Raw genomic sequence first — 115,343 nt, 5'->3', positions numbered from 1 at the left:
TCGTCCCCGGCGGCCAGCTCGGCCAGGTGGTCGAACGGCAGGTCCGCGACCGGACGGCGGCGCCGGGCGCGCAGATGGTCCAGCGCGCGGTTGCGGGCGACGGTGGCGGCCCAGCCGCGGAAGCCGTCCCCGTCACCGGAGAAGGTCCGCAGGTCGCGGGCGATCTGCAGCCAGGCCTCGGAGGCGATGTCCTCGGCGTCCTGGGCGTCCTCCGGGCGGCCCCCGACGAGCACCCGCAGGTAGCGCAGCAGGCCCGGCTGGACGGTCCGGAACAGCAGCCGGAACGCCTCCTCGTCCCCCTCCTGCGCGGCCCGGACGGCCGCCGACAGGTCGACGACCGCGGCCGGGGAGGCCCCGGGAGGCGGGCCCGATGGAGGTACTGGGCCGGACGGGCCGACCGGGCTGCCGGTGCCCGCTCCGGGGCGTTCTGCACTCTGCACCCGCCACATCATGCGCCATCCGGGCGGGCGGGCCGACCTGTCGGGGCGGCTCACCGGACCGGCGTATCGTCCGGCATCCGGAATGTCCCGTACCGGTATTCGGAACGCAGGAGCGGCCGGACCAAGGACCGGCGGGCGCCGGGCAGAAGGTCCCGTCAGCTACTGCCGTTCGCCCGCAGACCCGACTTCCGCCCCCCGCCTACGTTGTCAGTAGGCGAAGCAGTGCACCGGCCCCACCGGCCGAGCCTGATCGGCCGCCCGCCGTCACCCCCCGCCCAGCACGAGGCGCGGCGCCCGTCCGGACGCCGCTCTCCGCACCTCGGACCCGACGGCCCCTGCCCCGACACGACCTCCGGCATGCCCCCGCACGCCGCGTCACGACCCGACCAGGAACGACCGCGATGACGACCGCCCACGAGCTCCACGCACGGGGCCTGCGCGAGCACCTCGCTCCCGCCCTGCGCGGCCTGGGCTTCACCGGGTGGCGCCGGACGTTCAGCCTCCCCGACGAGACCCACTGGGCGCTGCTCGGCGTGGTCGAGAGCCACACCGCCGACCGGGTGCGCTACACCTTCGACCTCGGCGTGATCCGCAAGGCGGACTGGACCGCCGCCTTCCCCGGCCCGCGCCCCGACCCCCGCGCCGTCTACGGCATCGAGACCTGGCGCGCCCGGATCGGCGAGGTGCTGCCGGTCGGCGAGGACGTCTGGTGGGAGGTGCTGCCCGGCCCGCGCTGGCAGGTCGCGCTGGACGACTCGGTCGCCGCCGTCCGCCGCTACGGCCTGCCCGAACTGCTGCGCCGGATCGAGCGGGACCGCGGCGGCGCCGGCGAGACCTATCTGTCCCCCGCCGAGCTGGAGCAGGTCAACGGCGTGCTGCTGGCCGCCTCGGTGGCCCGGATCCAGCGCGCCGAACTGTCCGGCCGGGTGCTCGTCCTCACCGGCGCCTGGACCAGGGCGGACGCGGTCGCCCTGGCCGTCCTGCGGGGCGTCGCGGACGGGTTCCTCTCGGCGCGGGACGAACGGTTCCGCGCGGTGCGCTGCCTGGACACCCTCGGCCGGGAGCTGTGGACCTTCCCGGAGTGAATCCCCAGGTCGGAGACGTTGTCATGACGCACACCGTGACAACTGTCATGCGGATCCCGCAACGGACGACACTGCCCTGACGGAGGGTCGGCTCGGAAGACTGGAGGCACGACGCGGGCACCGGCCCGCAGGCCGAGCACCAGTCCGGGGAGGACCCCACCGTGAGCCAGACCCTCAGCGCCCCCGCTCTCACCAGCACCGCCGTCGCCGCTCCGACCACGACGACGACCACCACCACCACCGCCACCACCACCGCCACCGCGCCGAACCCGGTGGCCGCCGCCCTCCGCCCGCTCGCCCTCGACGTGGCCGCCCCGTTGGCCGGCTACTACCTGCTGCACTCGGCCTTCGGGATGAGCGAGTTCGCCGCCCTCGCCTGGAGCGGCGTGATCCCGGCCGCCCGCACCGTCTTCGGGCTGCTCCGCGAGCGACGGCTCAACCTGTGGGCCTCGATGATGCTGGGCGTCAACCTCGCCGGCCTGGCGCTCACCACCGTCACCGGCGACGCCCGGCTGATGATCGCCAAGGACGGCGCGCTCAGCGGCACCCTCGCGCTGGCCGTCCTGGTCTCCGCGCTGATCGGCCGGCCGCTGATGTCCCCGATGCTGATGCCCTTCGTGACCAGGGGCGACCGCGGCCGCGCCGACGCCTGGGAGCGGCTGGCGGGTGGCCGGGCGGCCCGCTCGCGCTCGTTCCGCCGCTACGAGCGGCTGTTCTCCGGGATCTGGGGCACCGCCCTGCTGACCGAGTGCGCGGCCCGGGTGGTCGGCGCCTTCACCCTGCCGGTCTCGACCATGGCCTGGCTCTCCACCGTGTTCCTGATCGGCGCGATCGCGGCCGGTTCGGTGCTCGGCCAGTCCGCCGCCGAACCGCTGGCGAAGCTGGTGCAGGCCGAGGCCGCGGAGCCGACCACCCGCTGAACCTGCCCGCCCGACCACCCGCACCGCCCGCCGCGCACGGAACCATCCGGGCGCCCCCGGAGTCCTCTTATAACGAGGGGGTAACGGACCCCCGGTCTGAAACGGGGAGCCTGATGAGCCGGACGCACGCGCTGACCACCGCCACCGAGGACCGCACCCTGGTCTGGGACGGTTGCCTCAACGTCCGCGACCTCGGCGGCCTCCCCACCACCTCCGGCGCCCGCACCGCCCGCCGCGCCGTCGTCCGGGCCGACAACCTCGACCGCCTCACCGCCGAGGGCTGGGACACCCTCCTCGACCACGGCGTCCGCACCGTCGTCGACCTGCGCAACGTCGAGGAGTACAAGCCGCTCCTCCCGCTCCCCGCGGGCGTCGAGCTGGTCCGCGTCCCGCTGGACGACCTCGCCGGCCCCGCCTGGTGGAAGACGTACGGGCACCTGGACGGCACCCCGCTCGCGCTGCGCCCCTACCTGGACCACTGCCCGCGCGCCGCCGCCGAACTGATCACCACCATCGCCGGCGCCCGGCCCGGCGGCCTGGTCGTCCACTGCGGCGCCGGCCGCGACCGCACCGGCCTGGCCGCCCTGCTGCTGCTCGCCCTCGCGGGCGTCGAGCCGTCCGAGATCGTCGCCGACTACCTGCTCAGCGCGCCGAACGTCCGCCCGCTGTACGGGATGCTCGGCCTGCCGGACCAGTACCGCCGGATCGACGCCGTGCTCGCCGAGGCCGGTACCACCGCCGAGGCCGCCCTGTACGCGGCCCTCGAAGGCTTCGAACCGGCCGGCTACCTGCTCGCCGCCGGCGTCGACCCGTCCGATCTCACCGCCGTCCGCACCCGCCTGCTCGACTCGTAGCGCCCTACTCGTCGTAGCGCCCTACCAGAGCCGGTCGATCTCCCCCGGGTGGAGGGCGATCCGGCTGCCGGGGAAGTCCGCGCGGTGCCGGACGGCGTGCCCGCTGAAGAACCCCGCCATCGTCACCTTGTCGAAGCCGGCGCCGTCGCTGGGGAACGGCTCCTCGGGCGTGCCGCCGACCAGCACCGTGCCCGGCAGCGGCTCCCAGCCGGCGCTCTCGTAGAACCCCTGGAGCCCGCGGTCGCAGGTGAACAGCGCGAGGTCCGCGCCGCTCTCCCGGACGGCGGCGCGGGCCGCCGACACCAGATGCCGCCCGTGGCCCCGGCCGCGCCGCGCCCGGTCGGTGACCACCCCGCTCAGCCCGCTCGCGGCGTACGTCCGTCCGGCGTGGGCCAGTTGCTTGGAGAGCACGTCGAGCGCGGCCACCACCCGGTCGCCGTCCAGCAGCAGCATCGACAGCGGCCGCAGCGCCGGGTCGTGCACCGGGACGGTCGACGGCGCCGGCGGTCCGGGCCAGGCCTGGTCCTGCAACTCGGCGACCTGGAGCTTGAGTTCGCCGGGCACCTCGGCCTCCGGCAGTGCGAGTACGCGCATGCTCCCCCCTCGTCTGCCAGACTCCCGGACGTGATCTTCCGGACCGCCACCCGTCAGGACCTGCCCGCCATCATCGCGCTGCTCGGCGACGAGGAGCGGGTGATCGACCCGGCCACCGTGCAGGTCGACGAAGCCTACGCCCGTGCGTTCGCCGCCGTGGAGGCGGACGCCCGCAACGAGATGCTCGTCCTCGACGAGGGCGACGGCACCGTGCTCGGCTACCTCCAGCTCACCCGCATCCCCGGCCTCGGCCGGCACGGCCAGGAGCGCGCGCTGATCGAGGCCGTCCGGGTGCGGGCCGACCGCCGGGGCGCCGGGCTCGGGCGCGAGCTGCTGACCAGGGCCGTCGCGCGGGCCCGCGAGCACGGCTGCACCCTCGTCCAGCTCACCAGCGACAAGCGCCGCACCGAGGCCCACCGGTTCTACGCCTCGCTCGGCTTCGCGCGCAGCCACGACGGCTTCAAACTGACGCTCTGAGGCCCGGATTCGCCGGATTTAATCGCTCGCCCGCCGCCCGGGGCGGCGGCGATACTGCACCGCATGGCGGACTTCTCCGACTTCGACACTCGCGACTACCCGATGGTGGACGTCCGCACCGGCTACGCGCGGTGGGTGGAAACGTACGAACGGACGGTCGAGGACGCGATGGACCTCGCGGTGCTCGACCGGCTCACCGCGCCCGCCTGGGCGGAGGTCGGCCGCGCCGCCGACCTCGGCTGCGGCACCGGCCGGACGGGCGCCTGGCTGCGCGGGAAGGCCGCGGCGGGCCTGGTCCTGGACGGCGTGGACCTGACGCCCGAAATGCTGGCGGTCGCCCGGGAGAAGGCCGCGCACGACAGCCTCGCCGAGGCGGACGTGGCCGACACCGGCCTGCCGGGCGGCGGGTACGACCTGGTGATCTCCTCACTGATCGACGAACACCTGGCCGACCTCGGCCCGTTCTACCGCGAGGCGTGGCGGCTGGCCCGCCCGGGCGGCCGGTGCGTACTGGTCGGCCTGCACCCGTACTTCATCATGGCGGCCGGCATGCCCACCCACTTCACCAGCACCGCCGGGGAGTCCATCGCCATCACCACCCATGTCCACCTGGTCAGCGACCACCTCACCGCCGGGCTGGCGGCCGGCTGGACGCTGGTGGAGATGGCCGAGGCGGTCGTGGACGACGCGTGGATCGCCCTGAAGCCCAAGTGGGAGAAGTACCGCAGCCACCCGGTCTCGGCGGCGTACGTCTGGGAGAAGAGGGCCTGAGACGGGGGCGGCCGAACTCAACTCGCCATAGCGTCAACCAATGGTTGACGATCCGGGATCGACAACCTACGGTTGACGCTATGGAGAATCCCGTTGTTCCCAAGACCACTCCGCTGCGCCTCGACGACCTGATCGACGCGATCAAGAAGGTCCACAGCGACGCGCTCGACCAGCTCTCCGACGCGGTCATCGCCGCGGACCACCTCGGCGACCTCGCCGACCACCTCATCGGCCACTTCGTCGACCAGGCCCGCCGCTCCGGCGCCTCCTGGACCGACATCGGCCACAGCATGGGCGTCAGCAAGCAGGCCGCCCAGAAGCGCTTCGTCCCCAAGGACCCGGGCGCCCCCGCCGACCTCGACCCCAACCAGGGCTTCAGCCGGTTCACCGACCGGGCGCGGAACGTCGTGATGGCCTCGCAGGAGGAGGCCAGGGCGGCCGGCAACGCCGAGATCGGCGCCGAGCACCTGCTGCTCGGCCTGCTCGCCGAGCCGAAGGGCCTGGCCGTGAAGGCGCTCGCCGCCCAGGGCGTCACCCCGGAGGCCGTCCGGACCGCGGCGACCGCCGCGCTGCCGGCCGCCGCCGGGGAGGTGCCCCCGCTGATCCCGTACAACGGGCAGGGCAAGAAGGCGCTGGAGCTGACCTTCCGGGAGGCCCTGAAGCTCGGGCACAACTACGTCGGCACCGAGCACATCCTGCTGGCGCTGCTGGAGCTGGAGAACGGCGCGGGCGTGCTGGCCGACCTGAACGTCGACAAGCACGAGGCCGAGACCTTCACGGCGGAGGCCATCGCGGCCTTCGTCGCGGCACAGGCCACCGGACAGCAGTGACCGGCGGATCCGGCCCCGGCGGCGGCGTCCGCCCGGGGCCGGAAGCCGCGGGCCGGACACCGCGCCGGAAGCCGCGGGTCAGAAGCCGGACACCTGCGTGGTGACGATCCGCACCCGCCCGTCGGCGGCCGCCTCGATCGCCGCCCGCAGGCGCAACGACCGCGCGGGACCGAGGAGTTCGATCGCCTCCTGGTCCGTGACCCAGCGGTGGTCGTCGAGTTCACCGGCCGGGACGGTCACGGGGGTGCCGTCCGGGACGGTGCCGAAGTCGAACAGGAAGTGCTGGGCCGGGTGGTCGAGTTCGGCCGACGCGTGGGTCCAGGAGATGGCCAGCAGGTCGCCGGCCTCCCCGACGAGGCCGGTCTCCTCGGTCAGTTCCCGCGCGGCGCACTCGGCCGGCCCCTCCCCCAGGTCGATCGTCCCGCCCGGGAACTGCCAGTGCTCCCGGTAGCCGGCCTTCACGATCAGGATCCGCCCGGACTCGTCCCGCAGCACGCACCCCGCGGCGGCGTAGATCCGCGGCAGGGACGCCAGCCACTCTTCACGGGACTTCAAGGGCTCAGCCGACACAGCGGGCCTCCTACGGCGCGGGGGAATTCCGCGCCCCACTCTGCCACCCCCGCCCGCCAGGACGGGCGGGGGTGGACAGGCCCCTAGGCGGACAGGTGCTCGACCAGCCGGTCGAAGCTGGAGTTGAGGCCGGCCTCCGCCTCCGGGCCGCAGTACATCTGCGGCACGGCGGTCTGGTGCAGCACCACCTCGGTACGGCCCTCGCCGAGGTCCCGGAAGGTCAGGGTGGAGCGCATCCCGGTGCTCCCCTCGGCGATGGCGATCAGCTCGCCCGCCCGGATATCGGTGATCTCGCTCGTCATCGGGTACCGCTCCCCGGTCGCGTCCATGACCATGGTGCTGTCGTAGCGCCCGCCGACCCTCGGCTCGATGGTCACGGTGTCCAGCGGGACGTGCGTACCGACCGGCCCCCAGAAGCGGACGAACTGCTCGGGCTCGGTGTACGCGCGGAAGACGGCGTCCGGGGTGCCGGGCAGCTCGCGGGTGATGGTCAGTTCGCCGAGGTTCTCGGTCATGGTGTGCTCCTGGTGTTCATGGTGCGGTGGGTCGCTTTCACAGGGGTGGACCGGGGGCGCGCACGAAACTCATCGCCCCTCGGGAAAGTTTTTTCGAGAAGTTTCCCCGGAGCCGGTGAGCCGGGGCGGGAGCCCGAAGAGCGGGAAGAGCGTGTCGGTGTCGAGGAAGTTGGTGAGACCGGTGATCCGCCCCTCCGACACCTCCGGCACGATCAGCGACCACGGCTCGTGACCGCCCGCCGGGCCCGGCCGGTACTGCCCGAACGCCGGGCCGCCGTTGGCCGTCACCGGGACGAGCCGCGAGCCCCGGCAGCCGTGGCCCGGACCGAGCATCCACGCCCGGAGCTCGGCGCGGCCCCGCAGCCACAGCGCGTACGGCGGCATGTTGAGCGTGACGTCCTCGTGCAGCAGCGCGGCCAGCCCGTCCATGTCGTACCGCTCGAAGGCGGTGACGTAGCGGGCGAGCAGCGCGCGGTGGTCGTCGTCCAGGTCCGGGGCCGGGCGGGCCGCGGCGCCGTCCGCGGCGAGCACCGCGCGGGCCCGCTGCAACGCGCTGTTGACGGAGGCCACGGTGACGCCGAGCAGTTCGGCGACCTCGGCGGCCCGCCAGCCCAGCACCTCACGCAGGATCAGCACCGCCCGCTGCCGGGGCGCGAGCCGCTGCAGCACGGCGACGAACGCCAGCCGCACCGAATCCCGCTGGGCGGCCACCTCGGCCGGGTCCCCCGTCTCGGGCAGGATCCGGCCGTCCGGCGCGGGCCCGATCCAGGTCACCTCGGGCAGCTGGGCGTCGGTCGCGGTGGCGACGGTGGAGGGACCGGCCAGGTCCATCGGGCGGGCGCGGTTCCGGCGGCCGTTCAGCGCGTCCAGGCAGACGTTGGTGGCGATCCGGTACAGCCAGGAGCGCAGCGCGGCCCGGCCCTCGAAGCCCTGGTGGCCGCGCCAGGCGCGGACCATCGTCTCCTGCACCGCGTCCTCGGCCTCGAAGAGCGAACCGAGCATCCGGTAGCAGTAGCCGGTCAGCTCCGTCCGGAACCGCTCCAGCCGGAGCTCGACCGGCTCCTCCGTCATCAGGTCGGTCATCGCACGCCCCCCAGGTCCGCCGCACCACCGGTGATCGGCCCGAACGTACCGCGGCACACTGACAATCACCCCGGGGAACACCGCTGAGCGCGCGTCAGGGGCGGGAACCCGCGGACGGCCCCCGCCCCTGACGCAGGACGTCCTCGCTCAGTGCGCGGAGTGCTTCTCGGCCCCGCGGTGGCGGTGGCCCTTGAGTTCGGCGTGCATCGCGGGGGCGGCGTGCGGGGCCGCCGCGCCGGCCTCGCGTCCGCCGTGCCGGAAGGCACCGCCACCGCCGTCCGCGCCGGTGTCGAGGCGCGGGGCGCTGGTGCGCAGCTGCGGTACGAGCGGCTTGGGGGTCATCGCCATCCCCCGGCGTTCCAGCAGTTCCTGGGTGCCCCGGCGCAGTTTGCCGCTGCTGCTCGGGGTGTGCCTGGTCATCGTCGGCCTCCCGTCGGCGGTCGCCCGCCACCCGGGTGGTGGCCGGGGCGACCACACGGGCGTTATGTCCGCATTTCGATCGGGTTACACCTGAACGGAGCAAGGGCCGCCGCCCGGGCGGGGCCGCTCAGCCCATCAGCTCGTGGACGAAGCACCAGCGCCAGTCCTCCCCCGGCTCGTAGGAGCGGATCACCGGGTGGGAGGTGTCGTGGAAGTGCGCGGTGGCGTGCCGCTGCGGCGAGAAGTCGCAGCAGCCGATGTGGCCGCAGTCCAGACAGAGCCGGAGGTGCACCCAGTCCCGCCGGCCCTGGGCGAGGCACTCGGCACAACCGTCCACGGGCGGGATCGGCGCGATGTCCAGGGGGGCCGCGGTGAGGTCTTCGCAGGCGCTCATGAACGCAGGGTAGTGACGGCGGGCCCGGCCCGCGCTCCAAGACACGCCCCGGGCCGCTCGCTCGGCGGCGGCCGGGGCGCCGGAGGCCGTCCGGCCCGGCGCGGCCGGGTGGTACCGGCCTTCCCAGGATCCGCCGGCCCAGGACCGGCCTTCCCCGGAACGACACGGCCTGGGCGGGCCGTCCGGGCGCGAGCAGAGTGATCCCCGTCAGCCCCGCCGGAACGATCCGCAGACCCCTGGAGCACCCGATGAACCACCCCGCACTCGCCACCCGTACCGCCGTCGTCACCGGCGCCGCCAGCGGGATGGGCGCGGCCACCGCCCGGCTGCTCGCCGCGAACGGCGCCCGGGTCGCGCTGCTGGCCCGCCGCACCGAGCGGCTGGACGCGCTCGCCGCCGAGATCACCGCCGCCGGCGGGCAGGCGCTCGCCGTCACCGCCGATGTCACCGACCAGGCCTCGGTGGACGCCGCCGCCAAGGCCGTCCACGACGCGTACGGGCCGGTCGACCTGGTGGTCAACAACGCCGGGGTGATGCTGCCCAACCCACTCACCGACGGCCGGATCGACGAGTGGACCCGCATGATCGACACCAACCTGACCGGCGCGCTGCGGATCGTCCGCGCCTTCACCGCCGACCTCGTCGCGGCCGCCGCCGAGGGCCGCACCGCCGACCTGGTCAACGTCTCCTCGATCGCCTCGCACGTCTCCTTCCCCGACTACGCCGTCTACGGGGCCACCAAGGCCGCCGTCACCCAGCTGTCCGCCGCCCTGCGCACCGAGCTGAGCCCGCGCGACGTCCGGGTCAGCGCCGTCGAACCCGGGCTGACCGACACCGAGCTGGCCGGGCACATCGACAACCCGGTCCTGCGCGAGCAGCTCGGCGGGCTGTTCGCGATGGTTCCGGCGCTGACCGCCGACGACATCGCCGACCTGATCGTCTACACCGTCAGCCGCCCCCGGCACGTCAACCTGCGCCACCTGGTCGCCCTGCCGACCCGCCAGGCCTGACGGCCGGACGGGGACGACGGGCGGGGAACCCGGCCACCGGGTTCCCCGGCGGCTCCGAACGCGGCCGTGGGAGCATGCCACCCGTGGCGATCGTGACGGGGAGAACAGACAGCGACACCGGTGGTATCCGTACCGCCGGAACCGCCGGGGCGGCCGACCCCGGGGGCCCGCCCGCCCCCGGCATACCCGGTGGCGGCCGGGGCCCCGGGGAAGTGGCGCCCGGCACCGGCCGGATCCGGCAGCCGGCGGCCCTGATCCGGCTGCTGGTCGGCCTCGGCGCGATCGTGCTGACCCTGCTGCTCGCCGACTACGCCCGGGCCACCACCGGCGGTATCGCCGCCGACGTCGCCCAGGCGGCCCGGCTGGTGCCCCGGCCGCTGGCCAGACTCGCCGGCGGGCTGTCCACCGCCGCCGTCCTGCTGGTCCCGGCCTCCTCCGCGATCCGCCGACTGCTCGGCCCGGACCGGCGCCGCGCCCTCCAGCAGGTCGCCGACGGGCTGCTGGCCGCCGTCCTCGCGTTCGGCCTCACCCTCGCCCTGGACCTGTGGGCCGACGGCCTCGCCCCCGTCTCACTGCTCGCCGCGCTCACCCAGGACCTGCCCGGCGGCGTCCTCGGCCACACCGACCCGGTGTACGGCTACCTCGCCCCCGTGCTCGCCTTCATGGCCGCCTCCGGCGCCCGCGAACGGCGGCTGCCGTGGACCGTCCTCGCCGTCTCCGGCCTCGCCGGGCTGGCCGGCGGGTACGCCACCCCGACCGCCCTGCTGCTCGGCCTGCTGATCGGCTGGACGGTCGCCCACGGCACCCTCTACGCCGTCGGCACCCCCGACCCCCGGCCCCGGCCCTCGCAGATCCTGCACAGCCTGCGCGGAGCGGGCCTGCGCCCGGTCACCGCCCGCCCGGACGGCCCCGACCGCTACCTGGTCCGCCAGGAGGCCGGCCGCCCCGACCTCGACGTCCAGGTGCTCGACCGGCAGGCCGTCACCGCCGCCCTCGTCCGGCGCACCTGGCGCCGCCTGCGGCTGCGCACCGCCCCGCACCCCCGGGCCCTGCGCTCGCTGCGCACCGGGCTGGAGCACGAGGCCCTGATTTCGTACGCGGCCCTCGCGGCCGGCGTCCGCACCCGCCGGATCGCCGCCACCGTCGGGCTCGGCCGGGACACCGCCCTGGTCGCCTACGAGCACCTGGCCGGCCGTACCCTGGACCGGCTCGCCGACGACGAGCTCACCGACGAACTGCTCACCGACGCCTGGACCCAGCTCGCGCTGCTCCAGCGGCGGGAGATCTCGCACCGGTCGCTGGTCCCCTCCTCGGTCCTGGTCGACGAGGCGGGCGCGGTGCACCTGGTGGACCTCGCGGACGGCGACATCGCGGCGAGCGAACTGGTGCTCCACTGCGACCTCGTCCAGCTGCTCACCACCTTCGCACTGCGGACCGGCGCCGAGCGGGCCGTACGCACCGCCGTGGCGGTGCTCGGTCCGGACGCCGTCGGCGCGGCGCTGCCCCTGCTGCAGCCGATCGCCCTGGCCCGTACCACCCGGGACGCCCTCAAGCGGGCCTCCGCCGCCGCCCGGGCCGGTCGCAACGCCGCCACCGCCACCGCCACCGCCGGGAACGCCGTCGGGCCGGGCGACGCCGCCACCCCCGCCCCGCAGCCCGTCGAACTGCTGGACGAGATCCGGGCCGAGGTGCTGCGCACCCAGCCGCAGGCGCCGGTACGGCCGGTCAGGCTGGAGCGGCTGCGGCCCCGCACCCTGCTGGCGGTGGTCGGCGGGGTGGTGGCCGGGTGGCTGCTGCTGCCCCAGCTGTTCGCGAGCGAGCAGAACCCGATCTCCGCCGTGGCCGACGCCGACCCGGCCTGGCTCGCGCTGGCCCTGGCGGCCGCGGTGGCGAGCCACTTCACGGCCGCACTGGGGTTCATCGGCTTCGTGCCGGAGCGGCTGGTCTTCCGCAACGCCGTGTTCGCCCAGGTCGCCGGGGCCTTTGTGAAGCTGGTCTCGCCGGGCGGGGTCGGCGGGGTCGCGCTCAACACGCGCTTCCTCCAGCGGGCCGGCATCCCGACCGCGCAGGCGCTCTCCAGCGTCGGCGTGGGACAGCTCTTCGGACTGGTGCTGCACCTGCTCCAACTGGGCGCCTTCGTCTATCTGATGGACCTGGAACCGGGCGGCTCCGAACTGGACGCGCTGCGGATCGTGGTGGGCGGGCTCGCCGCGGCGGCCGTCCTGCTGGCCGCGGTCTCGGCCGTACCGCCGACCCGCCGCTGGCTGGCCACCCGGCTGCGGCCGCTGACCTCCGAGGTGCTGCCCCGGCTGCTGGAGCTGCTGCGCAGCCCCGGGCGGCTGGCGGTCGGCGTCGCCGGCCAGCTGCTGGTGTCGATCTGCCTGGTCGCCTGCCTCTACTGCTGCACCCGGGCGGTCGGGCGGGAGCCGGCCTTCGCCTCGGTCGCGGTGGTGTTCCTGGTCGGCAACGCGGTCGGCAACGCGGCGCCGACCCCGGGCGGGGCCGGCGCCGTGGACGGTGTGCTGGTCGGAATGCTGGAGCAGACCGCCGCGATGGAGGAGGGCGGCGCGCTGGCCGCCGTCGCGCTCTTCCGGCTGCTGACCCTCGTGCTGCCGGTGCTGCCGGGCTGGGCGGCGTTCGCCTGGCTCCAGCGGCGCGGGGCGCTCTGACCCCGGGGACACTCCGGCCTCAGGGACACTCCGGCCCCGGGGCGCTCACACCGCCGGCCGCTACGACCGGTACTCGTCCTCGTCCAGCTCGACGATCCGGCTCTGCTCGGCGGCGTCCGCGACCTCGGTCGCCGGATCGGCGCCCAGGGCGCGGCGCTCGACCAGCTCGTCGTACTCGTCGCCCTCGGCGGCCTCGTCCTCCGGCTCCACGGCCTCGGCGACCTCGTCCAGGTAGTCCTCGTGATTCTGCGGCATGGTGTCCGTCCTCACTGCTCGGAGGCTCCCACGGGCCCGTTGGAGGTACTGGAAGTATCCGCCGTCGGTGGCACGGACGCGATGTGCGGCCCGGCGCTCGGCGTGTTGTCCGAGCCCTCCCGCGCCCCGGAATTGACCCATGGATCCCGTCGGGAAATGCACCATGGACGGGGTGCACCGGCCTCCTAGGGTCGAAGCATGACGACGAACGAGACCACCACCGCCACCGCCCGCCTCGACTACGCCCGGACCGCCCCCAAGGCCTTCCGCGCGATGATCGCCCTGGACGCCGCCGCCCGCGAGGGCCTGGACCCGGCCCTGGTCGAGCTGGTGCAGATCCGCTCCTCCCAGCTGAACGGCTGCGCCTACTGCCTGGACATGCACGTCAAGGACGCCCGCAGGGCCGGCGAGAACGACGAGCGGATCTACCTGCTGCCGGTCTGGCACGAGGCCCCGGCCGGCGTGTACAGCGAGCGCGAGCGGGCCGCCCTGGCGCTCGCCGAGGAGATCACCCGGATCAGCGGCGGCGTCTCCGACGAGGTGTACGGGCGGGCCGCCGCGCACTTCGAGGAGAAGGAGCTCGCCCAGCTGATCTCGCTCTGCTTCACCATCAACGCCTGGAACCGGATCAACGTGGCCACCCGCAAGACCCCGGGTACCCGGTAGCACCCCCACCCAGCTGCGCGGATGCCGGGCCGCAGGCCACCGGGGGTACGATCAGTGCCGTACCAGCAGGGCTTACCCACACCCACCCGGTGGCCCCGAGGCCCTTACGAACGACGGGGAAATCATGTCCGGCTCGCACTACTTCACCGGTGCACCCGAGGTCGCCAGCGAGCGCCGGCCGATCACGGTCACCCTGCCGGACCTCACCCTGGAACTGACCACCGACACCGGGGTGTTCTCCCGCTCCCGGCTGGACCCGGGCACCCGGATCCTGCTGGAGCACGCCCCGCAGCCCCGGGTGCGCGGCCCGATCCTGGACGTCGGCTGCGGCTACGGCCCGATCGCGCTGACCTGGGCGAGCCGGCGCAAGCGGCTGCCGGTCTGGGCGGTGGACGTCAACACCCGTGCGCTGGAGCTGGTCAGGCTCAACGCGGACGCCCTGAAGCTGGGCAATGTGCAGGCCGCGCTGCCGGAGGACGTCCCCGAGGACCTGCGGTTCGCGGCGATCTACTCCAACCCGCCGATCCGGATCGGCAAGGCGGCGCTGCGCCGGCTGCTGCACCAGTGGCTCGGCCGGCTGACCCCGGACGGCTCGGCGTTCCTGGTCGTCCAGCGCAACCTGGGCTCGGACTCGCTGATGCAGTGGCTGAACGACCAGGGATACCCGACCACCCGCGTCACGTCGGTCAACGGGTTCCGGATTCTTGAAGCGCGGCCCCGCCCGGAGGGCGCGGGCCCCGAGAGTGGACGAGGTACGACGTCGTGAAGCAGCTCCGCGGGACCGACCTGAAGCGACTGCACCGCCAGTGGCGGCGCAGCAGCGGGTTCAGGCTGGCGATGATCCTGGAGAACCTGCAGTCGCCGTTCAACGTCGGCTCGATCGTCCGGACCGCCGCCGCGATGGGCGCCGAGAAGCTGTATCTGACGGGCGACACCCCGTCGGTGCGCTCCTCGGGCGCGCAGAAGGCCGCGATGGGCACCGACAAGTACCTCAAGGTCGAGCACTTCCCCACCGTCGCCGAGGCGGTGGCCGCGGCCAGGGCGGACGGCTTCAAGGTCGTCGGCCTGGAGCTGGCGGACGAGGCGGTGCCGCTGTTCGCCGCCGAGCTGACCCCGGCGGTCGCCTTCGTGCTGGGCCACGAGGACCGCGGCATCACCCCGGACGCGCTGGCGCTCTGCGACTCGGTGGTGTTCGTCCCGCAGCTGGGCCGGGTCGGCTCGCTGAACGTCTCGGCGGCCGCGACGGTCGCCTGCTACGAGGCGCGCCGCCAGGGCTACGCGATCACCGGCACCCCGGACGGCAGCGACCCCGACGGCGGCGACCTGGGCGGCCTCGACGAGGACTGACCCGGGGCCGGGCGCCCCGGGTGAAACCCGGGCGGGAGAGGGCTCCGCGCCCTCCCCCGCCCGGGGGTTCACACCTCGACCAGCACCTTGCCCCGGTTGGCCTCCCGGTTCGTGTAGAGGCTCCGGTAGGCCTTCGGGATCTGGTCGAAGCCCTTGTGGACGGTCTGGTGGTAGCGGATCTCCCCGTTCCGGACCAGCCCGCCGAGGTCCTCGTGCATCTCGGCCAGCTTCGGCTCGGTGAACCACTCCTGGGCGAAGATCCCGCGGATGGTGGTGCGCGGGAACATGATGTACGGCAGCAGCCGGGGCCCGGTCAGCTCACCGTTCACCGTGGTCGCCCACTGCCAGCAGACGGCGACCCGGCTGTCCACGTTGAGCATGGTGAACACCGCGTCGGTGACCGTCCCGCCCAGGTTGTCGAAGTAGCGGTCGACGCCGTCGGGCGCGGCCGACAGCAGCGCCGCGCGGACCTTCTCGGCGTCGTCCGCCTGGTCGTAGAGCACCACGTCGTCGAAGCCGAGCGACTTCAGGTACTCGGCCTTGCCCGGCGAGGCGGTGGTGCCGACCACCCGGCCGGCGCCGGAGCGCCTGGCCAGCTGGCCCACCAGCGTGCCGACCGAACCGGAGGCACCGCTGATCACCACGGTGTCGCCGGGCCGGACGTCCAGGAACGTGGTGAGCGTGCCCCAGGCCGTCATGCCGGGCGCGCCCATGATGCCGAGCGCGGTGGAGAGCGGCAGCCGCTCGTCGTAAAGGGCCGGGTCGAGCCGGCGGTAGGCCGGGAAGACCATCGGGAAGATGCCGGTCTGCCACAGCTCCTCGGCGCCGTTGTGGACGACGTGGCTGCGCCAGCCGCCGAACCCCTGGACGAGCTCCCCGACCTCGAAGGCGGCCTCCGGACCGGCCTCCAGCACCTCCATGATCGAGTCCGCGCCCATGTGGTGGCCGATCGGCGTCTCCAGCGCGAGCCCGTTCTGGTACGGGTCGACGGAGACGTACCGCGTCCGGAACAGCATCTCGTCCGGCCGGAGGTCGATGTCGGCCTCCTCGACCACCTTCCGGTAGATCCGGTCGACGTCGGGCACGCCGTCGAGGTGCTCGCGGACCACCCACTTCTCGATCTTCATGCCAGGGCCCCTGTCGATACGGCGTCGGAGGAATCGGTACTGGACGGGATCTTCTCGACCGGCCCGGCCTGGTGCGGCGGCCGGCCGACGGGGAGGATCAGATGGGTGGGCAGCGGTGCGCTGTCGTCGATCTCGGCGGTGAACTCCCGCCCGTCGTCCCGGCAGACGAACTGCATCACGTGCCGGCCGGCGGCGGCGGCCCGGATCAGACCGCCGATGGTGGCCCAGACCCCGGAGAGGTAGAAGTCCGAGAGCCCCGGCAGCACCGGGCCGTTCTTCTTGATCTCCTCCTCGACGGTCTCGCTGCCCTCGACGAACGGGTTCCAGCCCGGGAAGGTGCCGTCGTAGACGCCGGTGTAGCGGACCTGGGTGAGCGGGGTCGAGACGTCCGCGACCGCGACGGCGGCCTTGAAGCCGGGGAAGCGCTCGTCCAGGAAGGAGACGATGCCGTTGCGGACCTTGCGCTTGGCCGCCATGTACTCCCGGCCGTGCTTGACCGGCAGGGTGTGCAGCTCCTCGCCGCGCCGCACCCGGGAGGACTGCTCCGGCCCGTCGTGCAGCGCCCGCCAGGGAGCGATGTCGGAGAAGTAGGTGGCGAACACCACGGTGCTCTCCCGGGGCGCCAGCTCCGGGTAGTGCCGGGTGCGGAACTGCACGTTCATGCTCGGGCAGCGGATTCCGGTGAGCTCGCCCGTCTGCTGCTCCGTCAGCAGGTAGGTGGTGCACGGGTCCCCCTCCGGGAAGGGCTTGCGCAGCCCCAGGAAGAGCGAGACGTAGCCGGGCGACAGCTGGCCCGGCTCGTCGATCAGCGAGGTGTAGAGCCGCCGGTAGGTGTCGTTCAGATAGCGGCCCTTGAGCAGCTTCATCACCGTGGTGTGGCCGTCGGCCGCGGAGACCACGATGTCGGAGCGGAACACCCGGCCGTCGCTGAGCCGGACGCCCACCGCCCGGTCGTCCTCGACCAGGATCTCCTCGACCTTGGCGTTGTAGGTGATCTCGCCGCCGAGCTTCCGGTAGCGCTGCTCGATCGAGCGCGCCAGGCCGAGCGAGCCGCCCTCGGGCACCCCGGCGGCCTGGTTGGCGTGCGAGGCCAGCTGGAAGTAGAACGGCAGCACCGGGAAGGCCGGGTGCCTCTCGTAGAGGATGAAGTTGAACGCCTCACGCAGCAGCGGCTCGCGGAAGCGCTGCGAGTAGTCCGTCATCAGGACGGTGATCGACTTGCGGATGGTGTTGAAGTACGGGAGGAACGAGGCCAGCATCCGCCAGCGCTCGATCCGGCCCATCAGCCCGACCGGCTTGAGGAACGGGTAGACCGCCAGCGCCCTGCGGAAGGTCCGGATGCCGTTGCAGAACTCCCGGATCGGGGCGGCGTCGGCCGGCGAGATACCCAGCAGATGGGCCTCCAGCCGGTCCGGGTCGGAGTAGAAGTACACCGCCCGGCCGTCCCGGCCGCGGACGATGTTGAACACGTCGAAGTGCCGCATCTCCTTGCCCTGGAGGGCGCCGAGCTCCAGCCAGATCTGGTACATCTCATTGCCCGGGCCGTTGCCGAGCAGCCAGCTGATGCACCAGTCGAAGGTGAAGTCGCTGCGGTCCCAGCCGGTGCAGGACCCGCCGGGGATCTCGTGCATCTCGAAGATCTGGGTGCGGTACCCGTTCATCCGGGCGTAGCAGCCGGTGGAGAGCCCGCCGAGGCCGCCACCGATGATGATCATCGTCTCTCTGGTCCGTCTGTTCTCTGTGCCCTTGGGCATTCCGAGGCCTCCTCGTCGTCCTTGCCCCTGCTCGGTGGCGGTCACCGGGGGTTGGTGGTCACCAGACTCACCGGGCTCACCAGGCGACCGGGAGCGCCTGCAGCCCGTTCACCATCGCGTCCGCTTTCCAGCGCAGTTCGTCCTCGGGGACGGCCAGCCGCAGGCCGGGCAGCCGCCGCAGCACCGTCTCGATCGCCACCTGGAGCTCCAGCCGGGCCAGATGGGCGCCGATGCAGTAGTGCACGCCGTGGCCGAAGCCGATGTGCGGGTTGCCGGGGCGGTCCAGGACGAGCCGCTCCGGCTCCTCGAAGACCTCCGGGTCGCGGTTGGCGGCGGCGGTGGCGATCATCACCGCGTCGCCGGCCCTGATCGTCACCCCGCCCAGCTCGACGTCGGCGGTGGCGTACCGGGGCAGGCTGAAGCCGGTGAGCAGCGGCACATAGCGCATCAGCTCCTCGACGGCCTTCGGGATCAGCTCCGGCTGCTCCCGGAGGCGCCGCAACTCCTCCGGGTTGACCAGGAGCTGGTAGAAGAAGTTGCCGATCTGGTTGGTGGTGCTGACGAAGCCGGCGATCAGCAGGTCGCAGGCGATCGAGAGCAGTTCCTCCTCGCTGATCAGGCCCTGCTCGCGGCAGGCCCGGACCAGCACGGTGAGCAGGTCCTCGCCGGGCTCCCGGCCGCGCAGGTCCAGCACGCCGGCCATGTACTCGATGAACGCCTGGCCCTCGGCCACGAGCACCTCGCCGGGTGTGACGGCGGAGAGCACGGTCTCGGCCCAGTCCCAGAGCATCCGGTGGTCCTTGGCCGGGATGCCGAGCACCTCGCAGATGATGGTGGTCGGCATCGGGATCGCGAAGTCCTCCACCAGGTCGGCCGGCTGACCGGCGGCGAGCATGCCGTCGATCAGCTCCCCGGCCAGCTCCCGGGCCCGGGCACGCAGCCGTTCGACCCGGCGGGCGCTGAACTCCCGGGCCACCAGCGAGCGCAGCCGGGTGTGCTCGGGCGGCTCGGTGGAGAACAGGCCGGCGCCGCTGCGGGCGACCGGGCGCATCCGCGGCTGGTCCTGGCCCATCGCCTCGGCGAGGCTGAAACGCGGGTCCGCCAGGACGGTCCGCACGTCCTCGTAGCGGGTGACCAGCCAGGCGCCGTCGCCGTACGGCAGGCTGATCCTGGCGAGCGGCTGGTCGCGCAACTCGGCGTAGCGGGGGTGCAGTTCGAGACCGAGCGGCTCGAACGGGTAGGACAGCGGCTGGTGCTGCCTGGGCATGAGGTGGTCCACCTCTCGTGTGGGACTGCCAGGACTGCCGGAACTTCCGGAACTGCCGGGGATTTCGGGACGGCCGGGGCTTTCAGGGCCGCCGGGGCTTTCGGGACGGCCGGGGGCGCGGGTGGTCTCAGGAGGCATGGACGGCGGCTCCGGTGAGGATGTCGCGGGCCAGACCGGCGTTGCGGCCGATGAACTCGCGGTCCAGCATCTCGGCATGGGCGCCGAAGCCCTTGAACACGGCCGTCCCGGTCGTCGAGCTGCCGTGCCAGGCGCCGCGCTCCCCCGCCGCGTACAGGGCCACCTTCTCGTCGTCGGAGATCACGCTGACCGGCGCGGTGATCACCCCGAGGTTGGGCGTCCGGCTGCAGAACCGCAGGTAGTCCTGGGCCTGTTCGCGGGTTTCCTGGGCGACGATGTCCGAGCCGGTGTGCCGCTGGAGGTGCTCGGCCAGCTCCCGCTCGAAGGCCTGGACGTGCTCGTCACCGAGGGTGAAGGACTCCGGGATCCGGTGCGAGTCCATGATCACCACATTGGGGACGGCCCGGCCGCGCAGCTCCAGCTCCTTGGCCACCTCGAAGGCGAGGTTCCCGCCGAGCGAGTAGCCGAGCAGGGCGCAGGGGCCGTCCGGCTGGACGGCCTCGACCAGGTCGGCGTACCGGGCGACCTTGTCGTCGCCGGCCACGTAGTTGAAGGCGACCATCCGGTACTCCGGCAGGTGCGCCGCGAACTGGCGGTAGACCAGGCCGTGTCCGCCGGCCGGCGGGAAGCAGAAGAGGGTCTGCTGCTGCTCCTGGTTGAACCAGAGGTAGGGCTGGGCGCCCTCGATCCGGCCGGTGATGATGTGCTCCACCGTCCTGGCCATCCCGTGCAGGGTGGTGACCTTGAAGAGCTGGCTGACCGGGATGCTGATGTTGAACTCGCTCTGCAGGCCGTGGATCAGCTCGATCAGCTTGATCGAGCTGCCGCCGGACTCGAAGAAGTCGTGCTGGAGGCCGACCTCCTCGATCCCGAGCAACGCCCGCCAGTGCTCGGCCATCCGGACCTCGTAGAGGGTGACCGGAGGCTCGGCCGCCTCGGCGCCCGCGTCGGCCCGCGGCGCGGGCAGCGCGGCGACGTCCACCTTGCCGTTGGCGGTGAGCGGCAGGGCGGGCAGCTCGGTGAAGTGGGCGGGGATCATGAAGGTCGGCAGGTAGCCGGCCAGGTGGCGGCGGAGCTCGCGGCGGTCCAGCGTCCGCCCGGGGGCGGGCACGCAGTAGGCGCAGAGCACGTTCTCGCCGCCCGGGTCGGGCCGGACGGTGACCACCGCCTCGGCCAGCTCGGGCCACTCGGCGAGCTGGGTCTCGATCTCGCCCAGCTCGATCCGGTGGCCGCGCACCTTGATCTGCGAGTCGGCCCGGCCGAGCAGGTGCACTCCGCCCTCGGTGTCCCAGCGGGCGAGGTCCCCGGTGCGGTAGAGCCGGACCGGCTCGGTGCCGTCGGCGCCGCCGAGCGGCAGGGTGACGAAGCGGCGGGCGGTCTGCTCCTCGTCGCCGACGTAGCCGAGCGCCACACCGGAGCCGCCGATCCACAGCTCCCCGGGGACCCCGGGCGGGACCGGGCGGCCCTGCTCGTCCAGGAGGTAGAAGGCGCTGTTGGGGAACGGCCGGCCGATCGGGACCATCCGGCTGGGCTCCAGGGTGTCGGCCGGGCCCTCGAACCAGGCGCTGTCGATGGTGGCCTCGGTCAGGCCGTAGGAGTTGACCAGCCTGGTCCGCGGACCGCAGAGCGCCCGCAGCCGCTCGTACTCCTCCACCTTCCAGACGTCCGAGCCGACCACCAGCAGCCGCATGAAGTCCAGCCGCCGGCCGGCCCGCTCGCAGTGGCTGATCAGGGTGCGCACCACGGCCGGGACGAACTCGCCGGCGTCCACCCGCTCGGCGCGCATCACCTCGTACAGCCGGGCGGTGTTGAACAGCAGCTCCCGGCCGACCAGCACCAGGGTGCCCCCCGAGCAGAGCGCCCGGACGACGTCCCCGGTGAAGACGTCGAAGGAGAGGCTGGCCATCTGGAGGTGGACCCGGGCGTCGGTGTCCAGCCGGTACTCGGCGCGCCAGGCCTGGTAGGCCGAGGCCAGGTTGCGGTGGCCGACCCGGACGGCCTTGGGGCGGCCGGTGGAGCCGGAGGTGTAGATGACGTAGGCCGGGGCGTCGAGGTCCGCCGGCTGGTCGGTGAAGTCCGGGGCCGGCCCGTCCGGTTCGGCCGTCCGCTCCAGTTCGGCCGTCCCGACCACCCGGGCGGGCAGCCCGCCGAACCGCTCGGTGTCGCCGACCACCAGGGCGGCGCCCGCGTGCTCGACCATGTAGGCCAGCCGGTCGGCCGGGTGGCCCGGGTCGAGCGGCAGATAGGCGGCGCCGGTGCGGAGCACGGCCAGCAGGGCGACGATCTGCTCCGGCGACTTGTCCAGGCAGAGCGCCACCACCGAGCCCGGGCCCGCACCCAGCGCGCGCAGCCGGGCGGCGGCCCGCCGGGAGCGCTCGGCCAGCTCGCCGTAGGTCAGCCGGGCGGTCGGGCCGGACTCGGCGGGGGCGGCCACCGCGAGGGCGCCGGGGTCGGCCGCGGCCGCCCGCAGGATCAGCTCGTGCACCGGCTCGTCGTGGGCGACCTGCCGGTCGGCGCCGCTCCACTGCCGCAGCACCACCGCGCGCTCCGCGCTGCCGAGCAGCTCCAGCCCGGTGGCCGGCTCCCCGGCGCCCGCCCGGGTCAGCCCGTCCAGCAGGTTGACGTAGTGCCCGGCGAGGCGGGCCATCGTCGCGGGCAGGAAGAGGTCGGTGTTGTACTTGAAGACGCAGTGGAAGCGGCGCTCCGCCTCGTCCTCGTAGGCGGACAGGGTGAGGTCGAACTGCCCCTCCTCCTCGGGTAGTTCGATGTACTCCAGGCGGTAGCCGTACTTCTCGGTGGCGACCTTGTGGGTGAGCAGGATGAACATCGCCTGGAAGACCGCCGAGCGGCTCGGGTCGTGCTGCAGACCGAGCTTCTCCACCAGCAGGACGAACGGGTACTCCTGGTTGTCCAGCCCGCCCAGCACGGTGGTGCGCACCTGGGCCAGCAGCTCGGCGACCGTCGGCGAACCGGCCAGACTCGCGTGCAGCGGCAGCGGGTTGACGAAGTAACCGTAGACGCCGGCGAACTCCTCGTCGGTGCGGCCCGTCACCGGGCTGCCGACGATGATGTCCTCCTGGCCCGAGTAGGCGTGCAGCAGCAGGTAGTAGGCGCTGAGCAGCACCATGAAGACGGTGACGTTGTGCTCCCGGGCCAGCGCGTGCACCCGGGCGCTGAGCTCCTCGTCCAGGACGAAGAACTCGGAGGCGCCGTTGTGGGTCTGGACGGCCGGGCGCGGCCTGTCGGTGGGCAGGCTGAGGATCGGCACCTCCGCGGGCAGGTGCGAGCGCCAGTAGTCGAGCATCCTCGGCGCCTCGCGGCCGGCCAGGAACGCGTTCTGCCGGTTGAGGAAGTCCAGGTAGCGGGCGGCGACCGGGGGCAGTTGGGGCGCCCGGCCCTGTCGCAGCCCCTCGTAGACGGCGAGCAGCTCCTCGATGAAGGTGAAGGTGGAGATCGCGTCCGAGATGATGTGGTGAACGGCCTTCATGATCACCCAACGCTCCGGCCCGCGTTTGAACAGCCGGAACCGCACCAGCGGATCGCGCTCCAGGTCGTACGGCTTGCGGTACTCCCGCACGATCATCGCGTGGATGTCGTCCCACTCCAGGCCCTGCACGTCGAACACGCCGAAGTCCGGCTCGACGGCGGCGGAGACCCGCTGGACGGCCTGGCCGCCGTCGAGCACGAAGTTGGCCCGCAGGCTGGGGTGGCGCTCGACCAGCGTCCGGAAGGCGGTGGCCATCAGCTCCGGCTCCAGCTCCACCCGGACCTCGACCGCCCCGCCGATGTTGTAGGCGAAGCCGTCCGGGTTGAGCTGCTTGAGGAACCAGAGCGCCTTCTGGTTCTGCGTCAGCGGGTGGTTCGACTCGTCCTCGTACCGGACCGCCTCACCGACGGCACCGCCGGTGCCGTCGTCCTCCAGCAGCTCGGCCAGCCCCTCGTAGAGCTGGGCGACCAGCTCCCGCACCGGCGCGTTGCCGAGCAGCGCCACCACCGGCAGGGCGGTGCCGAGTTCGGTGTTGAGCCGGGCCCTCAGCTCCATCGCGAGCAGCGAGTCCAGGCCGAGGCCGCTCAGGCCGGTGGCGGGCTCGATCTGTTCGGCGGGCACCCGGAGCACGGCGGCGGCGAGCGCGGCGAACCGCTCGGTGAGCAGCGCCCGGCGCTCCTCCTCGCCGGCCGCCCGCAGCTCCTCCAGCAGGCTGCTCCGCGGGGCCGGAGCGGCCTCGCGGGCGGCGGCGGCCAGCTCGGCGACCAGCGGCGGCGGGGCCGGGTACCAGGAGAGGAAGGTCGGCCAGTCGACCACGGTGGCGACCAGCAGCTGGGCGCGGTCCTGGCCGAGCACCCGCTCCAGCACCGCCATCCCGGCCTCGGGGGCGAGCGAGCTCATGCCCCGGCTGTTGCGGTAGTGGTCGATCAGGCCGAGTTCCTCGATCATGCCGGTGGCCCACGGCCCCCAGTCCAGACTGAGCGCGGGCAGGCCGAGGGCCCTGCGGTGGTGTGCGAGCGCGTCGAGGAAGGCGTTCCCGGCGGCGTAGTTGGTCTGGCCCGCGGTGGTCAGCAGCGAGGCGATCGAGGCGAACAGCACGAAGTGGTCGAGTGGTTCGTCCGCCAGCTGCCGGTGCAGCGCGAAGGCCCCGAGCACCTTGGGGCCGTGCACGGCGTCGAACACCTCGCGGTCCAGCTCCGGCACCAGGGTGTCGCGGACCTGCCCGGCCAGGTGGAAGACGCCCCGGATCGGCGGCGAGGCCAGCGCCCGGTACCCGGCCAGCCAGGCGGCGAGCGCGCGCTCGTCGGTGACGTCCAGCGCCACCGGGACGGGCTGGGCACCGAGCGCCTCCAGCTCCCGCAGGAAGGCGACACCGCGCCCGGCGGGGCTCTGCGGGTCGAGGTCGCGCCACTGCTCGCGCGGCGGCAGCGGGCTGCGGCCGGCCAGGATCAGCCGGCGGGCGCCGCGCCGGACCAGCGTGCGGCAGAGCAGCCGGCCGAGCGCGCCGAAGGCGCCCGTCACCAGGTAGCTGCCGTCCGGGCGCAGGCTGGGCGGCAGCGGCCCGGTCAGCCCCTCGGCCGGGCGCAGCCGGCTGGTCAGCCGGCGGCCGGCGCGCAGCGCGATCTCGTCCTCGTCGGCGCGGGCGAACTCGCGCAGCAGCGCGGCCGCCTCGTCGGCCGGCGCCGCGACCGGGCCGAGGTCGATCAGCTTGCCCGGGTGGCCGGGCAGCTCCTGGTGGCGCAGCACCCGGCCGATGCCCCAGGCGGGGGCGCCCAGCGGTTCGACCGGCTCGCCGGGGGTGGTGGCCTGGGCGGCCCGGGTGACGATGTGCAGCCTGCTGCCGGGCAGTTCGGCGGGCAGCAGGGCGGCGAGCGTGATCAGGCTGTACGCGCCCGCGGCGGTGTGGCCGGCCACGGTGGCGTGGTCGGCGTCGGCCAGGACCGGCCGGTCGAGGTTCCATAGGTGGACGACGGCGGCCGGATCGGGGGCGCCGCCGGCCCGCCGGTCGGCCAGCAGCCGGCCGAGGTCCGCGGCGGAGCCCGGCTCGACGGTGGACTCGTGCCCGTCGGCCGAGCGGTGGTAGCCGGTGCCCGCGCGGACCAGGTGGCAGCTGCCGCCGCGCGCGGTGATCCGGGCGGCCAGCTCGTCCGCGACACCCCCGGCGTCGGCGAACAGCAGCCAGTGGTCGGGGTGTTCGGCGAGCAGGTCGGCGTGGTCGGGCTCGTCCGCGAGCGGTGTCCAGGCCGGTTCGGCGAGCCAGCCGTCGATGGTGGCGAGGCCGACGGCGGTGGAGGCCTTCTCCACGTCGGCGGCCCGGAAGCCGCCGACCCCGCCGAGCGGGGCGCCGTTCCCGTCGTAGACGGCGATGTCGCCGACGATTTCGTCCCCGCTGTCGCGGGTGACGGTGGCGTGCACCCAGAGCGGCTGTTCGCCGACCGCGTCGAGGCGGACCTCCTCGATCGAGAGCGGCAGCTTGATGCCGGTGCCCGCCGGGCCGACGGTGAGCAGCTGCGGCGTCAGCAGGGTCTGGAAGAAGGCGTCCATCAGCACCGGGTGCACATGGTGGCCGCCGCCCTGCCCGGCGATCGCGGCCGTCGGGCGGACCAGCGCCAGCGCCTCCCCGGGGCCGATCCAGACCTCGGCGATGCCCCGGAACGCCGGGCCGTAGTGGTAGCCGAGGGCGGCCAGCCCGGTGTAGCAGTCGGGGCCGGCCAGCCGGCGGGCGGCCCGGGCGCGGACCAGGTCGGCGTCCAGCCGGTGGGCCGGGCGGCGGCGCTGGCCGGGGCGGATCGTTCCGGCGGCGTGCACGGTGCGCTCCGGCCCGTCCCCGGTGAGGGTGCTGACGGTGAAGCCGCCGTGCTCGGCGGAGACGGTCAGCTGGACGGCGCGGCTCTCGTCGTCGGGCAGGAAGAGCGCCTTGCGCAGCTCGATGCCGGCCAGGGCGGCGTCGGTGCCGCCGGTCAGCGCGCGAACCGCCTGGACGGCCATCTCCAGATAGCCGGCGGCGGGAAAGAGCACATTGCCCTGGATCCGGTGGTCCTCCAGGTAGGGCAGTGCCTCGGCATCGAGCCGGGCCTCCCAGGCCGGTTCGGCACTGGCCAGGCGGCGGCCGAGCAGCGGGTGGTCCAGCAGGCCCCGGCGGACCTGCTCGACCGACCGGGGCTCGACCCAGTGGCGGTCCCGCCTGAACGGGTAGCGCGGCAGCGGCACCGGCCGGCCGGCGGGCTGCAGGACGGACCAGTCCACCTCGACGCCGAGATTGTGCAGGGTGGCCAGCGAGGCGGTGAAGCAGGCCCGTTCGTCCTCCTCCCGGCGGATCGAGGACAGGGTGCGGACCGCGGGCCGGTCGGCGTCGCCGGGGCGGGCCTCCACGGTCTCCTGGATCGCGCGGCCGAGCACGGGGTGCGGCCCGATCTCCAGGAAGAGGCTGTACCCGTCGTCGGCGAGCCGCTCCACGGCCTGCTGGAAGCGGACGCTGTCGCGGACGTTGCGCCACCAGTAGGCGGCGTCCAGCTCGGTGCCGTGCGCGGTGCCCTCCCGGCCGGTGAGGTAGAGCGGCACCTGGGCGGGACGGGCCTTGAGGTCGGCGAGCGCGTCGAGCAGTTCGTCCTTGATCGGGTCCATCTTGGCGCTGTGATAGGGCACTTCGACGGTCAGCGGACGGGCGAAGACCTGCTCCGCGGTGAGCGCGGCGGCCAGCTCGGCCAGCGCGGACTCGTCCCCGGCGAGGGTGAGCGAGGTCGGGCTGTTGATCGCGGCCACCGAGACGGCGCCACCGTACGGGCGCAGCCGGCGGACCGCCTCGGCCTCCGAGAGGGCGACGGCGAGCATGCCGCCGGTGCCGGCCAGCCGCTGCTGGAGCCGGCTGCGGTGCACCACGACCTTGACCGCGTCGGCCAGGTCGTAGACACCGGCCTGGTGGAAGGCGGCGACCTCGCCGGTGCTGTGGCCGACGATGGCGTCCGGGCGGACGCCCCGGCTGCGCCAGAGGGCGGCGAGACCGGTCTGCAGGGCGAAGTTGGCGGGCTGGGCGAGCCAGGTCTCGGCCATCCGGGAGCCGGCCTCGTCGGCGGCGAGCTCGTCGAGCAGCGACCAGCCGGCGAGTTCGGCGAGGTGCTCGGCGCAGCGCTCGACGGCCTCGCGGTAGACCGGCTCGGTCTCGAACAGCCGGCGGCCCATCGCCCACCACTGCGGGCCCATGCCGGTGAAGACCCAGGCGAGTCGGCGGTGCCGGGCCTCACGGCGCTGGTCGGCCAGCACCCGGGGGTGCGGCTCGCCGCGCCGGTAGGCGGCGAGCGCCTCGTCCAGCGACGTGCGGGAGTCGTACACCACGGAGAGCCGGGCGTCGAGGTGCTGGCGGCGGTGGGCCAGGGTGTGGCCGAGGTCGGCCAGGGCGACGGGGGTGCCGCCGTAGCCGCCGGCCAGCTCGGTCTGGATGCCGGCGGCCAGCTCGGGCAGGGCGGCGGCGTCGCGGGCGGTGAGCGGCAGGACGGTGCAGCCGGTGGGCCGGTCGTCGGTGGGCCGTTCGGCCGTGGGCTGCCCGGCGGTGGACTGGTCGGCGGTGGGCTGGTCGGCGGTGGGCTGGTCGGCCGGCTCGGGGGCGGCCTCCAGCAGGACGTGGGCGTTGGTGCCGCCGAAGCCGAAGGAGTTGACCCCGGCCCTGGCGGGGCCCTCGTGGGCGGGCCAGGGGGTGGGCTCGACCGGGATCCGGTACGGCAGGGTGGCCGGGTCGATCGCCGGGTTGAGCCGCTCCAGGTTGATGTGCGGCGGGATCACCCGGTGCTTGAGCGCCAGCGCGGACTTGATCAGCCCGGCCAGGCCGGAGGTCGACTCGGTGTGCCCGATGTTGGTCTTGACCGAGCCGACGTAGCAGATGTCGCCCGGGCGGCGGCCGACCGCGAGCGCGCGGGCGAGGGCGTTGGCCTCGATCGGGTCGCCCACGGGGGTGGAGGTGCCGTGCGCCTCGACGTACTGGAGGCTGCCGGGGACGATGCCGGCCTCGGCGCAGACCCGCTCGATCAGGGCGACCTGGGCGTCCGGGTTGGGCACGGTGATGCCGTTGGTGCGGCCGTCCTGGTTGACGCCGCTGCCGATGATGACGGCGTGGACCGGGTCGCCGTCGCGCAGTGCCTCCGAGAGCCGCTTGAGCGCGACCACGGCGACGCCCTCGGCCCGGACGTAGCCGTCCGCCGAGGCGTCGAAGGTGCGGGAGCGGCCGTGCGGGGAGAGGAAGCCGCCCTTGGTCTCGGCGATGGTGTACTGCGGCGCGATGTGCAGCAGGGTGCCACCGGCCAGCGCGAGGTCCGTCTCACCGCGCAGCAGGCTCTGGGCGGCCAGGTGGACGGCGACCAGGGAGGAGCTGCAGGCGGTGTCGAGGGAGACGCTGGGGCCGCGGAAGTCGAAGCAGTGCGAGATCCGGTTCGACACCATTGTCATCATGGTGCCGGTGGCGGTGTGGGCGGCCAGGGTCTCGAAGGAGAGGTCCGAGAACTGGACGATCTTGTAGTCCAGGGTGAACGCGCCGACGTAGACGCCGACATCGCGGCCGGCCAGCTCGCCCGGCTTCTGCCCGCCGTCCTCCAGCGCCTCCCAGGCGACCTCCAGCAGCTTCCGCTGCTGCGGGTCCATGTGGTCGGCCTCCCGGCCGCTGATCCCGAAGAACGCCGGGTCGAACTCGTCGAAGCCGTCGATGTAGCCGCCCCGGCCGCCCACCAGCCGGCCGGGCTTCGCCTTGTCCCGGCTGCCCAGGGTGGCCACGTCGTAGCGGCTGCGCGGGGTCGGCGTGAGGCAGTCCTTGCCGTCGACCAGGTTCCGCCAGAACGACCGGTGGTCATTGGCTCCGCCCGGCAGCCGGCAGCCGATCCCGATGATCGCGATCTTCTCCGGCTCGCCGGTGGAGACCGCGGAGGAGGCGGGGCCGGTGGGAGCGGCGGTGACGGCGGTGGCGATGACGGAGGCGGCGGCGGGAGTGGCCAAGGTGGCGGAGGCGGAAGGGCCCGAGGTGTCGGGGCGGCCGGTGGGGTCTGGGGAATCAGCGGGGCCGGGGGATGCCGCAAGGCATGAGTCCGTCATGGTCGAGTCCTTGTGTCGCTGCGTTTCGCGCGCGCGGAAGAGCCGTGGGAGGCCACGCGGGCATGGGGACGGAGGCCGCGCTCCGCTCCCGGACGGGCCGAGGGCCGGCCGGCCGGAGAACCGGAGAAGAGGGCCAGGAGAGAGGCAGAAAGGAGACAGGGAAGGCGCGGACGAAGGGACGGTTCGGGGTGCGGCGCGGTCAGGCCGGCGCGTCGTCGGCCCGCGCCGGGCGTCTCCAGGGCTGGAGATGACTGGCGATCACCGCTTCCGTCCGGGGGAAGTCGGACGGGTACTGCAGCCCCACCGCGATCGGGCGACGGCCGGGGTACCAGGTGAAGCTGCCGAAGGCGTGGTCCCAGACGGAGAGATCGGAGCCGTAGTGTCCGGCCTCGGCCAGGTCGACGCTGTGGTGCAGCCTGTGCTGCTCGGGCCCGGCGAAGACGTGGTTGAGCAGGCCGATCCGGACATCGATGTTGGCGTGGACGAAGTAGCCCTGGGCCACCACGAACAGGCCCACCACGAACACCGACTCCGCGGAGAAGCCGGCCAGCGCGAGCGACAGCTGGACGACGCCCTGGGTGAGCAGCACGTCGACAATGTGGTTGACGCCGTTGTTGGCGACGTTCACCTTCTCCGGCACGTGGTGCACCCCGTGCAGCCGCCAGAGCCACGGATTGGTGTGGCACCAGCGGTGGACCAGATAGTTGGCGAGCGAGCCGAGCAGCATCGCCGCCGGGATCTCGGCCCAGAGCGGCAGTGCCGGATGCGGCGGTGCCAGCCAGCCGACGAGGGCCTGCACCGGCACCTGAGACAACCCCCCGCCGATCATTGTGAGGACGAAATAGACGCCGTACCAACCCCATTCACCGGCGCTCGGCTGCCACTCCGGCTCGTAGGGGATCATCCATTCGAGTAGGGTCAGATATCCGATGGTGCCGACCAGGAAGATCTGGCTCGCCCGGCCGAGATCCCATCGCCAGCGCAGGGCTGCGACCGATATCGACAGAAGTATGATCAGCAGGATCGGGTACGCGACATGCCGCAGCACCGATCGTAGCTGCCCACCCATGGCGACCCCCTTCGCGATCCACCACCGAACGATCACCGAAAGCATTCGTTCTGATACTAACGGTGGCTGGAAGATGATGCGAGGGATTTCCGAAAAGAATCACAAGCAACGGTAATTGTCTGATGATAAGCGGGCGCATTATTCGTCAGATAATGCCCCCTGAAAGTCTTTTACAAGAATAGTCAGATGACCGGCCCGCTCGGATCGGGCGCCCGGCAGCAGCCGACGACTGCCGAACAGCGAGACACCGGCCGATCTCTCCCGAACGGCAGATGTCGACGCCCCTGGCCGGCCGCGAGCATGGCGGCATGAAGAAGCCGACCGCCATACCGGCCTGGGTGGCCGCACTCCCGGCCCTGGCCGCCGCCCTCACCGGCTGCGGTGTCACCGACGACCTGGCCGCCCAACCCCGCAGCGATTCCCAGGACTTCGCCGTCCACGGCGATCAGTTCACCGTCGAGACCGACCAGGACGTGACACTGCTGCCCGCCGACGGGAAGGCCGTCAGGGTCGACCGCCACCTGACCGGCCGGGCCGCCCAGGACGGCAACGCCACCTGGGTGCTGGACGGCACCACCCTCAGACTCTCCGCCACCTGCAGCGGCGTCGCACTCAACTGCCAGGCCGACCACACCGTCCACGTCCCGCGGAACATGGCCGTGACCGTCCGGGGCACCGGCCCGGCAGGCGTCACCGCCAAGGGGATCGACGGCAGACTCGATGTGACGACCGGGCAGGGCGGCGTGGACATCGACACCGCCTCCGGGCCACTGCGCGTGCGCACCCGCTCGGGCCACATCACCGCGAACGGCCTGACCTCTCCCGAGGTCGACGCGGCCAATGACCACGGCAGCGTGAAGCTCGCCTTCCGCACCACGCCCACCGCCGTCAGCGCCGGTTCCACCACCGGCAGCATCACGGTGTCCGTGCCCAAGGACGGCACCCGGTACCGCGTCTCGGCCGCCGCCGGCTCCTCCCGCCCCCACGTCGACGTGGACCAGGACCCGGGCTCCCCCCGCACCATCACCGCCACCTCAAAGGTCGGCGTCGTCCGCGTCAACACGAAGGACTGACCGCCGGAACCCGATCCCCCACCCCTCACCCGACGGCCCGCGCCGCACCGTGGAACACCTGCCGAACGTGCCACTCCCGATGCCGGCCCGCGACCGCCGGAAGGCCCGGCTGCGGCCCGATCACCGACCGCCCGGCGAGCGCCAGCACCTGCTGCCGGCTGGCCTCGCCCCGCCCGACGAACCGCTGGGAGACCAGGATCCGGTGGTCCTCCCCCAGCCCCATGACCCCCTTGTCGAAGAGCTTGTGGTGCAGCGAGCAGAGACAGAGTCCGTTGTCGACGGTGTCCGGCCCGTCGTACGACCACCAGCGCACATGCGCGGCCTCCAGCCCGACCACACTCCCGCCGAGCGCCCCGTCGTACCCGCAGAACGCACACTGGAACTCGTAGGCGGTCAGTATCAGTTCACGCATCCGCCGATCACGCTGCCGCCGCGAGCCCCCGCCCCCACCACCGGGCACCCCGGTCTCGACCCCCTCCAGATCGAGCCCGACCGCCTCGCACAGCTCGACGTGCAACGACGGCGGAAAGTAGCTGTCCAGCAACACCCTGACCAGCCGCCCCAACAACGACGGATCCCTGGCAAGCGCCGCCCGCAGCCCGGCCGCCAGCCTCCCGGTGGCACCACTGGCCCGCAACTCCCGCACCCCCGTCCCCGGACTCCCCTCCCCCCGGTCGGTCCTGACCTCCCACACCCCGTCACTGACCAGATGGTGAAACGGATACGCCGGCGTCGTGGCATGCGGCGGCCCGTACTCCACGAGCAGCCGCTTCAACTCCCCCTCGACCACGCCGTACCGCAGCTCGCCGCCGGCATCCTGCTGATAACTCCCCAGCGCGTACAACAACAGCAACGGCTTGTGCGGTGCCCGCACCTCATTGCTCCCCCACCGCCGCAGCGCCCCCACCCGATCAAGCCAGTCCATACCCGCCACCGTAACCCGCCCCCTGACACCTCTGCCCCTGCGCGAAGGGCCGGCAGACACTGACGTGGCATCAGACATCCGCTCCTGCGGTGAGCCCGCTTGACTCTCCCGACATATGACGCCTCATCAGGCAGTAGGTGGCCGAAGTGCCGCGAGGCGGCCCGACGGCCGCCCGGGGTCTTACGTCCGCACCTACACCTACGACGACCACGGCAATGAGACGTCGGCCGGCGACGCCCGAGGGTTCACCACCGTCAAGTCCTACGACAGCACGGACAACCTCCGGTCCGTGATCGACCCGAGCGGACTCCGGACCGCCTACGTCTACGACGAGGCCGGCCACATCGCGACCGTCGGCGGCACCAACACCGGAACCGAGGGCTTCGGGCTGCTCACCGGCGTGGTTCGCCAGCCGGTCAGCGAGTCGCTGCCGGCTCGGACGACCGCCGTGTACTACGACGACGCGGCCCACCCGGGTGACACGACCCGCACGGTCGATCCGCGCGGCAATGTGAGCCGCAAGACCTACGACCCGACCGGAGCAGTCACCAGCGCGACCGACGAACTGGGCAACGTCACCAAGTACGGGTACAACACCGCCCGCGGCCTGCTGACCAGCGAGGTGGCACCGGACGGTGTCGCCGCCGGTACGTCACCGGGCTGCACCGCGCCGGCCAAGGGCTGCACGACCTACTCCTACGACGCGTGGGGCAACCGGACCGGAGCCGTCGACCCGCTCGGCCACGCCAGTACGTCCGCCTTCGACGCGGACGGGCACCGCACCTCGATGACCGACCCGAAGGGCAACACCACCCAGTACACGTACGACGCCCTCGGGAACCAGACCAAGGTGAAGCGGCCCGACGGAACGGTGCTGAGCACCGACTACAACCCCGGCGGCACGGTCGCCAGAACGGTCGACGCACTCGGCGCGGCCACCGTCTTCGCGTACGACGCCCAGAAGCGGCAGACCCTGCGCACCGATCCACTGGGCCGCGCCACCGCGAACGCCTACGACGCGGCCGGACGCCGCACGACATCGACCGATCCGAGCGGACGCGTCACCACCTTCACCTACGACGCGAACAGCCAGCCCGTCTCGGTGGCCTTCTCGGACGGGGCCACTGCGCCAGTGACCGCGATCAGCTATGACGCGGCCGGCCGGCAGCGCTCGATGACCGACGGCACCGGCACCTCCCGGCGCGTCTACGACGCGTTCGGCGAGCTGGTCTCGACGACCGACGGCGCCGGAGCGGTCACCGGCTACGGCTACGACGAGAACGGCAACCAGACGTCGATCACCTACCCCGGTGGAAGTTCCCAGACGGTCACCCGCACCTTCGACAAGGCGAACCGCCTGACCTCGGTCAAGGACTGGAACGGAAAGACCACCGGGTTCGGCTACGACGGCGCCGGCCACTGGGCCTCCACGGCCTTCCCGAACGGAACCACCGCCACCACGACGCTCGACGACTCCGGGCAGCCACTGACCGACCGGCTGACCGGCGGCAGCTCAACGCTGGTCTCGCTCGCCTACACCCGGGACAACACGGGCCGCGTCAGCTCGGAGAGCCCGAGCGGCGTGCCGGGCAGCGCCCTGACCTACCAGTACACGGCGCTGAACCAGCTCAAGTCCTCCACCGCGGGGTCGGCCACGACCGACTACGCCTACGACGCCGCCGACAACCCTGTCCGGACCGGAGCCACCGGGCAGGCCTTCGACGCGGCCAACCAGCTCTGCTGGAGCACGCCGGGCTCGATGCCGGCCGTGCCGTCCTGCACCGCTCCGCCGAGCGGCGCGACCACCTACACCTGGGACCCGCAGGGCAACCGCACGAAGGCGACCACCGGGAGCACCGTCGTCACTCACACGTACGACCAGGCGAACCGCCTGACCGGTGTGAGCAGCGGCGGGACCACCAGCGCCTACACGTACAACGGCGCCGGCCTGCGGACACAGAAGACCACCGGGACGACAGCTGTCTCCTGCACCTGGGACGCGGAAAAGATCCCCAACCTGCTCTCCAACGGCTCGTCCTCGTACATCTACGGACCGGATGACCTACCGGTCGAGCAGATCACCGGCACAGGGACCCTCTGGTTCTTCCACGACCAGCTGGGCTCCACCCGCGCCCTGACCGACGCCGCGGGCTCGGTGGCCGGAGCGCACGCCTACACGCTTCTGCTGGAGGGCCGCGACGGGGCGCGCTGCCGGATCCCGCTGCTGGCCGTGCGGCGGCGGGACCGGCAGCGGCTCGTCGCCGCCCTCGAACGGACGGCCCCGCCCGGCGTCGTCCGAGAAGACCGGGCTCTGCGTGACCTGCGGGGCTTCCCGAGCTGACAGTTCCGCTGGAGGTCGTAGCCGGGTTGGATCCGCAGGTTCTTACCGGTCCTCAAGGCGGTCCAGCGCTCACGCAACGGGCAGTCGATACAGCGGCGGTCGAAGTTCGCGGTGCCGGCGAGTGTGGGGGCCGCGGTCGGGTGACAGCGCGACGGTGTAGCCGGCCGTACCGCAGGCGGGCGCATTCGGAAGTTCCCGAGGGCCAAGCCGCCCGTAGTGCCGGGCCGTTGGGCGGGCTGGAAGAACAATATGTGTCCGGCCTCGCCGAGGGCCTGGCGCGCGGTTCCGGTGGAGCAGAAGGTGTCGCCGAACGCCTCGACGGGCCTGTCCTCGCAGGCGAGCAGGTCTACGGCGGTGTTCGCCTCTGCGACCGCCGGCGGGCGGTTGTGTCCGCGAGCTCGCGAGTGCCGCCTGCGACCGTTGGCGCCGCTCGACAGATCCGATTAACTCGAACCGGTGCCGAAGGAGCGCAGTTGGTAGTAGTCGCCGCCGTACGAGGCATCGCGTGCTTTCTGCAGCACGGTCGCGACCGGGCCGGAACGGTGGAGCGGGCTGTCGATGACGGTGCCCTGTCCGGACGCGAAGGCGTTGGCTACCCGGGGTTCCATGGCGTCCAGCCAGGCCGTGGCGGACGCCGGCGCCGCCCCGGGATGGTCCAGGCTCGCGCAGTCGTGCAGAAAATCGGCGCGCTTCGTGGCCGAGGCCGTCACAGAACAGGACAGGGAGATCAGATCTCCGTCGAGGCTCCACACCGCGGCGATCGATGTCGCCACCTCCCCGCTCCGTTTGACGCCCGACGTGTGCCAGACGGTCGGCCGGCCGGGAAACTCGACCTTCTGCCGGGTGTCCAGGGTTATGCCCCAGGTGGCGGCGAAGCGGTTCAGGTATGACTCGCCGGTGTACCCACGCTTGATCACCTGGCTTTTGACGACTGGGACAGCGGTGCCCGGTGCCGGTTCGCTGGGCCAGTCCGTCAGGCTCTGCGAGTCCGGGGCGGCACTGGACGAGCCCGCCGAGCTCGCCGGGCCCGCCGGGGCCGGTGAGTCGGGAACCGTGCCGGACGGGGTGACCGAGCCCGTCGGGGACGACGAGCCCGGGCCCTCACCCGGGCTGATTCGGGTGGCGGCTTCGGCTCCGGGCCGGTTCGGGTCCTTGTCGTGCGAGGTCGAGCATCCGGCCAGGACGGCGAGGATCGCGGCGGCCGCGGCTGCGCGCGTCAGGGGGTGGGTGGGGCTCAAGGACGGCTCCTTCGGGCTGGCGGTGTCGTGCGGTTGGCCGGAACGGCCCCGGGACGCCCAAACGCGTCCCGGGGCCGCTTGCGGGTCAGGCCGGCTGTGGGCTTGACGTCACGTCAGTCTTTCCAGCAAAGGGCGGTACTGGATGGGGACGAGGCCGGAACGAAGGCCATGGCATCGAACGCCATGGCTTCGCCACCAGTCTGGATGGAGGGGCCCCGGAGTGTGGACACTAGTGCTATGCGGCGAGTGCCGGCGTAGCTGATCGTTGTTCGAACTCGATCGGACTGAGGCAGTTCAGCGCGGAGTGCCTCCTGCGGGTGTTGTACCGGGTGATCCACCGGAAGACCGCCAGGCGGGCGGCACGGGCTCCAGCCCAGCGCTTCGCGCCCTGCAGAGTCTCCCGCTTCAGGGTCGCGTCGAACGCCCGGCGGCCGCGTTGTCCGCGCTCGTGCCGACCGCGCCACGGCTCCTGGCCACACCCAGCTCCCGGAAGATCAGGGCGAATTCATTGAACCCGACTGTGACCCGCGATTCACATCCGGCCTCTCGCGGTCCGGTGGGCCGGCGGACTCCCGGGCTCTGGTGCCGCATCAAGCAACGTTCGCCCCGCTGTGATTGTGATGTGCCATCCGGAGGATGCTCCGGACGGCACATGTGCGCCAAGCTGTGCGCGTGGCAGAGCGAGTACGGGTCAGAGAGATCGATGACGACGAGGGCAGAGGGCTGCTGCGGCTGTCCGCCCAACGCGTGAGCGTGGCGAAGATCGCCGAGGTGACGTTCACCAGCGCGGACCGGGTCCGGGACGTGATCCACAACTTCAACGCCGACGGCTTCGAATCGCTCTATCCGAAGTACCGGGGTGGACGGCCGAGGACGTTCACGCTGCCCGAGCGCCGGGAGATCAAGAAGATCGCCAAGTCCAGGCCGACCGAACACGGCCCGCCGTTCTCGACCTGGAGCCTGGCCAAGCTGGCCGACTTCCTGGTTACCGGGGGTGGTCTACGACATCAGCCACGAGGGCCTGCGGGTCCTGCTCCGCGAGGAAGGCGTCTCCTTTCAACGCGTGAAGACCTGGAAGACCTCCCGCGACCCGGACTACGCGGCCAGGAAGGCCCGGGTCGAGCACCTCTACGCGATCGCCGACGGTGAGGTCATCCCCGAGGAAGGCGAGCCCGAAGTCGTCTTCTGCCTCGACGAGTTCGGGCCGCTCAACCTCCAACCCCACCCCGGCCGGAAGTGGGCGGAGCGCGGCGACCACCACAAGGACCCCGACCGCGAGCCACGGCCACGGGCGACCTACACCTGCCCGCACGGGGTTCGGCACCTGTTCGCGGCCTACGATCTGGCCAGGGACCAGCTCTACGGTCTTTGCCCCATCTCATGTCTCGGGACACCGTCGATGGATCGCGGCCGAGGCGTCGCGCGGTCTCCCGGACTCCGATGCCCTGCGCTTTGAGGATCGCGATCTCTTCACGCTCGTGGAAGGACAGGTACCGGCCGGACTGTGGGGCAAGATCCATCGGTGGCATGCCGCCACCGTGCCGAAACCACCTGCAACCCGCTGCCTGGGATACGCCAGCACCCCCTTCGCGATCTCCCGCCAGAACTGGCGTTCCACTTCCCGCCGAAGCGCTGGCGCACCCGGGGATTTCATCGGCGACCGCCCGGTCAACGCCGCCATCCACCCTGCTGGCCTGCCCATCAACACCTCCGAGGACGAGGTGTTGCGACGACCGATTGAATCCGCACCGGGCGCCGTGGTCCGAGTGAAACACCACCCCGCGCACGTCCCCGCCCCGGACACCGGCCGCCGAGCGGACCGCGTCGACCACCAGGCCGGAACGCATGTGCTCTGCCAACGCCTGCCGGCCGGTCAAGGAACAACAAAAGACCCAGGTCAGAGGCTATCTGCCCTGGGCCTTCACTGAGCCGCCTATGGGATTCAAACCCATGACCTACGCATTACGAGCCCGAGAGTGATCATGCTGGCTGATGCCAGCGTCGGTCACCTGGTGATGAACCAGCAGGTCAGGACGTTGCGCCGTGATCCACGATCCCGCCCGAGCCGGCACGTGCCACCCCGTCCGCTCACGCATAGTCCGGAAGACCCGTGGCCAGCAGACGGGCAGACGGCAGGCTTCAACACTGGGCGAGCGGATGCACCAGCCGCGAACGAGGCAGGTGGGCATGCGGCAGGGGCGAAACATCGGGCGACCTAGTCTTCCCCGGAGCCACTGTTTCCCCACCTACTCGTCTGTAGGCTTCTCTGGTAGCCCCCTCAGTACGCGCGGAACCACGCAACTGTTAGAGAAGCGAGCACCAGTGCCACCACGGAAGAAGAAAGACGCCAAGCCCAAGCCGATGAAGGCGATCCTCTGGGAGTCCGCCGACCAGCTCCGAGGAACTCTGGACGCGGCCGAGTACAAGCACTTCGTGCTCGGGCTCGTCTTCCTCAAGTACGTCTCCGTGGCCATGGCCGAGAAGCGCGCGCAGTTGGAAGAGGGTCTCAGGGACGGCAGCATGCTCGCCTCGCTCGGCCTCGAGGGCACCGCCTCGGAGGAGTTGATCTCCCAGACGGTTGAGGACTGCAGGCAGTACACGGGCGCCGGGCTCTTCTACGTACCGCCGACCGCCCGCTGGGAAGTGGTGATGGAACGGGCCCGGGGAACCCTGGAGGGCCAGTCCCTCGGCGAGGTCATCAACGACGCCATGGACTCCATCGAAAAGGTCAACCCCGCACTCAAGGACACCCTCCCCCAGGAGTACAACAGCCCGCGAGTCAACGAGACGACGCTGGCTGGCCTGGTGAAGCTCCTCGACCGTCTCGAATTCCAGTCCCAGGTCGGCGAGGACGGTAAGCGCACCGGGGCCAGGGACCTGATGGGTGAGGTGTACGAGTACTTCCTCGCTCAGTTCGCGCTCGCCGAGGGACGCAAGGGCGGGGAGTTCTTTACACCCGAGTCCATCGTGCGGCTGCTCGTGGAGATTCTGGAACCGCAAGAGGGTGAGCGTGTCCTCGACCCTGCGTGCGGCTCGGGCGGCATGTTCGTCCAGGCCGAGAAGTTCATCGAGCTGCACGAGGGCAACCGCTTCAATGTCTCCGTGTACGGTCAAGAGCGCAACCTTACGACGTGGCGGCTGGCGAAGATGAACCTCGCCATCCATGGCATCGAAGCAAACCTTGGGGATGAGCCCGCCGACTCTTTCCACGAGGACCAGCACCCCGGGCTGAAAGCCGACGTGGTCCTCGCCAACCCGCCGTTCAACATCTCCAACTGGGGTGGTGAACGACTCAGTATGGACCCCCGCTGGACCTACGGCCTACCGCCGGTAGGCAACGCGAACTTCGCATGGATCCAGCTCATGGTCAACAAGCTACGGCCGGGCGGACGTGCGGGAATCGTCCTGGCTAACGGCTCAATGAGCGGGAAATCGGGGGGAGAGGGCGACATCCGGCGGCGGATGGTCGAGGACGACCTTGTGGCGTGCATGGTGGCACTTCCAGGGCAGCTATTCCGGTCTACTCAGATTCCAGCATGCCTGTGGTTTCTCGCGGAGGGGAAAAGCAAGCGGCACGCGGATTGGGTCAAGGGGCGCGCCGGTGAAATTCTCTTCATCGATGCGAGCGGGCTTGGCACGATGGAAGAGCGCACGCTGCGAGAGCTCAAGGAGCCGGACATCGAGCGGGTCGCCTCAACCTTCCGTTCTTGGCGCGGGCTTGAAGGTGCGGGGACATATACAGATGTTCCTGGCTTCTGTCGGAGCGCGACTCTGGAGGAAGTGCGGAGCAACGGCTTCGTCCTGACACCCGGGCGGTATGTGGGGGTCGCCGAGGTGGAGCAGGATCCGGACGCGGAATCGGCGGAGGCGAAGGTAGAGCGGCTTACGAAGGAACTGTTCATGCACTTCGAGGAAGCCGGTCGCCTAGAGGCAGCTGTGCGGGAGCAGGTGGGGAGGCTGTGACGCAGAACCCGCGGCAGTGGACGCTAAAGGAACTGGCGCTGGCCGGCGAAATTGAATTTGGAGATGGATACCGCACCAAGCGCTCTGAACTAGGGCCGTCGGGATTCCCAATCCTCCGAGTGGCAGAGGTGCTCGACGGGAAGATCTCCCCCGTCTACTCCGAGTTCGTCCGGCCGGAGTTTCGAGCCTCTATGAAACAGAAAGTTGCGCGCCCCGGCGACATCGTGCTCACAACCAAGGGCACAGTGGGTCGCGTAGCCATGATCCCTAAAGAATCCGCCGAGTTCTCATACAGCCCGCAAGTTTGCTACTTCCGAATTACCGGCGAGAACCAGGTCATCTCTAAATACCTCTACTATTGGTTTCGCAGCGATGCGTTCCGCGTACAGGCCGCCCGCCTCAAGGGGCAGACGGATATGGCCGACTATCTGAACCTGGCAGATATTGGTTCACTCAAGGTCGCACTTCCGGATCTTCAATCACAGCGAGCCATCACCGAAGTTCTGGGCGCCCTCGACAAAAAGATCGCCGTCAACGAGCAGATCGCCGAGACCGCGTTCACACTTGCCAAGGCACACATGGGGGTCGTGGAATACGCTGAACCCTTGTGCATCAGCGACGTAGCCGACGTCTTTGACGGTCCGCACGCCACACCGAAGAAGACCACCGAAGGGCCGTGGTTCCTCAGTATCAGCAGCCTCAAGGGCGGCGTCCTTGATCTGGCCGAATCTGCGCATCTCGCAGAGGAGGATTTTCCCCGCTGGACTCGGCGTGTTCAGCCAAGTAAGGGCGACGTACTATTCTCTTACGAGACACGGCTGGGTGAAGCTGCGCTCATGCCCCCCGACGTGCGGGCGAGTCTCGGTCGGCGTATGGGCCTGCTGCGCCCCAAACCCGGCGCCGTCAGGGGTGCGCTGCTCCTCCATGCATATCTGAGCCCACACTTCCAAGAGGAAATCCGGCGGCGCACCGTGCACGGAGCTACGGTCGACCGGATTCCGCTCAAGGAAATGCAAACCTGGCCGATTACGCTTCCTTCCGCGGGTGTTCGGGAGAAGCTTTCCGACGTCCTCGAAACACTGCACGCGTCCATCGAGCAAGCGGCGTTGGAGAATCGAACACTTGCGAATCTTCGCGACACCTTGATCCCCCAGCTCATCACCGGAAAGATTCGCGTCAAGGACGCCGTGCGCGTCGTGGAGGATGTTGCGTCATGAGCGAGGAAAGTGCCGCCAGGGCAGGGGAGTTCGCGGCGCGGGCCTTCGGCAATTCGTCGGAGGCTCAGTGGGAGATACTCGCTCTCGATCAGCTCGCCGAGTTCGGCTGGCAGCACTTTCCCGGTAAGGAGCTGAATCCGAACAGCGGGCACCGCAAGGGCTGGAGTGACCTGGTCCTGTACCCCCGCCTGCGTACCGCCATCGCCACTCGTCACCCCCAACTCCCCTCTCACGCGGTGGAGGAGGCGATCACCGAGCTACTGCGGCAGACGCCAGGCAGCGATGTCCGTAAGAACTGGGACTTCTATAAGAAGCTCACCGGCGGCCTGAAAGTCAGCTATACGGACCCGCTCACCGACAAGAAGCGCAGCATGACCGTCCGCCCTGTCGACTTCACCGACCCGCACGGCAACGATCTCGTCGCCTCCTCGCAGGTACGGATACGTGCGGCCAGCGAGCGCGCATTCGTCTTCGACATCATCCTGTACGTCAACGGACTCCCGCTCGCCGTCATCGAGTTGAAGAAGGCCAGCGGGCCGGATGACTCCCGCACGGCGTACGACCAGATCCAGAACTACCGGCGTGAGCTCAAGAGCGACGGGACCTTCCGAACGTTATTTCTCGCCGTCGCCACAGACGGAGTGACCGCCCGCCTCGGCACCCCGTTCACACCGTGGGAGCACATGGCGCCCTGGCATGCCGAGGACGGGGTCCTACTCAAGAAGAAGGAAGAGCGTGAGGACGGGCGGGCCCTAGAACGGATGATCGCCGGGGCACTCGAACCCACCCACTTCCTCGGCCAAATCGCCAGTTTCCTGTCCTACTCCGCCGAAGGCACCGGCGGCAGCGTGGACACAGTGAAGCTCGCCAAGGCTCACCAGTACATCGCTGTCAACACAGCCCTCGCCGCCACCGCGTCCGCCGCCGCCACGGACGGCAGAGCGGGTGTCGTCTGGCACACGCAGGGTGCCGGCAAGAGCGAGGAAATGCTCTTCTACACCGGCAAGCTGGCTGGTCTGCCCGGTCTGCCCCTTCCGACAGTCGTTCTCGTCACTGACCGAGTCGACCTCGACACCCAACTTTTTGACACGTTCAACGCCAGCCACAGCCTTCATAGAGCCATCGGCGGCCAGCCTGAGAAGGCCCATAACAGTGACCAGTTGAAGGAACTTCTCGTCCGAGGCGAGGGCAGCGGCGGTGTCATCTTCACCACGCTCCAAAAGTTCCGGATCAGCAAGGCGGAGAAGGCAGCGGGTGGCCGGCATCCACTGCTGTCAGACCGCCGGGACGTCATTGTCATTGTCGACGAGGCGCATCGCAGCCACTACGACTTCGAGGACGGTTTCGCCCGCCATCTGCGGGACGCGCTCCCTCACGCCACGTTCATCGCCTTCACCGGCACCCCGATCGACAACCGGAGGGGCAACACCCTCGCGGTCTTCGGGCCGACGATTCACACCTACGACCACACCCAGGCGGTTAGCGACGGGGCCACCGTCCGTGTCTTCTACGAGCCAATCCTCCACAAGGTAAAACTCCCTGACGACAAAGACCTGGATGAGATGGACGCCCAGGCCGAGGGGTTGGTCGAGGGACTGAGTCAGGCAGAACAAGCCCGTGCCCGTGCCCAGTTCGCCACGTTCGAGAGCGTGATCGGTGCGCCCGAGCGCATAGCGAAGCTCGCCGATACTCTCCTGTCTCACTGGGACAACCGCAGTAGGGAGATGATCAAGCTTACGGGCAGCCCCGGCAAGGGGATGGTCGTCTGCTCCTCGCGCAGGATCGCGGCCCGGCTCTTCAATGCCCTCGCCGATCGCCGTCGCGACTGGGTCGGCGAGCCTGACAAGAAGACCGGGCTGCTGCCTGACGACACCGGGAAGATCCGGGTCGTTTACACCGGCAATGCGGGCAAGGACGACGACGAGATTGCTCCCTACGTCCGTTCACCCGAGAAACTCAAAAGCATCCAGGGCAGGGCCGCTGACCCTGACGACGAACTCGAACTCGTCATCGTTCAGTCTCTGTGGTTGACCGGCTTCGACTCGCCCCCGCTGCACACCCTCTACCTCGACCGCCGGATGCGCGGCGCCGCCCTTATGCAGGCCGTCGCGCGCGTCAATCGGACCTGGGGCGAGAAACCGTCTGGTCTGGTGGTGGATTTCCTGGGGGTCGCTCGACATCTCACGGATGCCATCGCCGAGTACACCTCGGACATCGACCAGGACAAGGAGACCATCGGCGCACACATCTCCGAGGCCGTTAAGGCCGTACGGGAGAAGCATCAATCGATCACCGAGTTGCTCCGTGACTGCCCGTGGCGGGAGACGCTCGCCTCGGCTGGCTATCAGGAAGCCTTGTACGCCGTCCTGGAGTTCCTTCGGGAGGCCGAGCCCGCTCTGGAGCCCGGGAAACCCACCCGCCTACAGCGCTTCATGCACTTCGGCAAGCTGCTGTCCCAAGCCTTCTCGCTCTGCCCCACTCACGAGGGCGTCATGGACCTCCTCGACGACATTCGATTCTTCGCGTCCGTGCGCGCCTCGCGCGAGAAGCTCGACGCGGACGAACGGGCCGACCAGGGTCTCGCCACCGCCGCCGACCAACTCCGCTACATCGAGCAGCTCAACGCCGCAGCGGTTGTCGCGGACGGGGTGGTGGACATCTACAACGCCGCCGGTCTCACCAAGCCCGACCTCTCGCACCTGGACGAGGAGTTCGTCGCGCAGCTAAAGGAGAGCCGGCACCCCAACCTGGCCCTCGAAGCCCTGCGCCGCTCCCTGATGAAGGAGATCCGTGACTCTCACCCAGGCAACATCACCCGGCAGCACGCTTTCACCAAGCGCATGCAGGAGACGATGAACCGGTATCACAACGGACTGATCACCTCCGCCCAGACTATGGACATCCTCGTCGAGTTCGCCCGCGAGGTGTCCGCCGACCGGGTCCGGGCCGCCGAACTCGGCCTCACGGAAGACGAGCTCGCCTTCTACGACGCCGTAGCCGCCAACCCCTCCGCCCTGCAGATGGGCGACGATGTCCTCCGACGGATCGCCCGGCACCTGTACCGCTTGGTGTCGGAGGATGTCACCGTCGACTGGCGGATCAAGAGCCAGGCACGCGACCGCATTCGTGCCAAGGTCCAGTTCCTGCTCAACTACTACGGCTATCCGCCGGACAAGGCGCCGGATGCGATCGACCGCGTGCTGAAGCAGACCGAGGTCAAGGCAGACGAGTGGGCCTGAACTGTGGTCGGGCCCGAGCTGGTGACCGTCCCGCCCCTCATACCGCGCGGGCTGTCTTCAACACCCGCGCCAACAAGGGAGCACCGCGCCTCGTTCATGTCAGCAGCTCATGAGAGGCTAAAGCAGCGGAGCACCAAGGCAGGGAGGAGGGCGAATGTACGTAACTGGGATCGGACTCTCGAACGTCCGCGGTTTCACGGGAGCACGTGCCGTAGACGAGCTCCCGCTACCAACCAATGACAACGGCAGCTGGACAGTGATCGCTGGCCGTAACGGCTCGGGGAAGTCCACGCTCCTGCGTGCCCTCGCGCTCACACTCGCCGGCCCCCAAGTGGCTCGCACCCTGGTTCAAGACTTCAGCAGCTGGATCACCAACGGCAAGACCTCCGCCTGGGCACAGGTGTACGTAAAGCCGGACTATTCTGTCGACAGGCTCACCGGACGCGGCAGGGCACCTGATGGCCCTGTCGTCCTGGGGTTGGACTGGACCGTCCCAGAGGGGGGGATACCGAGTGCGCTCCCATTCGCCACGCCACAACAGCCCCAACTGACCCCCTATGACGGCGAGAATTACGGCTGGCTAGGTGCGGCGCGTGGCCCTTGGGCTGATCACCCGCAGGGCTGGTTCTGCGCCGGCTATGGCCCATTCCGCCGATTGACCGGAGGGTCGGGAGAAGCCCAGAGGACGATGCTCGCACCGGGCCCGGCAGGTCGTATGGCTTCACTTTTCTACGAGGACGCTTCCCTTTCCGAAGGAGTGAGCTGGCTCAAGGAGTTGCGGCTAAGGGCGCTGGAGGGACAAGAGCAAGCATCCGAGCTGTTGGAGACGGTGCAGGCCCTGCTCTCTGACGGACTGTTGCCAGATGGCTACCGAGCGATAAGGGTGAGCTCGGAGGGGTTGTGGGTCTCACCAGCCTCCAATCCGGAACAGGCATATCCGCTTCGGGAGATGAGCGACGGGTTCCGTACAGTCGCCTCGCTGGTCTTGGATATCGTGCGGCAGCTGCAGAACGCCTACGGGACTCTGGACGCAGGTACAGATGACGCGGGACGGCCCACAGTCCGGATGCCCGGGGTTGTGATCGTAGACGAGGTGGACGCCCACCTCCACGTTACGTGGCAGCGACGTATTGGAGACTGGTTGCGCATCCACTTCCCCCGGATTCAGTTCATCGTCACCAGCCACAGCCCATACATCTGCCAAGCGGCAGACCCTGGCGGTTTGATTCGCCTACCGGGCCCGGAAGAGGAGCGGCCCCCGGAAGTCGTGGACGACGCGCTGTACCACCGCATCGTGTACGGCAGTGGTGAAGATGCTGCACTCTCGGAACTGTTCGGCCTGGAGTCCCCGTACTCCAGGCGTGCTGTAGAGCAGCGCCGAAAGCTCGTGCCGTTGGAGCGAAAGGTCTTCGCAGGCGAGGCCACTGAGCAGGAGGCCCGGGAATATCGCCAACTGGCAGCCGAGCTCAGCAGCTCCCGTTCAGCCCGAGTACGCGAGGTGGCAGCCCGGCTGGGAAACGACGGGTGATCCCGGTCCAACGGCTGCCGGCCACCGACCGACTGGTCCGGCTTTGCGATAGCCGCACAGAAAAGATTCGAGAACTGGGTGCCACCAGCAAAGTCGCCAGAGACGAGTGGCGTCTTGCGGAGTCCGCCAAAAACGAGATACGAACCCTGCTGGAAAAGATGGCTCCAGGTGTGCTGCGGTGCATGTACTGCCTGGACAACATGGGCACCGATATCGACCACTTCGAACCGTTGTCCCGCACCCCGCTGCGTACTTTTTGCTGGCACAACCACCTGCTGGCCTGCTCTCGATGCAACAGCAACTACAAGCGTGAGGAATACCCTTGCGACGACGAGACTGGACAGTGCCTGCTGATTGATCCTAGCTCAGACGATCCAGCCGACCACCTCGAATTGCTCGTGACAATTGGCGAGTACGAAGGTAAGACCCGCAAGGGCGAGGAGAGTATCAGGGTCTTCGGCCTTAACCGAGAAGACCTGGTACAAGGGCGCTTCGACGCGTACGTCACATCCTGTGACGTACTCAACTCTTGGCACCGTAAGGTGCGCAGAGGCGACCTGACAGGGGCAGCGCTGTCCGCTGCCGCTCTACGCCGCGAGCCCTTCGGTGACGTACTGCGTGCTCTGGAGAAGCTGGGCCGCCTGCCTTATGCGGCAACAGCGCTCGGCGATGAGCTCGCCGATTCCCTGCAGGCGTGGCTCCGCACGCCTACAGCGGCCAATCCGATTAATGCAGTCCCGCGCCCACACGCAAAGTCCCACGATCCAAGCCCAGCGGTCTAGACCCGTCTTCCGACCAGCGCTGTCCTGCGGGCAACCATCACGTTGGCCAGCGCCTGCCCGTTCGTGATCCATTCCGTGTCGCCGGCGGAGACCGAGTACTGAACGGCTTCGAGGACGGCTTCGTCGGCGGCAGCGGGCTTGGCGAGGTATGCCCGCATGTATTGCTTGAAGATCGCGGGCAGTTGGTTTGGCTGGGTTCCGGTCTTGGCTCTCAGGGAGAAGATCGGGAGGAACCACTGTGCGAAGCCGTCCTTGATCTCCTGGGTGGCGCGGTAGGCATCGTGCAGTGGCTGGAGGCTTGCCGTGTGGTCGTACGGGAGGTGGCCGTGCAGGGCGTACTGAAGCCGGGTACCGCCATGTTCGCGGAAGTGCTGGCCGTGGGCGGCGATGTGGTTGGCGGCGTTCTCGGTGATGGTCATGACGGCCACATCCGCCTGGTGCCTTCGGGCTGCGGCGAGGACTGTGGCGTGGATGCCGGCGCGTGGGTCGAGGACGAACCCGTTGAGGCCGAGGGGCGAGAGGTCGATGCCGTGGTCGCGGGTTCGGGAGAGGATCAGGCGCTGGGCGACGTGGGCGGCGGTGTGCTGGAGGTGCTTGGGCTGCTGGCGGTGGCTGGCGTGGATGTCCGAGCGGTCGAGGACGGGGCGGTCCTTGGCGAGTTCGGCGACGAGGTGGAGGCCGGTGCGTTCCTGGGTGTCGGTGCTGCCGCAGGCGTTGCAGGGGTGGCCGCCCGTGCCGGTCATGTGGCCGCAGGCTCGGCAGATCGGGACGGTCTCGCGGCTGATGTTTAGGGCGCCGACACGGAGGTTGTTCTCGATCATCTCCAGCGCGAGGCTGGCGACCTCGGCGTCGGTGTCGGTCATGATGCCGCCCACCGGGGACTGTCCGGGCGGGTACCTGTCGGCTATCAGGTTGGCCTCGAACCGCTGGCGAGGGATCTTCGGCCCGTCCGCCTCGCGGTGACGGAGGTCTCCGGCGAGGGTGACGGAGGTCTCCGGCGAGGGTGACGGTGTTCCACAGGTGGGGTGCGGGCGGTAAGCCCAGGATGGCGTTGAGGGCGGCGGCGAGGCGGATGCCCACGGCCTTGCCGGGGCGGGTGGCGAAGGTGAAGGGTCCGTTTTGGACGGGCCCGTTGAGGAACAGGTGTCGCACGGGCTCCTCCTAGATCGGCGGGGTAGTGGTTCCCGTCCTGGTGAACCGACCGTCGTGCAGCTCGTAGTGGAGGATCGCGGCGTTGGGCATCTTGCCCTTCCGCTCCTGGGCGAGGATCTCTGGCAGGGTGCAGGCTTCGAGCAGGGCTCGGAGCGCCACCGCGGCGGTCTGGTGGGTGAAGGCGATGACGGTGCGCGACTCCTGGAGTTCGGCCTGGGCGAGCGCGGCGAACTCGGCAGCCCGATTGAGCACGCCCTCCGCGAGCGACTCGCCACCGCCCGGCGCGGTCCAGACGTGCTTGCGAAGGCGGCGGTCCTCGGCGAGTGCGGGGTAGCTGTCGTAAAGCTCGCGCTTGGTCATGTAGGTGGCGTCGCCGTAGTGCTGTTCGTCGAGGAGAGCGGTCCGCTGGGGCCAGCCGTCGGGGAGGTCGGGCAGGGCGATCGCGGCCGTGTCGATCGCCCTGCGGTAGGTCGAGGTGTGGACGCGCGGCTCGGGGCCTGCGAGCTCCGGCAGGACTTCGGCAAGCCACTGGGCTTGCCAGAAGCCGCGCGGGGTGAGGCCGACGATGGTACGGGAGATGGCGTGGGCGGCGGCTCCGCTGTAGGGGCGGGGGTCCTGATAGAAGCCGTTGTACTTGTCGGCGTTCTCGACGGACTCGGCGTGCCGAATGACGAGCAGGGTCACGGCGCGGGTCCTATCCGGCGAGGTTGGCGACGTAGGAGCCACTGACGGTCCAGGGGGTGAGTTCGATGCCGAAGCCGCTGTGCTCGCCGTCCTGGGTGTGCACGAGCTTGCTGGCCAGGTGCACGGTGTCGCCGGATCGGAACGCTCCGGTGTAGGCCCCGAGGTACGAGCGCATGTGAGTGATCCGGCGGGCGAAGGAGTCGGCCTCGTCGATGGTCGAGCTGAGGATGGTCTTGACCTTGATCCCGTAGACGGCCGGGGTGGTGAGGCCCTCGGCGTGGTCGGTGATCTTGGCGAGGAGCGAGATCTCGCCGATCTCCTTGGAGGAGATCCGGGTGAAGGTCTTGTCGCGGTCGGAGCGGATGGGTTCGCAGTTGATGTGCGCGCCGGCGTTGGCGGTGAGCCCTTGGAGCTTGCGGCGTTCATGCTTGATGAGGGCGTCGAATGAGCTGCCCTCCATGTACTTGGCCCGGCGGATGTACAGCCGGGTCAGGTCGTCTCCGTCGTACAGCCGGATCAGGTCGGCCTGCTGGAACAGCTCCTGCGCGGCCTGGTAGCCCTCCGGTCCGTAGCAGACGAGGTCGATGTCGGAGCGCTCGTTGTAGCAGCCGACGAGGAAGGAGCCGGTGACGCCGATCAGGCCCTGGGCCTCGTTCGCGGTGATCCACTCGGTGATCGCCAAGAGATCCTTGCCGGCCGGGTTGTCGGCGACCGCGCCGGGGTCCTCGTGAATGGCCGCGAGGGCCTGGCGGCAGGAGTAGTGGACGGCCACGTCCTCGCGCGGGATGCCGGTGATGACGCAGCCGAGGGTGTCGGAGTAGACGTAGCACTCCGGCCTGCCGGCCAGGATGCCGAAGGACTTCGACACGACGCTGTTCTGCCGGTAGGTCCGGCCGAACAGCCGCCGATCGCCCTTCTCGTCGGGGTGGTACTTGACGTAGCCGAGGTAGTGGCTGCCCGGGTGACTGTCGCCGATGACCTTGAAGACGACTCCGTGGTGGTCCATCAGGTAGTCGCGGTCGCGGACGGTGGGAACCGGCCTACCGGTATTCAGCGGTGAACCGTTCCAGAGTGGGAAAGGTGCCGGTGTCGATCGTGTTGCCCGACTCATACTGATCAAGTCCCATCGTGAAGAGGACGCGGCGGTACTGCCACTTGATGTGCTTGTCGTTCCGCGTAGGGTCGGTGGGCCGCATGAGCGCGAGGAAGAAGAAGCACTTGACTAGCAGGAAGTCGCCCAGGTGCTCGCTGACCCGCTGCCCGATCAGGGACGCGGTGGTCTCGTCGAGAGCGGCGGTGTAGGCGGTGCGCTGTTCCGGGGTGATGCTGTAGCCCTTGCCGCCGCCCTTGAAGGCCACGATGTCGAGCGCGGGGTAGACGTCGTAGCCGAGCGGGACCGGTCCGTGGTGCTGCCAGTCGATGACCCCGGCCTGAAGAACATTGGGCAGGCCGTAGTCCAGGTGCCCGTGCACCATCGGGAGCCGGGCCAGCCGGTCGAGCGCATGCTTGACCGCCTCGTGGACGCGCGGGGTGTCGAAGTCCGGGTTCTCCTCGAAGACCTCGGCCTCGAAGGCCGCCTTCTCGAACCACGGTGTGGCAGGAAGGGGGTGCCTCGCCTGGGCCTGCAGGAGCTTCGACGCGACGGCGGCCGCCGTGCTGATCACCTGGTAGCTGACCTGACCGTCCCGCCTGGCGTCGGCCAGCGCCTCCTCGTGCAGCGAGGTGTCGCCGATGGCACGCTCGACGACGAAGTAGCGCCCGTCCTCCGAGCCGCTGTCGACGATCTCCGGCACCGGGTAGCCGAGGCTGGCGGCCAGCTGCTGGAACTCGGTCTCCGCCCGCAGATCCTCGCCACCAGTCCGCTTGTAGAGCAGGCCGTCAGCCGACCTCCACACCGCGCCTTGCGTGGCCGTTCTGTCCTTCACGAACTCCCAGTCACTCATCCATCCATCCTTCCGTAGAGCTAAGTTCGGGTAGAGCACGGCAGGACCAAGCGAGTCGCACAGGGTGGGGTCGGCCGCTCCCGGGGGAAGAGCGGCCGACCCCCGTCACCGCCCGGCCGGTGTGCCTGGACTAGCACGGGCGGAGTCGGTAGGCGCGCGGCGAGCGGTGCCTCGAGAACCACCTGTACGCGCGGGCGCTTGGCCAGGCGGGCGCGTGGGGACGGGGCCTGGGACGGTCGGTGCGGACGAGGCTGGCGATGAGTGCCGCTCTTCGGGCCGAGCGATGGTGCTCGGGTACCGCGACAGCGGGCACCGACACTTCGGCCCAGACCTTCTTGCCATGGGTCGTCGGCTCTGCGCCCCAGGTCTCCGACAGGCCCTCGATGAGCAACATGCCTCGACCGGTGGTCAGTTCGTCGTTGCCGAAGTTGGCGGCCCCAGTAGGCATCCGGCGCGACGGGTCGTAGACCTCGATCACCACCCGGTCGCCGTCCGGGGAGAGATGGATGCCGACCAGCAGTCTTCCTGGCGCGTGAATGACCGCGTTGGCGAGCAGTTCGTCGGCGACCAGCGCGATGTCGCCCAACGAAGTCGGGTCGATCCCCCACGAGCGGGCGACTCGGACGACGGCGTCCCGGGCCGGCGGGACGTGGTCGCGCCTGGTGCCGATGAACGAAATACGTCGGGCGTGAGTGGAGGCGGTCACTGGTCACCATCGCAGGCTTGGACCGCGTCGACAACGCTGTTGCACGGCCAGGGGCCGCAGCCGTCGCTGCACCGGCCGTCCTCGAACTGGTGGCGGTCGAGGACCTCTCGGGCGTGGCTGCTGGCGGTGGCGAGGCGCTCGCGACGCGCGGCGGCGCGGTCTGAGGGGCTCGCGGTTGTGTTCGACGCCCGGCCGTCTTCCGAAGCGAGAGGAACGGCCACTGCGTCCGCGTCCCGCTGGTGCATGGTGCCGCCTCTCTGGGCGTCCGAGCGGAGGGTCATCGGCGCTTCTCCTTAGCCACTGGGTGGAGCCGCGCATGCGAGAGTCCGCAGATGGGCCTCGGTCATGCGGGAGCGGGGAATCGCGAGCCGCGAGGGTGGTCGAGCTGCTGACGACCAGACAACTCTGCCTCGATGCACCATGGTTAGGGCATGGGCTCCGCGTGCGTGATCCATGCAGATCGCGCATGCCGGGTTGTCCTGGTGTGGCTACGCTCGGCTCACCAGGCAGGATCAGCATTGGCAGGAGCAGCCATGTCGCAGACGGCCAAAGGACACTCCGCAGCGGGCGGGATCGGAGAAGTAATTCGCCGCGCAAGGGTGTTGAGCGGTCGGTCGCAGGCGGATGTGGCCACCGAACTGGGCTACCACCAGTCGAAGATCAGCCGGTTGGAGAGCGGCAAGGGGACGCAGGACATCGATGTCCTGCGCGCTGTCGCAACCGTGCTCGACATCCCGCTGGGAAGCCTCGGCCTGTCCTCCCATACCAGTGCGGACAGCAGGACGGACGACATGCACCGTCGCAACTTCCTGGCCGCGAGCGTCGTCGCGCTCGCGGCCCCGACACCTACTCCTCGCGTGGGGATGGAGCTGGTCCAGGCACTGCTGCCCGGACCCGTTCCAGCTGAGCACGCGCCACAGCCCCAGGCCGCACTCGCGGCCCGGCTCGCCCAGGCCCGGAGGCTCTTCTACACCTGCCGGTACGCCGAACTCGAAGGCGCGCTGCCGTCGCTGATCGCCGACCTTCGCCAGGCCCAGGACGCCTCCCGCGGCGGCGATCAGGCCCTGTCCGGCCTCCTCGCGACGGCGTACCAGACTGCGGTCAGCCTGCTGCTCAAGCTCGGTGACCACGGCAACGCCTGGCTGGCGGTCGGCCGTGCCATGGCCGAAGCCGAACGGAGCGCCGACCCCGTCGTGATGGCCTCCAGCGTCCGCGTCCAGGCGCACGTCCTCGCGCGCGACCGGCACACCGCGCCCGCCGTCACCCTCATCCGGCACACTGCCGACCAGCTCTCCGGCAGCTACGACCGGCGCCCGCCCGAGTACCTCGCCGCATTTGGGCTCATGCTCCTTCGCGGCGTTACGGCGGCGAGCGCCGGCGGCGACCGTGCAACCACCGCCGAGTTCCTCGCCGAGGCTCATGAGGTCGCGCGCTACGTCGACCTCGACGGCCCCGAAGCCTGGGCGAACTTCAGTCCGACCAACGTCGCACTTCACTCGGTGAGCGCCTCGGTCGTCCTGGGCAACGCCGGAGCGGCGCTGGAAGCCGCCCGGCCCCTGATGCACAGGCGCATCCCGGTCCCCGAGCGCCGGGCAGCACTGTGGGTGGAGGCTGCACGGGCCTACAGCCAGCAGAGCAGACTGGCCGAGGGATACAAAGCGCTCAGGATCGCGGAGAGCTGTGCCTCGGAGGACATCCGCCGACGGCCCAGCGTGCTCGAGCTGGCCGGTGACATGGCCGCTCGCGACCGGCGCGGCGCCGTCCCGGAGCTTCGCCGTTTCTGCCAGGAGTTGGGAGTCCAGGTTTGACCGAGCACCGCGAGCCGTTCCTCTACGTCGTCGTCTGCGCGTCGGGCATCGCCGACGGAGTGGGCGAACTGATCACCGCTGCCCATGCCGAGGGCTGGGGAGTCGGCGTGATCGCGACCCCGAACGGGCTCGGATTCATAGACCAGGAAGCCGTCGAAGCCCAGACCGGCTACCCGATCCGCTCCGCCTGGCGCACGCCGAGCATCCCCCAGCCGCTGCCCCCGGCCGACGCCATCGCCGTCGCCCCGGCCACCTTCAACACCATCAACAAGTGGGCCGCCGGCATCTCCGACACCCTCGCACTCGGCATCCTTTGCGAGGCGTACGGCCTCGGCATCCCCGTAGCCGTCCAGCCCTACGTCAACTCCGCCCAGGCTGCCCACCCCGCGTACGGGGAGAGCCTGGCCCGGCTCCGGTCGATGGGCGTCCTGATCGGTGACTACGTCCCCCACAAGCCCAAGGCCGGCGGGGGCCGCGACAAGTACAACTGGACCCACGTCCTCGACCTGCTCCGCCCCATGGCGGCCTCAGTGACGGGGAGGGAGTAGCCGATGCTCCCGGCTTCGGACGGACCGCCAGGTGTCGCTGCCGCGGTCGTGATCCGAGAGGGTCGGGTGCTGATGGTCCGGCGCCGGGTCAGCGAGGGCCAGCTCTCCTGGCAGTTCCCAGCGGGCAAGATCGAGCCCGGCGAGTCTCCCGAGGAAGCGGCTGTCCGCGAGACCGCGGAGGAGACGGGGATGAACGTGGCTGCCATCAAGGTCCTCGGCGAGCGCGTTCACCCAGAAACTGGCCGGTGGATGTCGTACACGGTCTGCGAGATCATCAGCGGCGCCGCTGCCGTCGGTGACCCACGAGAACTGGACGCACTGGCGTGGGTGGCGCTTCCAGAGATCCCCGAGTACGTGCCGTACGGGATCTTCGAGCCGGTGCAGGCATATCTGAACGCCACGCTCAAGAACTGACGGAGCCCCTGCGGGCGGCCATCAGCTGGTGGCCGCCCGCAGCGCTGTCGGCGCTCGGGCGAGGCCCGGCGTATCTGCTTCTCCTTGCCGGGTTGGCGTTCGGCGGGTGCGGTTGTTGGCAGCCTTGGTGTCGGTCTGCACGGCGGGTGTCGTGAGTGCGGTCGTCGTGGTGGCGCGACGGCCGCTGCGAGTGAGCGCGATGCGGGCGCGTTGGTCGATGCGGTCGTTGGTGGCGTGGTGCAGGCACCAGAAGAGGACTTCGACGGGGTCGGTCGGCGCCGGTCAGCTCCCATTGCTGGGCGGCTTCGGTGAGGGCTCGGCAGGGCGATTGGCCAGCGGAATTCGACCTGGGCGAGGACGGTGGCCTGCACATGGGCGGCGAAGCGGTCAGTCGTCCTGCGCGCGAGGGTGCGGCGGCTCGCAGTTCGGCTCGGGCGTGGGTAGGGGTGGTGAAGGCGGAGAAGTACCAGCGTCCTGCCCGAGATCGCCAAGGATGCCGCCGAGGCCGCCGCGAAGCTCGCCCCTCCAGCGGAAGGCCGCGAAGAAGGAGAAGTCCAAGGCCAAGAAGGCCAGGGGTCGGACCGAGATCAACACCCGTGCTCACGCATCGCTCACGCAAGCGGTCCTGTAGCACGCTGCCGACGCCTGACGGCCAGCCAAGGAACAACAAAGGCCCAGGTCACGGGCTATGTGACCTGGGCCGATTCTGAGCCGCCTATGGGATTCGAACCCATGACCTACGCATTACGAGTGCGTTGCTCTGGCCAACTGAGCTAAGGCGGCACCGTTGACGCAGTGCAGCGGCAACGGCGGCAAGTCTACACAGGTTCGGAGGTGATCCGTACCGGGTAACAGTGGCGGGGCTCAGGTCGAGGAGACGGCGAGCTTGGCGGCGAAGCCGGCGAAGAGGACGGCGACGCCGCTGGTGAGGCCTGCGGAGAGCCGCTTGCGCCGGCGGAAGGCGGTGGCGAGGGGTGGTGCCCGCGAAGATCAGCATGGAGAGGTAGAGCAGGCTGAAGGTCTGCAGGACGCCGCCGAGCAGGGCGAAGGAGAGGGCGGGCCGGCCGTAGGACGGGTCCACGAACTGCGTGAAGAAGGAGAGCAGGAAGAGGATCGCCTTCGGGTTCAGCAGGCTGATCACCAGGGCCCTGCGGAACGGGCGCTCGACGGCCTCCGGGGCGGGCCCGGCAGCGGTTGCGGCGGGGTCGTCGGCACGGCGTTCGCGCCAGAGCTGGCGGGCGGCGCGAAGCATGCCGATGCCGATCCAGAGCAGGTACGCGGCGCCGCCGAACTTCACCACGGCGAAGACGGCCGGGTTGGCCTCCAGCAGCGAGGCGGCGCCCAGCGAGGTGAGGCTGATCAGAGTGAGGTCTCCGACGAAGACGCCGGCGGCCGCGGTGTAGCCGGTCCGGACGCCCTTGCGGGCGGCGACGGACAGCACGTACAGGGAGTTGGGGCCGGGGAGAAGGACGATGACGAGGGCGCCGAGGACATACGTCGCCAGGTCGTTGACTCCGAGCACGGTGCGCTCCGATGAGGGTGTGGGGTGCGGCAGGGGGTGGCGGGCGCTCATCGTAACTTCGCACCGGGCGGCGGTTGAAGCGAATATCAGCCCCCGCAGCGCTTCCCCTTCTCGGGCGGCCCACCCCCCAGCAGATAGGCGTTGACGGCGTCGTCCACGCAGGCGTTCTGGCGGCCGTACGCGGTGTGGCCGTCGCCGTCGTAGGTCAGCAGGTGGCCGGACTGCAGCTGCCCGGCCAGCGACTGCGCCCACGCGTACGGGGTGGCCGGGTCGCGGGTGGTGCCGACGACGACGATCGGGGGGGCGCCGGCGGCCCGGACTGTGTGCGCGGCGCCGGTGGCCTTGACCGGCCAGTAGGTGCAGGTCAGCGCCATCCAGGCCATGTCGCGGCCGAAGTGCGGCGAGGTCCGCTCGAAGGCGGGCACCGCCTGCTGGGCCTCCGCCGGGCCGGTGAACGGTGCGGGCAGGTCGAGGCAGTTCACCGCCGTGTTGGCGAACATCAGGTTGGGGTACGAGCCGTCCGGGCGGCGTCCGTAGTACGAGTCGGACAGCTTCAGCAGACCGGTGCCGTCGCCCGCCTTGGCCTCGGCGAGCGCGGCACGCAGATCGGGCCAGAGGAAGTCGGCGTACATCGCCTGGATGACGCCGGTGGTCGCCCGGGACTCGGTCAGCAGGCGGCCGGAGTCGGGGGTGACCAGCGGCTGGGTGTCGAGCGACTTGAACAGGGCGGTGAGCTGCTCGCCGACCTGCTGCTCGGTCCGGCCGAGCGGGCAGTCCTCGTGCTTGGCGCAGTCCTTGGCGAAGGCCGCCCAGGCGGTCTCGAAGCCGCCGGCCTGGGTCAGGTTGCCGTCGAGCGAGTCGAGCGACGGGTCCATCGCGCCGTCCAGCACCATCCGGCCGGTCCGGGTGGGAAAGAGCCCGGCATAGGTGGCTCCGAGGAAAGTGCCGTAGGACTTGCCGACGTAGTTCAGCCGCTCGTCGCCGAGCAGCGCCCGCAGCACGTCCATGTCGCGGGCCGCCTCGACGGTACCGAGGTGGCCGAGCTCGGCACCGGCCCGCTCCTCGCAGCCCTCGGCGAACTCCTTGTCCGCGGCCACCAGGGCGTCCGTCTCGGCCTGGTCGTCGGGGGTGGTGTCGACGGCGGTGTAGGCGTCCATCCGCTGATTGCTCAGGCAGGTCACGGGGCTGCTGCGGCCGACCCCGCGCGGGTCGAGGCCGACCAGGTCGTACCGGGCGCGCACACCGCTGTCGTACGTCCCGGCGACGGCCTTCACGTAATCGACCGCCGAGCCGCCGGGGCCGCCGGGGTTGAGCAGCAGCGAGCCGAGCCGGCGGCCTGATCCCACCGATCCCTCGGGTCCCTTCGACACCCCCGACGCGCCCGGCGCCCCCGGCTCGACCGACTCGGCCCGGACCCGGACGGCCGCCAGGACGAGGTCCCCGCCCGCCGGGTGGTCGTAGTCCAGCGGCACCCGGAAGGTGGCGCACTCGAAGCCCTCGTCGCACGGCTGCCAGGCGAGCCGCTGGCCGTAGTACGACGCCAGCGCGGCGGGCACGGCCGCGGGCAGCGGCTCCAGCGGCGTGACCCTGGGGCGGGACGCCCCGGCGGAGGGGGAAGCCGGGCCGGAGCCGGAGCCGGCGGCAGCGGGCCCGGCGGCGGCCGAGGGGGGCGCCTCCGGCCCGGAGGAGGCGGAGCTGCACCCCCCGGCCAGCATCCCGGCCGCGGCCAGCACGGCCGCCAGGGCGTGCCTCGCCACCGGAACACGTCGCACGGCCGGAACGCGTCTCATGCCCGGAGCACGTCCCACGGCCGGGGCCTGCCTCGCGACCGGGGCGTGCTTCGTGGCCTTCATCTGGTCCCCTCAGGTGTTCGAGTCCGGTGGCCCCGGGACCGCCCGGGTACCGCGAAGCGTGGTGGCCGCCGCAGCGGTGATCAGGATGCCTTGGCCAGCGTCTCGGCCAGGTACTGGGCCGCCTGCCGGACCAGCCGCAGCCGTTCCCGCTCCGGCGAGTAGTCCTGCACATTGTCGGAGATCCGCACATCGGCGCGGGCCGCCGAACCGGTGCCGCCGCGCAGCGCGGCCTGGAGCTTGCGGGCCGCGTCCAGCCCCGCGCTGTCCGCCTTGGCGGCGGCCAGCAGCAGCCGGGGAGCGGCGTCGGCGGGCGCCTCGGCTCCGGTCCGGGCCAGCGCGGCGGTGTCGTACCGCCCGGAGATCGCCGCGGCCGCGCCGTACAGATCGGGGCGGGCCAGCCCGGCGGCCGCGGCGCAGGGCGCGCCGCCCTCGACGCCGAGGGCGGCCCAGGAGGCCGGGCCGGGCGGCAGGGTCCGGAAGGCGGCGGCGATGGCCGAGCGCAGCGTGGCGTCGTCGGCGACGGCCTGCGGGGCGGCGGCGACCAGGTCGCAGGGGTGCGCGGTGCCGTTCGGCGCCTCGGGGGCGACCAGGATGAACGGGCGGGCCTTGCCGGTCTGGACGGCGGAGCTGAGGCCGTCGAAGACGTCGGGGACCTCGGCGTCGGCGGTCTTGCGCGGGGTGGCGGCGTGCATCACCACCACCGGGAAACGGGCGTTCTGGTCATTGGCGTACTGCGCGGGCAGCCAGACCCGGACGTTGCGCGGCTGCCCGTCCGGGCCGAGAACGACGGACTGCAGCAGTTCGCCGCCGCTCGGGTGGCCGACGCTGTCGAACCGGCTGACCACCTGGGCGGCGGCGGGCGGAGGAGCGGCCTCGGGGACCGCGGCGGGGTCGGGGGCCGGGACCCCGGCTGCGGGCGGCGCTGCCTGCCGGGCGCCGCCACCGACGGTCCCGGCGCCCCAGTCGGCCTCGTCCTCGACGGCGAGCTGTGCCCCTTCCTGCCCCGAGTCCGGTCCGCCGAGGCTGCCGAGCACCCCGAAGGCCGTCAGCAGGGTCAGCGCCGTGACGCAGACCCCGCACGCCATCGCCCCGAGCGTCCGAAGCAGCATCGGCCGCCGGTCGCTGGTCAGCTCGTACGTCTCGGCGGCCCGCAGGTCGCGCCAGCGCAGCAGCGCACCGCGCGCCAGCCAGACACCGCCCACGGCGGCCGCGGCCAGCAGGGGAACGACGAGGAGCGAACGGACCATGGGACGCACCACCTCGGGACGAGGGCCGGACACCGGACCGGCCGGCGCCGTACGGGACGCGACGGCCCCGGCGTCGGGGCGCAGTCGGCCCCCAGCGTGCAAGACGACCCGACGGTCACACGCGGGTGTGCCCGGCGCGTACCGCCCGTTCACTCGAAGGTGGGACAACGGATAGGACGTGAAGCCGTACCCGGCGGCCCGACGGCCCAGCAGCCCGGCCGGACCGGCGAGGGCCCGGCGGTCCCGGACCGGCCTCAGCCCGCCCGCAGGGCCACCGTCATCGCCTCGACGGCGAGCAGCGGGTCGACGTTGCGGTCCAGCGCCCGCCGACAGGCGAGCACCGCCTCGATCCGCCGCAGCGTGCCCTCCGGCGGACCGGCCGCCGCGACCCGGTTCAGGGCCTGGCGCTGGTCCTCGTTGGCCAGCGCACCGGTCGAGCCGAGCTGGAGGGCGAGCACATCCCGGTAGAAGCCGAGCAGGTCGAGCAGGGCGACGCCGAGCGTCTCCCGGCGGGTCCGGGTGGCACGGCTCTTCTGCCGCTTCTCCAGTTCCTTGACCGCCCCGGCCATGCCGCGCGGGGCCTTGCTGCCCTCGGCCGCGCCGTACGCGGCCTTCAGGTCGTCGGTCTCCTTGGCGTCCTGCGTCTCGGCGAGCGCCTCGGCGTCGGCCTTGGCGGTGTCGACCAGGCGCTGGGCGGCCGCCAGGCAGCCTCCGATGTCACCGACCTCCAGCGGGATGCGCAGCACCTCGGTCCGGCGGTTGCGCGCCTGCTCGTCGACGGCCAGCCGGCGGGCGCGGTCGACGTCCCCCTGCCCGGCGAGCGCGGCCAGCCGGGCCGTCTCCGGGTGGACGCCGTCGCGGCGTACCAGCGTGTCGGCGACGGCCTCGGCGGCGGGCGTCCGCAGCACCAGCAGGCGGCAGCGTGAGCGGATGGTCGGCAGTACGTCCTGGACCGAGGGCGCGCAGAGCAGCCAGACGGTGCGCGGGGACGGCTCCTCCACGCCCTTGAGCAGGGCGTTGGCGGCGGCCTCGGTCAGCCGGTGGGCGGCGTCCACCAGGATCACCGACCAGCGGCCGCCGGTCGGGTAGCTGGAGGCGCGCAGGACGAGGGCGCGCATGTCGCCGACGCCGATCGACAGACCGTCGGTGCGGACGTACTTGACGTCGGCGTGGCTGCCCGCCATCACGGTGTGGCAGCCGTCGCAGAACCCGCAGCCGGGCGTGCCGCCGAGCGCGAGGTCCGGGCTGGTGCACTGCAGGGCGGCCGCGAAGGCGCGGGCGGCGGTGGTCTGGCCGGCCCCGGGCGGGCCGGTGAACAGCCAGGCGTGTGTCATCAGGGAGGCGTTGGTGCCCGGCTCCGGTGCGGCACCGCGCCCGGCGGCGACCGCCGCTCCGGCCGCCCGGGCGGCGGCGGTCAGCTGTTCGACCACCCGGTCCTGACCCACCAGGTCGTCCCAGACGGCCACTGCTGCTCCCAAGCTCGGTACGGCTGCGCTCCCGGCGCTCTTCCCCGCCGTCGAGCATACGTGCCCGCCACGACAGCGGGCGGCGCCGCCGGAGACCCGCTCCGACCGCACCGCCCGCGTCCTACGCCCAACGCCCCGGGGGTGACCCCCGGCCGGGTCAGCCCCGGCGGCCCCAGCGACGGCCCTTGCCCTTGCCCTCACCCCTGTCGCCACTCCGGGCCCCGCCGCCCTGACCACCCTGGCCGCCCTGGCCGCCGTACGGCGCACCCTGGTCCTGCGGGCCCTGCTGGTCGGCCGGGCCGCCCTGGTTCCAGCGGGCCCATTCGTCGCGCGAGCCGAGCAGGGTGTCGGTGAGGCTCGGCAGGTCGTCCATCGGGGTCTCCTCGGCCCAGGACGGCCGGGGGCGCGGCTCGGTGGCCGGCGGCTGCTCCTCGACCACCGGCAGCTCGCGGGTGCTGTCGGCCGGCTCCTCCCGCCAGAGGCCCGGCGGGAGGCGGTCGGCCGGGCGGTCCGGCTCGACCCGGGGCAGCACCGCGGTCCGGTCGGCGTCCGCCGAGGGCACCCGGGGCAGCACGGTGGTCTCGTCGGCCGCGGCGGCGGGAACGACCGGCAGCTTCGCCGTCTCGTCGGCCGCGGGGGCCGCTGCGACCCTCGCCGCCTCCGCTTCCTCGGCCGCCCGGGCAGCCGCCCGGCGGTCCCGCTCGGAGATCTCCTGGGTGGCCTCGTCACTGTCCTTCACCACCCGCAGTTCGGTGGTCACCGCGTCCCCCGGAGCCGTCCGGTCGGCCCGGTCGGCCGTGCTCTCGGCGGCGGCAGCGGCCGCGGCGAGCGCGGCGGCCTGCGCCAGCCGGGCCTCCTCGGCCCGCTGCAGGGCCTCTTCGGCCCGCCGCCGCTGCTCCTCGCGCTGAAGATCGCGCTGCCGCTGGAGCTCCGCCTGGACGGCGGCCTCCTCGGCACGCCGCTTGCGCTCGGCGGCCTCGGCGGCCAGCCGGGCCTCCTCAGCGGCCCGCAGCTTCGCCTCCTCCTCGGCCTGCCGGCGGGCTTCCTCCTCCGCCCGGAGCCGGGCCTCCTCGGCCGCCTTGCGGGCGGCCTCGGCGGCGACCCGCTCGGCCTCCTCCTTGGCCAGCCGTTCCTTCTCCGCCTGCTCGGCCCGGAGCTGCTCCAGCAGCTCCAGCCGCTTGCGCTCGGCGGCCTCCGCCTCGGCCTTCTTCCGGGCCTCCTCGGCGGCGCGGCGCTCGGCCTCCTCGCGGGCCAGCCGCTCCCGCTCGACGCGGGCGGCCTTCTCCTGCTCGGAGAGCGGCAGCTCGCGGTCGAGCCGGTGCCGGATCGCGGTGGTGACGAAGGCGGGCTGCTGGCTGCCGTCGACGACCAGGTAGCGCGCCGGGTCGGCGGCCGCCAGGGCGAGGAAGCCGGACCGCACCCGCTGGTGGAACTCGGTCGGCTCGGACTCCAGCCGGTCCAGCGCCTCGGTGAACCGCTCCCGGGCCCTGCTCGGATCCACGTCCAGGACGACGGTCAGGTCGGGCACCAGTCCGCCGGTCGCCCAGCGCGAGATCCGGGCCACCTCGGTCGCGGCCAGGTCGCGGCCGGCGCCCTGGTAGGCGATGGAGGAGTCCATGTACCGGTCCGTGATCACGACGGCGCCGCGGGCCAGCGCGGGCCGGATGACGTTCTCGACGTGCTCGGCGCGGTCGGCGGCGTAGATCAGCGCCTCGGCGCGGTGCGACAGTCCGGTGTTGCCGACGTCCAGGACGAGGCCGCGCAGCCGCTGCCCGACCGGGCTGCCGCCGGGCTCGCGGGTGAGCACCACCTCGTGGCCCTTGCCCCGGATCCACTCGGCGAGCGCCTGGGCCTGGGTGGACTTGCCGGCGCCGTCGCCGCCCTCCAGGGCGATGAAGAAGCCGGTGCCGGTGGTGCGGTGCGAGGCGAGCCCGGTGCCGCCGCGTACGGCGTCCACCAGCTCACGGACGAAGGGGGTGGTGCCCCGGCGGTCGTCGGTCTTGAGCAGCACGACGGCCGCGAGGACGAGGGTCAGCAGCCCGGTGGTGGCCACCGCGAGGGCCGCGCCGCCGTGGATGAAGGTGAACGAGCCGGGCTCGATCCGGCCGTACTCGACGTCCCCGTAGGCGGCGGCGATCAGCGGGACGGCAACCAGCGCGGTGCCCACCACGGCCCGCAGCACCGCGTGCAGGTGCTCGGTGACCTTGGGCAGCCGGGCCTCCTCGACCTCCTGGGCGAGCAGGGTACGCCCGGCCGAGACGGTGATCCCGGCGGCCAGCCCGGCGAGCACGGTCAGCAGCAGGACGAGGACGAAGTCCAGCACCAGGCCGGCCAGGATCAGCGCCACGCCCTCGGTCAGCAGCGCCAGCGCCAGCAGCCGGCGGCGGGAGAGCGCGGGCAGGGTGGCCCGGGTGAGCCGGGCGCCGAGCGCGGGCGTGGCGGCGGCGACGAGCACCAGCAGGCCGTAGCCGATCGGCCCGGCCCGGTGCTCGGCGGCGGTCAGCAGCGCCAGCGCGGCGACGCCCGCCATCGAGGCGTACCCGGCGGCGACGGAGAAGGTGAAGTACGGGGCGGAGCCGGTGCGGCCCTTGTTCAGGGCGGGGCCCGGCGTCGCGTCGGTCGGGGCGTGCAGGCCCTGCAGCGGCGAGTGCGGGGCGACCGGCACCGGACCACCGGACAGCTGCTGCAGGTACACCCGGACGGCCGAGGCCGTGAACAGGGCGGCCGAACCGAGGGCGGCGAAGGTGAGCTGGTGGGCGCGCAGCCAGTCCGAGCCGAGGGCCGCGAAGATGTTGCCGACGAGGGTGAGCGCGATCAGCGCGGCGGCCGCGACCGGCACGGTGGCCCAGCCGGTGCGCCGGTCCAGCGTCCGGACGGTCTCCAGGTTGGCGGCGGACGGGCACTGCTCGGCGGCCGGAGCGTACGGGTTGCCCGGCGGCAGCAGGCCGGGGACGGCGGCGGCCTTGGCGATCGCCCAGACGCGTTCGGCGGCCCCGGTCAGGAAGACGGTGGCGAGCAGGACGTACGTCGCACCGCCGGAGGGCTTCGGGCCGGAGCCCAGCCAGACGACCCACCACGGCGCGACGCCGATCAGCACGGCGCGCAGCGCGTCCGCGCCGAACAGCGTCCAGCGGCGGTCCAGCGGGCCGGTGAGCAGTCGGTGCACCGGGCCGAGCAGAGCGGCGCCGACCAGCACGGTGGCGGCCAGCCGGGCGGCGAAGACGGCGGCGACGGCGAAGCCGAGGCTGCGCGGCAGGTCGCCGAACTGGCCGCCGAGGGCGGCGGCGGTCACGGTGAGCGCGAGCAGCACCAGCAGACCGAGCCGGTCGGCGGTGCCCCCGATCAGCTGGGTGGTCCAGAGCCGGCGGTACGGGCGCGTCCGCAGCAGCGCGCGGGCCCGTTCACCGGGGGTCCCGGCGGGCGCGACCTCGGGAAGGTCGGGCGCGCCGGCTCTGGCGGCCGGGGCGGCGCTGGGGGTGGGCTGCTCCTCGCTCGTCATACGGTCAGCGTAGCGGTCGGCGCTTGCCGCAAAAGGGTGAGCGGGGTTCCGGATCCCGGTCATTGCACGGTTGTGACGCTCCGCGCACACGGCGCGGGCCCGCGCCTCCGGAGCGGAGGCGCGGGCCCGGTGCCACTGGCGGAGGGTCAGCCCTCGTCGGTGACGGTGGTCTTGCCCGCGGCGGCCTTCTTGGTGGCCGTCTTCTTGGCCGCGGCCTTCGCCGTCGTCTTGGTCGCCGTCTTCGTCGCCGTCGTCTTGGTGGCCGCGGTCTTGGCCGCCGCCGTCTTGGTGGCGGTGGCCTTCTTCGCGACCGTCTTCTTCGCGGTCGCCTTCTTGGCCGGGGCCTTCTTCGCCGTCTTCTTCACCGGTCCGCGCGCCCGCTTCTCGGCGAGCAGCTCGTAGCCGCGCTCGGGCGTGATGGTCTCGACCTCGTCGTCCTTGCGGAGCGTCGCGTTGGTCTCGCCATCGGTGACGTACGGCCCGAAGCGGCCGTCCTTGACCACCACCGGGCGCTCGCTGACCGGGTCGGTGCCCAGCTCCTTGAGCGGCGGCGCGGCGGCGGCCCGGCCGCGCTGCTTGGGCTGGGCGTAGATGGCCAGGGCTTCCTCGAGGGTGACCGTGAACATCTGCTCCTCGCTGGTCAGCGAGCGCGAGTCGGTGCCGCGCTTGAGGTACGGGCCGTAGCGGCCGTTCTGCGCGGTGATCTCCACGCCCTCCGGGTCCACCCCGACCACGCGCGGCAGCGAGAGCAGCCGAAGCGCGTCCTCCAGGGTGACGGTGTCCAGCGACATCGTCGTGAGGAGGGAGGCGGTGCGCGGCTTGACGGCGTTCTTGCCGGTCTTGGGCGTGCCCTCGGGCAGGATCTCGGTGACGTACGGGCCGTACCGGCCGTCCTTGGCGACCAGCATGTTGCCGCTGACCGGGTCCGGGCCGAGCTCGAAGTCCCCGCTGGGCTTGGCCAGCAGCTCCTCGGCCAGCTCGACCGTCAGCTCGTCCGGCGGCAGCTCGTCCGGGATGTCGGCGCGCTGGCCGGGCTCGCCGTCCACCACGGAGGCCCGCTCGACGTACGGGCCGTAGCGGCCGACCCGCAGCGTGATGTCGTCGCTGACCTTGAACGAGCTGATCTCCCGGGCGTCGATCGCGCCGAGGTCGGTGACCAGTTCCTTCAGCCCGCCCAGGTGGTCGCCGTCGCCGTTGCCGGCCTCGGCGGCACCGCCGGTGGCGTGGCCCTCGCCCTCACCGAAGTAGAAGCGCTTCAGCCACGGCACGGACTGCGCCTCGCCGGCCGCGATCCGGTCGAGGTCGTCCTCCATCTTCGCGGTGAAGTCGTAGTCGACCAGCCGGCCGAAGTGCTTCTCCAGCAGGTTGACCACGGCGAAGGAGAGGAACGACGGCACCAGCGCCGTCCCCTTCTTGAAGACGTAGCGGCGCCCGATGATGGTGTCGATGATCGAGGCGTAGGTGGAGGGGCGGCCGATCTCGCGGTCCTCCAGCTCCTTGACCAGCGAGGCCTCGGTGTAGCGGGCCGGCGGCTTGGTGGCGTGGCCCTCGGGGGTGAGCTGCTCGGCGGAGAGCGGATCCCCCTGGGTGACCTGCGGCAGGCGCCGCTCGCGGTCGTCCAGCTCGGCGTTCGGGTCGTCGGCACCCTCCACATAGGCCTTGAGGAAGCCGTGGAAGGTGATGATCTTGCCGGAGGCGGAGAACTCGACGTCCCGGCCGTCCGAGGCGGCGCCACCGACCTTGACGGTGACGGACTGACCGACCGCGTCCTTCATCTGGGAGGCGACGGTCCGCATCCAGATCAGCTCGTAGAGGCGGAAGTCGTCACCGCTCAGGCCGGTCTCGGCGGGGGTGCGGAAACGGTCGCCGGACGGGCGGACCGCCTCGTGCGCCTCCTGCGCGTTCTTGACCTTGCTGGCGTAGGTCCGCGGCGCGTCCGGCAGGTAGTCGGCACCGTAGAGCTGGGTGACCTGCGCGCGGGCGGCCGCGATCGCGGTGTCCGACAGCGTGGTGGAGTCGGTACGCATATAGGTGATGAAGCCGTTCTCGTACAGCTTCTGGGCCACCTGCATGGTCCGCTTCGCGCCGAAGCCCAGCTTGCGGCTGGCCTCCTGCTGGAGCGTGGTGGTGCGGAACGGCGCGTACGGCGAGCGGCGGTAGGGCTTGGACTCGACGGCGCGCACCGCGAAGGCGGTCTGCTCCAGGGCGGCGGCCAGCGTACGGGCGGCCTGCTCGTCCAGGTGCAGCGTGTTCGCACTGGCGCTCTTCAGCCGGCCGTCCGAACCGAAGTCGCGGCCGCTGGCGATCCGCTTGCCGTCCACGGTGGCGAGCCGGGCGCCGAAGGTCTCCGGGTTGGCCGCGTCCGCGGGGGTGCGGCCGGTGCCGAAGGTGCCGACCAGGTCCCAGTATGACGCGCTGCGGAAGGCCATCCGCTCGCGCTCGCGCTCGACCACCAGACGGGTCGCGACGGACTGCACGCGGCCCGCCGACAGCTTCGGCATGACCTTCTTCCACAGCACCGGCGAGACCTCGAAGCCGTAGAGACGGTCGAGGATGCGGCGGGTCTCCTGGGCGTCGACCAGGCGCTGGTTCAGCTCGCGCGGGTTGGCCACGGCCTCCTGGATCGCCGTCTTGGTGATCTCGTGGAACACCATCCGGTGCACCGGCACCTTGGGCTTGAGCACCTGCTGGAGGTGCCACGCGATGGCCTCGCCCTCGCGGTCCTCATCGGTGGCGAGGAAGAGCTCGTCGGACTCCGCGAGCAACGACTTCAACTTGCTGACCTGGGACTTCTTGTCCGCGTTGACCACGTAGATGGGCGCGAAGTCGTGGTCGACGTCCACGCCGAGGCGGCGTACCTCGCCGGTGTACTTGTCCGGTACCTCGGCCGCCGTGCTGGGCAGGTCGCGGATGTGCCCGACGCTCGCCTCGACGATGTAGCCGGGGCCAAGGTAGCCCTTGATCGTCTTCGCCTTGGCCGGCGACTCGACAATGACGAGTCGCTGTCCGTGCGCGGTCTCGCTGCTCGGGGACACCTTCGCTCTTCTCTCCCGGTCGTTATGTGAGCTGGTCGGCGCTGGCAGCACGGGCTGCGCTCCGCCCGACCCCTCCACCGTCCCGGGGCTGCCGCTGTACGACGACCCCACCAGCGGAGTGTGACCGTACCCCGGCCACCCTTGTCAAACGGACGGATCCCGCTTTTTCACCGGCTAGGCCGACCGACGCCACTCGAACGGTAACCCGATGATGGAGGATCGCGCCCCGTGGAGGGGGGCTTCGGCGGGTTCCGAAGGATGGAATGACGGATTTCAAAATCTGTCAACAAATAATCGGTGGGCCGCCCGTCACCCGGGACGGCCGGTGCGACGGCCGTCCACCGGCCCGTGACGGATCGTACGACGGCCGCCCGCCGGACCGCGCCGGCCCCCTGCGACGGATGCCCACCGGACGGGCCGGACCGTACGACGGATGCCTGTCAGACCGTGCCGGCGACAGCCAGCAGGCAGGCGCCGGCGGCCAGGCTGCCGACGCCGAGCGAGCTCCAGAGCAGGTCCGTCAGCGCGACACGGCCCGTCTCGGCCGCCGCCAGCACCGCCCGGGACGGGCGGCGCGGATCGTACGAGATCCGCACCGCGGTGCCGGGCGAGAAGCGGACCGGGCGGCGCAGCGGGGTGTGGCCGCGCGGCCGGGTGAGCACCGCCTCGGCGCACCGGCCCGCCCCGGGGCCGCCGACCGATGCCATCGCGGAGAAGGAGAGCAGCGGCGCGCTGTCGAGCTCGCCGTGTGCGTGGGCCTCGACGACCACGGTGGCGACCGCGGGCACGCCCCGGCGGCGCACGAGGTGGCGAAGGCGCACTTCGGCGGCGCACCAGAGAAGCAGGGCGCTGCCGAAGAGGGCGAGCACGATGCCGCCCACCGTCGCCGTCGTCGTCTCCAACCCCGCGCCCCCAGCTCTGTCCACAGCCTGTGGACAGAGCCTCACAGTCGGGGGCCAACGGGAGGCAGCCGCTCGGCGGCCGACGGACGAACCAGGGGCTACGGTGAGGTGAACCGGCCCCCGGCCCGAGCGGCCGGCCCGGGCCGGGGACCGCGGGACTCGTCAGTCCACGCTCGTCAGTCCACGGGCCGGATGAACCCCTGCTCGGTGAGCAGCCGCAGCGACTCCGGTACGCGGTCCCGCAGCACCACCCGGTCCTCGCCGAGCAACTGCGCGATGGCGTCGACGATCTCGCCGGCCGACAGCGTCCCGTCGCAGACCCCGACGAAGCCGGCGCCCACCGTGTCCACCTTGGTGGCGCGCCGCATGCCCCGGTTGTGCCGCAGGATCACGTGCTCCGGGTCCTCCGCCCCGGGCGCGCCGACCTGCTCCTGGACGACCTCGTCGGCCAGCACGTAGTGGGCCGCGAGCAGCCCCGCGTCGTCGTGCGTCCGCAGGTAGTCCTGCCGGTCGAACCACTCCTCGATGTGCGGACCGAGCGGCTGCTCGACCGGGTGCGGCCACTCCTCCACCCGGACGGTCGGCCGGTCGGCGCCGCCCGCGCGCAGCGTGATCCAGCCGAAGCCGATGCCCTCGACCCGGCCCGCCTCGAAGGCGTCCAGCCACTCCCCGTACCGGGCCTGGTAGTCGCCGCCGGGGCCGCGGTGGTCGCCGCCGTCGCGCAGCCACAACTCGGCGTACTGGGCGACGTCCTGGACCTCCCGCTGGACGATCCAGGCGTCCAGGCCGGTGCCCGCGACCCAGCCGGCCAGCCGGTCGTGCCAGTCCTCGCCCTTGACGTGCTGCCAGTTGGCGAGCAGCTGGCAGTAGCCGCCGGGCTCCAGATGGGCGGCGGCGGTGCGGACCAGGCTGCGGCACAGGTCGTCGCCGGCCATCCCGCCGTCCCGGTAGGTGAAGCGGCTGGCGGGCGAGATCACGAACGGCGGGTTGGAGACGATCAGGTCGAACTTCCGCTCCCCGACCGGCTCGAAGAGGCTGCCTACGGCGGTCTCGGTGTTGTCGAAACCGGAGAGCGCGAGGGTCAGTTCGGTGAACCGCAGGGCGCGGGGGTTGAGGTCGGTGGCGGTGACCCGCTGGGCGTGCCGGGCGGCGTGCAGCGCCTGCACGCCGGAGCCCGAACCGAGGTCCAGGGCGGCCCGGACCGGCCGGCGCACGGCGAGGTTGGCCAGCGTGGTGGACGCGCCGCCCACCCCGAGCACCAGATCCTTGCGGGCCACTCCCTGCGCGGTCTCACCGGAGCCGATCCCGCCCGCGCCGCCGACCGCGCAGCCCAGGTCGGAGACCACCCAGGCGTCCGAACTCGGCAGGCCGGCGACCTCATTGGCGTACGGACGGATGTCCACGGTGGCTCGCACCAGGTCGCCGTCCGGACGCAGCCAGCCGTCGGCCAAGCAGTCCTCGACGGGCAGGGCGGCAGCGGCCGCCCGGTACGGGACGGGCTGCTGCAACAGGAAAAGCCGCACCAGCGTCTCCAGCGGGCTGCCGCCGCGGGTGGCGCGCAGCGCCGGGACCGCCTCGCTGCGGGCCAGCGCCGCGTACCCGGTGGGCCCGAGCAGGCCGAGGCAGCCGTCGGCGGTGTACGAGGCGGCGAGCAGTGCCTCGCGCAGCTTGGCGAGGCGGGTCTGGTCGAGAACGGGGCTACTGATCACCCCGCCATTGTCTCCCGACCCGCCGCCGCCGACCGCTCGCCGGGCCACGCCCGAACGGGCCCGCCTGGGCAGGCCTCAACGGATCTCCATGGGTCTCAGTGAGTCTCAACGGGTCTCCGCAGTCAGCGGCCCCGGCGGCCCCGGCGAGTCTCGACAGGTCCCCAGCGGACCTCAGCTCGCCGAGGGGGCGGGTGCGGGCGGGGTCGACGCCGCACCCGTGTCCGTCCCGGTGGGGCTCGTGGCCGGGCTCGTGCCGTCCGTGGCGCCGGGGGCGGGCGTTCCGCCGGCGCCGTCGGTGGCCGGGGCACCGCTCGCCGGGGCGTCAGTGGCCGGGGTGCCGCTCGCCCCGGTGGTCGGGGCCGCACCGGCCGCGCCCGGCTTGCAGCCCTCCTGCTTGGCCATCGCGGCACCGAGCTCGCCGCGCTGCAGCTTGGCCTGCGCCTGGGTGGACAGCGAGGCCAGCTGCTGCACCTGGTCGGCGACGCTGCGCAACCCGTCCGCGAACTTCGCCTGGTCCGTATTGGGCAGCGCGTCCACCTTCTTCTGGACGTCCAGGTAGCCGTCCGCCGCCTTGTTGAGCTCCGCGACGGTGTCCTTCTGGAGGTTCGCCCCGTCGTCCACCTTGGGCGCTCCGGCCGAGTTGATGGCGGCGGCGATGTCCTGGTTGGTCTTGGCCAGGCGGCCTATGTCCGTCGAGAGCCGCTTCTGCAGGTCGCCCGGGGCCTCGCCGGTCTTCACCTGGCCGGTGTCCGCGAGTGCCGTCTGCGCCTGGGCGATCGGGTCCTTGGCCGCGCCGCAGACGTTCGCCGCCCAGGACTCCAGCTGCTTGCTGTTGTCGTCGCCGCAGCCGACGGCGCCGAACGCGAGCAGCGCGCCGAGCGCGGGTACGGCCAGCAGTCGCTTGTTCACCGGAGAAGCCCTTTCGGTTTCGGTCGTCGAACTGCGAACCTACACGGCCGCCGCACCGCCCCCGGTTCCCGCCCGTATTCGGCCACCCGCTCCGCGCCGGGCGCCGGTTCAGGCCCGCCCACCCCGGATTCGGACCGCCTGCCCAGTCGTCTGCCCCGCCCACAGCCCCCGGGCACCGGTACGGACGGCAGCGCGAGACCGTCCCGGTCCGGCCAGAACGCCGAGCAATGGCATCAGCGCCGGGGAGGCGGTCGAGAGCAGGCACCGGCTCAGAGCAAGGCAAGGCACGACAGCGAGCCGTGAACAGATACCCGGGACCAGCGCTCGGCCGGCCGGTACCCGGCAGGTCGGCGTTCGGCGGGTCAGTGCTTCGCGAGCCGGTACTTGGCAGGCCGGTGCTTGGCGGGCCGGGACCCAACGAGCCGACGCCGCTGGATCAGACCGTCACCGCGTCGACCGAAACCGGCCAACTCATCCGGATCAGGCCGCCACCGGCTCCGCTGGTGACCTCCAGGTCCTCGACCAGGCCGGTGATGACGGCGAGGCCCAGGGTGTCCTCGTCCGGGTCCGCGCCCTCGGTCGCACCCGGAGGCGGGACGGTAGCGGGACCGGCTTCGTCCTCGACCTCGATGAGGAAACGCTTCTCCTGGTCGGTGAGCGCCACCCGGACCGCGCCGGTGATGCCACCGCGCTGGTGCAGGCCGACGGCACGGGAACACGCCTCACCCACGGCGAGCCGCACCTCGTCGAGCACCGACTCGTCGACGCCGGCACGTCTGGCGACTGCCGCGGCGACCAGCCGGGCCGTACGCACGTGCTCGGGAAGCGCGCTGAATCGAAGTTCGACGGTTGCCATCTCTCCCCCTCGGGGTACTCCGACCGGGGCCGACCATGCGGCCCGTACGGGCCGGTCTCCACCGGCCCCGGGGCGACCGGAGGCGACCGGGGCACAGGGCCCCGGGCACCCCGGACGCGTGAATCGGGCGGGCCGGCCGCTGGGCCGGCCCGGCCGCGTCAGTCGGTCGAGTTGACCGCGTCGTCCACCGAGGTGTGGATCGGGAAGACCTTGGTCAGGCCGGTGATACGGAAGATCTTCAGGATGCGCTCCTGGTTGCACACCAGGCGCAGCGAGCCCTCGTGGGCGCGCACTCGCTTGAGACCGCCCACCAGCACGCCCAGACCGGTCGAGTCGAGGAAGTCCACGCCCTCCATGTCGACGACGAGGTGGTAGTTGCCGTCGTTGACGAGCTCGACCAGCTGCTCGCGCAGCTTCGGGGCGGTGTACACATCGATCTCGCCGCCAACCTCGACGACCGTGCGGTCGCCGACTGTACGGGTCGACAGGGACAGGTCCACGGAACCTCCAGCACCTTGCCTTGCTACGTCATTGCGATCCTCGGCCGGACGGCCGTCACCGCATGGTCACGAACGCCGGACACACCCAGCCAACGCGTGGCGAGCCTCAGCGCTGCGACCCCCGGCCGTACGGCCGTCACGGCCACATTCAACCACCTGCGACCATGCCCGCACGATGGCTTACGACGATTCTGCGTCACGCCGGTGACACACTGGGTCCTCATGCCGCCCCGACACAGCCTGCCCGAGGCACTGCTCACGACCCTGTCCACCACCAGGGGGCGGTCCGACCGACTCACCCATACGGAGCACCTTCCCGCCCGACCCGCCCGTTATTCGCCGTGGCCCGACTCGATCCGGCCCGAGATCGTGGCCTCCGCCCTGGCTCTGGGCGTGGAGCAGCCCTGGGCTCATCAGGCAGAAGCGATGAATCTGGCCAAATCCGGCCATACTGTGGTGATCGCCACAGGCACCGCTTCGGGCAAGTCGCTCGGCTACCTGGCCCCGGTGCTCAGCGACCTGCTGGACGGCACCGAGGCCCGCAACGGGCGCGGTGCCACCGCCCTGTACCTGGCCCCCACCAAGGCGCTCGCCGCCGACCAGCGCCGCCGGGCCGCCGAGCTCGCCCCGCCCCGGGTCCGGCCCGCCCTCTACGACGGCGACACACCGCCCGAGGAACGCGAGTGGGTGCGCCAGTACGCCTCATACGTGCTCACCAACCCGGACATGCTGCACCGCGGCATCCTGCCCGCCCATCCGCGCTGGGCCTCCTTCCTCAAGGCGTTGCGGTACGTGGTCGTCGACGAGTGCCACAGCTACCGGGGCGTGTTCGGCTCGCACGTCGCCCAAGTGCTGCGGCGGCTGCGCCGGATCTGCGCCCGGTACGGTTCCACGCCCACGTTCCTGCTCGCCTCGGCCACCACCGCGGACCCGGCCGCCACCGCCCGACGGCTCACCGGACTGCCCGCCGAGGCGGTCACCGAGGACGGTTCTCCGCGCGGCCCGGTGGTCTTCGGACTCTGGGAGCCGCCGCTCACCGAGAACGTCGGCGAGCACGGCGCGCCCGTCCGGCGGACGGCCACGGCCGAGGCCGCCCACCTGTTGACCGACCTGGTCGAGAACCAGACCCGCACCGTCGTGTTCGTCCGTTCCCGCCGGGCCGCCGAACTCGTCGCGCTCCAGGCCCAGGACCGGCTCGGGCGCCCGCTCGCCGACCGGGTGGCCGCCTACCGAGGCGGCTACCTCGCCGACGAACGCCGGGCCCTCGAACGCGATCTGCACACCGGGCGACTGCTCGGACTCGCCTCCACCTCCGCTCTCGAACTCGGCGTCGACATCTCCGGTCTGGACGCCGTCCTGATGGCCGGCTACCCCGGTACCCGGGCCTCGCTCTGGCAACAGGCCGGACGGGCCGGGCGCGAGGCCCAGGGCGCGCTCGCCGTCCTGATCGCCCGTGACGACCCGCTGGACACCTATCTGGTGCACCACCCCGAGGCGCTGTTCGCCACACCTGTCGAGGCCACCGTGCTCGACCCCGACAATCCGCACGTCCTGGCCCCGCATCTGTGTGCCGCGGCCGCCGAACTTCCGCTCACCGATGCCGACCTGAACCTCTTCGGCCCCTCCACCGCCCCGCTGCTGCCCGTCCTGGAACGGCGCGGGCTACTGCGCCGGCGCAGCGACGGCTCCTGGTACTGGACCCGCCGTGAACGCGCCGCCGACGCCGTCGACCTGCGTGGCAGCGGGGGCAACCCGGTGCAGATCGTCGAGTCCCCGACCGGCCGTCTGCTCGGCACCGTGGACGCCTCCGCCGCCCACACCACCGTCCACACCGGAGCCGTCCACCTCCACCAGGGGCGCAGCTACCTCGTCCGGGAGCTCGACCTGGAAAGCTCGGTCGCTCTGGTCGAACCGGCCGACCCGCCCTACACGACGGCCGCCCGCGACATCACCTCCGTCTCCGTGCTCTCCACCGACACCTCGGTCGAGTGGGGCGAGGGCCGGCTCAGTTTCGGTTCGGTGGAGGTGGTCAACCAGGTGGTCGGCTACCTCCGCAAGCGGATCTCGACCGGGGAGATCATGGGCGAGACCAAGCTCGACCTGCCGCCCCGCACACTGCGCACCCGCGCGGTCTGGTGGTCCGTCACCGAGGACCAGCTGCTCGACGCGGACATCCCGCTCGACCAGCTCCCCGGTGCCGCCCACGCCGCCGAGCACGCCTCGATCGGCCTACTGCCGCTGTTCGCCACCTGCGACCGCTGGGACATCGGCGGCGTCTCGGTGCCGCTGCACCCCGACACCCAGTTGCCCACCGTGTTCGTCTACGACGGCCACCCCGGCGGGGCCGGCTTCGCCGAACGCGGTTTCCAGCGGGCCGTGCAGTGGCTGACGGCCACCCGGGAGGCGATCGCGGCCTGCGAGTGCGAGCGGGGGTGCCCGTCCTGCGTGCAGTCGCCCAAATGCGGCAACGCGAACGACCCGCTGGACAAGGCTGCCGCCATCCGGCTGCTGGACGTGCTGCTCGCCGGAGCCCCGACGACGGACCAGGACGGCGGCACCGGGAGAGCCGGGGCCGGCAGCAGGACGCACGACGGGGAGGGCGAGAAGGACGGCGGGGACGGACGCCGGGAAGCCAGCCGGTAGGCCCGGTCCGGCGCCAGGGGCTCGTGAGTCACCCGCCTTCGCGTCGAGGCTCTCCTCCGCCGGACCGGTCACGGCCCGGACCGGTCCGGCGCGGGCCCGGGCACGCGCCGGACCGACCGGCAGATGCACAGGCACTCCCCGGACCGGCACCTCTGCCACCACCTCAACGGCGTCCGCCTCCCGGTCCACCGCGCAGAACACCACCGTGGCCCCCTGAGCGGCGGCGATCCCGGCCGCTCGGCCGCATCCGCCGTCCTGGTCCAGGAGCAGCCGGTCGGCCGCCGCGAGGGCCGCCAGATCGGCGGCGGCCTCCGCCCGGTGCCGGGCCCCGACCACCGCGCCGACCGAGAGGATCGCGGAGAACACCGCGCAGCCGAGCACCGCGAACGCGACCAGCCAGACCGTCGCGGAGCCTGTGTCCGGCCCGCGACCTGCCGCCGCCGCCCGGGCGGCACAGGTGGTACGGGCCCTGCGGGCGCACGCACCGCGGCGCACTGTTGCCGCGACGCGGCTCAGGACGGCCATGACCCGGCACCTCCGCCGCCCACCAGGGTGTCCTCCCGCGCCGCCACAGCGGTGGCGCTCAGCCGGACGGAGAGCACGGCGGCGAGCCTCCCAGGGCCCGCGCACGGCGCGTCCACGGTGACCCGCACCGTGTCGGTCTCCACGCCGACCTGCACCGCCGCCCCGGGTGGGGCGGCCGAGCGGGCGATCGCGGCAGCATCCGGCTCGCCGCGCGCGGCCGCCCTGGCCCCGACACGAGCCGCGTCCACGCAGCGGATCTGGGCGGCCGCCGCGAGTACACCCCAGATCAGCATCGCGGCAAGCAGTACCAGTGCCGGCAGCGCCACCGCGGTCTCCGCCGTGGCGAAGCCCGCGTCGCCACGACCGCGTTGCCGACGAGCCCGCCCAGTCCGGGGACGGGGACGGGGACGGGGTTGGTGCCAGGTTCGGGTTCGGGAACGGCGGGGGAGCGGCCAGGCCACCGATAGTCCGTCAGGTCGCATGAAGCGCCCGGTCCAGGAGCTCGGTCAGCGCGCCGATGACGGCCGAACTGGTCACCACCTTGTACAGGCCGGCGGCGAAAGCACACGCCCCGAGCGTGCCGACCGCGTACTCGGCCGTGGTCATTCCAGCGTCCGATCCGGCCCTGGCGCGAACCGCCCGACGGATCTGTCCGGTCGCCCAGCGGCCTCTACGACGGCACATCCCCAGCAGGTCCCGATGCGCGCGTCCGACAGCGGGCCCAGGAACGATCACTACAGCCATGAATCTCTCCTTGATGATGATGGATTGGCACGAAACCGCGCTTCAGAACGAACAGCCTCGACCAACAACTCGAATAGAAATAAGCATTCTTGAGGTATCGTCACATCGACTGCGCAAAGCGCGCGGTGAGCCCGATAACCACCGGAACAACGCTGATCAGTACGAACGCCGGCAGGAAGCAGAGCCCGAGCGGCGCCGTGGCGAGTACTCCGGCGCGGCGGACACGGACGTGCGCCGCTCGCGCGGCCGCTTTCCGGTGGCCGTGCGCGAGCCCGACGAGCGGCTCGGCCACCGGCGCCCCGCTGAGGCTCGTCCGGGCCAGGCAGCGGGCCAGTGGCGCCAGCGCCGGGCGTTCCTCGCCCAGCCTGCTCCAACAAGTCTCCGGCGGTGCACCCAGGGCCAGTTCGGCCGCGATCGCGCCCAACCGGGGCCCCATCGGGGCACCCACACTCCGGCCGACAGCCGCGACCGCCACAGCCGGCGAAGCAGCCGATCCGAGACAAGCCGCCAGCAGCTCGGCCGTCAGTGGAAGTTGCCGGGTGAGCCGCTCCTCCTCCAGTACGGACCGCCGCTCCACCGGGGACCGCGCCCGAGGCAGCCACCGGTTCAGCCCGAAGGCCAGCAGGACGCCCGCCACCAGGCCGACGCCACCGCCGACCATCAGGGCCGCACCGAGTGCCGTGCAGCTCGCCACCGCCAGGTGCTGTGCACGGCCGGCGGCATCGGGACTTCGCGCCGTCGCCCCGGCCCGGCGGCCCGGGCGGCTCCCGGCGAGTCGCCCGGCCTGTCCGCTACGCGGCCGGGCCCGAGGTCGAGGCCGCCCCCGGGGCCGGAACCACACCGCCGCCCTCCGTCGGCCCCGGTGCCGAGCCACCCGCCACCACAGGAGCGATGCTCCCACCGCCATGGCCGACCCCCAGCCGGCCCATTCGGCTTCCCCGGTCACCCCAACATCACCTCCGCCCGGAACGATCCGCTGGGCCGGCCGGGACGGGCTCGCGTCCGCGAGATCCCACACCGCCATCCACCGCCGTCCCGCCGCTCGTCGGGCCCGGGCCTCGCCGCGGCCCGGCGACCGTTCTGGGGAGCCTCCAGAGCGCCCTGTGAGGCACTCCGGACGATGCGCGACGTCCACGCCAGGCCCAGCCATTCCAGCACCGCACCTACGGCCAGGCAGGCGAGCCCGGCGGGGGTGTGGAGCAGAACGTCCACCGGCCGGGCCCCGAGCGCCACGCCGAGCAGCAATCCGGCCGCAGGCAGGACAGCCAGAACCGCGATCGTCGTCCGCGGCCCGGCCAGCTCGCCGGCGATCTCCTCGGCCAGCGCGCGCTCGCCGCGCAGCGCCTCGGCGACCCGGTCCAGCCCGGTGGCCAGGCCCGAACCGCTGTCGGAGGCGACCCGCCAGCAGGCGGCGATCGCGGTCGCCCCACTCCCGCCCGGCAGCTCGGCGAGCAGTTGGAACGCCGAGGGCACGTCCCCTCCGTATCGGCCGGCCGCCAGCCGCGCCACGGGCTCCTCGCCGATCCGGCGCAGCATCTCGCGATCGGCGGCGATGCGCGCGGTGACCACGTGCAGCGCCTGCTCCGGTGTCGCCCCGCTCCGCAACTCCCCCGCCAGCCCGGCGCAGAGCTCCACCACCGCCCCGGCCCGCTGCCGGGCCTGCGCCTCCGTGCCGCGCCGCAACCGCCATCGTCGAAGCGGGAGGACAGCCAACGCGGCGGCGAGCGATGGCACGGGCGACGCCGTCGCCTGCCCGGCCGCCAACCCTCCTGGCAGAAGAAGCAGTTCTGGTGTCAGCCAGGCCCATCGGCGAAGCGCCGGCACCCCTGATCCGGGGGCGGCCGAACGTCGGCGAGCCACCATACGACCGCCGCCGTCGCCCCCATCTCCTCCCCCTCCTCCGCCAGGATCGCCGGCCAGCAGAAGCCCGTGCCGCCGGACGCCCGCCACCTGTCGCTGCAATGAGCGCCAGCCCGCCAGCGCCACCACACAGAGCACCAACGTCCAGCACAAGGCAATCTGATGAATCGTCATGTCAAATCCCTCTTTCTTCCGGGTCGGCCATTCCTGCCCCGTACCCCGAGCAGCGTCAGGGCGCCGACCACACATCCGCACAGCAGCAGGACGAACGCCACCTCCGCCGGCCGGACGCTCGCACCCGCCAGCGCCGCCGCCTCCGCCGTCACGGCGGACCGTCCGTGAGCGTCACCCCGCGCGTCGCGAGCAGCCGGACGAGCCGCTCCCAGCCCGCCCCGGGCACCGTGGCTCCGTCCGCCGTGAACGTCACCGCCGGGGTGGTGACGGCCAGACCTTCGCGGTCGCCGGCCAGTGTGTGGATCTCGGCAACCCTCCGCCGGCCGGTTCCCGGGTCCCTCACCAGGTGCACCACCAGGTCGAGTGCGGCCCGGAGTTGGCTGTGCAGCGACGGCCGGTCGAGCCCCGCGAGCGACCCGAGCGCCTCCAGCCGGACCGGGACGTCCGCCGCCGTGTTCGCGTGGACGGTCCCGCAACCGCCCTCGTGCCCGGTGTTCAACGCAGCCAGCAGATCCGAGACCTCAGCCCCTCGGACCTCACCGATGACCAGCCGGTCGGGGCGCATCCGCAGCGCCTGGCGGACGAGATCCCGCAGGGTGAGTTCGCCGAGCCCCTCCTGATTGGGCGGCCGGCTCTGCAGACGGACCACATGCGGATGAGCCGGTTGCAGCTCAGCGGAATCCTCGGCGACGACGATCCGCTCGGTCGGTTCGGCCAGGCCGAGCAGTGCCGCCAGCAGGGTGGTCTTGCCCGTCCCGGTGCCGCCGCTGACCAGCAGGGACAGCCGCGCCCGCAGGATCCCGGCCAGGAGTTGGGCACCGCCCGCCGGCAGTGCCCCACCGGCCACCAACTCGTCGAGCGTGAACGGACGGGGCCGGCAGACCCGCAGGGAGATGTGGGTGCAACCGGCCGCGATCGGCGGCAGCACCGCGTGCAGCCTGGTGCCGTCCGGCAGTCGGGCGTCCACCCAGGGCCGGGCGTCGTCGAGCCGCCGCCCGGCCGCGGTGGCGAGCCGGTGGGCCAGCCGCCGTACCGCGTCCGCGTCGACGAAGCGGACCCCGGTGGCCCGCCGTAGGCCGCCACCCCGGTCGACCCACACCTCGTCCGGGCCGTTGACCAGAACATCCGTGACACCGGGCGCCGACAGCAGCCGGTCCAGCGGGCCCGCACCCACCAGTTCGGCCCGCAGCGAGCGCACGGTGTCCAGGACTTCGCCGCCACCGAGCGGGGGCCGGGTGGCCCGCAGTGCGGCCGCGACGGACCCGGCCGTCGGAGCGGCCCCCGACTCGGCCAAGCGCAAGCGCACGGCGTCCACCAGCGCCGCCGTCCGTTCCTCCCGGGCCGTCCGCCCATAGGGGTGCGGCTCCGGCCGCGATTCCGGCTCCGGCGGCCGGGCGTCCGCCGCCACGCTCCTGAGCGGCCGGTGCTCGCGCACATAGCCCCGGCGGCTTTCAGCGCTGCCCACGACGCGGTTTCCACGCAGACGGACCATCAGTACACCCCTCCTCCGGCCACCGGCACCGGCGGCAGCACCTCGTCCAGAAAGGTCTCGCAGAACCGCGCGAGCGGACCGTTCTCACGGATCCCGGGCGGCACACCCTTCTCGACATCGGCGGCCAGCCCGGGCTCCGGATCCAGCTCTCCCGCGAGTTCGAGCCGAAGCCCTTGGGCGATCCGGCGGGCCGGAAGGCCGAAGGGCCGCAGCGGGCGCACCACCACCCGTACGTCGCCGAGCCGCATGCGGGCCGCTGCCGCGACCCGGTCGGCGGCCGCCACCGCGCGCAGTTCGGCCGGCACCACCAGCAGTGCCAGGTCGGACTGTTCCAGCGCCTGCCCGGCCGCCGGATCGAGGTGGCGCGGTACGTCGATCACCACGAGGCCGCCGCGTCGGCGGGCGGCGGCCAGCACACTGCGCATGGCCTCGGGCGGCACGGTCAGGGTGTCGCCACGGTCCCAGGACAGGCAGGACAGGGCCGTCAGCCGCTTCAGGACCGGCAACGCCTTGGCCAGCTCGGCACCGCTGACCCGGCCCCGCGAACCGGCCAGGTCGGGCCAGCGCAGACCACCGGCCGCCTCCCCGCCGAGCAGGATGTCGAGCCCGCCGCCGAGCGGATCACCGTCGATGAGTATGGTCCGGCGGCCGGTCCGCGCGGCCGTGACCGCGAGCGCGCAGGCCAGGGTGGAGGCACCGGCACCGCCCCGGCCTCCGAGGACCGAGAGGGTGAGCGCCGGTGTCCCGACGCCTTCGGCCGCGTCCGCGATCCGGTCGAGCAGCCAGGCCTCGGCGTCGGGCAGGAACAACACGTGCTCGGCGCCGAGTTGGACGGCCCTGACCCACACCTCGGGGTCGTCCAGGTCCAGTCCGAGCAACAGCACCCCGTTGCGGCGGGGCAACCCGGCACACCGGTCGGCCTGGTCGTCCCCGACCAGCACGAGTGACGAGCCCTCCCAGAGCCCGCGCGGCGGCGAGGCTCCCCGGATCAGCTGGGGTTCGGTGCCGGCGGCCGCGCAGAGCCGCAGCAGGTGCTCTGCCAGGCCCTCGTCCTCGGTGACGACGAGCGGGCCGGTGGCCTCGGGGCCGTCGGCGGCGGTGTGGTCGGCGGTGGGTGTCGACATGGCGCTCTCCCCTGTGCGGCGCCCGTCCGCACGGAGCGGTCCGGGCGCACATCCGGATGGTCCCGGCAGGCGGCTGCCCGGCCCGCCCCGCAGGACGAGCCCGGCAACCGCTGCCGACCACCACGGTGGAGCGCGATCGGGGTTGCGTCAGCCCGGTTCCGAATCCCTGTGGACAACTCGGGGCTGTGGATAACTACGTTCACCCGGGCGGGGGGCTATTGAGCAAAGAATTGACGAAACGGGCTCACCGAGAAGAACCGGCACGCGGCTCACACGATCCCCGGCCGACGTCGGCCGACCTCACTTCGGGACGTCTGCGAGGCCCATTCGGCACGCCGCCGGGCCATCGACAACTGAGAGTAATCAACAACGCAGAGTGACGAAATCAGATCCCTGGACGCCCGCCCCGACACCCCTTGTACGTGCCGCACGGACCATCGGCGGCATCCTCGGAGCGAGGCTTTCAAACCCTGAAAATGGCCCCGGACGTGCGACGACCCCCGCCGGGGGGGAGAGCGGGGGTCGTCTATCCACAGCCCGACTCGGGGGGGAGGAGCCGGACCGGGTTAGCACGGTCGCGAACGATCCGTGACTTCCATGGTGTACCCGAGCGGCCAGAAACACAAACCCGCACGCCCACGAGTACACCGAATGGCGGGGTGTTTTGCGGTGCCCTCTATCCTCGGTTCCCGTGGACACCACCGAGAACGCCGACGAGTACGCCGACGAGTCCCCGAACGGCACCACCAGGACCGGTGGGGCCTCCTCACCCGCCCATCCGCGGACGGGCGGCCCGCGCACGGCGGCCTTCTTCGACCTGGACAAGACCATCATCGCCAAGTCGAGCGCGCTGGCTTTCAGCCGGCCTTTCTACCAGGGCGGTCTGATCAACCGTCGGGCCGTACTCCGCAGCGCGTACGCCCAGTTCGTCTTCCTGGTCGGCGGAGCGGATCACGACCAGATGGAGAAGATGCGCGAGTATCTCTCCGCGCTCACCCGGGGCTGGAACGTCCAGCAGGTCCGCGAGATCGTCGCCGAGACCCTGCACAACCTGATCGATCCGATCATCTACGACGAGGCCGCCTCCCTGATCGAGCAGCACCATGCGGCCGGCCGCGACGTGGTGATCGTCAGCAGTTCCGGTTCCGAGGTGGTCGAGCCGATCGGCGCCCTGCTCGGCGCGGACCACGTGATCGCCACCCGGCTGAAGATCGAGGACGGTTGCTACACCGGCGAGATCGAGTACTACGCCTACGCCGAGAACAAGGCGGCGGCCATCCGGGAGTTGGCCGAGGTCGAGGGCTACGACCTCGCCGCGTGCTACGCCTACAGCGACTCGTCCACCGACCTGCCGCTGCTGGAGGCGGTGGGTCACCCGTCCGCGGTCAACCCGGACCGCGCCCTGCGCAAGGAGGCGGTGGCCCGCGAGTGGCCGGTACTGGTCTTCGACCGCCCGGTGGAACTGCGGCGGCGGCTCCCGGAGTTCTCGGCACCGAGCGGCTCCGTCCTGACGGCCGTGGCCGTCGGCACGGCCGTGCTGACCGCCGGGGTGATCTGGTACGCGGCCAGGCGTCGGCGGCCGGCGGCCTGACCTCTCTCCGGGCCTGACGCCCGCCGCTCCAGGACGGCAGGGCCGGCCCGCCTAGGACAAAACGGTCAAAAGGCGAAGACTTCTCATTTCGGGTTCCCCTTTCGCCCAAAACGCGATACAAATGAAGCACGGCCCGCGAGACCCGGTCAGGACCTAAGAGGTCAAACCGACAACGCAGTTCAGGCCACACGGACCGCGCGTACGGATAACTGAGCACCCACATGCAGCCGACCCGCTGTCGGGCCGCCGCACCAGACGAACGGGCAGGATCCCCGTCTGATGGGCACTTCCGGTGCATGCATGGTCACCCGGCATCTGTACCAGCGGCGGCACCCGGCAGGATCGAGTGCCGCCGCATCTTCCGCCTCCTCGGACCCGGCTCAGACCATGCCGCGCTGCATCGCCTCGCAGACCGCCGTACTCTCCCGCACGCCGAGGCGCAGCGCCCGGCCGCAGTGGCCGATCCAGTCCGCCAGCCCCTCCGGGGTGCCCGCCAGATAGCCGGCCAGCGACCGCCGGTAGGCGTCCGTGCCCAGTTCCGCCAGGCCGACCTCGACCGGACAGATCGCCTTCGGGTCGAGCCCCTCGGCGATCAGTACGATCCGCTGCGCGGCGCGCGCGATCACGCCGTTGTGGGAGGCGAACGGCCGCAGCGCCAACAGCTCCCCGTGCACCACCGAGGCCACCACCAGGGCCGGCGTCCCCACCCCCTGCCCCTCCCCGCGGGCGATCAGCAGCCGGGAGAGCTGGTCGAGCCGGGCGGACACCTCGTCGGCCCCGGGGGCTGGAGACAGTTCGGCCACCGGCCCGCCGGTCGCGGCCTCGACCTCGACGCTCTCCACCGGCTTGAGCTCCAACGGGAACAGCGCCTCGGCGGTCTCCCCGGACTGTCGCGGCCGCCCGGCCGACGCGTCGGCGTCGCCGACCGCCAGCAGGTGCAGCCGGGCCAGCACCTGAAGCGGCGAGTGCCGCCAGGCGCTCAGCAGCTGACCGGCCTCGGCGGCGATCCGCAGGGCCGCGCCGACCGTCCGGGCATCGGGGTCCGCGCCGAAGTCGCTGCGCCTGCGAACCTCCTCCAGCGGCCAGTCCGCCCCGGCCAGTGCCGCCGAGGCACGGGCGCCGCGCAGCGCCGACTCGGAGGTGACCTCGGCCGCGCGGCGGCGCATCACCCGGTGACCGTAGAGGCGGTCGACGGCCTTGCGCACCTCGGCCACCGCGTCGGGCACTCCGGGGAGCTGGGCCAGCGGGGCGAGGGGATCTGTTCCAGTGCTCACCTACCCGAGAGTAATGAACGGAGGGCATTTCCCGGAACAGCAACCCCATATCACCCGTTCGAGGCAATCCTCACTTCCCTTCGACGAGGAACCCGAAACCCTGGATAGCATGGCCACTATCGGAGACGATAACGGTTTCCAGGTTTGGGGACCGTCGACCTCGGCGCACGAGGCCGCGAGCAAAGAGGCCCGGAGCGAGGGCCCAGAGCGAGAGCCGGAGTCCCAGATGAAGATCGCCTTCGTCGGCAAGGGCGGCAGCGGCAAGACCACGCTGTCCTCACTGTTCATCCGCCACCTGGCCGCCACCGGCCGCCCGGTCCTCGCCGTCGACGCCGACATCAACCAGCACCTCGGCCCCGCACTCGGACTGACTGACGCCCAGGCCGCAGAGCTGCCCTCGCTCGGCGCACGCCTGCCGGAGATCAAGGAGTATCTGCGCGGCAGCAACCCCCTGATCGGCTCCGCCGCAGAGATGATCAAGACCACGCCGCCAGGCCGGGGTTCGCGACTGCTCCGGATCGTCGAGGAGAACCCGGTGTACACGGCCTGCGCCCGCCCGGTCATGCTCGACGAGGGATCCGTGCGACTGCTGGCGACGGGCGCCTTCACCGAGGAGGATCTCGGGGTGGCCTGCTACCACTCCAAGGTCGGCGCGGTCGAACTGCTGCTCAACCACCTGGTGGACGGCCGGGACGAGTATGTGGTCACCGACATGACGGCGGGCTCCGACTCCTTCGCCTCCGGCCTGTTCACCCGCTTCGACCTCACCTTCCTGGTGGCCGAACCGACTCGCAAGGGCGTCTCCGTCTACCGCCAGTACAAGGACTACGCCCGCGACTTCGGCGTCGAGCTGCACGTGGTCGGCAACAAGGTGCAGGGTCCGGGCGATCTGGATTTCCTGCGCCGCGAGGTCGGCGACGACCTGCTGGCCACCTTCGGGCAGTCCGACTGGGTGCGCCGCCTGGAGCAGGGCGCCGAACCCCCACTGCGGGTTCTGGAGCCGGCCAACCGCGCCGTCCTGGAGCGGCTGCGGGTCGAGGTCGACGCCGCCTACGACCGCCGGGACGCCCGCCGCTACACCGAGCAGGCCGTCCTCTTCCACCTCCGCAACGCCGAGAGCTGGGCCAACGCCAAGGTCGGCCTCGACCTCGCGAGCCAGGTCGACGGCGAGTTCGTACTCGGCGGCGAGCAGAGCACAGCGGCCGGCGCACGCGCCTGACCGGCGGCCACAGGGCACATCCGACACCGAACGGGCCGCGGCCTCCCCCACCCCGGGGAGGCCGCGGCCCGTTTCGCACCCAGCGATGGCATCAGCAGATTTCCGCTGGTTCGAACACCACCCAATGGGGTGAATCGGGGACTGCGGACCTACCGGCCAAGGTGACGCTGTGCAAAGCTTTCATTACCCTCGGTTTACCGAGTCTTGATGGTCCTCTTCTTGAGGCCCTTGATGGTCCAAGGTCCGGCCGGTGACACCCGCACTCCCCGCCGCACCCACACCATCCCGCCACACCGTCGCGACCCACGACAGCCGATCCGACTCCCCGAGCCCACAGCCGGACTCACCGCCGGACCTGACTGCGTTCGTTCCCCCGGAAAGACGGGAAGACAATGACCCTCGACATCTCCAGCGCACCCATCGCCTCCGACACCACCGATCACGCCCCACCCGGCCCCGGCTCCCGCGCCCGTTGGGCACACGACCTCTCCGCCTCCCTGGTGGTCTTCCTGATCGCCGTGCCGTTCTCCCTCGGCATCGCCCTGGCCACCGGCGCCCCGCTCACCGCAGGCCTCGTCGCGGCCGCCGTCGGCGGCATTGCCGTCGGGCTGCTCGGCGGTACACCCCTCCAGGTGAGCGGCCCCTCCGCCGCGCTGACCGTGATCACCGCCGGCCTGATCTCCCAGTACGGCTGGCGGGCCACCTGCGCCATCACCCTCGCCGCAGGCCTGCTCCAACTGGTGCTCGGCGTACGCCGGGTGGCCCGCACCGCACTCGCCGTCTCACCCGCCATCGTGCACGGCATGCTGGCCGGGATCGGCGTCACCATCGCCATCGCGCAGTTGCACGTCGTCCTCGGCGGCTCCGCGCAGAGCTCGGCCTTCGCCAACCTGCTCGCCCTGCCCGGCCAGTTGGCCGGCCCGCATCCACCCGCGCTGATCGTCGGCACGCTCACCGCGGCCGTTCTGCTCGGCTGGCCCAGGCTCGGCCGGCTCCCGGGCCGTTTCGGCGAGTTCGGCGCCCGGCTGGCCGCCGTACCGGGCCCGCTGGCCGCGGTCGTCACCGCCACCGCGCTCTCCATGGTCCTTGGCCTGCGGCTCGCCCATGTCGGGCTGCCTGCCTGGCAGCCGCACGACCTCGCCCCGGAACTGCCGCACGGGCCGCTCGCCGGTGCCCTCGCCGCCGTCCTGACCGTCGCCGCCGTGGCGAGCGTCGAGTCGCTGCTCTCCGCCGTCGCCATCGACCGCATGTCCCGCCGCACCGGGGACCTCGACCGCGAACTGCGCGGCCAGGGCGTCGCCAACCTGCTCAGCGGACTGCTCGGCGGACTGCCGGTCGCCGGAGGAGCGGTACGGAGCACCGCCAACGTCCGGGCCGGTGCGCAGAGCAGATGGTCCTCGATCCTGCACGGCGTCTGGGTGCTGGTGGCGGCGCTGGTGCTCACCGGGGGGCTCCGTCACATCCCGCTGGCCGCGCTGGCCGCCCTGGTCCTGGTCGTCGGCCTGCAGATGGTCAGCTTCGCGCACATCCGCAAGGTGCACCGGCACCGCGAATTCCCGGTCTACCTGGCCACCGTGCTCGGCGTGGTGCTGCTCGGGGTCCTGCTCGGCGTGGCGCTGGGGGCCGCGACCGCCGTCCTGCTCGCGCTCTACCGGTTGACCCGCGCCCATGTGGACGTCCTGGTCGGCTCCGACGAGTCGGTCACGGTGCAGACGCACGGACCGCTCACCTTCACCGCCGTGCCCCGGTTGAGCCGGGCGCTGGCCGGAATCCCCGCCACCGCCGAGGTGACGATCGTCCACGACGGCTCGTTCCTGGACCACACCGCGTACGAGACCCTGCACAGTTGGCGGGCCGGCCACCTGGCCGGCGGCGGCCGCGTATCGATGGTGACGCGCCGCCAGGACGACGAGGTCCTCGATCCCGACGGCACGGTCCGGGCGGGCAGCTCCCCCGGCCCGCACCGCTGCCGGGCCTGGACGCCCTGGGTCGGCCACCACTGCATCGACCAGCAGGAGGATCCGCACAGTCGGCTGATGGACGGCGTCAGGGTGTTCCAACTGCACACCGCTCCGCTGGTCCGCCCCGAGCTTGCCCGACTGGCCCGGGAAGGGCAGACGCCCTCCCAGCTCTTCCTGACCTGCGCGGACTCGCGGATGGTCACCAGCATGATCACCAACAGCGGGCCGGGTGACCTGTTCACCGTCCGCAACGTCGGCAACCTGGTACCCGCTCCCTTCGAGCCCGGCGCGGCCGACGACTCGGTGGCGGCCGCGGTGCAGTACGCCGTCGAGGCGCTGGAGGTGCGCTCCATCACCATCTGCGGGCACTCCGGCTGCGGTGCGATGAAGGCCCTTCTGGACGGGGTGCACGAGCGCCAGGGACCGCCGACCCCGCTCACCCGCTGGCTGCGTAACGGCCGCGGCTCGCTCGACCGGCTGCGACGGGTCCCCGCCGAGTTCACCGCCCGCCCGGTAGTCGACCTGGTGGAGCAGCTCTGCATCACCAACGTGGTCCAGCAGCTGGACCAGCTGATGGCCAACCCCGCCGTGGAGCGCCGGGTCGCCGAGGGCACACTCCGGCTGGTGGGTATGTACTTCGACCTCGCCACCGCACAGGCCTATGTGCTCGATCGCGAGAGCGGCCGCTTCAGTCCGATCGAGGCGCTCGACGTCGGCGCGGCCCCGGTCAGGCCCCGCGACACGCCCGAGCAGGCGAACGAAATCGAACAGGTCTCCGCCGTCGACGTGGACAGCGGCACGGCGGCGGCCGGGAGCGACCCCCGGCTGGCCGCCTGAGAGCCGGGCCCGTGTCCCCGCCGGGCGGGCCGGGGCGCGGGCCCACCTCACCCGCCGGTGCCGAGGCGTGTCGCGCGTCGCCCGGCCGTTCGACTCTCGATCAAAGGTCTACACCAATTCCTCGGAGCCTCTTGTCAACTGACCTCTTCGCCTGGTGAGCTGTGCGCTGGGACACACGGGACAATCCCCACGCACGGGAATGCCCCCGATCATGACTCGATGAGGAGTGCGCGTTGAGCAACGAGAGCCTGGCCAACCTACTCAAGGAGGAGCGGCGCTTCGCCCCGCCGGCAGAGCTCGCCGCAGCCGCCAACGTCACCGCGGCCGCGTACGCGCAGGCCTCCGAGGACCGCCTGGGCTTCTGGGCCGAGCAAGCCCGTCGCCTCACCTGGGCCGTCGAGCCCACCGAGACGCTGGACTGGTCCAACCCGCCGTTCGCCAAGTGGTTCGCCGACGGCAAGCTCAACGTGGCCTACAACTGCGTCGACCGCCACGTCGAGGCGGGCAACGGCGACCGGGTCGCGATCCACTTCGAGGGCGAGCCCGGCGACGGCCGCTCGATCACCTACGCCCAGCTCAAGGACGAGGTCTCGCAGGCCGCCAACGCGCTGCTGGAGCTCGGCGTCGTCAAGGGCGACCGGGTGGCGATCTATCTGCCGATGATCGCCGAGGCGGTCGTCGCGATGCTCGCCTGTGCCCGGATCGGCGCCACCCACTCCGTGGTCTTCGGCGGCTTCTCCGCCGATGCCGTCGCCTCCCGCATCCAGGACGCCGACGCCAAGCTCGTCATCACCGCCGACGGCGGCTACCGGCGCGGCAAGCCGTCCGCGCTCAAGCCCGCCATCGACGAGGCGCTGACCAAGACCCCGCAGGTCGAGCACGTCCTCGTGGTCCGCCGCACCGGCCAGGACATCTCCTGGACCGAGGGCCGCGACGTCTGGTGGCACGAGATCACCGAGCGCCAGTCCACCGAGCACACCCCCGAGGCGCACGACGCCGAGCACCCGCTCTTCATCCTGTACACCTCGGGCACTACCGGTAAGCCCAAGGGCATCCTGCACACCTCGGGCGGCTACCTCACCCAGGCCAGCTACACCCACAACGCCGTCTTCGACCTCAAGCCGGAGACCGACGTCTACTGGTGCACGGCCGACATCGGCTGGGTCACCGGCCACTCCTACATCGTCTACGGCCCGCTCTCCAACGGCGCCACCCAGGTCATCTACGAGGGCACCCCGGACACCCCGCACCAGGGCCGGTTCTGGGAGATCGTCCAGAAGTACGGCGTGACGATCCTCTACACCGCGCCCACCGCGATCCGCACCTTCATGAAGTGGGGCGACGACATCCCCGCGAAGTTCGACCTGTCCTCGCTCCGGGTGCTGGGCAGCGTCGGCGAGCCGATCAACCCCGAGGCCTGGATCTGGTACCGCGAGCACATCGGCGCCGGGAAGGCCCCGATCGTGGACACCTGGTGGCAGACCGAGACCGGCGCGATCATGATCAGCCCGCTGCCGGGCGTCACCGAGACCAAGCCGGGCTCCGCCCAGCGCGCCCTGCCGGGCATCGCGGCCACCGTCGTCGACGACGAGGCCAACGAGGTCCCGAACGGCTCCGGCGGCTACCTGGTGCTCACCGAGCCGTGGCCGTCGATGCTGCGCACCATCTGGGGCGATGACCAGCGCTACATCGACACCTACTGGTCGCGTTTCCAGGGTCGCTACTTCGCCGGTGACGGTGCCAAGAAGGACGAGGACGGCGACATCTGGCTGCTCGGCCGGGTCGACGACGTGATGCTGGTCTCCGGCCACAACATCTCGACCACCGAGGTCGAGTCGGCACTGGTCGGCCACCCGGCCGTCGCCGAGTCCGCCGTGGTCGGCGCCACCGACGCCACCACCGGCCAGGCGATCGTCGCCTTCGTCATCCTGCGCGGCACCGCGGCCGACAGCCCGGAGCTGGTCGAGGAGCTGCGCGCGCACGTCGGCAGGACGCTCGGCCCGATCGCCAAGCCGAAGCAGATCAAGGTGGTCGGCGAGCTGCCGAAGACCCGCTCCGGCAAGATCATGCGCCGCCTGCTGCGCGACATCGCCGAGGGCCGCGAGGTCGGCGACACCACGACCCTGGCGGACAGCAACGTGATGAACCTGATCCAGTCCCAGCTCCCCGCTGCGGGCAGCGAGGGCTGAGTGCAGGCCTGAGCCGCTTGAGCCGCTGAGTCGCTGAGCTCCGGGCATGGGGCCCGGCGCCCGGGACGTGGGTGTGCCCCTGGTGGTCACGATGGTGACCACCAGGGGCACACCCATGTCCGCTTCCTGCCCGACCGCAGCCGCCACGACGCCGGCCACCGGCCCCCGGCCCCGGCCGTCTGCCGTTAACGCCTTCACCGCACCGCGCTGGCACGAGCAGCGACAAGGGCCGGATCCGAAGGATGTCCACCATCCGACCGCAGGTCGGCACCCGTCCGCATGCGGCTGCCGCCGTTCGGGTGCCACTCAGAAGTACAGAACAGGCCCCTGCGACTTAAGTCCTGAAGTATGACAATCAGGATGTCCCCTTGCGGTTCCCGTTAGACTGTCAACGACGCATCAAGATCCCCACTCGGGAATCCGTGCGTCACAGGGCGCGCCGGGAAGTCTGGTCGGCACTGCACCACAGGTGCATCCGCAGACCGTTCCGCGCCCCAGGAGGTCCCTCGTGGCCAGCCAACCGACCACCAATGAGCCGACGACCCGGCGCCGCCAGCTCCTCGGCCGGTTGTCGCTTCCCGAGCGCACCTACGTCACCGACGCCCTGCGCACCGAGACGGTCGGCGGCATCCTGCTGCTGACCGCCGCCGTGGTGGCCCTGATCTGGGCCAATGTCTGGCCGCATGCCTACGAGAGCGTTCTCGACTACACCATCGGGCCGTCCGGCCCGCTCCACCTGAATCTCAGCCTGGACGCCTGGGCCAAGGACGGCCTGCTGACGATCTTCTTCTTCGTGGCCGGGATCGAGCTCAAACGCGAGTTCGTGGCGGGTGAGCTGCGGAGCCTCAGCGCCGCGATACTCCCCGTCATAGCCGCGGTCTGCGGCGTGGCGCTGCCGGCGATCCTGTTCGCCGTCACCAATTCCGGCAGCGGCGGGCACCCGGGCGGCTGGGCGATCCCGACCGCCACCGACATCGCCTTCGCGCTCGGTGTGCTGGCCGTGGTCGGCAGCCACCTGCCCTCGGCGCTGCGCGCGTTCCTGCTCACCCTCGCGGTGGTCGACGACCTGATCGCGATCCTGATCATCGCGATCTTCTACAGCTCCGGTATCAAGTTCTGGGCGCTCGGACTGGCCTTCGCCGGCCTGGTGCTGTTCTGGTTCCTGCACCGGCGCGGGGTGCGCGGCTGGTACCTGTTCGTACCGCTGGCCCTCGTGGTCTGGGCGCTGATGCACGAGAGCGGTATCCACGCCACGGTCGCGGGTGTCGCAATGGGCCTGATGCTCCGCTGCCACCGGGTCGGCGACGAGAAGCACTCCCCCGGTGAGCGCATCGAGCACCTGGTCCGCCCGCTCTCGGCCGGGCTCGCCGTTCCCGTCTTCGCGCTGTTCGCGGCCGGGGTGACGATCTCCGGACCGGCGCTCCGCGAGGTGTTCACCCAGGCCACACCGCTCGGCATCATCATCGGCCTGCTGGTCGGCAAGACCGTGGGCATCTTCGGCGGCACCTGGCTCACCGCCCGTTTCACCCGTGCCGAGCTGAACCCTCAGCTCAAGTGGGCCGATATGTTCGCGGTCTCGGTGCTGGCCGGCATAGGTTTCACGGTCTCGCTGCTGATCAGCGAGCTCGCCTTCCCCGGAAACCAGGCGCTGGCCGACCGGGCCAAGGCGGCCGTCCTGGTGGGCTCACTGCTCTGCGCGCTGGTCGCCACCGTACTGCTCAAGCTGCGCAACCGGCACTACCGGGAGCTGTGCGAGGAGGAGGACCGCGACCTGGACGGCGACGGCATCCCCGACGTCTACCAACAGGACGACCCGGCCTGGCAGGCCCGGCTGGCGAAGTCGGCGGAACGGGCGGCGGACGAGCACCCGGGCACCGGCACCAACGAACTCCGCTGAGTGCTCGGACGCCCCCCTCGGCCTCACCACAGGCCCGTCGCGCCCCACCGCAGCCCCACCACGGCCCCACCCGGCTCCCGGGGCCACCGGCGGCCCGCCCGCGACGCCACGCAACGGCCCCCGGCATCGGGACACGTCCATCCGGCGGGGCCCCGGAGTGGTGTCCGACTGACTGGTAGGGGCATGATTCTGAGCTGTCGACAGTCCACTGACGCCACCGGACCCCCGCCGGTCCCCGGAATCGCACCGTACGGCGGCGTCACGCCGCACAGCCGCAGAGGAGAACCGCTGATGCCCGCAGGAGCCGCAGACCCGTCCAGCAACGGCCGGGCGCCCTACGAGGGCGAGCGTTCGGTGGGGCAGCTGTTCGCGGCGGCCACCGCCGATCTGTCCGCGCTGGTCCACGACGAGATCGCGCTCGCCAAGGCCGAGCTCCGGGCGGACGTCAAGCGCGGCGTCTCCGGCGGTGTCTCGCTGACGGTCGCCGGCGTGGTGGCGCTGGCCGCCGTCCCGATGCTGAGCGCCGCAGCGGCGTTCGGGATCCACGCGCTGGGTCTCTCGCTCGGCTGGTCGTTCCTGATCGTGGCCGGCGCGTACCTGCTGCTCGCGGTGGTGCTCGGGCTGCTGGCGCTGCGCTCGTTCAAGCGGATCGAGAAGCCGCACCGCACCATCGAGGGCGCTCAGAAGACCGCCGACGTGCTCAAGAACGCCCGGCCGCGCCCGGCCACCCAGGAGGAGATCGACCGGGCTCTGGGCCGCATCCCGTAGACCCGGCCACACGGCGCCGGGACCGACGGGACCGACAGGGCCGGCAGGGCCGGCAGGGCCGGCAGGGCCGACGGGACCGGGAAGACCCGGCGGACGCGCCGGGTCCGGCTCCCGGCGGCGGCCGGGCGCCCCGAGAGCGAGTGCCGGGCGCGTGTCCGGCGCACGGATGTGACACGCTCTCGGTATGCCGCTCGACCAGAAGCCCGTGCCCTCGCAGCCGTCCACCGGCCCCGGCCTCGACCGTGCGACCGGTCAGGACGTTGTTGCCGGAAGCACCGACGGACTCGCCGACGGGAAAGCCGCCGGAGCCGACGGGGAGAACGCAGCCGAAAGCGCAGCCGGGAACAGCCCCGACGGGCTCGCCGACGGTACCGACGGCGGGGCCGCCGACGGCAACAGCGAAGCAGCCCCGGAGACGGTGCCCGAGGCTGTCCCCGCAGCGGCCTGGAACATCCGGCAGGCCGGTCCCTGGACGCACCGCGACCTCGCGGCCAACGGCGCCCGCTTCCACATCGCCGAGCTGGGCGAGGGTCCGCTGGTCCTGCTGGTCCACGGCTGGCCCGAGTACTGGTGGGCCTGGCGCCACCAGCTGACCGCGCTGGCCGCGGCCGGTTACCGGGCCGTCGCGCTCGACCTGCGGGGCATCGGCGGCAGCGACCGCACCCCGCGCGGGTACGACCCGGGCAACCTCGCCCTGGACATCACCGGCGTGATCCGCTCGCTCGGCGAACGCCGGGCGCACCTGGTCGGCCACGCCTCCGGCGGCACGCTGGCCTGGGTGGCGGCGGTGATGCGGCCGTCGGTGATCCACAGCCTCACCGTGGTCTCCGCCGCCCACCCCCGCGACCTCCGCCGGGCCCTGTTGACGGACCGCCGTCAGATGGCGGCCTTCGAGCACGTGCTGGGCTTCCAGCGGCCGTGGATACCAGAACGCCGCCTGGTGGCCGACGACGCCGCGCTGCTCGGCCGCTACCTGGACGCCTGGACCGGTCGCAACCAGTTGGACCGGGCGACGGTGGCCGCGTACCGGCAGGCGATCCAGATCCCCAGCACCGCGCACTGCTCGATCGAGCCCTACCGCTGGCTGCTGCGTTCGATGGCCCGCCCGGACGGTATCCAGTTCGCCCGCCGGATGAAGAAGCCGATCACCGCACCCACCCTGCACATCCAGGGTGCCTCGGACCCGGTGCTGCTGTCGCACACCGCGCTCGGCGGCGGGGAGTACGTGGCGGCGCCGTACCGCTGGCGGCTGATGCCGGGGGTCGGGCACTTCCCCCACGAGGAGGCGCCCGAGCAGTTCACCGCGGAGCTGCTGGACTGGATCGGCCGCCACAAGGACTGACCGACGAGGACCGACCGACGGGACCGGGCCGGTGGGGTGACCCAAGGGACCCCATCATGCCGGGCCTTAGGTCCCAACTCCCTTTACATTTAGCTCATATGACAAACGCATAGGCCATTTTCGAAGCCCCTGAGGCGGTTACCCCGACCGGCCCAGGGGCATCCATTGCGGTATGACCTGGATGCCCGATCACGGCAGCGCCCCGCGCAGCCGACGCCACAACAGCTCGCCGAGGTCCAACCACCGCCCCGACCGGGCGGACGACCTCGGATACGACGGTGTGGAGCGCCATCAGCGCTCGACGCAGCCGCAGCTCGGCATCCCGCGCATCCTCGGCCGCCGCGCCCGCTGGGTGGGCGTACGACTGCGACGCGAGACCTGAGGCCCCGCGCCGCATCCTTACCGCCGCACCGCCGGTCGGTTCACCACCGGCGGTCGGTTCACCACCGCTGGTCAGTTCACCACCGTCGGCGACAGCGCCGTGAACCAGAGCAGGACGAAGGTCGCCACCGACATGATCGGCACCAGCACCTTGGTCTCGACGTCGTTGCCGCTGCGCTTGATCAGCACCACCTCGTAGCGCTCCTTGTGCGGCCAGAGCAGCGGCGCGCCCTTCTTCGTCAGGCAGTCGCCCAGCAGGTGCGCCAGCGTGCCCAGCGCGACCGCGTACGGGAGCCAGCCCGGGGCGTTCGGCATCCAGGTGTTCATCCCGGCGGTGCCCAGCACCGCGAGGCCGATAATGGTGATCCACATGGTCGGGCCGTCGCCCGGCGGGTGCAGCCGCAGGGCGCGGATCGCGAGCGCCAGCAGGAAGAACGTCACGCCGAGGGTGAAGTAGCGGCCCAGGAAGGTGACGCCCGCCCAGGTGCCGGCGCCCATCAGCGCGACGAAGAGCAGCGAGTGGGTCGCGTGCCGGTGGCCGCCGGAGATCCAGGCCACGAAGCGGCAGAGCACCTTGGAGACCGGGCCGAGGAAGTTGGCGATCGTCCCGTCGTGGTGGTCGAGGTCCGGCAGCAGGGCGGCCCCCGCGCAGAGCACCGTGCCCATCAGGATGTCGGCCGGCTGCAGCGTGGTGTCCAGCAGCAACGGCGGCAGGAAGGGCGCCGAGGCCGCGTACAGCATCGCGCCGCTGACCGCGTGCGAGTGACCCATCATCGAACTTCCCGACCTCCGCTCGGGCCCACTCCGGGACGGGCCCGGTTGAGCCGAACGGGTGAGCGCGGCCGACGCTACCAGGCAGGACTGACGGTGCGACGGATATCGGCCATCACCGGCGGTTGGACCCGGGACACAGCCTGCGGGCCCCGCAGGAGAACCAACAGCGGAACCAGCGACAGAGCCGACAGCGGACCCGACGGCGGTCCGGTTAGAGCGCGCAGCCCTGGGTGTCCACCCGGGCCGTCGCGATGCTGCCCTTGTCGGCGTCCTCGCGGACCTCGGCGGCGGTCAGCACGTACCCGGTGTCCGCACTGTCCAGCGACTTGGCGAAGACCACGCCGAACACCTGCCCGTCCGGGGTAAGCAGCGGGCCGCCGCTGTTGCCCTGGCGGACCAGCGAGCGCACCGAGTAGACGTCGCGGACGACCTGGCCGCGGTGGTAGATGTCCGGGCCGTTGGCCTGGATCCGGCCGCGGATACGGGCCGGCTGGACGTTGAAGGAGCCGTTCTCGGGGAAGCCGGCCACGATCGCGTTGTCGTTGGTCTTCGCCTCGCCCGCGAAGGCGAGCGCGGGCGCGTTCAGCTTGGGCACGTCCAGGATCGCGATGTCGCGCTGCCAGTCGTAGCGGACCACGGTCGCGTCGTACAGCTGCCCGACGCCGCCGATCTGGACGGTGGGCTCGTCGACGCCGCCGACCACGTGGGCGTTGGTCATCACCCGGTGCGGGGCGTAGACGAAGCCGCTGCCCTCCAGGGTCTTGCCGCAGGAGGTGGCGGTACCGACCACCTTGACCAGGCTCTGCTTGGCCCGGGCCACCGCCGGGCTGCCGGCCAGCGCCGGGTCGGGGATGTCGACCTGGGTGATCGGCTCGTGCTCGAAGGGGTTGAAGACCTGGGGGAAGCCGTTGCGGGCGAGCACCTTGGAGAAGTCGGAGAACCAGTTGGGCGCGTCGGAGGGCAGCGCGTCCTGGACGCCGCCGAGGATCGCGGAGGTGCGGACCTGCTTCGAGACGGTAGGCAGGGACGTTCCGGCGAGCGCCGAGCCGATCAGCCAGGCCACCAGCAGCATCGAGATCACGTTGACGACGGAGCCGCCGGCCGCGTCCAGTGCCTTCGCCGGGCGGCGGTCGATGTGGCCGCGCAGCTTCCAGCCGAAGTGGGTGGTGATCGCCTGCCCGATCGCCGCCAGCACGATGACCACCACGACGGCGACCACCGAGGCGGTGGTGCCGGGGTTGAGGTGGTCGAGCAGCAGCGGCAGCAGCTGGACGGCGATCAGCCCGCCGCCGAGAAAGCCGAGGACCGACAGGATGCCGACCACGAAGCCCTGCCGGTAGCCCGACACGGCGAATCCGATGGCGGCGGCGATCAGCAGCAGATCCAGGACATTCACCCCGACACCCTCCCACGGCGGGCCGCGCGGCCGCGCGGACGGGCGTTCACGGAGTCCTGGCGTCGCCGCCCAGCAGCGCGCGGGAGCGGTCGCGGTCGCCCTGGGCCAGTTCGATCGCCTCGTCCGAGAGGTCGACGGTCCGGGAGGTGTCCCAGGGCAGTTCCAGGCCGCTGTGGTGCAGCACCCGGTCGATCACTCCGGCGGTGAAGCCCCAGACCAGCCGGCCGCCGACGGCGAAGGCCGGGCCGAGGTGGCCGGAGGGGTGGCGCAGCCGGGCCCGGTTCGCCGGGTCGGTCAGCTCGGCGATCGGCACCCGGAACACCGCGCCGGTCTCGCACCGGTCCACCGGCGCGACCGGCGACTCCTGGCGCCACCAGCCGAGCACCGGGGTGACCACGAACCGGCTGACCGGGATGTAGAGGGCGGGCAGGGCGGCGAACACCTGCACCCCGGCCGGGTCCAGGCCGGTCTCCTCCCAGGCCTCCCGCAGCGCCGCCGCGACCGGTCCGGGCCCGGCCGGGTCGCCGTCCTCCGGGTCGAGGGCGCCGCCCGGGAAGGACGGCTGCCCGGCGTGCGAGCGCAGCGAGCGGGCCCGTTCGATCAGCAGCAGGTCCGGGCCGGCGGCACTCTCACCGAAGAGCATCAGGACCGCCGACGCCCGGCCGCCCTCGGCGGGCGGCAGGAAGCGGCTCAGCTGCTCGGGCCGTACCCGCTCGGCGGCGTCGCGGACCGGCAGCAGCCACGGCGGCAGACCGTCCCGCTCGATCCGCGCCGTCACTCGGCCACCGCCAGGTCCGCGACCTCGCCGTCGTGCGCGGCCGCCGCGGCCCGTGCCGCCGCCTCCCCCGGGTAGTCGGCGGGCGGCCGCAGCCGCTGGCCGGGCTGCCCGCCCAGTTCGTACTTGAGCAGCTTCCTCGCCTTCTCCGGGTCGGTCTCGCCCTCCCCGTAGGACGGGCAGAGCGGCGCGATCGGGCAGGCCCCGCAGGCCGGCTTGCGGGAGTGGCAGATCCGGCGGCCGTGGAAGACCACCCGGTGGGAGAGCATCGTCCACTCGGACTTCGGGAAGATCTCGGCGACGGCCGCCTCGACCTTCACCGGGTCCTCGTCGGTCGTCCAGCCGAAGCGTCGCGCGAGCCGCCCGAAGTGGGTGTCCACGGTGATCCCCGGGACGCCGAAAGCATTGCCGAGGACGACGTTGGCGGTCTTGCGCCCGACGCCCGGCAGGGTGACCAGGTCCTCCAGCCGGCCGGGGACCTCGCCGCCGAAGGTGTCCCGCAGGGCGATGGAGAGGCCGATCAGCGACTTCGCCTTGGCGCGGAAGAACCCGGTCGGCCGGATGATCTCCTCCAGCACCTCCGGCTCCGCCGCCGCCATGTCCTCGGGCGTCGGGTACTTCGCGAACAGGGCCGGCGTCGTCTGGTTCACCCGCAGGTCCGTCGTCTGCGCCGACAGCACCGTGGCCACCAGCAGCTCGAACGGGTTCTCGAAGTCCAGCTCGGGGTGTGCGTACGGATACAGCTCCGCCAGCTCCCGGTTGATCCTCCGTGCCCGCCGCACCATCGCCAGGTGCGACTCCGGCTTCCTCGGCTTCACACCCGGCTCAGCGGCCGCCCTCTTCGCTGCCGGCGCGGCCTTCTCGACCTTGCTCTCTGCCATGCCCGAAGGCTACGCCGCCCGACCGGCGGCAGGCAGCAGATCTCCCAGAGCCCCGCTCGCGACGGCTCCGCGCGGAGGCGGGCGGGTTGCGCGAAGGCCGCTACGGCCGGTGTGCCAGGACTGAGCCGTCGAGATCGGTCACACCGTTCACGCCCACGAAGCCCAGCGCTGTTTCCAGTTCCTCGCGGAGCAGGTCGAAGACCTTGTCGACCCCGGACGGTCCGAGCGCGGCCAGACCATAGGCGGCCGGGCGGCCGATGAGCGACGCGTCGGCCCCGAGCGCCAAGGCCTTGACCACGTCCGAGCCGCGTCGCACCCCACCGTCCAGGTAGACCTCGAGCCTGCCGTCCGCCGCTGCCACGACCTCCGGCAGGGCCGCGATGGTGGAGGGCTGCGAGTCGAACTGGCGGCCGCCGTGGTTGGACACGATGACGGCGTCGACCCCCGTGTCGGCAGCCCGAACGGTGTCCTCGCCGGTCATGACCCCCTTCACGACGATCTTCCCCGGCCACCGCTCACGCAGCCGCTCGACATCCGCCCAGGTCGCGGCCGCGTTCTCCATGGTGTGCATGAACCCGCCCATCTCCCTCATGCGCATGCGCCGCCCGTCGATCCGGTAGTTGCCGAACGTGGGCCGACGGCCGGTGGCGAGCCGGGCCAGCCAGCCGGGCCTGCGGCCGGTGTCCACCACATCGCGCAGAGTCGGCCGCGGTGGCAGGGCCATGCCGTGATGCAGGTCCCGCTCGCGCTTGCTGGACAGATTGACGTCACCGGCCACGACGAGCACCTCGACACCGGCGGCCTCGGCGCGGTCGACGTGCTCGCGGGTGAGGCCGGCGTCGGTCCAGAAGGAGATCTGCGCCCAGATCGACTTCGGCGCGGCGGCGACCACTTCCTCCAGGGAGCAGGCGGACCAGGCGCTGTGGACGAGGACGGTTCCGGCTCGTTCGGCCGCCCTCGCGAAGGCGAGGTCGGCCTGCGGGTGAAAGAGGCTCAGCATTCCCAGCGGCGAGATCATGACTGGAAGGGCGAGCCGCTGACCGAGAACCCGGGTGCCCGGTTCGATCTCGCTCATGTCGCGCAGGACGCGCTGGCGCAGACGCAGCCTGACCAGGTCCTCGGTATTGTCCTGAAGGGTCAGTTCATCGAGCGCGCCGCCTTCGAGGAAATCGAAGATCATGCGCGGCAGCTTTCGCCGGGCCTGCCTGCGCATGTCCTCGATGTTCACGATCTTTTCGGCCACCGGTAGCTCCCGCCTCGTCCTGCCGAGCGCATACCCGGACGAGCGACCGGAAGCTCAGCGATCCCAAGTTTGCGGGTCGGCCCCACTCGCCCCTATGTATCATTCACACAGTTCATGGCGATCGGCTTGTTGAATTGTCCAAATAACAATGTGTGGCACGTCGCCGAACGGCTTTCATGCGGATGCTGGAGGAGGTGGACGAGTTGGCGCGGCTGACTCAGATCGTCAACGCCCTGGGACCGTCGATAGTCCGGGTTACGCACAGCATGCCGGACCTCGACCCCGAGATCGCCGGCCTGGTGATCCACGACGAACTCCGGGAATTGCGGCCGACTTCCGCCGGACTGCTGCTCGCGGTGGGCGTGTGTCCGGCCGGTGAACCCTGGCTGCGTCTGCTCGAACGCGCAGAAGCCGGCGGGTTCGGCTGCGTCGCCGTCAAGACGTACGGGATCGGCGAACGGCAGATCGCCGAAGCCGCGGGTTCCGGCTCGATTCCGGTCCTGCTCCTCGCCGACGAGGTCTCCTGGGAACAGCTCATCGCCTTGCTGTCGTCGGCCATCAGCTACAGCCGGCCCGCCGGACAGGGGGACGGCGGGAACAGCCTGGGCGACCTGTTCACGCTTGCCAACGCCGTCGCCTCCGCCATCGGAGGGGCGACCGCGATCGCCGACCCGGCACGCCGCATGCTGGCCTACTCAACCGTCGACGGCCAGCTGATCGACGACACCCGGAGGCAGAGCATCCTCGATCTGCAGGTGCCGACGGACCCTCAGATCGTCGCGGAGTACCAGGCCGTGCACAGCGCGCCAGGGGTCATCGAAGTAGCCGGCAGAGGCACCGACCTGCCGAGACTGGCCACCTCGATCAGGGCCGGCGGTGAACTCCTCGGCTCGATGTGGGTCATCGATCCCGGCGAGCAGGAGCGTGAGCTGGCCTGCCGGCGGCTCGTCGAAGCCTCCAACATCGCCGCCCTCCATCTGCTCCGCGTGCGCACGGAACGAGAGGGCCTGCACCGGCGCCGCAGCGACCTGCTGACAGCGCTGCTGGCTCAGGCCGATGTGCCGCACGACGTCATGAAGCGGCTGGCGCTCCCCGCCACGACGAATGCGCGGATCGCCGCGCTGGCACTGGCTGAGATCCCTCCGGAGACGGAGCCCACGGCCGCCGTCCACCAGGTACTCGACCTCGTGACGCTGCATTGCCAGGGCGAGCTGGGCTTCAGCGCCGCGACGGCCATCGACGACGTGGTGTACGTGCTGCTTCCCGCACCGCCCGGACGTGCGCGTTCGCTGCAGCAGCGACTGCTCGCAGGTGTGACCGCACACGTCCGGCGCTCCTACGGATACCGGCTCCGGATCGGCGCGGGCGGCGAGGTCGCCGACCTCAAGGACGCCGCCCGGTCGAGGGAGCAGGCCGACCGCGTGATTCAACTGATGGGACTGCCCAGCCGGCAGAGCACGCGCACGACCACGACGGATGCGGACATCGTGTTCGCTGAAGACGTCCGCCCCCAGATCGCCCTGCTGCACCTGGCCGAGCGCTGTCCGGTCGCCGACCCCGCCATGGACGAGACCATCAACACCATGGCCGAGTACGACCGGTCCAACAACAGCCAGTACCTGCCAACCCTTTCGAGCTATCTGCAGGCCCACGGCGACATCGCCGGAATGGCTCGCGCCCTGCATGTGCACGCGAACACCTGCAGATACCGCCTCAGCAGAATGAAGGAGCTGTTCGACGTGGATCTCACCGACGCCGATGCCCGTCTCGTCATGGCCCTCCAGCTGAGGCTGCGCGATCTCGTCGCCTGACAGGGCCGCACTCGACGAAGGCGGCCCTGCGGATCGGGATCGAAACGATCAGAGCACGCTGGCCAGGAACGCCTTCGTCCGCTCGTTCCGCGGAGACAGCAGGACCTGCCCCGGTGAGCCGGACTCCACGACCGTCCCGTTGTCCATGAAGACGACGGTGTCGGCGACCTCGCGGGCGAAGCCCATCTCGTGTGTCACCACGACCATCGTCATACCCTCACCGGCGAGATCGCGCATCACCGTCAGGACCTCACCGACGAGTTCCGGGTCGAGCGCCGAAGTCGGCTCGTCGAAGAGCATGAGCGAAGGACGCATGGCCAGAGCCCGTGCGATCGCGACCCGTTGCTGCTGGCCACCTGAGAGTTGCCCGGGATAGGCATCGCCCCGATTCCCCAGTCCGACCCTGTCGAGCAGCGACCGGGCGTGTTCGAGAGCCGCCGACCGGCTTTCCCCTCGCACCGAGATCGGCGCCAGCATGATGTTCTGCAACACGGTCATGTGCCCGAACAAGTTGAATCTCTGGAACACCATCCCGATGTCGCGGCGGGCCCGCGCGATGTCGCGCGACCGCAGCTCGTACAGCTTGTCGCCCCGCTCGCGGTATCCGACCAGGCCGCCGTTGACCGAGAGTTCGCCGGAGTCCACCTTCTCCAGATGGTTGATACAGCGCAAGAACGTGCTCTTGCCCGATCCGGACGGGCCGACGATGCACAGCACCTCGCCGTCGCGGACCTCCAGGTCGATGCCACGCAGGACCTCGACCGAACCGTAGCTCTTGCGCACCTGCTCGGACCTGACGATGACTCTATCGGGCATCGGGGGCCACCGGTCCCTTCTTCATTCGCGGGTGGATTCCACGTGGAGCAAAGCCGCGTGGCCGACCGGACGCCGCTCGGAAAGCGCGACCGAATCTCCGCTCCAGGAAGTACTGCGCCACCGAGAGCACAGTCGTGAGCGCGAGATACCAGAGGCTGGCGACGATCAGCAGCGGGATGGTCTGGTACGTGCGCGCATAGATGACCTGCGCGGAGTAGAGAAGTTCGGAGATCGCCAACACACTGACCAGTGAGGTGCTCTTCAGCATGGAGATCAGCTCGTTGCCGGTCGGCGGCACGATCACCTTCATCGCCTGCGGCAGAACCACCTTGCGCAGGGTCTGGAAGTGGGTGAGGCCGAGCGAGTGCGCGGCCTCGGTCTGGCCGTTGTCGACCGACTGGATGCCGGCTCGCACGATCTCGGCCATGTAGGCCGCCTCGTTGAGCCCGAGCCCGAGCAGCGCGGCCGCCAACGGGGTGACGATGGAATTCGCCGAACCGGAGAACAGCTGCGGGCCGAACGGAATGCCTATCCCGATCTGCGGGAAGATCGCCGAGAGGTTGTACCAGAAGATCAGCTGGACCAGCACGGGCGTGCCGCGGAAGAACCAGATGTACAGGCCGCTTGCGGCGGCGATCACCGGGTTCTTCGACATTCGGGAAATCGCGAGGACGTTTCCCAGGACGACACCGATGGCCATGGCCATGACGGTGAGTTCCAGGGTCAGCAGCGCGCCCTTGACGATGGTTCCGCTGAAGACGTACTGACCCACCACATCGAACTGGAAGCGGGGGTTGGTCAGCAGTGTGTGGATTCCCATCGCCGCCAGGACGAGCACCACTGCCGCCGCGATCCACCGCTCCGGGTGGCGTAGCGGGACGACCTTTCTCGCCGGGCGGCCTGGAGCCGCACGGCCCGGCGTCGCGTCAGCGATCGCGTTCTGGGAGCTATGCACCGTTGTCATTGACCTTCGCACTCGTGACCGCCACCGACTCAAGGCCCCACTTGGCCAGCACGGCCTTGTACACCGGGCCGGTCAGGGCCTGGGACATCGCCGCCTGAACGGCATCGGTGAGACCGCTGTTCTTGCCGATGCCGATGGCGATCGGACTGAATCCGGTATCCGCCTGCACCTCGATCGACGGGTTCTGCTTGGCCGCGTAGCCGACCACCGTGGAGTCCTCGTACAGCCCGTCGATCCGGCCGGACGCCAGCGCGAGAACCGGGGAGTTCTGGTCTGGGTACAGCTTGAGATCGATGGGCTGCCGACCGGACTCGGTGCACTTCCTGTCGAGGTCGGGAAGCACCTCGGTCACCTGGTAGGAGCCCACCAGAGCACCGATGGTGTGACCGCACATGGAGTCGACCGAGAGCTTCCGCGGATTGCCCTTCTGGACACCCAGCGCATCACCGGTTTGGGCATACGTGACGAAGTCGAGGATCTTCTCGCGCTCGGGCGTCGGGGCCATCTCAGCGACGCTGACGTCGTAGCGGCCGGCCGCGATGCCGGGAGTGATCTGGTCGAACGCGACCACCTGGACATCGAGCGTCAGCCCCAGCGACTGGGCCAGCAGCCGGGCGATGTCCGGGTCGAGTCCGATCAGGTCCTCGGTGCCCGGGGCGTAGGAGCTTCCGGGCGGCGCGTTGGTCACCATCGCCACCGTCAACGTGCCCTTGGCCCGGACGGCCGCGGGGAGAAGCGCGACTGCCGCACTCACCGGGGAAGCGCTGGGGAGCGGGCCCCCGGCATTCGTCGGCGAGCCGGCGCCGGAGGTGCCACCCGCGGCGGTGCAGGCGGCGAGCGATACGCAGCAGACAAGCGCAGCCGGTGCGACACCTCGTATCCACCTTGGCTTCCCACCTGTGGCGCGTCGGGATGATGACCTGTTGATCCTCAACTGCTTCTCCTTGTCGATCGCCGTGACCCCCTCGCCGGCGATGAGGCCCTCCCTGACGACTGCCTCGATCGCGAGTGACCTCATAGTGCAGGCCTGGGCGCCGCATGGCCTTGGAAAATGACACAGCGATGCGGGTGTGAGCTTGGACGATCGGCCAGGTTCGGATGGCTCGTCGAGAACTAACGTGGTGGCCGGCGGGTGTCGCCGATACCCCGTTCTGTCGCTTTATTGAGAGCTGGAGAGTCCCCGTGAGCCTTGCTGCGGTCACCCGGTTTCAGGCCGAGGGTGTCGGATCCGAACTCGCGCTGTCGGCCGAGGCGGTCGCCTTCGCGGGAATCGTGTGCACGACCCAGATTCCCGACCGAGAGGACGGTTCGATCGAACTGGGCGACATCCGAGCGCAGACCCGGCAGATGCTGACCAACTTGGCCGTGGCCCTCGAACGGGCGAACAGCGATCTGAGCCGGCTGCTGCACCTGACGATCTACCTCACCGACATCGACGACCGCGAGGTCTTCAATGAGGTCTACGCCGAGTTCGTACCCCTGCCGTTCCCTGCACGATGCTGCGTCGCCGTCTCCGCGCTCGCCGTTGACGGGATGCGTGTGGAAGTGACCGCGCTGGCCGCGCAGAGGCTCGGGTGACAAGGAACTTGGCGACACACTTCCGATCGATGCGCTGCGGTGGCTCAGGTGCGCCTGATGGTTGAACGAGCGGGGTGAGGTGCCCGACCAGCAGGCGCCGGCCCGGCAGGCCGGTACGGATGTGAGGATGACCTCCCAGCTGGTGCGGAAGCCGGAGGCCAAGGGGCTGTTGAACCGGAAGACCGATCCACCGGACACCCGGGCGCGCGGCCGCGGGTCACCGCGCGCGGAGCGGAGCCGGCGCAGGCCGCGATCACCGAGGTCGAGCGGGCGGGCGCGGCGTTCTTCCGCCCAGTTGCCCGGGACGCGGAGGAGCTGGGCGGTCCCGGCGGACTGGACGGCCTGGTCGGCGGTGGCGAGCGCGGTGCAGAACCCCGCGCAGCCGTTGTTGACGTCGAAGCCGACGGCGGCGGGTATGCCGAGCCGGCCGGCGACCTGGGTGGCGATGCTCAACCACGCCCGGCGGCTGTACCGCGACCGCTCCGCAGCCGGCCGCGATCAGCGCCGGTACAGCCCGTCCAGCTCGCCGAAGCCCAGCGAGCCGTCCAGTTCCGTGAGGGTGCCCGCGCCGAGCAGCTCGGCGGCGGCCCGACGGGCGGCGGTGTACGCGAGCTGGGCGAGCCCGGTGCCGACGCTGATCCGGCGGACCCCGGCGGCGGCGAGTTCGGCCACGCCCGGTCCACCCGTCACCGCCATCGCGTTCACCGGCAGCGGGGACGCCGCGCAGAGCCGGGCCAGTGCCTCCAGGTCCAGCAACCCGGGGACGAACAGGCCGTCCGCGCCCGCCCGCGCGTACGCCTCCGCCCGGGCCAGCACCTCGTCGAGCCGGCCGCCGGGCTCGCCGATCCCGAACAGGAAGACATCCGTCCGGGCGTTGACCACCAGCTCCGGCAGACCCGCCTCCGCCGCCGCCTCCCGGGCGGCCCGCAGCCGGGCGGCCTGGTCCGCCACCGGGAACAGCGGACCGCCGGCGGCCGTGGAGTCCTCCAGGTTCACGCCGACCGCTCCGGCCCCGACCAGCAGCCGCACGGTGGCGGCGACATCGGCCGGCTGCGGGCCGTAGCCGCCCTCGGCATCGACGGTGACCGGCAGGTCGACGGCCGCGACGATCCGGCGGGCCGCCGCCGCCATCTCCTCCCGGCCGAGCCGCTGGCCGTCGCCGTGCCCGAGTGACCAGGAGACGCCTCCGCTGGTGGTGGCGATCGCACCGGCACCGGCCGAGGCGATCACCGCCGCGCTGCCCGCGTCCCAGGCGTTGGGCAGGACGAGTACGCCGCCCTCGGTGAGCGCCCGCAGACGCAGCGCCTGGTCCCGGAGCGCGGTCGAGGTCGTGGAGGTGCTGCGGGGGTGTGTGGGCATGGCGGTGACCGTCCTTCGTACCGTCGGATCGTCTGAACTGTCCGACGGCGGTGCGGTGCTGCCCCGCCGTCCGGCTCCCGCATCCTGCGGCCCGGCCCGGCCGGTGCTCCATTGATTAAGCTGGGGCCGAATCCTGAGGGAGGCGATGCGATGCGGACCGAACTGGCGTTCTCGGTGAACGACCTGGCACAGACCCGGTTCGCCGTCTCCCCCCTGTGGGAGGTCGTGACCAGCCTCCGGGCCCTGGCCACCGCCCCCGTCCCCGCCCTGCACCGCCGCTGGGCCGAGCAAGTCCGCCCCCGGCTGGTCGGCGCCGGGCTGGAGCGCGGCCGGCTGGCCGCCCTGGTCCCGGCCACCGGGCATCTGCCGGACTTCCTCAACCCCACACCGGCCGGCCCCTCCCCCGCCCTCGCGGACGAGCTGACCGCGATCACCGCCACCGCCCCGGAGCAGGTCCGGGCCGATCTCGACTGTCTGGCGGCCGAACACGGCGGCCGCCTCCCAGCCCGGCTCCGGCCGCTGTACCGCGACCCGCAGGCCCAGCTGCCCAGGGTGGCCGCCGAGATCGAGACCTACTGGCAGCTGGCGCTGGCGCCGTACTGGGCCAGGATCCGCGCGGTGCTGGAGGCCGACGTGTTCCACCGGGCGCGACAGGCCGTGGAGCACGGCACCGCCCGGGTGCTCGACGATCTGCACGAGACCGTCCGCTGGGACGGCCGCGCGCTCCGGCTGGAACAGCGGCACTGCGCCGTCGAGCGGCTGGACGCCGGGGCCGGGCTGCTGCTCGTCCCGTCCGTGTTCGCCTGGCCCAGGGTGCTCACCCGCTCACTGCCACCCGACCCGCCGCAGCTCGCCTACCCGGCGCGGGGGATCGCCGCCCTGTGGGAGCGCCGGCCGGGCAGCCGGTCCGACGCCCTCGCCGCCGTCCTGGGCCGGTCCCGGGCCCGGCTGCTCGCCGAACTCGACTCGCCCGCCTCCACCACCGAGCTCGCCCGCCGGACCGGACTGTCCGCGGCCGCGGTCTCCCAGCACCTGACCGCGCTGCGGTCGGCCGGCCTGACCAGCGCCCACCGCGCGGGCCACGCCGTGCTCTACGCCCGCACCGCCGTCGCCGATGCCCTGTTCGATCCGGCGGACATCGCACCGCGCCCCGCCGGGTAACCCTCGGTACGAATGGCCCCGCGCAGCACCCCTCGGCGTACCCCCTCCTCATATGATCGGAGCGACATGCGCCATGCTTGGTGATGCAGAGCACTGTACGAACTTGCGCCGGCGGGCTTGACAGCCGACCGGCCGAGAAGGAGGAAGCACGTGGACGACGTTCTGCGGCGCGCCGCACTCTTCGCGGCACTCGACGACGAACAGGCCGGCGAGCTGCGCGCTTCCATGACCGAGGTCACCCTCGCCCGCGGTGAGTCGCTGTTCCACGAAGGCGACCCGGGCGACCGGCTGTACGTCGTCGCGGAGGGCAAGGTCAAGCTGCACCGCGCCTCGCCGGACGGGCGGGAGAACATGCTCGCCGTCCTCGGCCCGAGCGAGATGATCGGCGAGCTGTCGCTGTTCGACCCGGGCCCGCGCACCGCCACCGCGAGCGCGCTGACCGAGGTCAAGCTGCTGGGCCTCGGCCACGGCGATCTCCAGCCCTGGCTGCACGCCCGCCCCGAGGTCTCGATCGCGCTGCTGCGCGCCATCGCGCGCCGACTGCGCCGGACCAACGACGTGATGTCCGACCTGGTCTTCTCCGACGTGCCCGGTCGCGTCGCCAAGGCCCTGCTGGACCTCTCCCGCCGGTTCGGCGTGCAGTCCGAGGAGGGCATTCACGTCGCCCACGACCTCACCCAGGAGGAGCTGGCCCAACTGGTCGGCGCCTCCCGCGAGACGGTCAACAAGGCGCTCGCCGACTTCGCCGGCCGCGGCTGGCTGAAGCTGGAGGCCCGCGCGGTGGTCCTGATGGACGTCGAACGGCTGTCGCGCCGCTCGCGCTGACGGCGCCGCACCCGACGAGGGCTCGTACACCGACCGGTGTACGAGCCCTCGCGCATGCCGTCGTCGTGCCGCCGTCGTGCCGTCAGGACCGACGGACGGGCCCGGCGAGAGGCCCCGCGACGGGGCAGGTACCCGGCGGCAGGTGCGCGGCTCAGATCAGCCCGTGCTCCTCCAGGTACTGGAGCTGGGCCAGGACCGACAGCTCGGCGGCCGGCCAGAGCGACCGGTCCACGTCGGCGTAGACCCGGGCCACCACCTCGGGCGCGCTCCGGCAGCCGGCCTCCACGGCGGTCTCCACCTGGGCGAGGCGGTTGGCCCGGTGGGCGAGGTAGTAGTCGACGGCGCCGAGCGCGTCCGCGAGCACCGGCCCGTGGCCGGGCAGAACGGTCCGCACGCCGTGCTCGGAGGCCATGGTGTGCAGGCGGCGCAGCGAGTCCAGATAGTCGCCGAGCCGGCCGTCGGGGTGGGCGACCATCGTGGTGCCGCGCCCGAGGACGGTGTCGCCGGTGAGGATCGCGCCGTCGACGGGCAGGTGGAAGGTCAGCGAGTCCGAGGTGTGACCGGGGGTGGCGACCACCCGCAGGTCGAGACCGCCGATGTCCAGGCGCTGCCCGTGGGTCAGGCCCTCCGAGCCCAGCCGGTGTGCCGGGTCCAGGGCGCGGACCTCGGTACGGGTCAGCTCGGCGAAGCGGGCGGCGCCCTCGGAGTGGTCGGCGTGGCCGTGGGTGAGCAGGGTGAGCGCGACGCGCTTGCCCTGCTGTTCGGCGGTGTCGATCACCCGGCGCAGATGGCCCTCGTCGAGCGGGCCGGGGTCGACGACCACCGCGAGGTCCGAACCGGGCTCGGAGAGCAGCCAGGTGTTGGTGCCGTCCAGCGTCATCGGCGACGGGTTCGGCGCCAGCACGCAGAGCGCCCGGGGGGTGGCCTCGCCGCCGATGCCGGCGGCGGGGTCACCCGGGAGGAGACCGCTCACCGGCCGCCCCCGCCGGTCCGGACGATCGCGCGCGGCGGCATCGGCCTGAGCAGGTCGCGCAAGCCCGGGGCATGGTCCTCGCCGACTCCGGCATCGAAGGCGAGGGTGCGGGGGATCAGGCTGCGGGCGGGCATCTCGCGTGCCGTCCGGCGAGCCACGTCGTTGTGGTTCATCGGGCGAGGTCCTCTCTGTTCATCGGATTGTCGTAGTTCATCGGGTTGTCGGACTGATCGGATTCTGCAGGTCTTCGGTGTTCGCGGTGCAGGCCTCCGCGGGCTCCCGGCGCTCCGGCGCCCAGGGCCACGGGCGCTCCGGCTACTGGGCACGCTCGGGGAACTCTCCATCGATGGTCAGCTCTTCATACCCCGACCACCGAACGGTCATTCGATCACCCCGGACCTCGGCCCGGCCGAGGACCGGTTCCAGCGACCTGCCCCCGGCCGCCGCCAGGGCCTCGGCGGCACTGCGCGCCGGCAGCAGCTCGCGCAGCACCGTGACAGTCGGCGGCAGCATGCCGTAGCGGCCCTGCTCATAGCCCTCGACGGCCTCGGCCGGCGAGAGCCAGGCGACCTTGTCGGCCTCGCCGACCTCCAGCGCCGCGCGCTGCCCCGGCGGCAGGGCGGCCACGAAGAACCAGGTGTCGTACCGACGCTCCTCGAACTCCGGGGTGATCCACCGGGCCCAGCCGGCCAGCAGATCGCTGCGGAGCAGCAGGCCGTGCTCGCGGAGGAAGTCGGCGAAGGAGAGCTCGTGGGCCTCCAACGCGGCGCGCTCGGCGCTCCAGTCACGCGGTTCCGCGGTGCCGGCGGTGTCCGGGCCGGCCAGCAGGACGCCGGCCTCCTCGAAGGTCTCGCGGACGGCGGCACAGACCACCGCCTGCGCGGTCCGGGCGTCCGTGCCGAGCCGCCGCGCCCACTCCTGCGGGCCCGGGCCGGCCCAGCCGAGTTCGGCCTCGGCGTCGCGCGGATCCACCCCGCCGCCCGGGTAGGCGTACATGCCTGCGGCGAAGGCCATCGAGGTGCGTCGGCGCAGCAGGTACGCCTCCGGCCCGGTGGCCTCGTCCCGCAGCAGCACCACGGTGGCGGACGGCTTGGGCACCGGCGGGGTCAGCTCGCCGGACTCGACCGCCCGGATCCGGGCAGGCCAGCCGGGCGGCATCGGGAGCGTCGTTGCTCGATGGTCCATGCCCGGATGCTAAGCGCCCGGGGGTGGGGTTGGACAGGGCCGGCCGCCGCCCGTTCGGCCCAGGGCCCGCCGCCCAACCCCACCGCGACGATCAGGCTCCGGTCCTGACCCGGACCTGCAGCTCGACCTCGACCGGGGCGTCCAGCGGCAGCACCGTCACGCCGACCGCGCTGCGGGCGTGCACACCGGCTTCGCCCAGCACCCGGCCGAGCAGCTCGCTGGCGCCGTTGATGACACCCGGCTGGCCGGTGAAGTCGGCGGCGGAGGCGACGAAGCCGACCACCTTCACGACCCGCTCGATCAGATCCAGGTCGCCGATCACCGACTTCACCGCGGCCAGCGCGTTGAGCGCGCAGATCTGCGCGAGCTCCTTGGCCTCCTCCGGGGTGATCTCGGCACCGACCTTGCCGGTGTTCGGCAGCTTGCCGCCCACCATCGGCAGCTGGCCGGAGGTGAAGACGAACTCGCCCGAACGCAGAGCCGGTACGTAGGCGGCGACCGGCGCGGCCACCGGCGGCAGGGTCAGGCCCAGCTCGGCGAGCTTCTCCTCGACTTTGCTCATGCGCTCTTCTCCCGCTTGAAGTAGGCCACCAGCTGCTCCGGGTTCGGGCCCGGCACGACCTGGACGAGCTCCCAGCCGTCCTCGCCGAAGTTGTCCAGGATCTGCTTGGTGGCGTGCACGAGCAGGGGCGCCGTCATGTATTCCCACTTGGTCATGGCCAGACTCTAGACGAGCGGCCGCGACGAGCGGGGCGGCCCGCAGGCGGGCGTGTGAGGTGGCCCACAAAGCGGGCATGATTCAGGCCTGGCCCCCCTGATGCTCCAGGCATCCGGCGCGGTCCCTGGTTACCCTCGCGGGAGGGCACCAGAGCAGTGTCGGCCTTCGGAACGGCCTTCGCGCCCTCGGAACGGCCCTCGGCCCTCGAAGACGGACGGAGACGGAGCGTGGCACGCACCCCCGGCCAGGCGGCCCGGCGCGATCCCGACTGGGAGGGCGTACGGCTGCACGTGGTCAGTGGCAAGGGCGGCACCGGGAAGACCACCGTGGCCGCCGCGCTGGCGCTGGCCCTCGCCGCCGAGGGCGGACGGGTGCTGCTGATCGAGGTGGAGGGCCGCCAGGGCGTCGCCGAGCTGTTCGGGATCTCCGCGCTGCCCTACGAGGAGCGCCGGATCGCCTCCGTCTCCCGCGCCCAGCTGGGACTGCCCGGCGGTGGCGGCGGCGGTGAGGTCTGCGCGCTGGCGATCGACACCGAGCAGGCGCTGCTGGAGTACCTCGACATGTTCTACAAGCTCGGGCGGGCCGGCAAGGCGTTGCAGAAGGTCGGCTTCGTCGACTTCGCGACCACCGTCGCGCCCGGCGTCCGGGACGTGCTGCTGACCGGCAAGGCCTGCGAGGCGGCCCGGCGCAAGGGCCCGGACGGGCGCCGGGCGTACGACGCGATCGTGATGGACGCGCCGCCGACCGGTCGGCTCACCCGCTTCCTGAACGTGAACTCCGAAGTGGCCGGACTGGCCCGGATCGGGCCGATACATACGCAGGCGCAGGCTGTGATGCGGGTGCTGAGATCGCCGGAGACCGCGGTGCACCTGGTCACCCTGCTGGAGGAGATGCCGGTGCAGGAGACGGTCGACGGCTTCGCCGAGCTGCGCGAGGCCGCCCTCCCGGTGGGCGGGGTGATGGTGAACATGGTCCGGCCGCCGGTGCTGGACGCGGCGGCGGTGGCGGCGGTGGACGGGGACCACCGCGAGGAGGTCGCGCTGGCCCTCGGCGAGGCGGGTCTCGGGGGGCGCTCGCGCAAGCCGGAGATCGTCCGGACCGCGGTGGAGCCGCTGCTCGACCCGCTGCTGGCGCAGGCCAGGGAGCACGCCGAGCGGGTGGAGCTGGAGCGCGAGCAGCGCGCCGACCTTCAGCAGTTGAAGCTCCCCACGTACGAACTCCCGCTGCTGGGCGAGGGTGTGGACCTCGGCGGGCTGTACCGGCTGGCGGGCGAACTGAAACGGCAGGGGGCGGCGTGAGCGGCAACGGCGTACAGGGGACGGGCAGCCGGCTCGCGGTGGACGGGCTGATCGACGACCCGAAGACCAGGATCATCGTCTGCTGCGGATCGGGCGGCGTGGGCAAGACCACCACCGCGGCGGCGATCGGCCTGCGGGCGGCCGAACGGGGGCGCAAGGTCGTCGTGCTGACCATCGACCCGGCCCGCCGGCTGGCCCAGTCGATGGGCCTGACCGAGCTGGACAACACCCCCCGGATCGTCAAGGGCGTCACCGGCGAGGGCGAGCTCCAGGCCATGATGCTCGACATGAAGCGGACCTTCGACGAGGTCGTGCTGGCCCACGCCGAGCCCGACCGGGCCAAGGCGATCATGGAGAACCCCTTCTACCAGTCCCTGTCGGCCGGCTTCGCGGGCACGCAGGAGTACATGGCGATGGAGAAGCTCGGCCAGCTGAGGGCGGCCGAGGAGTGGGACCTCATCGTCGTCGACACCCCGCCGTCCCGCTCGGCGCTGGACTTCCTGGACGCGCCGAACCGGCTGGGGTCGTTCCTGGACGGCAAGGTGATCCGCATCCTGACCGCGCCGGCCAAGGTCGGCGGCCGCAGCGCGATGAAGTTCCTCAACGTCGGGATGGGCCTGCTCACCGGCACCCTCGGCAAGATCTTCGGCGCCCAGCTGCTGACCGACGTACAGACCTTCGTCAGCGCGATGGACTCGATGTTCGGCGGCTTCCGCGAGCGCGCGGACCGGACGTACCAGCTGCTCAAGGCGCCGGGCACGGCGTTCCTGGTGGTGGCCGCGCCGGAGCGGGACGCGCTGCGCGAGGCCGCCTACTTCGTCGACCGGCTGGCGGCCGACCGGATGCCGCTGGCGGGTCTGGTGCTCAACCGGGTGCACGGCACCGGCGCTCCGCAGCTCACCGCGGAGCGTGCGCTGGCGGCGGCCGAGGCGCTGGAGGAGAACGGTTCGGAGCACGCCGGTCCCGAGGCCGAGCTGCTCGCGGCCGGGCTGCTGCGACTGCACGCCGAGCGGATGCAGATCATGGGGCGGGAGCGCCGTACCCGCGACCGCTTCGTCTCGGTCTACCCGGACGTGCCGATCGTCGAGGTGGCCGCGCTGCCCGGGGACGTCCACGACCTGGACGGGCTGCGCGTCATCGGTGACCGCCTCAGCGGCGCCGCGTAGTCCCGAGCATCGGGCAGTCCTGAGGCGCCGGGCAGTCCCGAGACACCGGGTGCAGTCCTGCCGCACCGGGCGGCACAGTCCTCACACGCCGGGTATGGTCCGCACCGGGGTGGAGGTGGGATCAGCCCGCCTGGGCGTAGTCGGTCAGTATGACGCCGGTCGCGAGCGACTCCTCGTACTCCGTGCGGGCCGTCTCCAGCAGCCGCCGCCACGAGATCACCGTCGGACGGCGGCGCAGCAGCGCTCTGCGCTCGCGCTCCGTCATCCCGCCCCAGACGCCGAACTCCACGCGGTTGTCCAACGCGTCCGCCAGGCACTCCGTGCGAACGGGGCACCCGCTGCACACCGCCTTGGCGCGATTCTGCGCCGCCCCCTGGACGAACAGTTCGTCCGGATCACTAGTGCGGCAGGCGGCCTGCGCACTCCAGTCATCTACCCAGCCCATGCCGGCGCCGTCCTCTCCCGAATCGAGGCTCCCCCACGGCGGCAACGGCATATTCACCGTTGCCAGTTGAGGACGTTACGGAAGAACGACAGCTTGCAACAGCCCCTTCGTGCCCAATCTCGAATGACCCAATCGGACTATGGGTATCGGTCAGCTCACTCGTTGGAGTGACCGCAGGTCGCAAGCCTTGCCAAGTCCATCGCCGCCACTCTCGCCACGCACACCATCACAGAGCGCTACCAAGAACAGGCGCACAGCCGGAGACAGCTACCTCAAAACCTGTCCACAGGGAGGCAATTCGGGCAAATCTCATCACTCACAGGAGTGATAAATATTGACGCACCGAAGCTGTCGCAAGCTTGTGACAAGCCTAGGCGAACACCTGCCCCTATGTGCGGGATTCCGCGACGTAGGGTTCTCCTCATGGCACCGAAGCGCCCCCAGGCACCCCAGCCCCCAGGCAACACCGGAGCTCCGCGCGGCCAGCGCCGCGGGTCACCGCAGGATCTCGCGGGACACGGAGTGAAGTTCCTGGGCGTCAGCGTGCTCTCCGGAGTCCTGCTGGCCGGCATGGCCCTGCCCGCCGTCGGCGCGCTCGGGCTCACCGCCAAGAACACGGCGGAGAGTTTCGACAACGTCCCGGACGACTTCAAGACCCCGCCGCTCACCCAGGCCACCCAGATCTTCGACGCCAAGGGCGGCCTGATCGCGAAGGTCTACGAGCGCGACCGCACGGTGATCACGGCCGACCAGATGTCGCCCTACATGCGTCAGGCCCAGGTCGACATCGAGGACGCCCGGTTCTACGAGCACGGCGCCGTCGACCTCAAGGGCGTGCTCCGCGCGGTCAGCAAGAACGCCGAGAGCGGCACCACCTCCCAGGGCGCTTCGACGCTGACCCAGCAGTACGTGAAGAACGTCAACGTCGAGAAGGCCGGCGACGACCAGGCCGCCGTCCTGGAGGCGCAGCGCAAGACGCTGGGCCGCAAGATCCAGGAGCTGAAGGTCGCGATCAAGCTGGAGGAGGACCTGACCAAGGATCAGATCCTCACCAACTACCTGAACATCACCTTCTACGGCCACCAGGCCTACGGAGTGGAATCCGCCGCCCAGCGGTACTTCAGCAAGAGCAACAAGGACCTGACCATCGCCGAGGCCGCCACCCTGGCCGGCGTGGTGCAGAACCCCTCCCAGTACGACCCGGTGCGCTACCCCGAGAACACGGTCAAGCGCCGCAACGTGGTGATCGACAAGATGCTTGAGAACAAGCACATCACCGCGGACCAGGCGAAGGAGGCCAAGGCCGCCCCGCTGGGCCTGAAGTACAAGGACCCGCAGAACGGCTGCATCACCGCCCAGGCGGGCATGGGCTTCTTCTGCGACTACGTGCGCCACGTGGTCAAGCAGGACCCGACGTTCGGCAAGACCGCCGCCGACCGCAAGAAGCTCTGGGACACCGGTGGCCTGAACATCTACACCACCCTGGACCCCGACAAGCAGGCCGCCGCCCAGAACGCGGTGACCAAGAAGGTCTACGTCACCGACTCGGTGTCGGCCGCCACCACCATGATGGAGCCGGGCAGCGGCAAGATCCTGGCGATGGCCCAGACCCGCCCGTACGGACTGGACCCGAACAAGAACCAGACCGTCGTCAATCTCAACGTGGACGCGGCGATGGGCGGCGGCAACGGCTTCCAGACCGGCTCGACCTTCAAGCCGATCCTGGCCGCGGCGGCCCTGGAGTCGGGCATGCTGCCCACCCAGTCGTTCCCGTCCGAGAACAAGATCGACTATCCGTCGATGTCCACCTGCTCGGGCACCTGGAAGAACACCGACAAGCCGAAGGCGACGGTGAAGAACGAGAGCGAGAAGGAGATCGGCCCGTACCAGCTCAAGGAGGCCATGGCCCTCTCGGTCAACACCTACTTCGTGCAGATGGAGCAGCAGGTCGGCCTCTGCGCGATGAAGCAGATGGCCAACAAGCTGGGCATCACCCAGTCCTCCAAGGGTGACGCGTTCCAGGAAGTCCCCTCGATGGTCCTCGGCACGCTGGAGCTGAGCCCGCTGACCATGGCGAACGTCTACGCGACCTTCGCCGCACGCGGCAAGTACTGCACCCCGATCGCGATCAACAAGATCACCACGGTGGACGGCAAGGACATGAAGGTCCCGCAGTCCACCTGCAGCCAGGCCTTCTCCGAGAACACCGCGGACGCCCTCAACACCGTTCTGCTCAACGTGACCGAGAAGGGCACCGCAGCCGACCTTCCCCTCTTCGACGGCCGGCAGATCGCCGGTAAGACCGGTACCACCGACGAGAAGAAGGCCGCCTGGTTCAACGGCTACACGCCGCAGCTCGCCACCGCCGTCTGGCTCGGCGGCCCGGCCGGCGGCGTGAAGATGAAGAACATCAGCATCGGCGGCACGCAGTTCCAGGAGGTGTTCGGTGCCACCGGCCCCGGCCCGATCTGGAAGCTGGCGATGGACCAGGCGCTGAAGGGCACTCCCAAGGAGACCTTCCAGACCATCAGCATCCCGGACCCGCCCAAGACCGACCCGAACGCGAACGCGACTCCCACGTCCGGCGCCAGCCAGCCGGGCGGCGACGCGGCCGCGGCCGGCGGTAACCCGGGTGCCCCGGGTAACCCCGGCAACCCTGGCAACCCCGGCAACCCCGGTGGGGGCCCGGGCGGTAACCCCGGCGGGGGTGGCAACCCCGGTGGGGGCGCCAACAACGCCGGCGGGATGATCGGCGGCGGGTTCACCCTCCCGCCGGGCGTCATCGGCGGGAACAACGGCGGCGGTCGGCACGGCGGCAACAACGGCAACGGCGGCTGAGCAGGCCAGTGGCAACGCCGGAGGGCGCCCCCCCGAATCATCGGGGGGGGGGCGCCCTCCGGCGTTGCGGGCCTCAGCCCTCGCCTGGGGCTGGGGCCCGCCAGGTCGTACTGGACCTGGCTGGGCTGGGCTGGGCTGGGCTGGGCTGACTAGCCGTTGCTCTATCGATCCTGGTGGGCGTGAGTTCGAGTCTGCCGACTCGGTCGGGTGATCTTCTGGTCGGCCGGGCATGAAAGTGGGGCC

At 71.6% G+C, this 115,343-nt stretch carries 90 protein-coding genes, 1 tRNA gene and 6 pseudogenes (1 of these 97 running past the window's edge); 40 read left to right on the top strand and 57 right to left on the bottom strand.

Going from position 1 to position 115,343, the window contains the following annotated elements; translation table 11 throughout:
- On the bottom strand, positions 1 to 449 hold the 5' portion of the coding sequence (locus ACIQIB_RS25295; protein ID WP_400760810.1) for an RNA polymerase sigma factor. It extends 379 nt beyond the left edge of the window; the window shows 449 of its 828 coding nt (coding positions 1-449); it begins with the start codon at positions 447 to 449; its stop codon lies beyond the left edge, outside the window.
- Positions 450 to 841: 392 nt separating this feature from the next.
- Here ACIQIB_RS25295 and ACIQIB_RS25290 point away from each other — a divergent pair, with 392 nt between their 5' ends.
- From ACIQIB_RS25290 to ACIQIB_RS25280, 3 genes are all read left to right on the top strand, one after another.
- Entirely contained in the window at positions 842 to 1,525 is a 684-nt protein-coding gene (locus ACIQIB_RS25290; protein WP_400760784.1) for a DUF4304 domain-containing protein, read from the top strand.
- A gap of 161 nt (positions 1,526 to 1,686) precedes the next feature.
- Positions 1,687 to 2,445, top strand: a complete 759-nt coding sequence (locus tag ACIQIB_RS25285; protein WP_400760782.1) for a VC0807 family protein — start codon at positions 1,687 to 1,689, stop codon at positions 2,443 to 2,445.
- Between the two features lie 113 nt (positions 2,446 to 2,558).
- The gene (locus ACIQIB_RS25280; RefSeq protein ID WP_400760779.1) at positions 2,559 to 3,299 is read left to right on the top strand and encodes a tyrosine-protein phosphatase; all 741 of its coding nucleotides are present in this window, start codon (positions 2,559 to 2,561) and stop codon (positions 3,297 to 3,299) included.
- 21 nt (positions 3,300 to 3,320) lie between these two features.
- Here the strand turns inward: ACIQIB_RS25280 and ACIQIB_RS25275 are convergent, their stop codons facing one another.
- Positions 3,321 to 3,893 (bottom strand): GNAT family N-acetyltransferase, encoded by a 573-nt coding sequence (locus ACIQIB_RS25275; protein WP_363604163.1) that lies wholly within the window; start codon positions 3,891 to 3,893, stop codon positions 3,321 to 3,323.
- A 30-nt stretch (positions 3,894 to 3,923) separates the two neighbouring features.
- On the opposite strand from ACIQIB_RS25275, the gene ACIQIB_RS25270 reads away from it, so the two are divergent.
- The 3 genes from ACIQIB_RS25270 (at position 3,924) to ACIQIB_RS25260 (ending at position 5,971) form a co-directional block, all read left to right on the top strand.
- Entirely contained in the window at positions 3,924 to 4,370 is a 447-nt protein-coding gene (locus ACIQIB_RS25270; protein WP_363604162.1) for a GNAT family N-acetyltransferase, read from the top strand.
- A 63-nt stretch (positions 4,371 to 4,433) separates the two neighbouring features.
- Entirely contained in the window at positions 4,434 to 5,141 is a 708-nt protein-coding gene (locus ACIQIB_RS25265) for a class I SAM-dependent DNA methyltransferase (protein ID WP_400760776.1), read from the top strand.
- 80 nt (positions 5,142 to 5,221) lie between these two features.
- On the top strand, positions 5,222 to 5,971 hold the full coding sequence (locus ACIQIB_RS25260; RefSeq protein ID WP_363604159.1) for a Clp protease N-terminal domain-containing protein: 750 nt from the start codon (positions 5,222 to 5,224) through the stop codon (positions 5,969 to 5,971).
- Positions 5,972 to 6,049: 78 nt separating this feature from the next.
- On the opposite strand, the gene ACIQIB_RS25255 is transcribed toward ACIQIB_RS25260, so the two are convergent.
- The 5 genes from ACIQIB_RS25255 to ACIQIB_RS25235 all read right to left on the bottom strand — a co-directional run bounded on the left by ACIQIB_RS25255 (position 6,050) and on the right by ACIQIB_RS25235 (position 8,953).
- On the bottom strand, positions 6,050 to 6,526 hold the full coding sequence (locus ACIQIB_RS25255) for an NUDIX domain-containing protein (RefSeq protein ID WP_400653523.1): 477 nt from the start codon (positions 6,524 to 6,526) through the stop codon (positions 6,050 to 6,052).
- 98 nt (positions 6,527 to 6,624) lie between these two features.
- Positions 6,625 to 7,056, bottom strand: coding sequence for an SRPBCC domain-containing protein (locus ACIQIB_RS25250; RefSeq protein ID WP_400760775.1), 432 nt, complete (start codon positions 7,054 to 7,056; stop codon positions 6,625 to 6,627).
- Between the two features lie 69 nt (positions 7,057 to 7,125).
- Complete coding sequence (locus tag ACIQIB_RS25245; protein WP_363604155.1) at positions 7,126 to 8,139, bottom strand: sigma-70 family RNA polymerase sigma factor; 1,014 nt, start codon at positions 8,137 to 8,139, stop codon at positions 7,126 to 7,128.
- A gap of 147 nt (positions 8,140 to 8,286) precedes the next feature.
- Entirely contained in the window at positions 8,287 to 8,559 is a 273-nt protein-coding gene (locus tag ACIQIB_RS25240; RefSeq protein WP_363604154.1) for a hypothetical protein, read from the bottom strand.
- A 127-nt stretch (positions 8,560 to 8,686) separates the two neighbouring features.
- Complete coding sequence (locus ACIQIB_RS25235) at positions 8,687 to 8,953, bottom strand: UBP-type zinc finger domain-containing protein (RefSeq protein ID WP_363604152.1); 267 nt, start codon at positions 8,951 to 8,953, stop codon at positions 8,687 to 8,689.
- Between the two features lie 248 nt (positions 8,954 to 9,201).
- Between ACIQIB_RS25235 and ACIQIB_RS25230 the strand changes: the two genes are divergently transcribed.
- Both ACIQIB_RS25230 and ACIQIB_RS25225 read left to right on the top strand, forming a co-directional pair.
- Entirely contained in the window at positions 9,202 to 9,963 is a 762-nt protein-coding gene (locus tag ACIQIB_RS25230) for an SDR family oxidoreductase (protein WP_400760771.1), read from the top strand.
- Between the two features lie 83 nt (positions 9,964 to 10,046).
- Positions 10,047 to 12,632: a lysylphosphatidylglycerol synthase domain-containing protein gene (locus ACIQIB_RS25225; RefSeq protein WP_400760768.1), complete on the top strand. Its 2,586-nt coding sequence runs from the start codon at positions 10,047 to 10,049 to the stop codon at positions 12,630 to 12,632.
- A 60-nt stretch (positions 12,633 to 12,692) separates the two neighbouring features.
- On the opposite strand, the gene ACIQIB_RS25220 is transcribed toward ACIQIB_RS25225, so the two are convergent.
- A complete protein-coding gene (locus ACIQIB_RS25220) occupies positions 12,693 to 12,887 on the bottom strand; it encodes a hypothetical protein (RefSeq protein WP_363604148.1) in 195 nt (64 codons plus the stop codon).
- A 198-nt stretch (positions 12,888 to 13,085) separates the two neighbouring features.
- On the opposite strand from ACIQIB_RS25220, the gene ACIQIB_RS25215 reads away from it, so the two are divergent.
- The 3 genes from ACIQIB_RS25215 to ACIQIB_RS25205 all read left to right on the top strand — a co-directional run bounded on the left by ACIQIB_RS25215 (position 13,086) and on the right by ACIQIB_RS25205 (position 14,900).
- Positions 13,086 to 13,553 (top strand): carboxymuconolactone decarboxylase family protein, encoded by a 468-nt coding sequence (locus tag ACIQIB_RS25215; RefSeq protein ID WP_363604147.1) that lies wholly within the window; start codon positions 13,086 to 13,088, stop codon positions 13,551 to 13,553.
- A gap of 124 nt (positions 13,554 to 13,677) precedes the next feature.
- Positions 13,678 to 14,319, top strand: a complete 642-nt coding sequence (locus ACIQIB_RS25210) for a methyltransferase (protein WP_363604146.1) — start codon at positions 13,678 to 13,680, stop codon at positions 14,317 to 14,319.
- A complete protein-coding gene (locus ACIQIB_RS25205; protein WP_363604145.1) occupies positions 14,316 to 14,900 on the top strand; it encodes a TrmH family RNA methyltransferase in 585 nt (194 codons plus the stop codon). The genes ACIQIB_RS25210 and ACIQIB_RS25205 overlap by 4 nt, the downstream gene beginning before the upstream one ends.
- A 68-nt stretch (positions 14,901 to 14,968) precedes the next feature.
- On the opposite strand, the gene ACIQIB_RS25200 is transcribed toward ACIQIB_RS25205, so the two are convergent.
- The 5 genes from ACIQIB_RS25200 to ACIQIB_RS25180 form a co-directional block, all read right to left on the bottom strand.
- Positions 14,969 to 16,027, bottom strand: a complete 1,059-nt coding sequence (locus ACIQIB_RS25200) for an NADP-dependent oxidoreductase (protein ID WP_363604143.1) — start codon at positions 16,025 to 16,027, stop codon at positions 14,969 to 14,971.
- The gene (locus tag ACIQIB_RS25195) at positions 16,024 to 17,781 is read right to left on the bottom strand and encodes a phytoene desaturase family protein (RefSeq protein WP_400653511.1); all 1,758 of its coding nucleotides are present in this window, start codon (positions 17,779 to 17,781) and stop codon (positions 16,024 to 16,026) included. Before ACIQIB_RS25195 ends, ACIQIB_RS25200 begins: the two co-directional genes overlap by 4 nt.
- A 76-nt stretch (positions 17,782 to 17,857) precedes the next feature.
- Complete coding sequence (locus ACIQIB_RS25190) at positions 17,858 to 19,048, bottom strand: cytochrome P450 (protein WP_400760767.1); 1,191 nt, start codon at positions 19,046 to 19,048, stop codon at positions 17,858 to 17,860.
- Positions 19,049 to 19,175: 127 nt separating this feature from the next.
- Complete coding sequence (locus ACIQIB_RS25185; protein ID WP_400760807.1) at positions 19,176 to 28,550, bottom strand: amino acid adenylation domain-containing protein; 9,375 nt, start codon at positions 28,548 to 28,550, stop codon at positions 19,176 to 19,178.
- Positions 28,551 to 28,944: 394 nt separating this feature from the next.
- Entirely contained in the window at positions 28,945 to 29,814 is an 870-nt protein-coding gene (locus ACIQIB_RS25180; RefSeq protein ID WP_400760764.1) for a sterol desaturase family protein, read from the bottom strand.
- Between the two features lie 308 nt (positions 29,815 to 30,122).
- On the opposite strand from ACIQIB_RS25180, the gene ACIQIB_RS25175 reads away from it, so the two are divergent.
- Positions 30,123 to 30,887, top strand: a complete 765-nt coding sequence (locus ACIQIB_RS25175) for a DUF4097 family beta strand repeat-containing protein (RefSeq protein ID WP_400760762.1) — start codon at positions 30,123 to 30,125, stop codon at positions 30,885 to 30,887.
- A gap of 25 nt (positions 30,888 to 30,912) precedes the next feature.
- On the opposite strand, the gene ACIQIB_RS25170 is transcribed toward ACIQIB_RS25175, so the two are convergent.
- Complete coding sequence (locus ACIQIB_RS25170) at positions 30,913 to 31,812, bottom strand: phosphorothioated DNA-binding restriction endonuclease (RefSeq protein WP_400760759.1); 900 nt, start codon at positions 31,810 to 31,812, stop codon at positions 30,913 to 30,915.
- Positions 31,813 to 31,927: 115 nt separating this feature from the next.
- On the opposite strand from ACIQIB_RS25170, the gene ACIQIB_RS25165 reads away from it, so the two are divergent.
- Positions 31,928 to 34,153 (top strand): hypothetical protein, encoded by a 2,226-nt coding sequence (locus ACIQIB_RS25165; RefSeq protein ID WP_400760756.1) that lies wholly within the window; start codon positions 31,928 to 31,930, stop codon positions 34,151 to 34,153.
- 443 nt (positions 34,154 to 34,596) lie between these two features.
- Here the strand turns inward: ACIQIB_RS25165 and ACIQIB_RS25160 are convergent, their stop codons facing one another.
- Together ACIQIB_RS25160 and ACIQIB_RS25155 are read right to left on the bottom strand one after the other, a co-directional pair.
- Positions 34,597 to 35,391: a hypothetical protein gene (locus tag ACIQIB_RS25160; RefSeq protein ID WP_363604133.1), complete on the bottom strand. Its 795-nt coding sequence runs from the start codon at positions 35,389 to 35,391 to the stop codon at positions 34,597 to 34,599.
- Between the two features lie 235 nt (positions 35,392 to 35,626).
- Positions 35,627 to 35,898: pseudogene (locus ACIQIB_RS25155) on the bottom strand (integrase core domain-containing protein); the annotation flags it as partial.
- A 165-nt stretch (positions 35,899 to 36,063) separates the two neighbouring features.
- Here ACIQIB_RS25155 and ACIQIB_RS25150 point away from each other — a divergent pair.
- A pseudogene (locus ACIQIB_RS25150) lies at positions 36,064 to 36,757 on the top strand (helix-turn-helix domain-containing protein); the annotation flags it as partial.
- Here ACIQIB_RS25150 and ACIQIB_RS25145 read toward each other — a convergent pair.
- Positions 36,744 to 36,920, bottom strand: a pseudogene (locus tag ACIQIB_RS25145) (helix-turn-helix domain-containing protein); the annotation flags it as partial. The pseudogenes ACIQIB_RS25150 and ACIQIB_RS25145 overlap by 14 nt on opposite strands.
- A gap of 793 nt (positions 36,921 to 37,713) precedes the next feature.
- On the opposite strand from ACIQIB_RS25145, the gene ACIQIB_RS25140 reads away from it, so the two are divergent.
- From ACIQIB_RS25140 to ACIQIB_RS25115, 6 genes and pseudogenes are all read left to right on the top strand, one after another.
- The gene (locus ACIQIB_RS25140) at positions 37,714 to 39,354 is read left to right on the top strand and encodes a type I restriction-modification system subunit M (protein ID WP_400760752.1); all 1,641 of its coding nucleotides are present in this window, start codon (positions 37,714 to 37,716) and stop codon (positions 39,352 to 39,354) included.
- Positions 39,351 to 40,571 carry a restriction endonuclease subunit S gene (locus ACIQIB_RS25135; protein ID WP_400760750.1) on the top strand — a complete coding sequence of 407 codons (1,221 nt, stop codon included), beginning with the start codon at positions 39,351 to 39,353 and terminating at the stop codon, positions 40,569 to 40,571. The genes ACIQIB_RS25140 and ACIQIB_RS25135 overlap by 4 nt, the downstream gene beginning before the upstream one ends.
- Positions 40,568 to 43,810, top strand: a complete 3,243-nt coding sequence (locus ACIQIB_RS25130) for a type I restriction endonuclease subunit R (RefSeq protein ID WP_400760747.1) — start codon at positions 40,568 to 40,570, stop codon at positions 43,808 to 43,810. Before ACIQIB_RS25135 ends, ACIQIB_RS25130 begins: the two co-directional genes overlap by 4 nt.
- A 154-nt stretch (positions 43,811 to 43,964) precedes the next feature.
- A pseudogene (locus ACIQIB_RS25125) lies at positions 43,965 to 44,123 on the top strand (AAA family ATPase); the annotation flags it as partial.
- 402 nt (positions 44,124 to 44,525) lie between these two features.
- On the top strand, positions 44,526 to 45,338 hold the full coding sequence (locus tag ACIQIB_RS25120) for an AAA family ATPase (protein WP_400760805.1): 813 nt from the start codon (positions 44,526 to 44,528) through the stop codon (positions 45,336 to 45,338).
- Positions 45,335 to 46,120, top strand: a complete 786-nt coding sequence (locus ACIQIB_RS25115) for a hypothetical protein (RefSeq protein WP_400760744.1) — start codon at positions 45,335 to 45,337, stop codon at positions 46,118 to 46,120. Before ACIQIB_RS25120 ends, ACIQIB_RS25115 begins: the two co-directional genes overlap by 4 nt.
- Here ACIQIB_RS25115 and ACIQIB_RS25110 read toward each other — a convergent pair.
- From ACIQIB_RS25110 to ACIQIB_RS25090, 5 genes are all read right to left on the bottom strand, one after another.
- Positions 46,117 to 46,983, bottom strand: coding sequence for a hypothetical protein (locus ACIQIB_RS25110; RefSeq protein WP_400760741.1), 867 nt, complete (start codon positions 46,981 to 46,983; stop codon positions 46,117 to 46,119). The two genes, ACIQIB_RS25115 and ACIQIB_RS25110, sit on opposite strands and share 4 nt — an antisense overlap.
- A gap of 298 nt (positions 46,984 to 47,281) precedes the next feature.
- Complete coding sequence (locus tag ACIQIB_RS25105; RefSeq protein WP_400760738.1) at positions 47,282 to 47,956, bottom strand: histidine phosphatase family protein; 675 nt, start codon at positions 47,954 to 47,956, stop codon at positions 47,282 to 47,284.
- 10 nt (positions 47,957 to 47,966) lie between these two features.
- On the bottom strand, positions 47,967 to 48,962 hold the full coding sequence (locus ACIQIB_RS25100) for a nucleotidyltransferase domain-containing protein (RefSeq protein ID WP_400760736.1): 996 nt from the start codon (positions 48,960 to 48,962) through the stop codon (positions 47,967 to 47,969).
- Between the two features lie 34 nt (positions 48,963 to 48,996).
- On the bottom strand, positions 48,997 to 49,899 hold the full coding sequence (locus tag ACIQIB_RS25095; RefSeq protein WP_400760734.1) for a phosphotransferase: 903 nt from the start codon (positions 49,897 to 49,899) through the stop codon (positions 48,997 to 48,999).
- Positions 49,900 to 50,029: 130 nt separating this feature from the next.
- Positions 50,030 to 50,605: an ATP-binding protein gene (locus ACIQIB_RS25090; RefSeq protein WP_400760732.1), complete on the bottom strand. Its 576-nt coding sequence runs from the start codon at positions 50,603 to 50,605 to the stop codon at positions 50,030 to 50,032.
- A 17-nt stretch (positions 50,606 to 50,622) separates the two neighbouring features.
- Here ACIQIB_RS25090 and ACIQIB_RS25085 point away from each other — a divergent pair, with 17 nt between their 5' ends.
- From ACIQIB_RS25085 to ACIQIB_RS25070, 4 genes are all read left to right on the top strand, one after another.
- Positions 50,623 to 50,769, top strand: a complete 147-nt coding sequence (locus ACIQIB_RS25085; RefSeq protein ID WP_400760730.1) for a hypothetical protein — start codon at positions 50,623 to 50,625, stop codon at positions 50,767 to 50,769.
- A gap of 369 nt (positions 50,770 to 51,138) precedes the next feature.
- Entirely contained in the window at positions 51,139 to 52,413 is a 1,275-nt protein-coding gene (locus ACIQIB_RS25080; RefSeq protein WP_400760729.1) for a helix-turn-helix domain-containing protein, read from the top strand.
- Entirely contained in the window at positions 52,410 to 52,961 is a 552-nt protein-coding gene (locus tag ACIQIB_RS25075; protein WP_400760726.1) for a flavoprotein, read from the top strand. The genes ACIQIB_RS25080 and ACIQIB_RS25075 overlap by 4 nt, the downstream gene beginning before the upstream one ends.
- Before the next feature lie 3 nt (positions 52,962 to 52,964).
- Complete coding sequence (locus tag ACIQIB_RS25070) at positions 52,965 to 53,375, top strand: NUDIX hydrolase (protein WP_400760724.1); 411 nt, start codon at positions 52,965 to 52,967, stop codon at positions 53,373 to 53,375.
- A gap of 709 nt (positions 53,376 to 54,084) precedes the next feature.
- Here the strand turns inward: ACIQIB_RS25070 and ACIQIB_RS25065 are convergent.
- The 12 genes and pseudogenes from ACIQIB_RS25065 to bldG form a co-directional block, all read right to left on the bottom strand.
- Positions 54,085 to 54,158 (bottom strand) — tRNA-Thr (locus tag ACIQIB_RS25065).
- 81 nt (positions 54,159 to 54,239) lie between these two features.
- A pseudogene (gene leuE, locus ACIQIB_RS25060) lies at positions 54,240 to 54,897 on the bottom strand (leucine efflux protein LeuE).
- 86 nt (positions 54,898 to 54,983) lie between these two features.
- The gene (locus tag ACIQIB_RS25055) at positions 54,984 to 56,687 is read right to left on the bottom strand and encodes an alpha/beta hydrolase (RefSeq protein ID WP_400760722.1); all 1,704 of its coding nucleotides are present in this window, start codon (positions 56,685 to 56,687) and stop codon (positions 54,984 to 54,986) included.
- Positions 56,688 to 56,830: 143 nt separating this feature from the next.
- Positions 56,831 to 57,997, bottom strand: a complete 1,167-nt coding sequence (locus ACIQIB_RS25050; RefSeq protein ID WP_363604118.1) for a hypothetical protein — start codon at positions 57,995 to 57,997, stop codon at positions 56,831 to 56,833.
- A gap of 254 nt (positions 57,998 to 58,251) precedes the next feature.
- Positions 58,252 to 59,463, bottom strand: a complete 1,212-nt coding sequence (locus ACIQIB_RS25045) for a DNA polymerase III subunit delta' (RefSeq protein ID WP_400760720.1) — start codon at positions 59,461 to 59,463, stop codon at positions 58,252 to 58,254.
- 157 nt (positions 59,464 to 59,620) lie between these two features.
- On the bottom strand, positions 59,621 to 62,962 hold the full coding sequence (gene tmk, locus ACIQIB_RS25040) for a dTMP kinase (RefSeq protein ID WP_400760718.1): 3,342 nt from the start codon (positions 62,960 to 62,962) through the stop codon (positions 59,621 to 59,623).
- 146 nt (positions 62,963 to 63,108) lie between these two features.
- The gene (gene topA / locus ACIQIB_RS25035) at positions 63,109 to 65,997 is read right to left on the bottom strand and encodes a type I DNA topoisomerase (RefSeq protein ID WP_400760716.1); all 2,889 of its coding nucleotides are present in this window, start codon (positions 65,995 to 65,997) and stop codon (positions 63,109 to 63,111) included.
- A 440-nt stretch (positions 65,998 to 66,437) separates the two neighbouring features.
- Positions 66,438 to 66,899, bottom strand: coding sequence for a DUF3592 domain-containing protein (locus ACIQIB_RS25030; protein ID WP_400653458.1), 462 nt, complete (start codon positions 66,897 to 66,899; stop codon positions 66,438 to 66,440).
- Between the two features lie 176 nt (positions 66,900 to 67,075).
- Positions 67,076 to 68,608 (bottom strand): methyltransferase, encoded by a 1,533-nt coding sequence (locus tag ACIQIB_RS25025; protein ID WP_400760715.1) that lies wholly within the window; start codon positions 68,606 to 68,608, stop codon positions 67,076 to 67,078.
- A 171-nt stretch (positions 68,609 to 68,779) separates the two neighbouring features.
- The gene (locus ACIQIB_RS25020; RefSeq protein ID WP_363604110.1) at positions 68,780 to 69,517 is read right to left on the bottom strand and encodes a small secreted protein; all 738 of its coding nucleotides are present in this window, start codon (positions 69,515 to 69,517) and stop codon (positions 68,780 to 68,782) included.
- A 436-nt stretch (positions 69,518 to 69,953) separates the two neighbouring features.
- Positions 69,954 to 70,373: an ATP-binding protein gene (locus ACIQIB_RS25015; protein ID WP_363604108.1), complete on the bottom strand. Its 420-nt coding sequence runs from the start codon at positions 70,371 to 70,373 to the stop codon at positions 69,954 to 69,956.
- 158 nt (positions 70,374 to 70,531) lie between these two features.
- Positions 70,532 to 70,873 carry an anti-sigma factor antagonist BldG gene (bldG, locus tag ACIQIB_RS25010; protein ID WP_148644090.1) on the bottom strand — a complete coding sequence of 114 codons (342 nt, stop codon included), beginning with the start codon at positions 70,871 to 70,873 and terminating at the stop codon, positions 70,532 to 70,534.
- 222 nt (positions 70,874 to 71,095) lie between these two features.
- Between bldG and ACIQIB_RS25005 the strand changes: the two genes are divergently transcribed.
- Positions 71,096 to 73,516, top strand: a complete 2,421-nt coding sequence (locus ACIQIB_RS25005; RefSeq protein ID WP_400760712.1) for a DEAD/DEAH box helicase — start codon at positions 71,096 to 71,098, stop codon at positions 73,514 to 73,516.
- A gap of 141 nt (positions 73,517 to 73,657) precedes the next feature.
- Here the strand turns inward: ACIQIB_RS25005 and ACIQIB_RS25000 are convergent.
- The 7 genes and pseudogenes from ACIQIB_RS25000 to ssd form a co-directional block, all read right to left on the bottom strand.
- Positions 73,658 to 74,041: pseudogene (locus ACIQIB_RS25000) on the bottom strand (Rv3654c family TadE-like protein); the annotation flags it as partial.
- Entirely contained in the window at positions 74,029 to 74,502 is a 474-nt protein-coding gene (locus ACIQIB_RS24995) for a TadE family type IV pilus minor pilin (protein WP_400760710.1), read from the bottom strand. The pseudogene ACIQIB_RS25000 and the gene ACIQIB_RS24995, both read right to left, overlap by 13 nt.
- Positions 74,503 to 74,512: 10 nt before the next feature.
- On the bottom strand, positions 74,513 to 74,725 hold the full coding sequence (locus tag ACIQIB_RS24990) for a DUF4244 domain-containing protein (RefSeq protein WP_363604203.1): 213 nt from the start codon (positions 74,723 to 74,725) through the stop codon (positions 74,513 to 74,515).
- Between the two features lie 160 nt (positions 74,726 to 74,885).
- Positions 74,886 to 75,446, bottom strand: a complete 561-nt coding sequence (locus ACIQIB_RS24985; protein WP_400760708.1) for a type II secretion system F family protein — start codon at positions 75,444 to 75,446, stop codon at positions 74,886 to 74,888.
- 281 nt (positions 75,447 to 75,727) lie between these two features.
- Positions 75,728 to 76,519: a type II secretion system F family protein gene (locus ACIQIB_RS24980; RefSeq protein WP_400760706.1), complete on the bottom strand. Its 792-nt coding sequence runs from the start codon at positions 76,517 to 76,519 to the stop codon at positions 75,728 to 75,730.
- Positions 76,520 to 76,967: 448 nt separating this feature from the next.
- Positions 76,968 to 78,137 (bottom strand): TadA family conjugal transfer-associated ATPase, encoded by a 1,170-nt coding sequence (locus tag ACIQIB_RS24975; protein WP_400760802.1) that lies wholly within the window; start codon positions 78,135 to 78,137, stop codon positions 76,968 to 76,970.
- A 173-nt stretch (positions 78,138 to 78,310) separates the two neighbouring features.
- Complete coding sequence (gene ssd / locus ACIQIB_RS24970) at positions 78,311 to 79,435, bottom strand: septum site-determining protein Ssd (RefSeq protein ID WP_400760704.1); 1,125 nt, start codon at positions 79,433 to 79,435, stop codon at positions 78,311 to 78,313.
- 691 nt (positions 79,436 to 80,126) lie between these two features.
- Between ssd and ACIQIB_RS24965 the strand changes: the two genes are divergently transcribed.
- Positions 80,127 to 81,026, top strand: coding sequence for an HAD family hydrolase (locus ACIQIB_RS24965; RefSeq protein WP_400653444.1), 900 nt, complete (start codon positions 80,127 to 80,129; stop codon positions 81,024 to 81,026).
- Between the two features lie 380 nt (positions 81,027 to 81,406).
- On the opposite strand, the gene ACIQIB_RS24960 is transcribed toward ACIQIB_RS24965, so the two are convergent.
- On the bottom strand, positions 81,407 to 82,300 hold the full coding sequence (locus ACIQIB_RS24960) for an oxidoreductase (RefSeq protein WP_400760702.1): 894 nt from the start codon (positions 82,298 to 82,300) through the stop codon (positions 81,407 to 81,409).
- 226 nt (positions 82,301 to 82,526) lie between these two features.
- Here ACIQIB_RS24960 and ACIQIB_RS24955 point away from each other — a divergent pair, with 226 nt between their 5' ends.
- The 7 genes from ACIQIB_RS24955 to ACIQIB_RS24925 all read left to right on the top strand — a co-directional run bounded on the left by ACIQIB_RS24955 (position 82,527) and on the right by ACIQIB_RS24925 (position 92,895).
- Positions 82,527 to 83,519 carry an ATP-binding protein gene (locus tag ACIQIB_RS24955; protein ID WP_363604098.1) on the top strand — a complete coding sequence of 331 codons (993 nt, stop codon included), beginning with the start codon at positions 82,527 to 82,529 and terminating at the stop codon, positions 83,517 to 83,519.
- A 392-nt stretch (positions 83,520 to 83,911) separates the two neighbouring features.
- Positions 83,912 to 86,317 carry a SulP family inorganic anion transporter gene (locus ACIQIB_RS24950; RefSeq protein WP_400760701.1) on the top strand — a complete coding sequence of 802 codons (2,406 nt, stop codon included), beginning with the start codon at positions 83,912 to 83,914 and terminating at the stop codon, positions 86,315 to 86,317.
- A gap of 233 nt (positions 86,318 to 86,550) precedes the next feature.
- Positions 86,551 to 88,506: an acetate--CoA ligase gene (gene acs / locus ACIQIB_RS24945; protein WP_400760699.1), complete on the top strand. Its 1,956-nt coding sequence runs from the start codon at positions 86,551 to 86,553 to the stop codon at positions 88,504 to 88,506.
- Between the two features lie 508 nt (positions 88,507 to 89,014).
- Positions 89,015 to 90,403, top strand: a complete 1,389-nt coding sequence (nhaA, locus tag ACIQIB_RS24940) for a Na+/H+ antiporter NhaA (protein WP_363604094.1) — start codon at positions 89,015 to 89,017, stop codon at positions 90,401 to 90,403.
- Positions 90,404 to 90,694: 291 nt separating this feature from the next.
- Positions 90,695 to 91,171: a phage holin family protein gene (locus tag ACIQIB_RS24935; RefSeq protein WP_363604092.1), complete on the top strand. Its 477-nt coding sequence runs from the start codon at positions 90,695 to 90,697 to the stop codon at positions 91,169 to 91,171.
- A 184-nt stretch (positions 91,172 to 91,355) separates the two neighbouring features.
- On the top strand, positions 91,356 to 92,513 hold the full coding sequence (locus ACIQIB_RS24930; protein WP_363604090.1) for an alpha/beta hydrolase: 1,158 nt from the start codon (positions 91,356 to 91,358) through the stop codon (positions 92,511 to 92,513).
- 172 nt (positions 92,514 to 92,685) lie between these two features.
- Positions 92,686 to 92,895 carry a hypothetical protein gene (locus ACIQIB_RS24925; RefSeq protein WP_363604089.1) on the top strand — a complete coding sequence of 70 codons (210 nt, stop codon included), beginning with the start codon at positions 92,686 to 92,688 and terminating at the stop codon, positions 92,893 to 92,895.
- Between the two features lie 71 nt (positions 92,896 to 92,966).
- Here the strand turns inward: ACIQIB_RS24925 and ACIQIB_RS24920 are convergent, their stop codons facing one another.
- The 5 genes from ACIQIB_RS24920 to ACIQIB_RS24900 all read right to left on the bottom strand — a co-directional run bounded on the left by ACIQIB_RS24920 (position 92,967) and on the right by ACIQIB_RS24900 (position 97,963).
- The gene (locus tag ACIQIB_RS24920) at positions 92,967 to 93,668 is read right to left on the bottom strand and encodes a metal-dependent hydrolase (RefSeq protein ID WP_363604087.1); all 702 of its coding nucleotides are present in this window, start codon (positions 93,666 to 93,668) and stop codon (positions 92,967 to 92,969) included.
- Positions 93,669 to 93,879: 211 nt separating this feature from the next.
- Positions 93,880 to 95,064, bottom strand: a complete 1,185-nt coding sequence (locus tag ACIQIB_RS24915; protein WP_363604085.1) for a MarP family serine protease — start codon at positions 95,062 to 95,064, stop codon at positions 93,880 to 93,882.
- A 46-nt stretch (positions 95,065 to 95,110) separates the two neighbouring features.
- The gene (locus ACIQIB_RS24910; RefSeq protein ID WP_400760696.1) at positions 95,111 to 95,842 is read right to left on the bottom strand and encodes an NUDIX hydrolase; all 732 of its coding nucleotides are present in this window, start codon (positions 95,840 to 95,842) and stop codon (positions 95,111 to 95,113) included.
- A complete protein-coding gene (gene nth, locus ACIQIB_RS24905; protein WP_363604083.1) occupies positions 95,839 to 96,720 on the bottom strand; it encodes an endonuclease III in 882 nt (293 codons plus the stop codon). The genes ACIQIB_RS24910 and nth overlap by 4 nt, the downstream gene beginning before the upstream one ends.
- A 100-nt stretch (positions 96,721 to 96,820) precedes the next feature.
- Positions 96,821 to 97,963 (bottom strand): alpha-hydroxy acid oxidase, encoded by a 1,143-nt coding sequence (locus ACIQIB_RS24900; RefSeq protein WP_400760694.1) that lies wholly within the window; start codon positions 97,961 to 97,963, stop codon positions 96,821 to 96,823.
- 176 nt (positions 97,964 to 98,139) lie between these two features.
- On the opposite strand from ACIQIB_RS24900, the gene ACIQIB_RS24895 reads away from it, so the two are divergent.
- Complete coding sequence (locus ACIQIB_RS24895) at positions 98,140 to 99,774, top strand: PucR family transcriptional regulator (RefSeq protein ID WP_400760691.1); 1,635 nt, start codon at positions 98,140 to 98,142, stop codon at positions 99,772 to 99,774.
- Positions 99,775 to 99,822: 48 nt separating this feature from the next.
- On the opposite strand, the gene ACIQIB_RS24890 is transcribed toward ACIQIB_RS24895, so the two are convergent.
- From ACIQIB_RS24890 to ACIQIB_RS24880, 3 genes are all read right to left on the bottom strand, one after another.
- A complete protein-coding gene (locus tag ACIQIB_RS24890; RefSeq protein ID WP_363604079.1) occupies positions 99,823 to 100,590 on the bottom strand; it encodes an amino acid ABC transporter ATP-binding protein in 768 nt (255 codons plus the stop codon).
- The gene (locus ACIQIB_RS24885) at positions 100,580 to 101,431 is read right to left on the bottom strand and encodes an amino acid ABC transporter permease (RefSeq protein ID WP_363604078.1); all 852 of its coding nucleotides are present in this window, start codon (positions 101,429 to 101,431) and stop codon (positions 100,580 to 100,582) included. The genes ACIQIB_RS24890 and ACIQIB_RS24885 overlap by 11 nt, the downstream gene beginning before the upstream one ends.
- 106 nt (positions 101,432 to 101,537) lie before the next feature.
- Positions 101,538 to 102,572 (bottom strand): transporter substrate-binding domain-containing protein, encoded by a 1,035-nt coding sequence (locus ACIQIB_RS24880; protein WP_400760689.1) that lies wholly within the window; start codon positions 102,570 to 102,572, stop codon positions 101,538 to 101,540.
- 164 nt (positions 102,573 to 102,736) lie between these two features.
- Between ACIQIB_RS24880 and ACIQIB_RS24875 the strand changes: the two genes are divergently transcribed.
- Positions 102,737 to 103,132, top strand: coding sequence for a RidA family protein (locus ACIQIB_RS24875; RefSeq protein WP_363604076.1), 396 nt, complete (start codon positions 102,737 to 102,739; stop codon positions 103,130 to 103,132).
- Positions 103,133 to 103,630: 498 nt separating this feature from the next.
- On the opposite strand, the gene ACIQIB_RS24870 is transcribed toward ACIQIB_RS24875, so the two are convergent.
- Positions 103,631 to 104,491 carry an isocitrate lyase/phosphoenolpyruvate mutase family protein gene (locus tag ACIQIB_RS24870; RefSeq protein ID WP_400760688.1) on the bottom strand — a complete coding sequence of 287 codons (861 nt, stop codon included), beginning with the start codon at positions 104,489 to 104,491 and terminating at the stop codon, positions 103,631 to 103,633.
- 150 nt (positions 104,492 to 104,641) lie between these two features.
- Here ACIQIB_RS24870 and ACIQIB_RS24865 point away from each other — a divergent pair, with 150 nt between their 5' ends.
- Positions 104,642 to 105,652: a DUF5937 family protein gene (locus ACIQIB_RS24865; protein ID WP_400760686.1), complete on the top strand. Its 1,011-nt coding sequence runs from the start codon at positions 104,642 to 104,644 to the stop codon at positions 105,650 to 105,652.
- Positions 105,653 to 105,802: 150 nt separating this feature from the next.
- Positions 105,803 to 106,477: a Crp/Fnr family transcriptional regulator gene (locus ACIQIB_RS24860; protein WP_030240972.1), complete on the top strand. Its 675-nt coding sequence runs from the start codon at positions 105,803 to 105,805 to the stop codon at positions 106,475 to 106,477.
- A gap of 151 nt (positions 106,478 to 106,628) precedes the next feature.
- On the opposite strand, the gene ACIQIB_RS24855 is transcribed toward ACIQIB_RS24860, so the two are convergent.
- From ACIQIB_RS24855 to ACIQIB_RS24835, 5 genes are all read right to left on the bottom strand, one after another.
- Positions 106,629 to 107,450 carry an MBL fold metallo-hydrolase gene (locus ACIQIB_RS24855; RefSeq protein ID WP_400760683.1) on the bottom strand — a complete coding sequence of 274 codons (822 nt, stop codon included), beginning with the start codon at positions 107,448 to 107,450 and terminating at the stop codon, positions 106,629 to 106,631.
- The gene (locus ACIQIB_RS24850) at positions 107,447 to 107,623 is read right to left on the bottom strand and encodes a hypothetical protein (RefSeq protein WP_400760680.1); all 177 of its coding nucleotides are present in this window, start codon (positions 107,621 to 107,623) and stop codon (positions 107,447 to 107,449) included. Before ACIQIB_RS24850 ends, ACIQIB_RS24855 begins: the two co-directional genes overlap by 4 nt.
- A 142-nt stretch (positions 107,624 to 107,765) precedes the next feature.
- Complete coding sequence (locus tag ACIQIB_RS24845) at positions 107,766 to 108,635, bottom strand: NUDIX hydrolase (RefSeq protein ID WP_363604069.1); 870 nt, start codon at positions 108,633 to 108,635, stop codon at positions 107,766 to 107,768.
- Between the two features lie 91 nt (positions 108,636 to 108,726).
- A complete protein-coding gene (locus ACIQIB_RS24840) occupies positions 108,727 to 109,197 on the bottom strand; it encodes a RidA family protein (protein ID WP_363604067.1) in 471 nt (156 codons plus the stop codon).
- Positions 109,194 to 109,352, bottom strand: coding sequence for a DUF4177 domain-containing protein (locus tag ACIQIB_RS24835; RefSeq protein ID WP_158835332.1), 159 nt, complete (start codon positions 109,350 to 109,352; stop codon positions 109,194 to 109,196). Before ACIQIB_RS24835 ends, ACIQIB_RS24840 begins: the two co-directional genes overlap by 4 nt.
- A 228-nt stretch (positions 109,353 to 109,580) precedes the next feature.
- Here ACIQIB_RS24835 and ACIQIB_RS24830 point away from each other — a divergent pair, with 228 nt between their 5' ends.
- Positions 109,581 to 110,651, top strand: a complete 1,071-nt coding sequence (locus ACIQIB_RS24830) for an ArsA-related P-loop ATPase (protein ID WP_363604066.1) — start codon at positions 109,581 to 109,583, stop codon at positions 110,649 to 110,651.
- A complete protein-coding gene (locus tag ACIQIB_RS24825; RefSeq protein ID WP_363604065.1) occupies positions 110,648 to 111,817 on the top strand; it encodes an ArsA family ATPase in 1,170 nt (389 codons plus the stop codon). Before ACIQIB_RS24830 ends, ACIQIB_RS24825 begins: the two co-directional genes overlap by 4 nt.
- A 121-nt stretch (positions 111,818 to 111,938) precedes the next feature.
- On the opposite strand, the gene ACIQIB_RS24820 is transcribed toward ACIQIB_RS24825, so the two are convergent.
- On the bottom strand, positions 111,939 to 112,262 hold the full coding sequence (locus tag ACIQIB_RS24820) for a WhiB family transcriptional regulator (RefSeq protein WP_030240986.1): 324 nt from the start codon (positions 112,260 to 112,262) through the stop codon (positions 111,939 to 111,941).
- 423 nt (positions 112,263 to 112,685) lie between these two features.
- Between ACIQIB_RS24820 and ACIQIB_RS24815 the strand changes: the two genes are divergently transcribed.
- On the top strand, positions 112,686 to 115,100 hold the full coding sequence (locus ACIQIB_RS24815; protein WP_400760678.1) for a transglycosylase domain-containing protein: 2,415 nt from the start codon (positions 112,686 to 112,688) through the stop codon (positions 115,098 to 115,100).
- Positions 115,101 to 115,343: the final 243 nt, after the last annotated feature.

It is taken from the genome of Kitasatospora sp. NPDC092286 (assembly GCF_044755565.1).
GTDB lineage: Bacteria > Actinomycetota > Actinomycetes > Streptomycetales > Streptomycetaceae > Kitasatospora.
Note: the sequence above shows the minus strand (reverse complement) of the source record. Positions and strands in the feature narration are given on the sequence as shown.

What these genes read in the sequence shown, in the direction of transcription:
- ACIQIB_RS25290 (WP_400760784.1), top strand. Translation starts at nt 842, where the DNA reads ATGACGACCGCCCACGAGCTCCACGCACGGGGCCTGCGCGAGCACCTC.
- ACIQIB_RS25280 (WP_400760779.1), top strand. Translation starts at nt 2,559, where the DNA reads ATGAGCCGGACGCACGCGCTGACCACCGCCACCGAGGACCGCACCCTG.
- ACIQIB_RS25275 (WP_363604163.1), bottom strand. Translation starts at nt 3,893, where the DNA reads ATGCGCGTACTCGCACTGCCGGAGGCCGAGGTGCCCGGCGAACTCAAG.
- ACIQIB_RS25265 (WP_400760776.1), top strand. Translation starts at nt 4,434, where the DNA reads ATGGCGGACTTCTCCGACTTCGACACTCGCGACTACCCGATGGTGGAC.
- ACIQIB_RS25260 (WP_363604159.1), top strand. Translation starts at nt 5,222, where the DNA reads ATGGAGAATCCCGTTGTTCCCAAGACCACTCCGCTGCGCCTCGACGAC.
- ACIQIB_RS25250 (WP_400760775.1), bottom strand. Translation starts at nt 7,056, where the DNA reads ATGACCGAGAACCTCGGCGAACTGACCATCACCCGCGAGCTGCCCGGC.
- ACIQIB_RS25245 (WP_363604155.1), bottom strand. Translation starts at nt 8,139, where the DNA reads ATGACCGACCTGATGACGGAGGAGCCGGTCGAGCTCCGGCTGGAGCGG.
- ACIQIB_RS25240 (WP_363604154.1), bottom strand. Translation starts at nt 8,559, where the DNA reads ATGACCAGGCACACCCCGAGCAGCAGCGGCAAACTGCGCCGGGGCACC.
- ACIQIB_RS25235 (WP_363604152.1), bottom strand. Translation starts at nt 8,953, where the DNA reads ATGAGCGCCTGCGAAGACCTCACCGCGGCCCCCCTGGACATCGCGCCG.
- ACIQIB_RS25230 (WP_400760771.1), top strand. Translation starts at nt 9,202, where the DNA reads ATGAACCACCCCGCACTCGCCACCCGTACCGCCGTCGTCACCGGCGCC.
- ACIQIB_RS25220 (WP_363604148.1), bottom strand. Translation starts at nt 12,887, where the DNA reads ATGCCGCAGAATCACGAGGACTACCTGGACGAGGTCGCCGAGGCCGTG.
- ACIQIB_RS25215 (WP_363604147.1), top strand. Translation starts at nt 13,086, where the DNA reads ATGACGACGAACGAGACCACCACCGCCACCGCCCGCCTCGACTACGCC.
- ACIQIB_RS25210 (WP_363604146.1), top strand. Translation starts at nt 13,678, where the DNA reads ATGTCCGGCTCGCACTACTTCACCGGTGCACCCGAGGTCGCCAGCGAG.
- ACIQIB_RS25200 (WP_363604143.1), bottom strand. Translation starts at nt 16,027, where the DNA reads ATGAAGATCGAGAAGTGGGTGGTCCGCGAGCACCTCGACGGCGTGCCC.
- ACIQIB_RS25195 (WP_400653511.1), bottom strand. Translation starts at nt 17,781, where the DNA reads ATGCCCAAGGGCACAGAGAACAGACGGACCAGAGAGACGATGATCATC.
- ACIQIB_RS25190 (WP_400760767.1), bottom strand. Translation starts at nt 19,048, where the DNA reads ATGCCCAGGCAGCACCAGCCGCTGTCCTACCCGTTCGAGCCGCTCGGT.
- ACIQIB_RS25180 (WP_400760764.1), bottom strand. Translation starts at nt 29,814, where the DNA reads ATGGGTGGGCAGCTACGATCGGTGCTGCGGCATGTCGCGTACCCGATC.
- ACIQIB_RS25175 (WP_400760762.1), top strand. Translation starts at nt 30,123, where the DNA reads ATGAAGAAGCCGACCGCCATACCGGCCTGGGTGGCCGCACTCCCGGCC.
- ACIQIB_RS25170 (WP_400760759.1), bottom strand. Translation starts at nt 31,812, where the DNA reads ATGGACTGGCTTGATCGGGTGGGGGCGCTGCGGCGGTGGGGGAGCAAT.
- ACIQIB_RS25165 (WP_400760756.1), top strand. Translation starts at nt 31,928, where the DNA reads ATGACGCCTCATCAGGCAGTAGGTGGCCGAAGTGCCGCGAGGCGGCCC.
- ACIQIB_RS25130 (WP_400760747.1), top strand. Translation starts at nt 40,568, where the DNA reads ATGAGCGAGGAAAGTGCCGCCAGGGCAGGGGAGTTCGCGGCGCGGGCC.
- ACIQIB_RS25120 (WP_400760805.1), top strand. Translation starts at nt 44,526, where the DNA reads ATGGCTTCACTTTTCTACGAGGACGCTTCCCTTTCCGAAGGAGTGAGC.
- ACIQIB_RS25110 (WP_400760741.1), bottom strand. Translation starts at nt 46,983, where the DNA reads ATGACCGACACCGACGCCGAGGTCGCCAGCCTCGCGCTGGAGATGATC.
- ACIQIB_RS25100 (WP_400760736.1), bottom strand. Translation starts at nt 48,962, where the DNA reads ATGGACCACCACGGAGTCGTCTTCAAGGTCATCGGCGACAGTCACCCG.
- ACIQIB_RS25095 (WP_400760734.1), bottom strand. Translation starts at nt 49,899, where the DNA reads ATGAGTGACTGGGAGTTCGTGAAGGACAGAACGGCCACGCAAGGCGCG.
- ACIQIB_RS25080 (WP_400760729.1), top strand. Translation starts at nt 51,139, where the DNA reads ATGTCGCAGACGGCCAAAGGACACTCCGCAGCGGGCGGGATCGGAGAA.
- ACIQIB_RS25070 (WP_400760724.1), top strand. Translation starts at nt 52,965, where the DNA reads ATGCTCCCGGCTTCGGACGGACCGCCAGGTGTCGCTGCCGCGGTCGTG.
- ACIQIB_RS25055 (WP_400760722.1), bottom strand. Translation starts at nt 56,687, where the DNA reads ATGAGACGCGTTCCGGCCGTGCGACGTGTTCCGGTGGCGAGGCACGCC.
- ACIQIB_RS25050 (WP_363604118.1), bottom strand. Translation starts at nt 57,997, where the DNA reads ATGGTCCGTTCGCTCCTCGTCGTTCCCCTGCTGGCCGCGGCCGCCGTG.
- tmk (WP_400760718.1), bottom strand. Translation starts at nt 62,962, where the DNA reads ATGACGAGCGAGGAGCAGCCCACCCCCAGCGCCGCCCCGGCCGCCAGA.
- ACIQIB_RS25015 (WP_363604108.1), bottom strand. Translation starts at nt 70,373, where the DNA reads ATGGCAACCGTCGAACTTCGATTCAGCGCGCTTCCCGAGCACGTGCGT.
- ACIQIB_RS25005 (WP_400760712.1), top strand. Translation starts at nt 71,096, where the DNA reads ATGCCGCCCCGACACAGCCTGCCCGAGGCACTGCTCACGACCCTGTCC.
- ACIQIB_RS24990 (WP_363604203.1), bottom strand. Translation starts at nt 74,725, where the DNA reads ATGTGCCGTCGTAGAGGCCGCTGGGCGACCGGACAGATCCGTCGGGCG.
- ACIQIB_RS24985 (WP_400760708.1), bottom strand. Translation starts at nt 75,446, where the DNA reads ATGGTCGGCGGTGGCGTCGGCCTGGTGGCGGGCGTCCTGCTGGCCTTC.
- ssd (WP_400760704.1), bottom strand. Translation starts at nt 79,435, where the DNA reads ATGTCGACACCCACCGCCGACCACACCGCCGCCGACGGCCCCGAGGCC.
- ACIQIB_RS24955 (WP_363604098.1), top strand. Translation starts at nt 82,527, where the DNA reads ATGAAGATCGCCTTCGTCGGCAAGGGCGGCAGCGGCAAGACCACGCTG.
- ACIQIB_RS24950 (WP_400760701.1), top strand. Translation starts at nt 83,912, where the DNA reads ATGACCCTCGACATCTCCAGCGCACCCATCGCCTCCGACACCACCGAT.
- ACIQIB_RS24935 (WP_363604092.1), top strand. Translation starts at nt 90,695, where the DNA reads ATGCCCGCAGGAGCCGCAGACCCGTCCAGCAACGGCCGGGCGCCCTAC.
- ACIQIB_RS24930 (WP_363604090.1), top strand. Translation starts at nt 91,356, where the DNA reads ATGCCGCTCGACCAGAAGCCCGTGCCCTCGCAGCCGTCCACCGGCCCC.
- ACIQIB_RS24925 (WP_363604089.1), top strand. Translation starts at nt 92,686, where the DNA reads ATGACCTGGATGCCCGATCACGGCAGCGCCCCGCGCAGCCGACGCCAC.
- ACIQIB_RS24920 (WP_363604087.1), bottom strand. Translation starts at nt 93,668, where the DNA reads ATGATGGGTCACTCGCACGCGGTCAGCGGCGCGATGCTGTACGCGGCC.
- nth (WP_363604083.1), bottom strand. Translation starts at nt 96,720, where the DNA reads ATGGCAGAGAGCAAGGTCGAGAAGGCCGCGCCGGCAGCGAAGAGGGCG.
- ACIQIB_RS24895 (WP_400760691.1), top strand. Translation starts at nt 98,140, where the DNA reads ATGCGGATGCTGGAGGAGGTGGACGAGTTGGCGCGGCTGACTCAGATC.
- ACIQIB_RS24890 (WP_363604079.1), bottom strand. Translation starts at nt 100,590, where the DNA reads ATGCCCGATAGAGTCATCGTCAGGTCCGAGCAGGTGCGCAAGAGCTAC.
- ACIQIB_RS24880 (WP_400760689.1), bottom strand. Translation starts at nt 102,572, where the DNA reads ATGAGGTCACTCGCGATCGAGGCAGTCGTCAGGGAGGGCCTCATCGCC.
- ACIQIB_RS24870 (WP_400760688.1), bottom strand. Translation starts at nt 104,491, where the DNA reads ATGCCCACACACCCCCGCAGCACCTCCACGACCTCGACCGCGCTCCGG.
- ACIQIB_RS24865 (WP_400760686.1), top strand. Translation starts at nt 104,642, where the DNA reads ATGCGGACCGAACTGGCGTTCTCGGTGAACGACCTGGCACAGACCCGG.
- ACIQIB_RS24850 (WP_400760680.1), bottom strand. Translation starts at nt 107,623, where the DNA reads ATGAACCACAACGACGTGGCTCGCCGGACGGCACGCGAGATGCCCGCC.
- ACIQIB_RS24845 (WP_363604069.1), bottom strand. Translation starts at nt 108,635, where the DNA reads ATGGACCATCGAGCAACGACGCTCCCGATGCCGCCCGGCTGGCCTGCC.
- ACIQIB_RS24840 (WP_363604067.1), bottom strand. Translation starts at nt 109,197, where the DNA reads ATGAGCAAAGTCGAGGAGAAGCTCGCCGAGCTGGGCCTGACCCTGCCG.
- ACIQIB_RS24835 (WP_158835332.1), bottom strand. Translation starts at nt 109,352, where the DNA reads ATGACCAAGTGGGAATACATGACGGCGCCCCTGCTCGTGCACGCCACC.
- ACIQIB_RS24820 (WP_030240986.1), bottom strand. Translation starts at nt 112,262, where the DNA reads ATGGGCTGGGTAGATGACTGGAGTGCGCAGGCCGCCTGCCGCACTAGT.
- ACIQIB_RS24815 (WP_400760678.1), top strand. Translation starts at nt 112,686, where the DNA reads ATGGCACCGAAGCGCCCCCAGGCACCCCAGCCCCCAGGCAACACCGGA.